The 115,343-nt window shown below is 59.5% G+C and carries 87 protein-coding genes, 1 tRNA gene and 2 pseudogenes (1 of these 90 only partly in view); 46 read left to right on the forward strand and 44 right to left on the reverse strand.

Annotated elements, in window-relative coordinates; all coding sequences use genetic code 11:
• The 8 genes and pseudogenes from HU718_RS23690 to HU718_RS23720 all read left to right on the forward strand — a co-directional run.
• A protein-coding gene (locus tag HU718_RS23690; protein ID WP_127929500.1) for an RNA polymerase sigma factor crosses the window boundary here: on the forward strand, nucleotides 1–27 show its 3' end. Its footprint begins 501 nt before the window's first position; only the last 27 of its 528 coding nucleotides appear in the window; its start codon lies beyond the left edge, outside the window; its stop codon occupies nucleotides 25–27.
• A gap of 101 nt (nucleotides 28–128) precedes the next feature.
• Nucleotides 129–1,094 carry a FecR family protein gene (locus HU718_RS23695; protein WP_150730546.1) on the forward strand — a complete coding sequence of 322 codons (966 nt, stop codon included), beginning with the start codon at nucleotides 129–131 and terminating at the stop codon, nucleotides 1,092–1,094.
• 121 nt (nucleotides 1,095–1,215) lie between these two features.
• A complete protein-coding gene (locus tag HU718_RS23700) occupies nucleotides 1,216–3,801 on the forward strand; it encodes a TonB-dependent receptor (protein ID WP_186614510.1) in 2,586 nt (861 codons plus the stop codon).
• A gap of 110 nt (nucleotides 3,802–3,911) precedes the next feature.
• Nucleotides 3,912–4,508: a biliverdin-producing heme oxygenase gene (locus tag HU718_RS23705; protein ID WP_186614508.1), complete on the forward strand. Its 597-nt coding sequence runs from the start codon at nucleotides 3,912–3,914 to the stop codon at nucleotides 4,506–4,508.
• A 162-nt stretch (nucleotides 4,509–4,670) separates the two neighbouring features.
• Complete coding sequence (locus HU718_RS23710; protein WP_186614506.1) at nucleotides 4,671–5,081, forward strand: YbaN family protein; 411 nt, start codon at nucleotides 4,671–4,673, stop codon at nucleotides 5,079–5,081.
• Between the two features lie 463 nt (nucleotides 5,082–5,544).
• Nucleotides 5,545–6,552 (forward strand): annotated as a pseudogene (locus HU718_RS30070) (methyl-accepting chemotaxis protein); the annotation flags it as partial.
• Between the two features lie 102 nt (nucleotides 6,553–6,654).
• Entirely contained in the window at nucleotides 6,655–7,410 is a 756-nt protein-coding gene (locus HU718_RS30075) for a methyl-accepting chemotaxis protein (RefSeq protein WP_400507418.1), read from the forward strand.
• A gap of 191 nt (nucleotides 7,411–7,601) precedes the next feature.
• Complete coding sequence (locus HU718_RS23720) at nucleotides 7,602–8,951, forward strand: CoA transferase (protein ID WP_186614502.1); 1,350 nt, start codon at nucleotides 7,602–7,604, stop codon at nucleotides 8,949–8,951.
• 208 nt (nucleotides 8,952–9,159) lie between these two features.
• On the opposite strand, the gene HU718_RS23725 is transcribed toward HU718_RS23720, so the two are convergent.
• Nucleotides 9,160–10,023 (reverse strand): DNA-3-methyladenine glycosylase family protein, encoded by an 864-nt coding sequence (locus HU718_RS23725; protein ID WP_186614500.1) that lies wholly within the window; start codon nucleotides 10,021–10,023, stop codon nucleotides 9,160–9,162.
• Nucleotides 10,020–11,447: an arginine-ornithine antiporter gene (gene arcD / locus HU718_RS23730; protein WP_186614498.1), complete on the reverse strand. Its 1,428-nt coding sequence runs from the start codon at nucleotides 11,445–11,447 to the stop codon at nucleotides 10,020–10,022. Before arcD (HU718_RS23730) ends, HU718_RS23725 begins: the two co-directional genes overlap by 4 nt.
• A 438-nt stretch (nucleotides 11,448–11,885) precedes the next feature.
• On the opposite strand from arcD (HU718_RS23730), the gene arcD (HU718_RS23735) reads away from it, so the two are divergent.
• The 12 genes from arcD (HU718_RS23735) (at nucleotide 11,886) to HU718_RS23790 (ending at nucleotide 26,733) form a co-directional block, all read left to right on the forward strand.
• Complete coding sequence (gene arcD, locus HU718_RS23735) at nucleotides 11,886–13,313, forward strand: arginine-ornithine antiporter (RefSeq protein ID WP_008086807.1); 1,428 nt, start codon at nucleotides 11,886–11,888, stop codon at nucleotides 13,311–13,313.
• A gap of 33 nt (nucleotides 13,314–13,346) precedes the next feature.
• Entirely contained in the window at nucleotides 13,347–14,603 is a 1,257-nt protein-coding gene (arcA, locus tag HU718_RS23740; protein ID WP_038366599.1) for an arginine deiminase, read from the forward strand.
• Nucleotides 14,604–14,672: 69 nt separating this feature from the next.
• Nucleotides 14,673–15,683 (forward strand): ornithine carbamoyltransferase, encoded by a 1,011-nt coding sequence (locus tag HU718_RS23745; RefSeq protein ID WP_008086805.1) that lies wholly within the window; start codon nucleotides 14,673–14,675, stop codon nucleotides 15,681–15,683.
• A 192-nt stretch (nucleotides 15,684–15,875) separates the two neighbouring features.
• Entirely contained in the window at nucleotides 15,876–16,805 is a 930-nt protein-coding gene (gene arcC / locus HU718_RS23750; protein ID WP_034153407.1) for a carbamate kinase, read from the forward strand.
• 63 nt (nucleotides 16,806–16,868) lie between these two features.
• The gene (locus HU718_RS23755; RefSeq protein WP_186614496.1) at nucleotides 16,869–17,231 is read left to right on the forward strand and encodes a DUF5064 family protein; all 363 of its coding nucleotides are present in this window, start codon (nucleotides 16,869–16,871) and stop codon (nucleotides 17,229–17,231) included.
• Between the two features lie 262 nt (nucleotides 17,232–17,493).
• Nucleotides 17,494–19,002 (forward strand): transcriptional regulator GcsR, encoded by a 1,509-nt coding sequence (gene gcsR / locus HU718_RS23760; protein WP_150730553.1) that lies wholly within the window; start codon nucleotides 17,494–17,496, stop codon nucleotides 19,000–19,002.
• Between the two features lie 450 nt (nucleotides 19,003–19,452).
• Nucleotides 19,453–19,836, forward strand: coding sequence for a glycine cleavage system protein GcvH (gcvH, locus tag HU718_RS23765; protein ID WP_180698637.1), 384 nt, complete (start codon nucleotides 19,453–19,455; stop codon nucleotides 19,834–19,836).
• A gap of 11 nt (nucleotides 19,837–19,847) precedes the next feature.
• Nucleotides 19,848–22,700 carry an aminomethyl-transferring glycine dehydrogenase gene (gene gcvP, locus HU718_RS23770; protein WP_186614494.1) on the forward strand — a complete coding sequence of 951 codons (2,853 nt, stop codon included), beginning with the start codon at nucleotides 19,848–19,850 and terminating at the stop codon, nucleotides 22,698–22,700.
• Nucleotides 22,701–22,880: 180 nt separating this feature from the next.
• The gene (locus HU718_RS23775) at nucleotides 22,881–24,257 is read left to right on the forward strand and encodes an L-serine ammonia-lyase (protein ID WP_217868246.1); all 1,377 of its coding nucleotides are present in this window, start codon (nucleotides 22,881–22,883) and stop codon (nucleotides 24,255–24,257) included.
• A gap of 150 nt (nucleotides 24,258–24,407) precedes the next feature.
• A complete protein-coding gene (gcvT, locus tag HU718_RS23780) occupies nucleotides 24,408–25,532 on the forward strand; it encodes a glycine cleavage system aminomethyltransferase GcvT (protein ID WP_186616606.1) in 1,125 nt (374 codons plus the stop codon).
• Nucleotides 25,533–25,935: 403 nt separating this feature from the next.
• On the forward strand, nucleotides 25,936–26,148 hold the full coding sequence (locus tag HU718_RS23785) for a cold-shock protein (protein ID WP_003227496.1): 213 nt from the start codon (nucleotides 25,936–25,938) through the stop codon (nucleotides 26,146–26,148).
• Between the two features lie 96 nt (nucleotides 26,149–26,244).
• Nucleotides 26,245–26,733: an RDD family protein gene (locus HU718_RS23790; protein WP_150707526.1), complete on the forward strand. Its 489-nt coding sequence runs from the start codon at nucleotides 26,245–26,247 to the stop codon at nucleotides 26,731–26,733.
• 136 nt (nucleotides 26,734–26,869) lie between these two features.
• On the opposite strand, the gene nadA is transcribed toward HU718_RS23790, so the two are convergent.
• From nadA to HU718_RS23885, 19 genes are all read right to left on the reverse strand, one after another.
• Complete coding sequence (nadA, locus tag HU718_RS23795; RefSeq protein ID WP_150707527.1) at nucleotides 26,870–27,928, reverse strand: quinolinate synthase NadA; 1,059 nt, start codon at nucleotides 27,926–27,928, stop codon at nucleotides 26,870–26,872.
• 271 nt (nucleotides 27,929–28,199) lie between these two features.
• Nucleotides 28,200–28,275: transfer RNA gene (locus tag HU718_RS23800), tRNA-Lys, on the reverse strand.
• A 62-nt stretch (nucleotides 28,276–28,337) separates the two neighbouring features.
• Nucleotides 28,338–29,030, reverse strand: a complete 693-nt coding sequence (queC, locus tag HU718_RS23805) for a 7-cyano-7-deazaguanine synthase QueC (protein WP_150708620.1) — start codon at nucleotides 29,028–29,030, stop codon at nucleotides 28,338–28,340.
• Between the two features lies 1 nt (nucleotide 29,031).
• Nucleotides 29,032–29,679 carry a 7-carboxy-7-deazaguanine synthase QueE gene (gene queE / locus HU718_RS23810; RefSeq protein WP_007912722.1) on the reverse strand — a complete coding sequence of 216 codons (648 nt, stop codon included), beginning with the start codon at nucleotides 29,677–29,679 and terminating at the stop codon, nucleotides 29,032–29,034.
• 166 nt (nucleotides 29,680–29,845) lie between these two features.
• Complete coding sequence (gene ybgF, locus HU718_RS23815) at nucleotides 29,846–30,679, reverse strand: tol-pal system protein YbgF (RefSeq protein WP_007912724.1); 834 nt, start codon at nucleotides 30,677–30,679, stop codon at nucleotides 29,846–29,848.
• A 6-nt stretch (nucleotides 30,680–30,685) separates the two neighbouring features.
• On the reverse strand, nucleotides 30,686–31,183 hold the full coding sequence (gene pal, locus HU718_RS23820; RefSeq protein WP_003178634.1) for a peptidoglycan-associated lipoprotein Pal: 498 nt from the start codon (nucleotides 31,181–31,183) through the stop codon (nucleotides 30,686–30,688).
• 52 nt (nucleotides 31,184–31,235) lie between these two features.
• Nucleotides 31,236–32,516: a Tol-Pal system beta propeller repeat protein TolB gene (gene tolB / locus HU718_RS23825; protein WP_016983828.1), complete on the reverse strand. Its 1,281-nt coding sequence runs from the start codon at nucleotides 32,514–32,516 to the stop codon at nucleotides 31,236–31,238.
• A 17-nt stretch (nucleotides 32,517–32,533) separates the two neighbouring features.
• A complete protein-coding gene (gene tolA, locus HU718_RS23830) occupies nucleotides 32,534–33,616 on the reverse strand; it encodes a cell envelope integrity protein TolA (protein ID WP_016983827.1) in 1,083 nt (360 codons plus the stop codon).
• Nucleotides 33,616–34,068 (reverse strand): protein TolR, encoded by a 453-nt coding sequence (gene tolR / locus HU718_RS23835; RefSeq protein ID WP_161806672.1) that lies wholly within the window; start codon nucleotides 34,066–34,068, stop codon nucleotides 33,616–33,618. Before tolR ends, tolA begins: the two co-directional genes overlap by 1 nt.
• Nucleotides 34,069–34,091: 23 nt before the next feature.
• Nucleotides 34,092–34,787 carry a protein TolQ gene (gene tolQ / locus HU718_RS23840; RefSeq protein WP_008080223.1) on the reverse strand — a complete coding sequence of 232 codons (696 nt, stop codon included), beginning with the start codon at nucleotides 34,785–34,787 and terminating at the stop codon, nucleotides 34,092–34,094.
• Nucleotides 34,777–35,244: a tol-pal system-associated acyl-CoA thioesterase gene (gene ybgC, locus HU718_RS23845; RefSeq protein ID WP_102900172.1), complete on the reverse strand. Its 468-nt coding sequence runs from the start codon at nucleotides 35,242–35,244 to the stop codon at nucleotides 34,777–34,779. Before ybgC ends, tolQ begins: the two co-directional genes overlap by 11 nt.
• Nucleotides 35,245–35,371: 127 nt before the next feature.
• Nucleotides 35,372–36,433, reverse strand: coding sequence for a Holliday junction branch migration DNA helicase RuvB (gene ruvB, locus HU718_RS23850; RefSeq protein ID WP_007912736.1), 1,062 nt, complete (start codon nucleotides 36,431–36,433; stop codon nucleotides 35,372–35,374).
• Nucleotides 36,434–37,042 carry a Holliday junction branch migration protein RuvA gene (gene ruvA / locus HU718_RS23855; protein WP_034153418.1) on the reverse strand — a complete coding sequence of 203 codons (609 nt, stop codon included), beginning with the start codon at nucleotides 37,040–37,042 and terminating at the stop codon, nucleotides 36,434–36,436.
• A 116-nt stretch (nucleotides 37,043–37,158) separates the two neighbouring features.
• Nucleotides 37,159–37,686: a crossover junction endodeoxyribonuclease RuvC gene (ruvC, locus tag HU718_RS23860; RefSeq protein ID WP_007962095.1), complete on the reverse strand. Its 528-nt coding sequence runs from the start codon at nucleotides 37,684–37,686 to the stop codon at nucleotides 37,159–37,161.
• A gap of 158 nt (nucleotides 37,687–37,844) precedes the next feature.
• Nucleotides 37,845–38,591, reverse strand: a complete 747-nt coding sequence (locus HU718_RS23865; protein WP_007912738.1) for a YebC/PmpR family DNA-binding transcriptional regulator — start codon at nucleotides 38,589–38,591, stop codon at nucleotides 37,845–37,847.
• A 130-nt stretch (nucleotides 38,592–38,721) separates the two neighbouring features.
• Nucleotides 38,722–40,497 (reverse strand): aspartate--tRNA ligase, encoded by a 1,776-nt coding sequence (gene aspS / locus HU718_RS23870; protein ID WP_095121315.1) that lies wholly within the window; start codon nucleotides 40,495–40,497, stop codon nucleotides 38,722–38,724.
• 101 nt (nucleotides 40,498–40,598) lie between these two features.
• On the reverse strand, nucleotides 40,599–40,820 hold the full coding sequence (locus HU718_RS23875; protein WP_007912741.1) for an FmdB family zinc ribbon protein: 222 nt from the start codon (nucleotides 40,818–40,820) through the stop codon (nucleotides 40,599–40,601).
• Between the two features lie 141 nt (nucleotides 40,821–40,961).
• On the reverse strand, nucleotides 40,962–41,282 hold the full coding sequence (locus HU718_RS23880; protein WP_026000504.1) for a ribbon-helix-helix domain-containing protein: 321 nt from the start codon (nucleotides 41,280–41,282) through the stop codon (nucleotides 40,962–40,964).
• A 183-nt stretch (nucleotides 41,283–41,465) separates the two neighbouring features.
• Complete coding sequence (locus HU718_RS23885) at nucleotides 41,466–41,936, reverse strand: Dps family protein (protein ID WP_102900170.1); 471 nt, start codon at nucleotides 41,934–41,936, stop codon at nucleotides 41,466–41,468.
• 313 nt (nucleotides 41,937–42,249) lie between these two features.
• On the opposite strand from HU718_RS23885, the gene HU718_RS29880 reads away from it, so the two are divergent.
• Nucleotides 42,250–42,852: a cold-shock protein gene (locus HU718_RS29880; RefSeq protein WP_008080216.1), complete on the forward strand. Its 603-nt coding sequence runs from the start codon at nucleotides 42,250–42,252 to the stop codon at nucleotides 42,850–42,852.
• An 83-nt stretch (nucleotides 42,853–42,935) separates the two neighbouring features.
• Here the strand turns inward: HU718_RS29880 and HU718_RS23895 are convergent, their stop codons facing one another.
• Together HU718_RS23895 and HU718_RS23900 are read right to left on the reverse strand one after the other, a co-directional pair.
• Nucleotides 42,936–43,142, reverse strand: coding sequence for a SlyX family protein (locus HU718_RS23895; protein ID WP_008080215.1), 207 nt, complete (start codon nucleotides 43,140–43,142; stop codon nucleotides 42,936–42,938).
• A 3-nt stretch (nucleotides 43,143–43,145) separates the two neighbouring features.
• Complete coding sequence (locus HU718_RS23900) at nucleotides 43,146–43,571, reverse strand: HIT domain-containing protein (RefSeq protein ID WP_016983819.1); 426 nt, start codon at nucleotides 43,569–43,571, stop codon at nucleotides 43,146–43,148.
• Nucleotides 43,572–44,467: 896 nt separating this feature from the next.
• Here HU718_RS23900 and HU718_RS23905 point away from each other — a divergent pair.
• Nucleotides 44,468–45,793: an OprD family porin gene (locus tag HU718_RS23905; protein WP_102900169.1), complete on the forward strand. Its 1,326-nt coding sequence runs from the start codon at nucleotides 44,468–44,470 to the stop codon at nucleotides 45,791–45,793.
• Between the two features lie 228 nt (nucleotides 45,794–46,021).
• Here HU718_RS23905 and HU718_RS23910 read toward each other — a convergent pair whose 3' ends face one another.
• On the reverse strand, nucleotides 46,022–46,864 hold the full coding sequence (locus HU718_RS23910; protein WP_016983189.1) for a mechanosensitive ion channel family protein: 843 nt from the start codon (nucleotides 46,862–46,864) through the stop codon (nucleotides 46,022–46,024).
• A gap of 181 nt (nucleotides 46,865–47,045) precedes the next feature.
• Entirely contained in the window at nucleotides 47,046–47,531 is a 486-nt protein-coding gene (locus HU718_RS23915; protein ID WP_008080210.1) for a YajQ family cyclic di-GMP-binding protein, read from the reverse strand.
• 140 nt (nucleotides 47,532–47,671) lie between these two features.
• Here HU718_RS23915 and HU718_RS23920 point away from each other — a divergent pair, with 140 nt between their 5' ends.
• The 3 genes from HU718_RS23920 to HU718_RS23930 are packed head-to-tail and all read left to right on the forward strand — an operon-like array spanning nucleotide 47,672 to nucleotide 51,259.
• The gene (locus HU718_RS23920; protein WP_150708615.1) at nucleotides 47,672–48,589 is read left to right on the forward strand and encodes a putative 2-dehydropantoate 2-reductase; all 918 of its coding nucleotides are present in this window, start codon (nucleotides 47,672–47,674) and stop codon (nucleotides 48,587–48,589) included.
• Between the two features lie 45 nt (nucleotides 48,590–48,634).
• Nucleotides 48,635–50,671, forward strand: coding sequence for a sensor histidine kinase (locus tag HU718_RS23925; protein ID WP_016983191.1), 2,037 nt, complete (start codon nucleotides 48,635–48,637; stop codon nucleotides 50,669–50,671).
• Between the two features lie 3 nt (nucleotides 50,672–50,674).
• Nucleotides 50,675–51,259 carry a cob(I)yrinic acid a,c-diamide adenosyltransferase gene (locus HU718_RS23930; RefSeq protein WP_186616605.1) on the forward strand — a complete coding sequence of 195 codons (585 nt, stop codon included), beginning with the start codon at nucleotides 50,675–50,677 and terminating at the stop codon, nucleotides 51,257–51,259.
• A gap of 113 nt (nucleotides 51,260–51,372) precedes the next feature.
• On the opposite strand, the gene HU718_RS23935 is transcribed toward HU718_RS23930, so the two are convergent.
• From HU718_RS23935 to secA, 4 genes are all read right to left on the reverse strand, one after another.
• A complete protein-coding gene (locus HU718_RS23935) occupies nucleotides 51,373–52,320 on the reverse strand; it encodes a Nudix family hydrolase (protein WP_186616604.1) in 948 nt (315 codons plus the stop codon).
• The gene (locus tag HU718_RS23940) at nucleotides 52,317–52,949 is read right to left on the reverse strand and encodes a glutathione S-transferase family protein (RefSeq protein ID WP_186616603.1); all 633 of its coding nucleotides are present in this window, start codon (nucleotides 52,947–52,949) and stop codon (nucleotides 52,317–52,319) included. Before HU718_RS23940 ends, HU718_RS23935 begins: the two co-directional genes overlap by 4 nt.
• A gap of 161 nt (nucleotides 52,950–53,110) precedes the next feature.
• Nucleotides 53,111–54,328 carry a bifunctional glutamate N-acetyltransferase/amino-acid acetyltransferase ArgJ gene (gene argJ, locus HU718_RS23945; RefSeq protein WP_038366685.1) on the reverse strand — a complete coding sequence of 406 codons (1,218 nt, stop codon included), beginning with the start codon at nucleotides 54,326–54,328 and terminating at the stop codon, nucleotides 53,111–53,113.
• Between the two features lie 122 nt (nucleotides 54,329–54,450).
• Nucleotides 54,451–57,186 (reverse strand): preprotein translocase subunit SecA, encoded by a 2,736-nt coding sequence (gene secA, locus HU718_RS23950; protein WP_095121328.1) that lies wholly within the window; start codon nucleotides 57,184–57,186, stop codon nucleotides 54,451–54,453.
• A 308-nt stretch (nucleotides 57,187–57,494) separates the two neighbouring features.
• Here secA and HU718_RS23955 point away from each other — a divergent pair, with 308 nt between their 5' ends.
• Nucleotides 57,495–57,950, forward strand: coding sequence for a DUF721 domain-containing protein (locus HU718_RS23955; RefSeq protein ID WP_150708609.1), 456 nt, complete (start codon nucleotides 57,495–57,497; stop codon nucleotides 57,948–57,950).
• Nucleotides 57,951–58,093: 143 nt separating this feature from the next.
• Here the strand turns inward: HU718_RS23955 and HU718_RS23960 are convergent, their stop codons facing one another.
• Nucleotides 58,094–59,581 (reverse strand): helicase HerA-like domain-containing protein, encoded by a 1,488-nt coding sequence (locus HU718_RS23960; RefSeq protein WP_186616602.1) that lies wholly within the window; start codon nucleotides 59,579–59,581, stop codon nucleotides 58,094–58,096.
• Between the two features lie 189 nt (nucleotides 59,582–59,770).
• Between HU718_RS23960 and HU718_RS30080 the strand changes: the two are divergent.
• The 5 genes and pseudogenes from HU718_RS30080 to gpgF all read left to right on the forward strand — a co-directional run.
• Nucleotides 59,771–60,802 (forward strand): annotated as a pseudogene (locus tag HU718_RS30080) (HAMP domain-containing protein); the annotation flags it as partial.
• A gap of 93 nt (nucleotides 60,803–60,895) precedes the next feature.
• Nucleotides 60,896–61,660, forward strand: a complete 765-nt coding sequence (locus HU718_RS30085) for a methyl-accepting chemotaxis protein (protein WP_371043227.1) — start codon at nucleotides 60,896–60,898, stop codon at nucleotides 61,658–61,660.
• A 269-nt stretch (nucleotides 61,661–61,929) separates the two neighbouring features.
• Entirely contained in the window at nucleotides 61,930–63,042 is a 1,113-nt protein-coding gene (gpgS, locus tag HU718_RS23970) for an N-acetylglucosaminyl phosphatidylglycerol synthase (protein WP_496198566.1), read from the forward strand.
• Nucleotides 63,035–63,811, forward strand: coding sequence for an N-acetylglucosaminyl phosphatidylglycerol deacetylase (gpgD, locus tag HU718_RS23975; RefSeq protein ID WP_186616601.1), 777 nt, complete (start codon nucleotides 63,035–63,037; stop codon nucleotides 63,809–63,811). Before gpgS ends, gpgD begins: the two co-directional genes overlap by 8 nt.
• On the forward strand, nucleotides 63,808–64,803 hold the full coding sequence (gene gpgF / locus HU718_RS23980; RefSeq protein ID WP_095121331.1) for a glucosaminyl phosphatidylglycerol flippase: 996 nt from the start codon (nucleotides 63,808–63,810) through the stop codon (nucleotides 64,801–64,803). The genes gpgD and gpgF overlap by 4 nt, the downstream gene beginning before the upstream one ends.
• 72 nt (nucleotides 64,804–64,875) lie before the next feature.
• On the opposite strand, the gene HU718_RS23985 is transcribed toward gpgF, so the two are convergent.
• A complete protein-coding gene (locus HU718_RS23985) occupies nucleotides 64,876–65,052 on the reverse strand; it encodes a hypothetical protein (protein WP_176470102.1) in 177 nt (58 codons plus the stop codon).
• Nucleotides 65,053–65,137: 85 nt separating this feature from the next.
• Entirely contained in the window at nucleotides 65,138–65,986 is an 849-nt protein-coding gene (gene purU / locus HU718_RS23990) for a formyltetrahydrofolate deformylase (protein WP_007912774.1), read from the reverse strand.
• A 336-nt stretch (nucleotides 65,987–66,322) separates the two neighbouring features.
• Here purU and mvaT point away from each other — a divergent pair, with 336 nt between their 5' ends.
• Nucleotides 66,323–66,700 (forward strand): histone-like nucleoid-structuring protein MvaT, encoded by a 378-nt coding sequence (gene mvaT, locus HU718_RS23995; protein ID WP_186616600.1) that lies wholly within the window; start codon nucleotides 66,323–66,325, stop codon nucleotides 66,698–66,700.
• A gap of 100 nt (nucleotides 66,701–66,800) precedes the next feature.
• Here the strand turns inward: mvaT and sbcB are convergent, their stop codons facing one another.
• Nucleotides 66,801–68,231 carry an exodeoxyribonuclease I gene (sbcB, locus tag HU718_RS24000; protein WP_186616599.1) on the reverse strand — a complete coding sequence of 477 codons (1,431 nt, stop codon included), beginning with the start codon at nucleotides 68,229–68,231 and terminating at the stop codon, nucleotides 66,801–66,803.
• A gap of 181 nt (nucleotides 68,232–68,412) precedes the next feature.
• Between sbcB and HU718_RS24005 the strand changes: the two genes are divergently transcribed.
• From HU718_RS24005 to HU718_RS24030, 6 genes are read left to right on the forward strand one after another with little or no spacing between them, the layout of a single operon-like run.
• A complete protein-coding gene (locus tag HU718_RS24005; protein ID WP_186616598.1) occupies nucleotides 68,413–69,138 on the forward strand; it encodes an RDD family protein in 726 nt (241 codons plus the stop codon).
• Nucleotides 69,135–70,112, forward strand: coding sequence for a stage II sporulation protein M (locus tag HU718_RS24010; protein WP_186616597.1), 978 nt, complete (start codon nucleotides 69,135–69,137; stop codon nucleotides 70,110–70,112). The genes HU718_RS24005 and HU718_RS24010 overlap by 4 nt, the downstream gene beginning before the upstream one ends.
• Nucleotides 70,099–71,646, forward strand: coding sequence for a DUF4129 domain-containing protein (locus HU718_RS24015; protein ID WP_186616596.1), 1,548 nt, complete (start codon nucleotides 70,099–70,101; stop codon nucleotides 71,644–71,646). Before HU718_RS24010 ends, HU718_RS24015 begins: the two co-directional genes overlap by 14 nt.
• On the forward strand, nucleotides 71,643–72,806 hold the full coding sequence (locus tag HU718_RS24020) for a DUF4350 domain-containing protein (protein WP_186616595.1): 1,164 nt from the start codon (nucleotides 71,643–71,645) through the stop codon (nucleotides 72,804–72,806). Before HU718_RS24015 ends, HU718_RS24020 begins: the two co-directional genes overlap by 4 nt.
• Nucleotides 72,803–73,804, forward strand: a complete 1,002-nt coding sequence (locus tag HU718_RS24025; RefSeq protein WP_186616594.1) for an AAA family ATPase — start codon at nucleotides 72,803–72,805, stop codon at nucleotides 73,802–73,804. The genes HU718_RS24020 and HU718_RS24025 overlap by 4 nt, the downstream gene beginning before the upstream one ends.
• On the forward strand, nucleotides 73,801–75,132 hold the full coding sequence (locus tag HU718_RS24030; RefSeq protein ID WP_186616593.1) for a DUF58 domain-containing protein: 1,332 nt from the start codon (nucleotides 73,801–73,803) through the stop codon (nucleotides 75,130–75,132). The genes HU718_RS24025 and HU718_RS24030 overlap by 4 nt, the downstream gene beginning before the upstream one ends.
• A 65-nt stretch (nucleotides 75,133–75,197) precedes the next feature.
• On the opposite strand, the gene HU718_RS24035 is transcribed toward HU718_RS24030, so the two are convergent.
• The 5 genes from HU718_RS24035 to HU718_RS24055 form a co-directional block, all read right to left on the reverse strand.
• Nucleotides 75,198–79,553 (reverse strand): Ig-like domain-containing protein, encoded by a 4,356-nt coding sequence (locus HU718_RS24035; protein ID WP_186616592.1) that lies wholly within the window; start codon nucleotides 79,551–79,553, stop codon nucleotides 75,198–75,200.
• Complete coding sequence (locus HU718_RS24040) at nucleotides 79,546–83,640, reverse strand: Tc toxin subunit A-related protein (RefSeq protein WP_186616591.1); 4,095 nt, start codon at nucleotides 83,638–83,640, stop codon at nucleotides 79,546–79,548. The genes HU718_RS24035 and HU718_RS24040 overlap by 8 nt, the downstream gene beginning before the upstream one ends.
• Nucleotides 83,641–83,694: 54 nt before the next feature.
• Nucleotides 83,695–87,390 (reverse strand): Tc toxin subunit A, encoded by a 3,696-nt coding sequence (locus HU718_RS24045; RefSeq protein ID WP_186616590.1) that lies wholly within the window; start codon nucleotides 87,388–87,390, stop codon nucleotides 83,695–83,697.
• 147 nt (nucleotides 87,391–87,537) lie between these two features.
• Nucleotides 87,538–90,207, reverse strand: a complete 2,670-nt coding sequence (locus HU718_RS24050; protein ID WP_225936819.1) for an Ig-like domain-containing protein — start codon at nucleotides 90,205–90,207, stop codon at nucleotides 87,538–87,540.
• A 275-nt stretch (nucleotides 90,208–90,482) separates the two neighbouring features.
• Nucleotides 90,483–93,806: a hypothetical protein gene (locus HU718_RS24055; RefSeq protein WP_217868248.1), complete on the reverse strand. Its 3,324-nt coding sequence runs from the start codon at nucleotides 93,804–93,806 to the stop codon at nucleotides 90,483–90,485.
• Nucleotides 93,807–94,349: 543 nt separating this feature from the next.
• On the opposite strand from HU718_RS24055, the gene HU718_RS24060 reads away from it, so the two are divergent.
• Entirely contained in the window at nucleotides 94,350–94,718 is a 369-nt protein-coding gene (locus HU718_RS24060) for a DUF6124 family protein (protein WP_016983112.1), read from the forward strand.
• A gap of 130 nt (nucleotides 94,719–94,848) precedes the next feature.
• Here HU718_RS24060 and HU718_RS24065 read toward each other — a convergent pair whose 3' ends face one another.
• Together HU718_RS24065 and HU718_RS24070 are read right to left on the reverse strand one after the other, a co-directional pair.
• A complete protein-coding gene (locus tag HU718_RS24065) occupies nucleotides 94,849–95,208 on the reverse strand; it encodes a PilZ domain-containing protein (RefSeq protein WP_095121398.1) in 360 nt (119 codons plus the stop codon).
• 231 nt (nucleotides 95,209–95,439) lie between these two features.
• Nucleotides 95,440–95,826 (reverse strand): tetratricopeptide repeat protein, encoded by a 387-nt coding sequence (locus tag HU718_RS24070; protein ID WP_007951249.1) that lies wholly within the window; start codon nucleotides 95,824–95,826, stop codon nucleotides 95,440–95,442.
• A 170-nt stretch (nucleotides 95,827–95,996) separates the two neighbouring features.
• On the opposite strand from HU718_RS24070, the gene pyk reads away from it, so the two are divergent.
• Entirely contained in the window at nucleotides 95,997–97,448 is a 1,452-nt protein-coding gene (pyk, locus tag HU718_RS24075) for a pyruvate kinase (RefSeq protein ID WP_077574310.1), read from the forward strand.
• A gap of 251 nt (nucleotides 97,449–97,699) precedes the next feature.
• Here the strand turns inward: pyk and HU718_RS24080 are convergent, their stop codons facing one another.
• The 4 genes from HU718_RS24080 to HU718_RS24095 form a co-directional block, all read right to left on the reverse strand.
• The gene (locus tag HU718_RS24080) at nucleotides 97,700–98,449 is read right to left on the reverse strand and encodes an enoyl-CoA hydratase-related protein (protein WP_186615426.1); all 750 of its coding nucleotides are present in this window, start codon (nucleotides 98,447–98,449) and stop codon (nucleotides 97,700–97,702) included.
• 29 nt (nucleotides 98,450–98,478) lie between these two features.
• The gene (locus HU718_RS24085; RefSeq protein WP_095121349.1) at nucleotides 98,479–99,414 is read right to left on the reverse strand and encodes an iron-sulfur-binding ferredoxin reductase; all 936 of its coding nucleotides are present in this window, start codon (nucleotides 99,412–99,414) and stop codon (nucleotides 98,479–98,481) included.
• On the reverse strand, nucleotides 99,407–100,513 hold the full coding sequence (locus HU718_RS24090) for a GGDEF domain-containing protein (RefSeq protein WP_095121350.1): 1,107 nt from the start codon (nucleotides 100,511–100,513) through the stop codon (nucleotides 99,407–99,409). Before HU718_RS24090 ends, HU718_RS24085 begins: the two co-directional genes overlap by 8 nt.
• A 245-nt stretch (nucleotides 100,514–100,758) precedes the next feature.
• Nucleotides 100,759–100,902, reverse strand: coding sequence for a hypothetical protein (locus HU718_RS24095; protein ID WP_186615424.1), 144 nt, complete (start codon nucleotides 100,900–100,902; stop codon nucleotides 100,759–100,761).
• Nucleotides 100,903–101,287: 385 nt separating this feature from the next.
• Between HU718_RS24095 and HU718_RS24100 the strand changes: the two genes are divergently transcribed.
• The 6 genes from HU718_RS24100 (at nucleotide 101,288) to HU718_RS24125 (ending at nucleotide 115,219) form a co-directional block, all read left to right on the forward strand.
• A complete protein-coding gene (locus tag HU718_RS24100) occupies nucleotides 101,288–102,811 on the forward strand; it encodes a fumarate hydratase (RefSeq protein ID WP_007916251.1) in 1,524 nt (507 codons plus the stop codon).
• Between the two features lie 217 nt (nucleotides 102,812–103,028).
• Entirely contained in the window at nucleotides 103,029–107,528 is a 4,500-nt protein-coding gene (locus tag HU718_RS24105; RefSeq protein WP_186615421.1) for a SpvB/TcaC N-terminal domain-containing protein, read from the forward strand.
• The gene (locus HU718_RS24110) at nucleotides 107,525–110,341 is read left to right on the forward strand and encodes an RHS repeat domain-containing protein (RefSeq protein WP_186615419.1); all 2,817 of its coding nucleotides are present in this window, start codon (nucleotides 107,525–107,527) and stop codon (nucleotides 110,339–110,341) included. Before HU718_RS24105 ends, HU718_RS24110 begins: the two co-directional genes overlap by 4 nt.
• An 83-nt stretch (nucleotides 110,342–110,424) precedes the next feature.
• Nucleotides 110,425–112,185 carry a sensor histidine kinase gene (locus HU718_RS24115; RefSeq protein WP_150706913.1) on the forward strand — a complete coding sequence of 587 codons (1,761 nt, stop codon included), beginning with the start codon at nucleotides 110,425–110,427 and terminating at the stop codon, nucleotides 112,183–112,185.
• A complete protein-coding gene (locus HU718_RS24120) occupies nucleotides 112,185–113,513 on the forward strand; it encodes a sigma-54-dependent transcriptional regulator (protein WP_186615417.1) in 1,329 nt (442 codons plus the stop codon). The genes HU718_RS24115 and HU718_RS24120 overlap by 1 nt, the downstream gene beginning before the upstream one ends.
• Nucleotides 113,514–113,899: 386 nt before the next feature.
• Entirely contained in the window at nucleotides 113,900–115,219 is a 1,320-nt protein-coding gene (locus tag HU718_RS24125) for an MFS transporter (protein WP_007912608.1), read from the forward strand.
• Nucleotides 115,220–115,343 lie beyond the last annotated feature (124 nt).

Below are 115,343 nucleotides of genomic sequence, written 5' to 3' on the forward strand. Positions count from 1 at the left end.
CGACACGACAGCAGCGGCAAGCTGTAAGCTTCAAGCTCCAAGTAAAAACGAAAAGCAGTACACGCATCTGGCTTGCAGCTTGCAGCTTGACGCTAGAAACTGCTTCGCCAGAAGCCCGAGGAAACACCGTGACGGACACCCACCGCTCGCCTTCGCCGGATTCGGTGCAGGACGCTGCAAACGCAATGGACCAGGCTTTGGACTGGCTCATCGTGCTCGGCAGCCCGGACGAGGAGCAGACCCGGCAGTTCCATGCCTGGCTGGCGGCCGATCCGTTGAATGCCGAAGCGTTCGCCAAGGCCCAAGCGATCTGGGACGGCCCGCAAGTCGCCCTGTGTGCGCAAAGCCTGGCGGCGAAACCTGCGAAAGTCACCGTCCTCAAGCGTCTGCGTCCGCACTGGAAACCGCTGGCCACCGCCGCCGTGCTGGTACTCGGTCTGTTCAGTTTCAGCAATTTGCCGATGCGCATTCAGGCCGATCATCTGACGGTGGTCGGCGAGCGTCAGCGCCTGCAATTGGAAGACGGCTCGAAAGTCCTGCTCAATACCAATTCGGCATTTTCCAGCACCATCAACGATCAGCAGCGCGTTGCCCGGTTGTTTCAGGGCGAGGCGTTTTTCGAAATTGCCAGCGGGCGCAGTCAACCGCTGGAAATCGATGCCGGGCCAGTCACTGCCAGCGTGCGCGATACCGCGTTCGCCGTGCGTTATCTCGATGGCGTCGCGCAGGTCAATGTGCAGCGCGGCGACGTCGATTTGCGCGCCACGCACAACGACGCCCGCGTGCGTCTGACTGCCGGTGAGAGCATCCGCATCGGCCCCAACGGTTTCGACCGCCCGGCCAAACTCGACGCCAACACCGATCTGGCGTGGGTGCAGGGCCGACTGGTGTTCGAGAACTGCCCGCTGAATCAGGTGCTGGCCGAATTGCGCCGTTACTACCCGGGCTGGATCATCAACAACAACGAGCAGTTGGCCGACGTCGCCGTGACCGGCAATTACCGTCTCGACCAGCCGCTCGACGTGGTTCGTTCCCTCGCTCAGATCACCTCGGCGCAACTGAAAGAATTCCCCGCCCTGGTCATCCTGAACTAAATGAGAATTATTTTTACTCGATAGCCAACGTCAGTACGTCTCGTTATAGCCAATGCAATTGATTCGCAACACGCGAGTCAATCAGCACCTATAAAGATTCGTGCGACACGGAGCGCTATCGATGTCCTCACGCCTTACCCGCCAGACTTCCTCCCCTTCCCGCGTATTGTCGCTGCTGACCGCGGCCATCCTGATGGCCGGCACTGCGCCGCTGATGGCGGCCACCGAGCAACCGACACGCAACATGGGCGATTACTCGTTCGCCATCGGCCAGCAGCCGCTGGTGTCGGCACTCAATGCCTTCACCGCCGTGACCGGTTGGCAGGTCGGCTTGCCGGCAGAATTGGGTCAGGGCGTGTCGTCGCCGGGCGTGCGTGGCTCGCTGCCCCCGGAAAAAGCCCTGGAGCGTCTGTTGGTGGGGACCAACCTGAGCTTCCGCAAAATCAGCAATAACAACGTCGTACTGGAAAAGCGCAACGCCAGCGGCACGCTCAATCTGGATCAGGTGACCATCAGCGCCACCCGTCAGGAGCAGTCGGTCAACAGCGTGCCGGCCACTGTCACCGTGCAGACCCGTCAGGATCTGGACCGCAACAACGTCAACACCATCAAGGATCTGGTGCGTTATGAGCCGGGTGTTTCCGTGGGCGGCGCCGGTCAGCGTGGCGGTATCAGCGGCTATAACATTCGCGGCATCGACGGCGACCGCATCCTGACCCAGGTCGACGGCGTCGAAGTGCCGGACGGTTTCTTCAACGGCCCGTACGCCAAGACCCAGCGCAACTACGTCGATCCGGAAATCGTCAAACGCGTGGAAATTCTCCGTGGCCCGGCCTCGGTGCTGTACGGCAGCAACGCCATCGGCGGCGCCGTCAGCTATTACACCCTCGATGCCGACGACATCATCAAGCCGGGCAAAGACGTCGGCGCGCGTCTGAAAAGCGGTTACAGCTCCGCCGATGACAGCTGGCTGAAATCCGCCACCGTGGCCGGTCGCGCCGATCAGTTCGACGGTTTGCTGCACTACAGCCAACGTGACGGTCACGAAACCGATTCCTACGGCAGCAACAATGGCACTGGCCTTGAGCGCACCGCCGCCAACCCGGAAGACGTCAACGCCTACAACGTGCTGGCAAAGATCGGCTGGAACTACAACGAAGATTCGCGCCTGGGCCTGACCTACGAAAAGTACAAGGATGATCGCGACACCGATCAGAAAAGTGCCTACGGCGGCCCGTACTTCAACGGCGCCCCGACCATTCCGAACAGCGTGTTGCCCGGCGGCATGTACCAGTGGCGCACCGGCAACGACACCATCACCCGTGAACGTATCGGCATCGAGCACTCGTTCGCCCTCGACAGCCTGCTGGTCGACAACGTGAAGTGGAGCCTCAACCACCAGATCGCCAAGACCGACCAGAGCACTACCGAGTTCTACTACCCGATCACCCGTAAAGTGCTGCGTACTCGCGACACCATTTACGAAGAAAAGCAGTGGGTGTTCGATGCGCAACTGGACAAGGCGTTCGCCATCGGCGACACCGATCACGTGCTGACTTACGGCACTACCATCAAACAGCAGAAGGTCACCGGTTCGCGCAGCGGCGACGGCACCTGCCTGGCGGTCGGTCGTGGCTGCACCGCCATCGGTGCGACTAGTACCGCTGACGTGTTGGCCAAGGCCACCGATTTCCCGGACCCGACCATCAACACCTACAGCGTGTTTGCTCAGGATCAGATCAGCTGGAACAACTGGACCTTCCTGCCGGGCCTGCGCTACGACTACACCCAGCTCAAGCCACACATCACCCAGGAATTCCTCAACACCGTGGCGGCTGACGGTCAAGGCACGGTCAGCGACGAGAACAAGACCTGGCACAAAGTCTCGCCGAAATTCGGCCTGACCTACGCCCTGACCGAGAACTACACCTGGTACGGTCAGTACGCTGAAGGTTTCCGCACACCGACCGCGAAAGCTTTGTACGGCCGCTTCGAAAACACCACCACCGGCTACAGCGTGGCGCCGAACCCGGACCTGGAACCTGAGAAAAGCAAAAGCTATGAAACCGGTCTGCGCGGCAACTTCGAGCAAGGCTCGTTCGATGTGGCGTTGTTCTATAACAAGTACCGCGACTTCATCAACGAAGACGCCGTGACCCCGGGCCGCAACGAACTGACCTTCCAGTCGGCCAACATCAAGCACGCCACCATCAAGGGCGCGGAAGTCAAAGGTCGCCTGAATCTGGATGCGTTCGGCGCGCCGCAAGGCCTCTACACCCAAGGTTCTATCGCCTACGCCTACGGTCGCAACAACGACAACGGCGAGCCGATCAACAGCGTCAACCCGCTGACCGGCGTGTTCGGTCTGGGTTACGACCAGGACAATTACGGCGGTCTGCTGAGCTGGACTGTGGTGAAGAAAAAGGATCGCGTCGACGACAGCAACTTCAAGTCGCCGGATGGCGTCAGCAGCCAGTTCAAAACCCCGGGCTTCGGCATTCTTGATCTGGCCGGTTATTACAAAGTCACCGACGACGTCACCGTCAGCGGCGGCATCTACAACCTGACCGACAAGAAATACTGGCTGTGGGATGACGTGCGCGGTTACGACAGCGTCGGCGAAGCTTCGGTGACGCAGCCGGCCAACCTCGATCGCCTGACCCAACCGGGCCGCAACTTCGCGATCAATCTGATCTGGGACATCTGATCCGGCCAACCTCACTGCGCGTGTTCAGGCACTGCGCAGTGAGTTTTTTTACGCTTGCACGTCGCCTTGTTCGTCTCGTTATCAAGCGCCTCTTTTATCAAGGACATGTCATGACCACTTCGGAAAAAGCCCTGCGTTCGCAACGCTTGAACCAGATCACCAATGAACCGCACAGCAAACTCGATGCATTGGTGAAGGCGCACGCGCCGTTCGAGACCCGCGCCAATTTCGCTCGTTTCGTCGTCGCGCAGTACCTGTTCCAGTCGGAACTGGTCGATCTGTACAACGATGCAGAATTGACTGCGATCGTCCCGGATCTGCCGGCGCGTTGCCGCGCTGAAGCGGCCAAGGCTGACCTTGCCGACCTCGACACTGAAGTACCGGCACCGGTGGCGGGCGCGGTGAAAAATCCGAGCAAGGCTCGCGCACTGGGTTGGATTTTTGTCTCCGAAGGTTCGAAGCTCGGTGCGGCGTTCCTGATCAAACGCGCCGTGGCGCTGGAGCTGAGCGAAACCTTTGGTGCCCGTCACCTCGGCGAGCCTGAAGGTGGCCGTGCCGAAGGCTGGAAAAGCTTCGTACGCACCCTCGATTCGCTGCAGTTCACTGCTGAAGAAGAGGCTGAAGTGGAGCAAGGCGCGATCGACGCGTTCAACCGCTTCACCGTGCTGCTGGAACAGGCTTACGCCACTGAAGCCGAACCTGCCTGACACAACACTATTCCTTGTGGGAGCGAGCCTGCTCGCGAAGACGGCAGCACATTCAACATTAATGTGACTGATCCACCGCTTTCGCGAGCAGGCTCGCTCCCACATGGGAACTGCAACAACCTGTAAGATCTCCATTCCGCTTCAGAAGCCACCGCGTAGCCCATGCCGCAACCCGCCTCCTCGAAACTCGCCCGCGTGCTGTTCGGCCTCTTGGCCTACGTCAGCCTCGGCATCGGCCTGATCGCCATCGTCGTGCCCGGCCTGCCGACCACCGAGTTCATCCTCCTCGCCGCCTGGGCCGCGACCCGCAGCTCGCCGCGCCTGAGTGCCTGGCTGGAAAACCATCGCTTGTTCGGGCCGATCCTCAGTAACTGGCGCAACGGCAAGATCATCGCGCGCAAGGCCAAGGTCAGTGCGACGGTGAGTATGTTGCTTTGCGCGACGTTAATGCTGGTGATGCTCGACCACGGCTGGCCGGTCTATCTGGCGATTGCCGGGATGAGCCTGAGCAATCTGTGGATCTGGTCGCGCCCGGAATCCATCCGCGTCTGCACTGACCCGTCATCGCACTGAAACATCCCTGTAATTAATCGCTTTTTCAGCACTTTCCCCTGCGCAAACGTTTAGCGCTGACCGTCCGTCGGCACACGCCTCATGACCTCTGCTTCTACGCCGATGAGCATTGAATGGCGCTGAATGGATTTGGCGAACCGGATAGTTCATATCCGCCTGCCACCCGTTTATTCATTCGCGAGATCGCCCCATGTTCGACTCTCTGTCCATTCGCCTGAAAATCGTCCTGCTCTCCGGCCTGTGCCTGCTCGGTGTGGTCGCGCTGATCGTCGGCATGAACATCTACCAGACCAACCAGAACGACGAACTGGTCAGTAACTCCAGCAACCAGTTGCTCACCGCCAGCGTGCAGAACCTGTTGCAAGCCAAAGCCGCCGAGCAAGCCGTGCGGGTGCAGAAAACCTTCGGCGAAAGCCTGACGGTGATCACGGCCGTAGCGGATCAGATCAAGGACCTGCGGGTAATGGCCGCCAAGCGTTCGCTGGACGCCGGCGCCTTACGTGAAGAGTTGAACCTGAGCTTGAAAACCGCCTTCGAGCGCAACGACAAAGTGCTCGGCATCTGGCTGGCTTTCGAACCGAATGCTCTCGACGGCAAGGACAGCGAGTTCGCCAACGATGCCGCGCGCCAGTCCAACGAAGCCGGACGTTTTGCCACGTACTGGAGCCGCGCCGCCGGCGCCTCGCTGAACACCATCATGGTCGAAGAAGACCTGACCAAAACCACCCTCAGCGTCAGCGGCACGCCCTACAACAGTTGGTACACCTGCCCTCGCGATGCCAAGCGCACCTGCCTGCTCGACCCGTATGCCGACACGGTCGGTGGCAAGGAAATGCTCATGACGACCATTTCCGTGCCGTTGATTGTCGACGGCAAGGCCATCGGCGTGGTCGGTGTCGACATCGCCCTCGACGCCCTGCAAGCGGCGGCCGTGGATTCCCAGCGCAATCTGTTCAACAACGCCGGGCACATGCTGATCGTCTCTGGCAGCGGCGTGCTCGCTGCCGACAGTTCCGACGCGACCAAGGTCGGCAAGAAAATCAGCGACACCCTCGGCGCCGATGGCAAGGATGTGCTGCAACTGCTGAGCTCCGGCACACCGAAGATTCTTGAACAAGGTGATTTGATTCGCGCCGTTTACCCAGTCGATCCAATTGGTAACTCGCGCGCCTGGGGCGTGGTCATCGACTTGCCGAAACAAGTACTGCTGGCTGACTCCGTCAAGCTGCAAGCGGTGCTCGATGATGCTCAGGAAACCGGTGTGATCACGGCGCTGCTGGTTGCTGTAGTCGCCGGTCTGGTTGGCTTGCTGTTGATCTGGCTGACCGCATCCGGCGTCACCCGGCCGATCAACAGCGTCGCTGAGATGCTGAAGAACATCGCCAGCGGCGAAGGCGATCTGACTCAGCGCCTGAACTACAGCAAACAAGATGAACTGGGCGAACTGGTGAACTGGTTCAACCGTTTCCTCGACAAGCTGCAACCGACTATCGCGCAGATCAAACAGAGCATCACCGAAGCACGCGGCACCGCCGACCAGTCTTCGGAAATCGCCCGCCAGACCAGTGAAGGCATGCAGGTGCAGTTCCGCGAGATCGATCAGGTCGCCACCGCCTCCAACGAAATGAGCGCCACCGCCCACGACGTCGCCAACAGCGCATCGAACGCAGCCAATGCCGCGAAAGGTGCCGATCAGTCGGCGAAGGACGGTATGTCGATCATCGAGCGCAGCACCCGCGACATCAATCAACTGGCCGATGAAGTCAGCAAAGCGGTGACCGAGGTTGAAGCGCTGGCGGTGAACAGCGAGCAGATCGGCTCGGTACTGGAGGTGATCCGCAGCATCGCCGAACAGACCAACCTGCTCGCCCTCAACGCGGCGATTGAAGCCGCTCGCGCCGGTGAGAGCGGCCGTGGTTTTGCGGTGGTTGCCGATGAAGTCCGCAACCTCGCCAAGCGCACGCAGGATTCAGTGGAAGAGATTCGCATCGTGATCGAACGGATTCAGACCGGCACCCGTGGCGTGGTCGCGACCATGCATTCGAGCCAGACCCAAGCGCACAACAACGCCGGGCAGATTCGTCAGGCCGTCGATGCACTGGGCAAGATCAGCGATGCGGTGACGGTGATCAGTGACATGAACTTGCAGATTGCCAGCGCGGCTGAGCAGCAGAGTGCGGTGGCTGAAGAGGTCAATCGCAATGTCTCGGCGATTCGGACCGTGACTGAAACCCTGACCGAGCAAGCCACTGAGTCGGCGGCGATCAGCAGCCAGCTCAATGCCCTGGCCAGTCAGCAGATGAAACTGATGGATCAGTTCCGCGTCTAGCAAACCGCAAAAATACCTGTGGGAGCGAGCCTGCTCGCGAAGACGGCAGCACATTCAACACTGATGTGACTGATTCAACGCTTTCGCGAGCAGGCTCGCTCCCACAGGGGTAAGTGTTCACCCGCTGGCGTTTTCATCTAACCCGACATTGTTTTGCACTATCATCGCCCTCTCGCTCCGGAGGGCCTTCGATGACTGATTTACTCACGTCCATTCAAGCCGCACTCGGCTTGCCGCATACGCCGATTCCGTTTACTGATCGTGGCGCCCTGCCCTCGGCGTTCGCCGTCACCGAGCTTGCCTGCGCCAGCATCGCCGCTGCCGGTCAGGCCGTCAGCGAATTGCTCCAGCAGCAGACCGGCCAGCGACCTGTCGTTGAAGTCGATCGTCGATTGGCATCGTTCTGGTTCGCCACATCAATCCGTCCCATCGGCTGGCAAGTTCCGCCACTGTGGGATCCAGTCGCAGGGGATTATCAGACTCGCGACGGCTGGATCCGTCTGCACACCAACGCCCCACATCACCGCGCCGCCGCTGAAAGCGTGCTCGGTGCCTGCGCCGACCGTGCTGCGATGGCGGTAAAAGTCGTGCGATGGGCGAGTACGGATCTGGAGCAAGCGGTGGTCGACGCCAAGGGTTGTGCCGCCGAGATGCGCAGTTGGGCACAGTGGCAGACGCATCCGCAGGGGCTCGCGGTGAATGCCGAGCCGCTGGTGCATTGGCTTGATTCGCAGGATGAACAGCGCCAAGCGTGGCAAGGCTCGGTGGCGCAACCGTTGGCCGGGATCAAGGTGCTGGATTTGACGCGGGTACTCGCCGGTCCCACCGCCAGCCGTTTTCTCGCTGGCCTTGGCGCCGATGTATTGCGCATCGATTCCCCGACCTGGAACGAGCCTGGTGTCGTCCCGGAAATGACCCTCGGCAAACGCTGTGCGCGGCTTAACCTGCATGATCCGGCGGATCGCGCGGTGTTCGAAGGATTGTTGAAAGACGCCGACATTTTGCTGCACGGTTACCGCGCCGATGCGCTGGAGAATCTCGGATTCGGCGCCGAACGCCGCCGGCAACTGGCACCGGGCCTGATCGATGTCGGCCTCAATGCCTACGGCTGGAGCGGCCCGTGGCAGAACCGCCGCGGTTTCGACAGTCTGGTACAGATGAGCAGCGGCATTGCCGAGGCCGGACAGCGCTGGCAGCAGGCTGAAAAGCCGACACCGTTGCCAGTGCAGGCGCTGGATCATGCGACCGGGTATTTGCTGGCGACGAGTGCGCTCCGACTGTTGACCGAGCGTTTGAACACGGGTCGCGGTGGCTCGGCGCGGTTGTCGCTGGCGCGCACGGCGAAACTGTTGATCGAGCATGGGCCGGGGACGAGTGAAGCGTTGCGTGCCGAGGAAGAGCAGGATCAGAGCTTGTCGTTGGAGCAGACCACGTGGGGCCCGGCGCATCGGTTGCAGGTGCCGGTGAAGATCAGCGGCACACCGATTCAGTGGGCGTTGCCGGCGACACAATTAGGTTCCCATCATCCACAGTGGAATTAAAAGCCCCTCACCCTAACCCTCTCCCAAAGGGAGAGGGGACCGATCGGGGGATATTGAAGAGATGCACCGACTTGAACGCTTGGCGCTGAATCCCTAATCGACTCGGTCTTTCAGGTCGATGGACAACGCAAGACACCTCGGTCGGCCCCCTCTCCCTCCGGGAGAGGGCTGGGGTGAGGGCTGCAATTTCAGGCCGAGCGATGATGTATCAATCTGCCCGGCTCAAAGATGTCCACAAAAGCTGCGCCGCATACCCTCGATAAGGCCGCCAGGCCTCAGCCCGCAAAGACAATTCCCGAGCGTTTGGTCGCTGCCCTTTCAGCACTTCCAACGCCCGCAACAACCCGACATCGCCGGTGGGAAACCCGTCCAGATCGCGCAACTGCCGCAACGCAATGTACTGCGCCGTCCACTCGCCTATCCCGTGCAATGCCAGTAGCCGTGCCACGCCACCCTCGCGATTCGGCTCAAACAACGAGGGTTCTTCCAGCAACGCCTGCGCCACCCCCGATAACGTCCGCCCACGACTTTTCGGCATGCCCAGCGCCGCCATATCTGCCGCCGCCAAGACGTGCGCCTCGGGAAACACATGCGTCAATCCGGGCACTGTGGATACCAGCGGCGCGCCATATTGCGCCACCAGTTTCCCCGCCAGACGAATCGCCGCCACCACCGTAATCTGCTGCCCAAGCACCGCGCGAAAGGCCAACTCCAACCCATCCCACGCACCGGGAATGCGCAACCCCGCGCGCTCGGCAATCAATCGCGCCAGCAACGGATCATTCGCCAGATGCGCTTGCATCAACGCCACATCAGCATCCAGATCAAACATCCGCCGCAACCTGACAACGATCTCGGGCACGGCTGCCGGATCAGGAAAGTCCAGCTCGACCTCCAGCGCATCTGCCGTCCCAAGCCACACCGAAACCGTACCGTGAACACCGTTCAACCCGATGCTGCGCGAGTACACACCCTCGACCACAACTTCCATCCCGACCACCGCCCGTGCCGCGAGAAACCCCAGCATCGCCTCCCAGTCATACGGCGGCGCATACGCAAGCGACAACCTCACAACGACAGCACACCGCTGTACAACCCATACGCTGCCAGCCCCGCGCCGATGACCACGCAGGTGAAAATGCCTTTCTCGACATGGGTGAACAACGGCTCGCCCTGCTCATGTTTAGCCTTGGCAAACAGGATCACCCCCGGCGCATACAGCAACGCCGACAGCAGCAAATACTTCACCCCGCCGGCGTACAGCAACCACACCGCATACCCGAGGGCGATGCCACCGATCAGCAGATCCTTGGTGCGCTCAGCCGAAGCATGTTCGTAGGTTTCGCCGCGCCCGCTGAGCAACACCGCGTACGCCGCCGACCACAGGTACGGCACCAGAATCATCGACGACGCCAGATAAATCAGGCTGGTGTAAGTGCCCGCCGAAAACAGCGTGATCAACAGGAAAACCTGGATCATCGCGTTGGTCAGCCACAACGCATTGACCGGCACATGGTTCTTGTTTTCCTTTTTCAGGAACGCCGGCATGGTCTTGTCCTTGGCCGTGGCGAAGAGAATCTCCGCACACAGCAGCGCCCACGATAACAGCGCGCCGAGCAGTGAAATCGCCAGGCCAATGCTGATCAGCAACGCGCCCCACGGCCCGACAATGTGCTCGAGCACCGCCGCCAGCGACGGGTTCTGCAAATTCGCCAGTTCCGGCTGGCTCATGATCCCCAGCGACAGCACGTTGACCAGCACCAGCAGTGCCAGCACGCCGATAAAGCCGATCACCGTGGCGCGGCCGACGTCGCTGCGTTTCTCCGCCCGCGCCGAGTACACACTGGCGCCTTCGATGCCGATGAACACAAACACCGTGACCAGCATCATGTTGCGCACCTGATCCATCACCCCGCCAAAATTCGGGTTGCTGGTGCCCCAGATGTCGCGGGTAAAAATGTCAGCCTTGAATGCCACCGCCGCGATGACGATGAACATGATCAGCGGCACGACTTTGGCCACCGTGGTCAGTTGATTGATCAGCGCCGCCTCCTTGATCCCGCGCATCACCAGGAAATGCACGGCCCACAGCAGCACCGATGCACAGCCGATGGCGATCGGCGTATTGCCCTGGCCAAACACCGGAAAAAAGTAGCCGAGGGTGCTGAACAGCAAGACGAAATAACCGACGTTGCCCAGCCACGCACTGATCCAGTAACCCCAGGCGGACGAGAAACCCATGTAGTCGCCAAACCCGGCCTTGGCGTAGGCATACACGCCGGAATCCAGTTCGGGTTTGCGATTGGCCAGGGTCTGAAAGACGAACGCCAGAGTCAGCATGCCGATCGCGGTAATCCCCCAACCGATCAGGATCGCCCCGGCATCGGCGCGTGCTGCCATATTCTGCGGCAGCGAGAAAATCCCCCCGCCAATCATCGAACCCACCACCAGGGCGATCAACGCGCCTAATCGCAGCTTTTGCGTCGGTTGCGACATTTCAGTTTCCCTTTGAAGTGTGGTGAGCGTGCATTTGTAACAACTATTAACTAAACGGATAAAGGTAGATGACGTTTATCAGGTAACGCCAATTAACGCCTGTTTATATATAGCGGATGACGCTAACGCCTAGCACGTTAAGACAGTTTTGTGCGCTGATCCCGATAATTCAATTCTGTACTGAAAACAGACGCTGAAAATTTGCCAAAAGCTGAAAAAGAACTAGCGTGATAATTCGAAAGTAATAATAGCCATTCCCAACAATGTAGCCACAACGCCTCTAGGACGGGCCTTGCGGGCAGGATATTTATGCCTTCAGTCGAAGCCTAAGTCATTCATTAACAATGGAATGTGACCATGCACTGATCTAAGTCAGCTGTTTGAACAGACAACAGAACTACGCTGTGATCTCTTCTCTCCTGCAATGGAGTCATGCAAATGTCTGAAGCTCCTGGAAAACTACGACTAGGTGCACTGGTTGCATTGGTAGTCGGCTCAATGATCGGTGGCGGGATATTTTCTTTGCCACAAAACATGGCGGCCAGCGCCGATGTCGGTGCCGTACTGATCGGCTGGGCCATCACCGCTGTCGGCATGCTCACCCTCGCTTTTGTCTTTCAAACCCTCGCCAATCGCAAGCCTGACTTGGACGGCGGTGTCTACGCCTACGCCAAGGCCGGTTTCGGCGATTACATGGGTTTCTCGTCTGCCTGGGGCTACTGGATCAGCGCCTGGCTGGGCAACGTTGGTTACTTCGTTCTGCTGTTCAGCACCCTCGGTTACTTCTTCCCGGTTTTCGGTGAGGGCAACACCGTTGCTGCGGTGATTGGCGCCTCGGTGCTGTTGTGGGCCGTGCACTTTCTGGTGCTGCGCGGGATCAAGGAAGCGGCGTTCATCAACCTGGTGACCACGGTCGCCAAAGTCGTACCACTGCTGCTGTTCGTGTTGATCGCGGTGTTCGCTTTCAAACTGGACATCTTCACCGCCGACATCTGGGGCATCAAGAATCCGGATCTGGGCAGTGTGATGAACCAGGTGCGCAACATGATGCTGGTCACCGTGTGGGTGTTCATCGGTATCGAGGGTGCAAGCATCTTCTCGGCACGGGCGGAGAAACGCTCGGACGTCGGCAAAGCCACCGTGATCGGCTTCATCACCGTGCTGCTGTTTCTGGTGCTGGTGAACGTGCTGTCGCTGGGCATCATGACTCAGCCGGAACTGGCGAAACTGCAGAACCCGTCGATGGCCGCCGTGCTCGAGCATGTGGTCGGTCACTGGGGCGCGGTGCTGATCAGCGTCGGCCTGATCATCTCGCTGCTGGGCGCGCTGCTGTCGTGGGTGCTGCTGTGTGCGGAGATCATGTTCGCCGCCGCCAAAGACCACACCATGCCGGAGTTCCTGCGTAAGGAAAACGCCAACCACGTACCGGTCAACGCCCTGTGGCTGACCAACGCGATGGTGCAGATTTTCCTGATCATCACGCTGTTCTCGGCCAGTACCTACCTGTCGCTGATCTACCTCGCCACCTCGATGATTCTGGTGCCGTACCTGTGGTCGGCGGCCTATGCCCTACTGCTGGCGGTGCGCGGCGAGAGCTACGAAGGCTTCGCGGCCGAGCGACGCAAGGATCTGATTATCGGCGGCATCGCGCTGATCTACGCGGTGTGGCTGCTGTATGCCGGCGGGGTCAAGTACCTGCTGCTCTCGGCCCTGCTCTACGCACCTGGCGCGATCCTGTTCGCCAAAGCCAAGCTGGAACTCAAACAACCGATTTTCACTAACGTCGAGAAGCTGATTTTCGCCGCAGTGGTCGTGGGGGCCCTGGTGGCTGCCTACGGTCTCTACGACGGCTTCCTGACTCTGTAATCCCTGATTGATTTGTTATCTGGAGGATCTGAAATGACCACGGAAAAAGTTAAGTACGGCGTCCATTCCGAAGCCGGCAAACTGCGCAAAGTCATGGTGTGCTCCCCAGGTCTGGCCCATCAGCGGCTGACCCCGAACAACTGCGATGAACTGCTGTTCGATGACGTGCTCTGGGTGGCTCAGGCCAAGCGCGACCACTTCGACTTCGTCACCAAGATGCGCGAGCGCGGCATCGATGTGCTGGAAATGCACAACCTGCTGACCGACATCGTCGCCATCCCTGAGGCACTGGACTGGATTCTCGAGCGCAAGGTCACCGCCGATTCGGTGGGCCTGGGCCTGATCAACGAAGTCAAATCCTGGCTGAAAAGCCTTGAGCCACGGCACATCGCCGAATTCCTGATTGGCGGCGTGTCCGCCGATGATCTGCCGGACAGTTTCGGCGGCAAGACCATCCAGATGTTCCGCGACTTCCTCGGCCACTCCAGCTTCATTCTGCCGCCGCTGCCGAACACCCAGTTCACCCGCGACACCACTTGCTGGATCTACGGTGGCGTGACGCTGAACCCGATGTACTGGCCAGCGCGTCGTCAGGAAACCCTGCTGACCACCGCCATCTACAAATTCCACCCGCAGTTCACCAACGCCGAATTCGAGATCTGGTACGGCGACCCGGACAAGGATCACGGCAGCTCCACCCTTGAGGGCGGCGACGTCATGCCAATCGGCAACGGCGTGGTGCTGATCGGCATGGGCGAGCGCTCATCGCGTCAGGCCATCGGCCAACTGGCGCTGAACCTGTTCAAGAACAAAGCCGTGGAAAAAGTCATCGTTGCCGGCCTGCCGAAGTCCCGCGCCGCGATGCACCTCGACACCGTGTTCAGCTTCTGCGACCGCGACCTGGTGACGATTTTCCCGGAAGTAGTGAATCAGATCGTCGCCTTCACCCTGCGTCCTGACGAAAGCAAACAGGGCGGCATCGACATCCGCCGCGAAGAAGGCACCTTCCTCGACACCGTGGCCAAAGCCCTCAACCTGCCGAAGCTGCGCGTGGTGGAAACCGGCGGCAACAGCTTCGCCGCCGAACGCGAGCAATGGGACGACGGCAACAACGTGGTGGCCGTGGAACCGGGCGTGGTCATCGGCTACGACCGCAACACCTACACCAACACCCTGCTGCGCAAGGCAGGCGTGGAAGTCATCACCATCAGCGCCGGTGAACTGGGCCGAGGCCGTGGCGGTGGCCACTGCATGACCTGCCCGATCATCCGCGACCCGATCGATTACTAAACGACCATCTCCCCGGCCGCACCCATCCCGTAGCGGCCGGGCCGATTACCGAATCCAAGGAGAATCATCATGGCGTTCAACATTCACAACCGTAACCTGCTCAGCCTGGAACACCACACCCCACGTGAGCTGCGTTACCTGCTCGACCTGTCCCGCGATCTCAAACGCGCGAAATACACCGGCACCGAGCAACAACACCTGAAGGGCAACAACATCGCCCTGATCTTCGAAAAAACCTCGACCCGCACCCGTTGCGCGTTCGAAGTGGCGGCCTATGACCAAGGCGCCAACGTCACCTATATCGACCCGAACTCGTCGCAGATCGGCCACAAAGAAAGCATGAAAGACACCGCCCGCGTGCTGGGGCGCATGTACGACGCCATCGAATACCGTGGCTTCAAACAGGAAATCGTCGAAGAGCTGGCCAAGTTCGCCGGTGTGCCGGTGTTCAACGGCCTGACCGATGAATATCACCCGACTCAGATGATCGCCGACGTGCTGACCATGCGTGAACACGCCGACAAGCCGATCCACGAAATCAGCTACGCCTACCTCGGCGATGCGCGCAACAACATGGGCAACTCACTGCTGCTGGTCGGCGCCAAACTCGGCATGGACGTGCGCATCTGTGCACCGAAAGCGCTGTGGCCACTGGATGATCTGGTCGAGCGTTGCCACAAATATGCGGAAGAAAGCGGCGCACGTATCACCCTGACTGAAGACCCGAAAGCGGCGGTCAAAGGCGTCGACTTCATTCACACCGACGTTTGGGTATCGATGGGTGAGCCGGTGGAAGCCTGGGCCGAGCGTATCCAGCAACTGCTGCCGTATCAGGTCAACGCCGAGCTGATGAAAGCCTCCGGCAACCCGCGCACCAAGTTCATGCACTGCCTGCCGGCGTTCCACAACAGCGATACCAAGGTCGGCAAACAGATTGCCGAGCAGTATCCGCATCTGAAAAACGGCATCGAAGTGACCGACGACGTGTTCGAGTCGCCAGCCTGCATCGCCTTCGAGCAAGCGGAAAACCGCATGCACACGATCAAGGCGATTCTGGTTTCGACCCTGGCTGATCTGTAACTGCAATAGCTCCCACTGAAGGAACCGGTTCCAAAGGTGGGAGCGAGCCTGCTCGCGAAAGCGGTGGGTCATTCAACAGAGATGTCGACTGATCTGACGCCTTCGCGAGCAGGCTCGCTCCCACAGGGGATCCCGGTTCCGGCAGGGAAATCGAGTCGTTTGCCATTCCTCTGTTTTAGAAGGACAAGCACCATGCGTATCGTCGTAGCGCTGGGCGGTAACGCCCTGCTCCGCCGTGGTGAACCGATGACCGCTGACAATCAGCGCGCCAACATCCGCATCGCCACCGAGCAAATCGCCAAGATCCATCCTGGCAACCAACTGGTCATCGCCCACGGCAATGGCCCGCAAGTCGGCCTGCTGTCGCTGCAAGCGGCGGCCTACACCTCCGTCACCCCTTACCCGCTGGACGTGCTCGGTGCCGAAACCGAAGGCATGATCGGTTACATCATCGAACAGGAACTGGGCAACCTGCTCGACTTCGAAGTGCCGTTCGCCACCCTGTTGACCCAAGTTGAAGTCGACGCCAAGGATCCGGCCTTCCAGAACCCGACCAAACCGATCGGCCCGGTCTACGACAAGGCCGAAGCGGAAAAACTCGCCGCAGAAAAAGGCTGGGCGATTGCTCCGGATGGCGACAAATTCCGCCGCGTGGTCGCCAGTCCACGGCCAAAACGCATCTTCGAAATCCGCCCGATCAAATGGCTGCTGGACAAGGGCAGCATCGTGATTTGCGCCGGTGGCGGCGGGATTCCAACCATGTATGACGAGAACCGCAATCTCAAAGGTATCGAAGCGGTGATCGACAAGGACCTGTGCTCGTCGCTGCTCGCCGAGCAACTGGAAGCCGATCTGCTGGTGATTGCCACGGACGTCAACGCGGCGTTCATCGATTACGGCAAGCCGACGCAGAAAGCCATTGCCGAAGCGCACCCGGATGAGCTCGAACGCCTCGGCTTCGCTGCCGGCTCGATGGGGCCGAAGGTGCAGGCAGCCTGCGAATTCGCGCGCCATACTGGCAAGGTCGCGGTGATCGGTTCGCTGGCGGATATCGAAGCGATTGTCCAGGGTACTGCCGGTACTCGCGTGACCACGGCGAAGCCGGGCATCACTTACCGATAATTAGAAACTCCGGGGGCAGGCCCGAGGTCTGCCCTTCTCCCATGCCTTGAAAGGAGTAAACCCATGGCCCAGTTTGAACCCGGTCATCTGCATATTGAGCGGCACGCGTTGACGCCGGATGACGTCAGTTACAACGTGCACCTCGACTATGAAGTGTTCAACGACCCGCAGAAAGGCAAAGGCATCCAGTTCACGATGCATGGCAACCTTCAGGGCAAGGACATGAAAGAGACCTTCTTCCTGCCCAAAGAGGAGGCCTACAACTTTGCCAACAATGTGACGAAAATCGCCGAGAAGTACGGCATTCCCAAGACGCACAGCCAGATCGGCTCGGTTCACAAGCATTACGACATGATGTTTGAAGACATCCGCAAGCAACTCGATATGAAATCCGGCGACCCGGTCAATCTTGAGCACTTCGAATAACCCGCAAAAGCCCCTCACCCTAGCCCTCTCCCAAAGGGAGAGGGGACTGATTGGGGGATGCTCTAGAGTTACACCGACCTGAACTTGCTTTACCGAATCCATAATCGACTGGTTCTTTCAGGTCGATGTCAAACCTCAGACACCTCGGTCGGCCCCCTCTCCCCCTGGGAGAGGGCTGGGGTGAGGGTGCTTTTGCTTTCACCTCTCTCCAAGCCCAAGGCATACTTGCCCCCCTCCGCACTGCAGATCACTGAACCGCCCCATGCGTATCCACGTCAGCTTCATCGACCGCGTCGGCATCACCCAGGAAGTCCTGGCTATCCTCGGTGGGCGCAATCTCAATCTGGATGCGGTGGAGATGATCCCTCCCAACGTCTACATCGACGCACCGACCCTGAGCCCGCAAGTGCTCGAAGAGCTGAAAGATGCGTTGTTTCGCGTGCTCGGCGTGGAAGCGGTGACCGTGGTCGACATCCTCCCCGGCCAGCGTCGGCACTTGCAGCTCGATGCGTTGCTGGCGGCGATGACCGACCCGGTACTGGCGCTCGACAGCGCCGGCAAGGTGCTGCTGGCCAACCCGGCGTTGATCGCCTTGTACGGTCGTGAACCGGCGGGGGAAAGTGTCGCTGAACTGTTCAATGATCCCGGCCTGCTCGACACGTTGCTTGAGCACGGCTTCCGCCTGCCATTGCGCGAAATCACCGTCAACGGTCAGACCTTGCTGCTCGATGCCACGCCGATCACCGACGCCGGCGCGCTGCTGACGCTCTACCAACCAAACCGCATCGGCGAACAACTCTCGGCATTGCACCACGACCATGCCGAAGGTTTCGATGCGCTGCTCGGCGAGTCCCCGGCAATCCGCACACTCAAGGCACGCGCGCAAAGAGTCGCCGCCCTCGACGCCCCCCTGCTGATCCAGGGCGAAACCGGCACCGGCAAAGAACTGGTCGCCCGTGCCTGCCACGCCATCAGCGCTCGCCACAGCGCACCGTTTCTCGCCCTGAACTGCGCAGCGTTGCCAGAGAACCTCGCCGAAAGCGAACTGTTCGGCTACGCCCCCGGCGCTTTCACCGGCGCGGCGCGCGGCGGTAAACCGGGGCTGATGGAACTGGCTAACCAGGGCACGGTGTTTCTCGATGAGATCGGCGAGATGTCGCCGTACTTGCAGGCCAAGTTGCTGCGCTTCTTGAACGACGGCAGTTTCCGTCGGGTCGGCGGTGATCGTGAGGTGAAGGTCAACGTGCGCATCCTCAGCGCAACTCACCGTGATCTGGAAAAAATGGTCAGCGAAGGCTTGTTCCGCGAAGACCTGTTCTACCGCCTCAACGTGCTCAACGTCGAAGTGCCGCCGCTGCGCGAGCGCGGCCAGGACATTCTGTTGCTGGCACGCTATTTCATGCAGCAGGCCTGCGCGCAGATTCAGCGCCCGGTCTGCCGCCTCGCCCCGGGAACTTACCCGGCCCTGCTCGGCAATCGCTGGCCGGGCAACGTGCGGCAATTGCAGAACGTGATCTTTCGTGCGGCGGCGATTTGCGAGAGCAGCCTGGTGGATATTGGCGATCTCGATATTGCTGGCACCTCGGTCGCGCGCCAAGCCGACAGCGATGTCGACAGCCTCGAACAAGCCGTCGAGTCCTTCGAAAAAACGCTGCTGGAAAAACTCTACGTCAGCTATCCCTCGACCCGCCAACTGGCCAGCCGCCTGCAAACTTCGCACACGGCCATCGCCCATCGCCTGCGCAAGTACGGCATTCCCAACAAACCCTGAATCACCACAAACCCCCTGTAGGAAATACCCCCCCTGTGGGAGCGAGCCTGCTCGCGAAAGCGGTAAATCAGCAAAATCATTGGTGACTGACACACCCTCTTCGCGAGCAGGCTCGCTCCCACAGGGGTATTGCACCGGATTCGAAATCCGTTCAAAACGACCTCCACCTGTACTGAAAGCGCTACAGCGGAACGATATCGATACACCTTCCTCCGATCACCGCTGTGCAAGGCTTTGATCCCGTTCAGCTTTTATCCTCGCTCCAGGCTGTAGCGATTTCGCTACAGAGATGCCTCCCGCGTCGACCCCTTAAATGCCTAAATCATTGATTTATAAAGACAAATAGACCTTGGCCGCATTCTTGCTAATCAACCCCTCATAAATAAGGGCCTTCGCGCCCGACTATTCCACCGCGTCCACCAGACGAGTCTGGCCCCCTGAGGAGTTTCCATGAGCGAGTTGCGTTTTACTGAAGATCACGAATGGCTGCGCACCGAAGCTGACGGCAGCGTTACTGTCGGCATCACCGCTTTCGCGCAGAACGCCTTGGGCGACGTGGTGTTCGTGCAACTGCCTGAATTGCAGGCTTACGACAAAGGCGCCGAAGCCGCCACCGTGGAATCGGTAAAAGCCGCCAGCGGCGTGTACATGCCGCTCGACGGCGAAGTGCTGGCGACCAACCCGGCGCTGGAAGACAGCCCGGAACTGGTCAACGAAGATCCGCTGGGCGAAGGCTGGTTCTTCCGCTTCCAGCCAAGCGATGCCGCCGCTGTCGGCAAACTGCTCGATCAGGACGCGTACGACCGTCTGATCAAAGCCCAAGCCGAAGCCTGAGGAACACCGACATGACTCAAATCAACCTCGGCACCGCCAACGAATTCATCGCCCGTCACATCGGCCCGCGCGCCGGTGACGAGCAAGCCATGCTCAACAGCCTCGGCTTCGACTCGCTCGAAGCGCTGAGCGCCAGCGTCATCCCGGAAAGCATCAAGGGCACCAGCGTGCTCGGCATGGACGACGGCCTCAGCGAAGCCGATGCACTGGCGATGATCAAATCCATCGCCGGCAAGAATCAGCTGTTCAAGACCTACATCGGCCAGGGCTACTACAACTGCCACACGCCGTCGCCGATTCTGCGCAACCTGTTGGAAAACCCGGCCTGGTACACCGCTTACACCCCGTACCAGCCAGAAATTTCCCAGGGCCGTCTCGAAGCGCTGCTGAACTTCCAGACGATGATCAGCGACCTCACCGGCCTGCCGATCGCCAACGCTTCCTTGCTTGATGAAGCCACCGCCGCTGCCGAAGCCATGACCTTCTGCAAACGCCTGAGCAAGAACAAGGGCAGCCACCAATTCTTCGCCTCGATCCACAGCCACCCGCAAACCCTCGACGTGCTGCGCACCCGTGCCGAGCCGCTGGGTATCGACGTGGTTGTTGGCGATGAGCGTGAACTGACTGACGTAACGCCGTTCTTTGGCGCCCTGCTGCAATACCCGGCGAGCAACGGTGATGTCTTCGACTACCGCGAACTGACCGAACGCTTCCACGCCGCCAACGCTTTGGTCGCCGTCGCCGCTGACCTGCTGGCCCTGACCCTGCTGACCGCGCCGGGCGAGTTCGGCGCTGACGTCGCCATCGGTTCGGCACAACGCTTCGGCGTGCCGCTGGGCTTCGGTGGCCCGCACGCGGCTTACTTCTCCACCAAAGATGCGTTCAAACGTGACATGCCGGGCCGTCTGGTCGGCGTGTCGGTTGACCGTTTCGGCAAGCCTGCGCTGCGTCTGGCGATGCAGACCCGCGAGCAACACATCCGCCGCGAGAAAGCCACGTCGAACATCTGCACCGCGCAAGTGCTGCTGGCCAACATCGCCAGCATGTACGCCGTCTACCACGGCCCGAAAGGCCTGACGCAGATCGCCAACCGCGTGCATCACCTGACCGCGATTCTGGCCAAGGGCCTGACCGCGCTGGGCGCGAAAGTCGAACAAGCCAGTTTCTTCGACACCCTGACCGTGGCCACCGGCGCACAAACCGCCGTGCTGCATGACAAGGCGCACGCTGCGCAGATCAACCTGCGCGTGATCGACGCTCAGCGTCTGGGCCTGTCGGTCGATGAAACCACCACCCAGGCGGACATCGAAACCCTGTGGGGCCTGTTCGCCGACGGCAAGACTCTGCCGGACTTCGCTGCGCTGGCCGCCTCGGTGCAAAGCACCATTCCTGCGTCGCTGGTACGTCAGTCACCAATCCTCAGCCACCCGGTGTTCAACCGTTATCACTCGGAAACCGAGCTGATGCGCTACCTGCGCAAACTGGCAGACAAGGATCTGGCACTGGATCGCACCATGATCCCGCTGGGCTCGTGCACCATGAAACTCAACGCCGCCAGCGAAATGATCCCGGTGACCTGGGCTGAATTCGGTGCCCTGCACCCGTTCGCCCCGGCCGCGCAAAGTGCCGGTTACCAGCAACTGACCGATGAACTGGAAGCGATGCTCTGCGCCGCCACCGGTTACGACGCGATCTCGCTGCAACCGAACGCCGGTTCGCAAGGTGAATACGCAGGCCTGTTGGCGATTCGTGCTTATCACCAGAGCCGTGGCGATGAACGCCGCGACATCTGCCTGATCCCCTCGTCCGCCCACGGCACCAACCCGGCCACCGCCAACATGGCGGGCATGCGCGTGGTCGTGACCGCCTGCGATGCGCGCGGCAACGTCGACATCGAAGACCTGCGTGCCAAAGCCATCGAGCACCGCGAACACCTCGCCGCGCTGATGATCACTTACCCGTCGACCCACGGCGTGTTCGAAGAAGGCATCCGCGAAATCTGCGGGATCATTCATGACAACGGCGGTCAGGTGTACATCGACGGCGCCAACATGAACGCAATGGTCGGCCTCTGCGCACCGGGCAAGTTCGGCGGCGACGTCTCGCACCTGAACCTGCACAAAACCTTCTGCATCCCGCACGGCGGTGGCGGCCCGGGCGTTGGCCCGATTGGCGTCAAGTCGCACCTGACGCCGTTCCTGCCGGGCCACGGCCAGATGCAACGCAAGGAAGGCGCGGTCTGCGCAGCACCGTTCGGCAGCGCAAGTATTTTGCCGATCACCTGGATGTACATTCGCATGATGGGTGGCGCTGGTCTGAAGCGTGCTTCGCAGCTGGCGATCCTCAACGCCAACTACATTTCCCGTCGCCTCGAAGAGCACTACCCAGTGCTGTACACCGGCAGCAATGGCCTGGTGGCGCACGAGTGCATCCTCGATCTGCGTCCGCTGAAAGACAGCAGCGGCATCAGCGTTGATGACGTCGCCAAGCGCCTGATCGACTTCGGCTTCCACGCGCCGACCATGTCCTTCCCGGTAGCAGGCACGCTGATGATCGAGCCGACCGAAAGTGAATCCAAGGAAGAACTGGACCGCTTCTGCGACGCCATGATTCGCATCCGCGAAGAAATCCGCGCGGTGGAAAACGGCACGCTGGACAAGGATGACAACCCGCTGAAGAACGCTCCGCACACTGCTGCGGAACTGGTTGGCGAGTGGACTCACCCGTACAGCCGCGAGCAGGCCGTTTATCCGGTTGCTTCGTTGATCGAAGGCAAATACTGGCCACCGGTCGGTCGCGTCGACAACGTCTTCGGCGATCGCAACCTGGTCTGCGCTTGCCCGTCGATCGAAAGCTACGCTTAAGGAAAGCAGCTGCGAGCTTTGAGCTACAAGCTGCAAGTAAGGGCTGATCTGCTTTTTACTTGCGGTTTGTATCTTGCTGCACGCACTGCGGCCTTATAGAAGCCGCAAGGAAAAACCCGATCCGCTTTTACTTGTAGCTTGCAACTTGAAGCTCACAACTGCTCCGCAGGAGCCACCCTCATGTCGTTAAGCGTGTTCGACCTGTTCAAGATTGGCATCGGCCCCTCCAGTTCCCACACCGTCGGCCCGATGCGTGCAGCTGCGCGTTTCGCCGAAGGCCTGCAACGTGAAAACCTGCTGACCACCACCGCCAGCGTTCGCGTTGAACTCTACGGCTCCCTCGGCGCCACCGGTAAAGGTCACGGCAGCGACAAAGCCGTGCTCCTCGGCCTCGAAGGCGAACACCCGGACACCGTTGATACCGAAACCGTCGCAGCGCGCCTGCAAGAGATACGCGGCAACGGCCGGCTGAACCTGCTCGGCGAACACAGCATTGCGTTCAACGAGAAAGAACACCTGGCGATGATCCGCAAGCCGCTGGCCTATCACCCCAACGGCATGATCTTCCGCGCCTTCGATGCGGCGGGGATTCAGATCCGCAGCCGCGAGTACTACTCGGTCGGTGGCGGGTTTGTGGTCGATGAAGATGCGGCCGGCGCCGATCGCATCGTCGAAGACGCCACGCCGCTGACCTTCCCGTTCAAAAGCGCCAAGGACTTGCTCGGTCATTGCGCCACCTATGGCCTGTCGATCAGTCAGGTGATGCTGACCAACGAAAGCGCCTGGCGCCCGGAAGCGGAAACCCGCGCCGGGCTGCTGAACATCTGGCAGGTGATGCAGGATTGCGTCGCCGCCGGTTGCCGTAACGAAGGCATTTTACCGGGCGGTTTGAAGGTCAAACGCCGAGCGGCGGCGTTGCATCGGCAACTGTGCAAAAACCCGGAATCAGCGCTGCGCGATCCGTTGTCGGTGCTTGATTGGGTCAACCTCTACGCCTTGGCGGTCAACGAAGAGAACGCCAACGGTGGGCGTGTGGTTACCGCACCTACCAACGGCGCGGCGGGGATCATTCCGGCGGTGCTGCATTACTACATGCGCTTTATCCCCGGCGCGAATGACGACGGCGTCGTGCGCTTTCTGCTGACCGCGGCGGCCATCGGCATTCTCTACAAGGAAAACGCCTCGATCTCCGGCGCCGAAGTCGGGTGTCAGGGTGAAGTCGGCGTGGCCTGTTCGATGGCGGCCGGGGCGTTGTGCGAAGTGCTTGGTGGCAGCGTTCAGCAAGTCGAGAACGCTGCGGAAATCGGCATGGAACACAACCTCGGCCTGACCTGCGACCCGATTGGCGGACTGGTGCAGGTGCCGTGCATCGAGCGCAATGCGATGGGCTCGGTGAAAGCGATCAACGCGGTGCGCATGGCCATGCGTGGCGACGGCCAGCATTTCGTCTCCCTCGACAAAGTCATCCGTACCATGCGCCAGACCGGCGCAGACATGAAAAGTAAATACAAAGAGACCGCCCGCGGCGGTCTGGCGGTCAACATCATCGAATGCTGACCACGAACCAAGCCAAACGAAAATTGACCACCTCTCCTCCGGGAGAGAAACGTACCTAACTCCCTCTCCCTCCGGGAGAGGGCTGGGGTGAGGGGCTTTTGATCTTGATCTTGCCGCTTCCCCCCAACTCAAATTTTCAAGGAGCCACGCATGTCCACCGAACAACTGTCGAAAACCCCGCTGCACGCTCTGCACATCGAACTCGGCGCTCGCATGGTGCCGTTCGCCGGCTACGACATGCCAGTGCAATACCCGCTCGGCGTGATGAAAGAACACCAGCACACCCGTGAGCAGGCCGGGCTGTTCGACGTCTCGCACATGGGCCAGATTCGCCTGACCGGCGCCAACGCTGCCAAAGCATTGGAAACCCTGGTGCCGGTGGACATCATCGATCTGCCGGTGGGCATGCAGCGTTACGCGATGTTCACCAACGACAACGGCGGCATCCTCGATGACCTGATGGTTGCCAACCTCGGCAACGACGAACTGTTCCTGGTGGTCAACGCCGCGTGCAAGGATCAGGACCTGGCTCACCTGCAAAAACACATCGGCGATCAGTGCACCATTACGGCGCTGTTCGAAGAGCGTGCGCTGTTGGCATTGCAAGGTCCGGCGGCGTTCACCGTGCTGGCGCGACTGGCACCTTCTGTTGAAAAAATGACTTTTATGCAGTTCGCCCGTGTGAATCTGTTGGGCGTCGAATGCTTTGTCAGCCGTTCGGGTTACACCGGTGAAGACGGTTTTGAAATCTCGGTGCCGGCCGCCGACGCGGAAAAACTCGCGCGCGCCCTGCTCGCCGAACCGGAAGTCCAGGCCATCGGCCTCGGCGCCCGCGATTCGCTGCGCCTGGAAGCCGGCCTGTGCCTCTACGGCCACGACATGAACACCGAGACCACGCCGATCGAAGCCAGCCTGCTGTGGGCGGTCTCCAAGCCACGTCGCGCTGATGGCGCGCGGGCCGGCGGTTTCCCGGGCGCGGAGAATGTTTTCGCCCAGCAACAGAATGGCGTGGCGCGCAAACGCGTCGGCCTGCTGCCGCAGGAGCGCACACCCGTGCGTGAAGGCGCAGAAATCGTCAACGAAGCCGGCGAAATCATCGGCAGCGTATGCAGCGGCGGTTTCGGTCCGACCTTGGGTGGGCCACTGGCGATGGGTTACCTCGACAGCGCTTATGTCACCCTCGACACCACCGTTTGGGCAATCGTACGTGGGAAAAAGGTGCCAATGCTTGTAAGCAAAATGCCATTTGTTCCACAACGCTACTATCGCGGTTGATTGACTGTTTCTATAAGTAACGCGATTGCGTAATGCGTGCACTAATGTGTCACGCAATCGCCACAAAAAAGTGCATTTTCTAACAATCGATTCGAATATGAACTTTGCTTATAACGTTCGAAAACAATTGAACAAGCGAATCGTCTAAGGCTGCACTAGTGAAAGGATTAACTTGCTCAAGCTCAGTAAAACCGGGGGCTTCGCAGGGCTTGTTTTTTCTCCCGTAGTTGGCGTAGAGTTTCTCCACTGTGTTTGCATGGGTCAGCTTGGAATCGTGACCTGGGCAGTAGCCTACAAGTTAGCTACATCCCGTTCGACGTCTTCTTACTCTCCTGCAACCAGCCCCAGTACTCTTTCATGAGAAAGAGACTGTCATCAATTTTTGCGTCAAAGGAAATAAGAAATGTCCACACGTCAGAGCGGTACCGTCAAGTGGTTTAACGACGAGAAAGGTTTTGGTTTTATCACTCCAGAAAGCGGTCCGGATCTGTTCGTGCATTTCCGCGCCATTCAGGGCAACGGCTTCAAAAGCCTGAAAGAAGGCCAGAAAGTGACTTTCGTTGCTGTGCAAGGCCAGAAAGGCATGCAGGCTGACGAAGTACAAGCAGAAGCCTGATTTCTGTTACGAAAAAGCCCCTGATATTGATATCAGGGGCTTTTTTGTGCGCGCGAATCCGTAAAATGGCGCTTCATTCTGCGTCCAGAGGCTGCCATGTCGAAAAACCTGCTCACGCCCCAAGGGGATTTCCCTCCGGTAGGCCTTGGCCGTCGCCTGGCAGCGATGTTCTATGACTTTCTGCTGTGCACAGCGCTGCTGATCGTCACCGGTTTCGTTTACAAACTGATCCAGGCCGCGATCATTGGCGAAGAACGCCTGCGTGCGCTGACTGATGCCGGAAAAATGGACGGCGACCCGCTCTACTCCACCGTGCTGCTGCTGGTGTTGTTCGCATTCTTCGCCAAGTTCTGGACCCATGGCGGGCAGACACTGGGCATGCAGGTGTGGGGGATTCGCGTGCAGAACGCCAATGGCACCGCGATCAGCCTGTGGCAGGCGCTGTTGCGGTTCATGGTGTCGATTGCGTCGTGGTTGTGCGTGGGGCTGGGATTCTTCTGGTCGCTGTACGACAAGCAGAAGCGCACGTGGCATGACATCTATTCCGATACACGCGTGGTGCGAATCCCGAAAAAGACCAAATAACTTTCAGACACGAAAAACCACTGTGGGAGCGAGCCTGCTCGCGAAGGCGTAGTGTCAGCCAACATTTATATCTGCTGATTCACCGCCTTCGCGAGCAGGCCCGCTCCCACAGGTTCTGGGGTGTTTCTGAAAGACCTCAGGCGTTACCGGCCAGTCTCATCCGCGCTGCCTGGGTGAAGTCGAGCATGCGCTTCAACGGCCGGATCGCCTGCGGAATCAACGCCGGATCAACAAAGATCTCGTTCGTCCCCTCCTTCAAGCTCTTGAGCGTGCGCTCGAGGGTGTTCATGGCCATCCACGGGCAATGTGCGCAACTGCGGCAGGCTGCGCCGTTACCGGCGGTTGGCGCCTCGATGAAAACCTTGTCCGGGCACAACTGCTGCATCTTGTAGAAGATGCCACGGTCGGTGGCGACAATCAGCGTCTTGTTTGGCAGGCTCTGCGCGGCAGCAATCAACTGGCTGGTGGACCCGACGGCGTCCGCCAGCTCGATCACCGACGTTGGCGACTCCGGGTGCACCAGAATCGCAGCGTCCGGGTACAACGCTTTCATGTCTTCGAGCTGCTTGGACTTGAACTCTTCGTGAACGATGCAGGCACCGTCCCACAGCAGCATGTCGGCGCCGGTCTTGCGCTGAATATAGGTGCCGAGGTGCTTGTCCGGGCCCCAGATGATGGTCTCGCCGTTGTCCATCAGGCTTTCGACGATCTCCAGCGCGCAACTCGATGTCACCACCCAGTCAGCCCGAGCCTTCACAGCAGCTGAAGTGTTGGCGTAAACCACCACCGTACGCTCCGGGTGCTGATCGCAGAACGCCGAGAACTCGTCGACCGGGCAACCCAGATCCAGCGAGCAAGTCGCGTCCAGCGTCGGCATCAACACACGTTTTTCCGGGTTGAGGATCTTCGCGGTCTCGCCCATGAACTTCACGCCGGCAACCACCACAGTCTTAGCCGGGTGAGCGTTGCCGAAGCGGGCCATTTCCAGGGAGTCAGAGACACAGCCACCGGTTTCTTCGGCCAGAGCCTGAATCACCGGGTCGCAATAAAAGTGGGCCACCAGCACCGCGTCCTGAGCCTTGAGCTCGGCGGCGATGGCAGAACGGTAATAAGCCTCTTCCTCAGCCGTCAGCGGTTTGGGCTGTTTGGCATCGAGGTGAGCTTGAACCAGAAGGCGTTCGGAAATCTGCGTCATGTTCGCAAGACCTGCAGGCGCTTTCGCGCGAAAGTCGAGTATACACCCGGCTCCGGACCGCTTGAGGGTACCGCCGGGAGAGTGAGTATTATCAGGCACGGACAGCATTGAAGCTGCGCAAGGCTACAGAATATCCCGTTGATACAAAAGATGATTCTGACCTGCGTCAGCGCTGCGGGTATTGAAATAACGCGGAGCGAAATTACAGGCAAAAAAAAACCCGGAAATCCTCACTTTCGTGGGCCTTCCGGATTTTCTAAACCGCCAAATATGGTGGGTCGTGTGGGATTCGAACCTACGACCAATTGGTTAAAAGCCAACTGCTCTACCAACTGAGCTAACGACCCGCTGTGTGGTGGCGCGTATAATACTGATTTTTAAGGACTATTCAACACCTTTTTGAAAATAATCAAAAATAAGGTGTTGGGTCGTCCACACCAGCTGCCGCGAAGCCTTCTGCACGCAGGCGGCAGCTGTCGCATTTACCGCACGCGCGGCCTTCATCGTCGGCCTGATAGCAGGAAACGGTGAGGCCATAATCAACGCCGAGCTTAACGCCCGCCTCGACGATCTGTGCCTTGCTCAGGTTCTGCAACGGCGCCTGGATGCGGAAGCCATTGCCTTCAACGCCAGCCTTGGTCGCCAGATTGGCCATGCGCTCGAACGACTCGATGAACTCGGGGCGGCAATCCGGGTAACCGGAATAGTCCACGGCGTTGACACCAATAAAGATGTCGCGTGCACCGAGCACTTCTGCCCAGCCCAACGCCAGCGACAGGAACACCGTGTTACGCGCCGGCACGTACGTCACCGGAATGCCTTCGCCCAACTCTTCGGGGATGTCGATGCTGGTGTCGGTCAGTGCCGAGCCGCCCATGCCATTCAGGTTGAGGCCAATCACCTTGTGCTCGACCACGCCCAAGTCGCGGGCGACGCGGGCAGCGGCGTGTAGTTCGGCGTGGGAGCGCTGGCCGTAGTCGAAGCTCATGGTGTAGCAGCGGTAGCCTTCGGCGCGTGCCATGGCCACGACGGTCGCCGAATCGAGGCCGCCGGACAGCAGGATGACCGCACGTTTTTCGGTGGTGTTCAGTTGTTCGGTCATCTCAGCGCCCCGGCTCGTCGTTCCACAGATATTTATGCAACTGCAATTGCAAGCGCACCGGCAGGTTGTCCGCCACCACCCAGTCCGCCAGATCCCGAGCATTGAGGTCATGGTGACTTGGGGAAAACAGCACTTCGCCGGCACGCCGATCAAGACCGTACTGAATCAGTTTGGAGACGGCCCAGTCATAGTCGTCCCGCGAGCAGATAACAAACTTCACCTGATCGTTGGGCGTCAGCAGTTCGATGTTCTCGTAACGGTTGCGATGGGCTTCTTTCGAATCCGGCGTCTTCAGGTCGACAACGCGACTGACGCGCGGATCGACAGCCGAGACGTCGAGGGCGCCGCTGGTTTCCAGCGAGACCTCATAACCGGCGTCACACAACTGCTTGAGCAAAGGAATGGCATTCGGCTGCGCCAGCGGTTCACCACCGGTGACACAGACGTAGCGCGGACGAAATCCGGCCACTTGCTCGAGGATGTCGTCGAGGGTGCGCACGGTACCGCCACTGAACGCATAGGCGCTGTCGCAGTATTGGCAACGCAAAGGGCAACCGGTCAGGCGCACAAAAACAGTGGGCAGCCCGGCAGTCCGTGTTTCCCCCTGCAACGAGTAGAAAACTTCGGTGATTCTCAATGTGTCTTGCATAGTCGCCACGGGCGTAACAGCTAAACAGGCTGTCCGCCTCCGTCAGGCACTTCAGGCAATCCCGCCAACGCGTAGACCGCAAGAAGCGTGTTTCAGAAAAAGGGCGTGAATTCTAACGAAAAAACCCGCGACAAGCGCGGGTTTCTTCCAAACGGGTCAAGCGTGCTTACATGCGTTGCAGATCGCGTTGAGCCAACTGAGCAGCGGAGGTACCCGGATATTGGGCCACCACCTGCTGCAGAATGCCTTTGACCTTGTCGGTATGACCGAGGCGGCGTTCTACATCAGCCAGCTTGTACAGCGAATCCGGAACTTTGGCGTGCTTGGGATACAGCTGCGAAACCTTGGCGAAAGCCTGACCTGCACCTTGCAGATCGCCCTTGGCCAGATTGACTTCGCCCAACCAGTACTGGGCATTGCCCGCGTATTGGCTGTTCGGGTACTTGCGCAGGAAAGCGGCAAAAGCCTGGCTGGCCTTGTCGAAATCCTTGGCTTTGATCAGGTCGAAAGCGGCATCGTAATACAGCTTTTCCTTGGCCGGATCACCCGGTTCGCTGCTTGCAGCAGGTGCCTGGGCAGCAGCCCCGGCACCAGCGGCAGCACCGGCAGCAGCACTTGCATCGCCACCGGCAGAAGAATTCTCAGGAGTCGCGGCAGGTGCAACGCCGGATCCTATGCGCCGATCAAGATCCTGGTATCGCTCCAGGGATTCCTGCTTCATGCGCGCAACCTGATTCTGCAGTTCTTCAATCACACCTTGCTGGCGCGATATCTGATCCTGCATTTGTTGCAGTTGGTTGAACAGCATGCCTTGTGCCGAGGCAGGGGCCGAAGCCGCTCCCCCGGCATAGGCGCCGTTCGTACCGTAACCTGCAGGCGGATAACTGCTCCCGCTATTGTTATAACCGGAGTTGTCATCGACCACAGGAACCGCAGCCCACGCCGCAAGCGGCGCGAGGCTGAGAGCCAGAACAGTTACAGCACGACGGCACGTTCGCATATCGAATTACTTACGCAGTTCGACGCGACGGTTTTGAGCCCAGGACTGCTCGTCGTTGCCGGTAGCAACTGGACGCTCTTCGCCGTAGGAAACCAGTTCCAGCTGAGCTGGGGAAACACCTTGCAGTACCAGGTAGCGCTGAACGGCTTTCGCACGACGCTCGCCCAGTGCCATGTTGTACTCACGAGTACCACGTTCGTCGGTGTTGCCTTCCAGAACAACGCGAGCGCCGTTTGCTTTCAGGTCTTTGGCGTGAACGTCCAGAGCGCGCATGGCTTCTGGCTTCAGGTCCGAGCTGTCGTATTCGAAGTAGAAGGTGGTGATTGCGCGCAGAGCAGCTTCTTCGCTCAGGGAACCGTCAACGGCACCAGTGTTTGCGCCGTAACCAGCGTTTGGATCAACAGCGCCTTCACCGGCGTTGTCGCCGCCTTTGGACGAGCAACCTACAGCTACAGCCATGGCCAGAGCCAGCGCAGCAAATTTACCAAACTTCAGCATTTCCATCGTGAAACTCCTAATGAACCCCAGTGTGTTAAGTAAAACGTGTAGCGCCCGCTCACTTCAGGTAAGGGGACCAGGACGGTTCTCTGACTTCGCCTTGAGCGGTAGGAAGCGGGAGCCTAACGCGTCCATTAATGGACACGAGCATCAAGACTCCCCGGCCCTGTTGGCGGGTGGCGTAGATTACCATGGTGCCGTTGGGCGCAACAGTAGGTGACTCGTCCAGAGTGCTATCAGTGAGGATCTTTACACTCCCTCGCTGCAGATCCTGAGCTGCCACCTTGAAATTGGTGAAGCCATCCTGACGATGGATCATCACCAAAGTCTTTTCATCTGCCGAAAGTTTCGGGTTGGCGTTGTAGTTACCTACAAACGTCACACGCTCGGCACCACCGCCACTGGCGCTGGTTTTATAGATCTGAGGCTTGCCGCCGCGGTCCGAGGTGAAGTAGATGGTCGAACCATCCTTGCCCCAGTACGGTTCGGTGTTGATGCCAGGACCTGCGGTCACACGGGTGATCTGGCGCGAAGCCAGGTTCATCACGTAAATGTCCGGGTTACCGTCTTTCGACAGTACGAACGCCAGGCGATCGCCGTTCGGCGACCAGGCTGGCGCGCCGTTCAGACCTTCGAAGTTGGTGATCTGCTCACGGCGACCGGTGTCGATGTTCTGCATGAAGATGCGCGGACGCTTCTGCTCGAACGACACGTAGGCGATGCGTTTGCCATCCGGTGCGAAACGCGGCGACAGGATCGGCTCGCGCGATTGCAGCAGAGTCACGGCGCGGGCACCGTCATAGTCAGAACGTTGCAGGGTGTAACGCGTGTTCTTCTCGGAGAAGCGTTCGGCTGTCACATACAGCAGGCGAGTCGAGAACGCACCTTCGATACCGGTCAGCTTCTGGAACGACTGATCAGAGATGAAGTGCGCCATGTCGCGCAGTTGCTCGGTGGTACCGGAAACACTGCCGTCAGCCACTTTCTGTTCGGTGGCCACGTTGAACAGTGCCCACTGCACCTGCAGGCGACCGCCGGCTGGGGCAATGCTGCCAACCATCATGTATTGAGCACCCACCGCCTTCCAGTCACGGAAGATGATTTCGCTCGGCTGGCTTGGCTGGCTGATCATGTTTTGCTTTGGAATCGGCGAGTAGTAGCCCGAGTTGCGCAAATCGTTACCAATGATTTCTGCCATGTCGTCCGGCAGCACGGCACCGCCCTGCATACCGAACGGTACAACGGCGATCGGAGTAGCCCGATCGCTGCCGCTGGTAACCAGAATGTTCTTTTCATCCGCCATCGCGATCCCTGCCATGCAGCAGATCACGACCAGCATTCCTCGAAGAAGGTTTCTCACAAGGCTAGATCCTCAGGTGTGAATGTCATCTTGAATGAACGATACGGAGCGAAATCGCTCGGCTTCATTCCCTGCATTTCTGTCAAACGTCCAATATTCTTCACTGCCGCGACTGCCGAAGCATCAAACGGACCGTCGCCACTGGACTTGGCCACGCTGACCGAAGTCACCGTACCGTCCGGCAACATGCCGATTTGCAGCACGACCGTCATGCCTTTGCGTGCCGAAGGAGGACGAGCCCAACCTTCTGCCGCTCGCGCACGAATCAGGTCATCGAAACTGCCCGCGACTTCGTCACCCTGCTCATCGGCCAAGGCCTGCTGACGCTGCGGCGTGTCGGAAAGCAGATCGGCCAAGGCCTGAGCCTTTTTGTCTTCGGTCGATTTACGTGCCGCATCCTGCGCTTTCTTCTTCGCAGCATCGGCAGCAGCTTTCTTCTTCGCTTCGTCGGCGATTTTCTTCTTCGCCTCTTCAGCTTCAGCTTTCTTCTTGGCGTCTTCGGCGGCTTTCTTCTTCGCGTCTTCGACGATCTTCTTCTTGGCTTCTTCAGCAGCGGCTTTCTTGGCCTCTTCTTCAGCAGCCTTTTTCGCTTCTTCTTCAGATTTCTTCTTGGCTATATCAGCCAATTGTTTCTCTTCAGCCTTCTTGGCTTCGGCGGTCTTCTTGGCTTCGTCGGCTTTTTTGGCTTCGTCAGCCTTTTTCGCCTCGTCTGCTTTCTTCGACTCGTCGGCCTTCTTGGCTTCCTCGGCTTTTTGAGCCGCTTCTTCTTTCTTTTGTTCCGCAGCGGCCTTGATCTCTTCCTGCTCGACCTTCTTCTGCTCCATCTGCTCGACTTCGGTCTGACGCGCGGCGGATTTCTTCGCCTCACCCGCAATCTTCTGATTGGTCTGGGTGGTTGCCTGACTCTTCGATTTCAGTTGGTACAAGGTCGCCTGGACAATCGGTTTGGCCGGCGGCAGCTCTGGTGTAAAGGCAAAACTGACGAACAGCATGCCGAACACCAGCACGTGCAGGACAATTGCCAGAACACTAGGCCAGAAGTAGCTTTCCGAGGCGGACGGCTCTCGCTGTTGCTGCATCAGGGGGCCTCGGTAATCAAACCAACATTACCGACCCCGGCTTTCTGCAACCCGCCCATGGCGCCCATGACGGAACCATAATCGACGGTCTTGTCACCGCGGATGAAGACCTGGGTACGCTTGCCGCCTTCAGTGCCGGCACGAATGATCTTGGTCACCGCGTCGGTCATTTGCGGCAGGGTCATGGCCCTGTCCTGTTGCTTCTCGGTATCGACTTCGCTGCCAAGGTTCCAGTAGTAGGTCTTGTCAGCCTTGATCGAAATGGTCAGGACCTGAGTGTTGTTGTCCTGCGGCAAGGCTTCGCTGGAAACCTTGGGCAGATCAACTTTCACGCCCTGATTGAGCATCGGCGCGGTCACCATGAAGATGACCAGCAGTACCAACATCACGTCGATGTAAGGCACCACGTTCATCTCGGCGACCGGCTTGCGCTTTTTGCGAGCTCGAGCGATTAAAGCCATTGGAAATTACCTGCTTATTCTTCGCTGGTGTGCACTTTGCGGTGCAGGATCGCCTGGAATTCATCGGCGAAGGTGTAGTAGCGGCCCAGCAAGGTTTCGCTGCGAGCGGCGAAACGGTTGTAAGCGATAACCGCAGGGATCGCCGCGAACAGACCGATCGCGGTGGCGATCAGGGCTTCGGCAATACCCGGGGCCACAGTGGCCAGGGTTGCTTGCTGGGCGCTGGCGAGACCGCGGAAGGAGTTCATGATGCCCCACACCGTACCGAACAGACCGATGTACGGGCTGACCGAACCGACGGTGGCGAGGAATGGCAGGCTTTGCTCCAGCTTCTCTTCCTCACGGGAGATGGCAACGCGCATGGCACGGGCCACACCTTCCATCACCGCTTCAGGATCAACACCTGGCTGCTGACGCAGACGGGAGAATTCCTTGAAACCGGCACGAAAAATCTGCTCCACACCCGAATCCGGATCCGGGTTGCTGCCGGCCTGACGGTACAGTTTGGACAGATCGATACCCGACCAGAAGCGCTCTTCGAAGCTCTCCAGGGCGCGTCGACCGGCGCGCAGCAGATTGCTGCGCTGAAAGATCATGATCCATGAGGTCACCGATGCGGCCACCAGGGTCAACATTACCAACTGCACCACGATGCTGGCATTGCTGACCAGGCTCCACATGGAGGAATGGTCGACGACGTTAGCTTCCACGCTTTATCTCCTGCTTTGAGTGTGTACCCGGGCCGACCGCGTCGGCGAAGGCCGCACGCAGGTCTTCGGGAAGGGCCCGGGGTTTCAAACTGTTAGTGCGCACACAGGCCACCAAAAACTGCCCTTCACAGAGCAGCACATTATCCGTTGCCCGCCTGACCTGCTGTTTGAAGCGCAGGCTGACCCGGTTCAATTCGATTACATCAGCGCTTACCAGCAGTTCGTCGTCCAATCGCGCCGGCGCGTGATAACGCGCTTCGCTGGAGTGCACGACAAACAACAGGTCCTCCCCGGCAAGCGCAGATTGGGCAAAGCCCAGTTCGCGGAGCCGCTCGGTTCGAGCCCGTTCCATAAACTTGAGGTAATTAACGTAATACACGATGCCGCCCGCATCGGTGTCCTCGTAATAAACGCGACAACGATGTGCGAACGGCTCAAGCCCGTTTTGCGCGCGCATACTCTAGTGCTTACTCCTCAGGTTGCCAATCCGGCCAGGCAACTGTTTTTCATGGTTTCAGAGCTTTACCGCAAAAGTACCGTCCTATGACCGTACAAACCCTGAATAAATCGACAAAAAATGTGTATCAATCGTCCACGGCATCGAGAAACTCGTCTGCCACGGGCATTTCACCCATTCGTGACGGGATGTTTAAACCGAAGTGCAGGTACGCGTGGCGCGTCACCACCCTGCCCCGTGGTGTGCGCATGATGTAACCCTGCTGAATCAGATACGGTTCCAGCACATCCTCAATGGTGTGACGTTCTTCACTGATCGCAGCGGCGAGGCTGTCGATACCGACCGGGCCGCCATCGAACTTCTCGATCATGGTCAGCAGCAGACGCCGGTCCTGATGATCGAAACCATGTTCGTCGACATCCAGCAGGTTCAGCGCCAGATCCGCCACCGCTTTGGTGATATGGCCCTTGGCACGCACTTCGGCGAAGTCGCGCACGCGGCGTAACAGACGGTTGGCAATTCGCGGTGTGCCACGGGCGCGACGAGCGATCTCGAAAGAACCTTCCGGATCCAGCGGCAGACCGAGAATCGCCGCCGAACGACTGACAATCGTCGCCAGATCAGCCGTGCTGTAGAACTCAAGACGCTGGACGATACCGAAGCGGTCACGCAAAGGATTGGTCAGCATGCCGGCGCGAGTGGTTGCGCCCACCAAAGTGAACGGCGGCAGATCGAGTTTGATCGAACGCGCGGCCGGTCCTTCACCGATCATGATGTCGAGCTGGAAATCTTCCATCGCCGGGTACAGCACTTCTTCAACGATCGGCGACAAGCGATGGATTTCGTCGATGAACAACACGTCATGCGGTTCAAGATTGGTCAGCAACGCGGCCAGATCTCCCGGACGCTCCAGTACCGGACCGGATGTGCTCTTGATCGATACGCCCATTTCCTGAGCGATGATGTTGGCCAGGGTGGTTTTACCCAGACCCGGCGGGCCGAAGATCAGCGTGTGGTCGAGGGATTCGCTACGGCCACGGGCGGCCTGGATGAACAGTTCCATCTGCTCGCGCACGGTCGGCTGGCCAATATAGTCGGCCAGACTGACCGGGCGAATGGCCCGATCCTGGACTTCTTCGCGCTCGCGCGGGCTGTGCGCGGCGGTGATCAGACGATCAGCTTCAATCACTTAAATCATTCCCTTCAGGGCGCGGCGGATCAGGTCTTCACTGCTCAAATTCTTGTCCTTGATGGCGGTAATCGCCTTGCTCGCTTCCTGCGGTTTGTAACCCAGGGAAATCAGCGCGCTGACCGCATCGTTTTCGGCGGTATTGACCGGCGCCGGGCCGTCCGGTTGATTCGGTACCAGCGCGAACATGGCCGGCGTAGTTTCCCAGGCCTTGAAGCGGTCTTTCAGCTCGACCAGCAGACGCTCGGCGGTTTTCTTGCCGACACCCGGTACTTTGGTCAGCGCCGAGGTGTCCTGAGACTGCACACAGCGGATCAGTTCGTCGACTTCCAGGCTCGACATCAAAGCCAGCGCCAGTTTTGGCCCGACACCATTGAGACGGATCAACTCGCGAAAAAAGTCTCGCTCACGCTTGCCGGCAAAACCATAGAGTAACTGCGCGTCTTCGCGTACGACCAAATGGGTGTGCAGGGTCAGTGGTTCACCGACCGACGGCAGACGATAAAGGGTGGTCATGGGCACTTCCAGCTCATACCCGAGGCCGTTTACATCCAGAATCAGGTGCGGCGGCTGTTTCTCAGCCAGGGTGCCGCGCAAGCGTCCAATCACGTTTCAGATCCTTGAGCGTTGGCCAGCCGTGGGCTGGCGACTATCGAAAGGCGAATTTCGCGCCGACGACTCAGGCGCAGGAAATCCTGCTTTCAAGAAAATTGATGCTGATGCTATCAGAGACGCAGGCGCCCGCCACGACTGCGTGCCGTTCCCAAGCCGTGCGGCAGCAGACTGGAGCGCGTATGCGCATGACAAATGGCAATGGCCAGGGCGTCCGACGCATCGATTTGCGGTTTGCTGGTCAGCTTGAGCATATGCATGACCATCATCTGCACCTGCTCTTTATTGGCGGCGCCAGTGCCGACTACAGCCTGCTTGACCTGAGTGGCCGTGTACTCGGCGATTTCCAGGCATTCTTCAGCGCCGGCAACAATCGCAGCGCCACGAGCCTGCCCAAGCTTCAACGCCGAATCGGCGTTTTTCGCCATGAACACCTTTTCGATGCCCATGGTCACCGGGCCGTAGGTCTGGATGATTTCGCGAACGCCGCGATAGACGATTTGCAGGCGTTCGTGCAGCTCGCCCGCACCGGTACGGATGCAGCCCGAAGCCACATAGATACAGCCGCCACGCCCGGTATCGCGAACAATGCCGTAACCGGTAATGCGCGAACCGGGGTCGATACCAAGAATTAAAGTCATAACGCCTGCAGATTCGGTAAAAGCACGATTTTCAAATCAACCCATAACAAATGTGGGAGCGAGCCTGCTCGCGAAAGCGGTTTCATCATCAGCAACGATGCTGCCTGAAAATCCGCCTTCGCGAGCAGGCTCGCTCCCACATTGAATCGTAGTCGCTCTTAACCGAGCTGAGCGGCCACGTCTTCCGGAATGTCCGCGTTGGAATAGACGTTCTGCACGTCATCCAGATCCTCAAGCATGTCGATCAGCTTGAGTACCTTCTCCGCACCTTCCAGATCCAGTTCGGCGCTGGTGGTCGGCTGCATGACGATTTCCGCGTCATCACCCTTGAATCCAGCGGCTTCCAGCGCGTTACGCACCGCATAGAAGCTGGTAAACGAGGTGAACACATCAATCGAACCGTCTTCGTGGCTGACCACGTCATCGGCATCGGCTTCCAGCGCCGCTTCAGTCAGCGCGTCTTCATCGACGCCCGGCGCGAAGCTGATCTGGCCTTTGCGCTCGAACAAGTAAGCCACCGAACCGTCGGTACCGAGGTTGCCACCGCATTTGCTGAACGCATGGCGCACAGCGGCTGCAGTACGGTTGCGGTTGTCGGTCATGCACTCGACCATCACCGCTACACCGCCCGGGCCGTAACCTTCGTAGGTCAGCTCTTCAACGTTGTCGGCTTCGGTGGCGCCGGCGCCACGCGCGACGGCACGGTCGATGATGTCGCGGCTCATGTTCGCGCTCAGGGCCTTGTCCAGCGCCAAACGCAGACGCGGATTGGAGCCCGGATCACCGCCGCCCTGACGGGCCGCAACGGTCAGTTCGCGGATCCACTTGGTGAAGATCTTGCCTCTCTTGGCATCCTGACGTTCTTTGCGGTGCTTGATGTTCGCCCACTTGGAATGACCTGCCATAACTCGCTCCGAATTCTCTTTGAAACGTTGCCCGCCCTGCTCATGCAGCGGCCAGCAAACAAAAAATCTCGACCTGCTCTCTCTATAGAAAGAAAAAAGGCGCATCCGAAGATGCGCCTTCAGGCCCGTCTTACTCAGCCTTTGGCGTTTCGCGCAAACGAATGTGCAGCTCACGCAGTGCCTTGGCATCCACCACACCCGGCGCTTGCGTCATCACGTCGGCCGCGCTCTGGGTTTTCGGGAAGGCGATCACTTCACGGATCGACTGGGCGCCGGTCATCAGCATCACCAGACGGTCCAGACCGAAGGCCAGACCACCGTGCGGCGGTGCACCGTACTTCAGCGCGTCGAGCAGGAAGCCGAATTTCTCTTCCTGTTCCGCTTCATTGATACCCAGCAGACGGAAGACCGCTTGCTGCATTTCCTTGCGGTGGATACGGATCGAACCGCCACCCAGTTCGGTGCCGTTCAGCACCATGTCGTACGCACGGGACAGAGCGCCGGCCGGATTGGCTTCCAGCTCTTCAGGAGAGCACTTCGGCGCGGTGAACGGGTGGTGCAGCGCGGAGAAGCTGCCGTCGTCGTTTTCTTCGAACATCGGGAAGTCGACAACCCACATCGGTGCCCACTCACAGGTCAGCAGCTTGAGGTCGTGACCGAGCTTGATACGCAGTGCGCCCAAGGCTTCGCTGACGATCTTGGCCTTGTCGGCGCCGAAGAACACGATGTCACCGTCAACTGCACCCACGCGATCGAGGATGGCGTTGAGGTTTTCCAGCGGGATGTTTTTCACGATCGGCGATTGCAGACCGTCAACACCGGCAGCGCGCTCGTTGACCTTGATGTACGCCAGGCCCTTGGCACCGTAGATGCCGACGAACTTGGTGTAATCGTCGATCTGCTTGCGCGGCATGCTCGCCCCGCCTGGAACGCGCAGTGCGGCGATACGGCATTTCGGATCGTTGGCCGGGCCGCTGAACACTTTGAAATCGACTTCTTTCAGTTGATCGGCAACGTCGACCAGTTCCAGCGGGTTACGCAGGTCTGGCTTGTCGGAACCGTAACGGCGCATGGCTTCTTCGAAAGTCATGTGCGGGAAGTCGCCGAATTCCAGACCCAGCACTTCCTTGAACAGGTTGCGGATCATTTCTTCGGTCAGGCCCATGATCTCTTTTTCATCGAGGAAGCTGGTCTCGATGTCGATCTGGGTGAATTCTGGCTGACGGTCAGCGCGCAGGTCTTCGTCGCGGAAGCACTTGGCGATCTGGTAGTAACGGTCGAAGCCAGCGACCATCAGCAGTTGCTTGAACAGCTGTGGCGATTGCGGCAGGGCGAAGAACGAACCGGCGTGGGTACGGCTTGGCACCAGATAGTCACGCGCACCTTCAGGAGTCGCACGGGTCAGGATCGGCGTTTCAACGTCGAGGAAGCCGTTTTCGTCGAGGAAACGACGGATGCTGGTGGTCATGCGCGAACGCAGGCGCAGCTTCTCGGCCATTTCCGGACGACGCAGGTCGAGGAAGCGATAACGCAGACGGGTTTCTTCACCAACGTCGGAGAACTCGTTCAGCGGGAACGGCGGGGTTTCCGACTCGTTCAGCACTTCCAGTTCGTAACCCAGCACTTCGATCATGCCCGACGCCATGTTGGCGTTGGTGGCACCGGCCGGACGCAGACGCACCTTGCCGGTGATCTTCACCACGTACTCGCTGCGCACGCGATCGGCAGCGGCGAAGCTCTCGGCGCGATCCGGATCGAAAACCACCTGGGCCAGACCGTCACGATCACGGATATCGAGGAAAATCACCCCGCCGTGGTCGCGACGACGGTGAACCCATCCGCAAAGGGTAATTTCCTGGCCTTCCAGGCTTTCGTTCAGTTGGCCGCAATAGTGGCTGCGCATCATGGTCGTGGTTCGCTTCTCGTAATTCGAAAAATTCGGTGGAGCTCCCGTTGCTTTTCAAGCAATGCGGAACTCACGCGTGTCGTTCAACCCGGGGTTGAACCCTAGTCAGATTTGTCGCCACCGGCCAGGTTCTTCTTGGCGCCGGTCTTGAAATCGGTTTCGTACCAACCGCCGCCGCTGAGGCGAAAGCCTGGCATCGACAGTTGTTTCTTGAGCTCTGGCGCCTGACAGGCAGGGCAGTCGACCAGCGGGGCCTCGCTGATCTTTTGAATGGCTTCCAACTGATGACCACAGGAAGCACATTGATAATCGTACATCGGCATGGGGGTGTCTCGGCGATCAGATTGCCACCGCGCGCAGGGCTTTGCGGCGAAAGAGCGGGATTATATCGATTAAACGCGGGCTGTGCAGCCGTAAGACTGCACAGCCCGCAACCTCGTTTGCAACCGCTGCTTCGCGCCGACTCAGCTTCCCTGGCCTGCACTCATCACACAGACCACCCGCACCAGTGCGCTGAAATTTTTAACCCCGCCATGACGCAGATGCACTTCCCGGTCGACGTGGGACAACAGCGAACTGATCGAACAGCTGTTATTCCTGGCCATGTTGCCCAGAATATTCCAGTAAACCTGTTCCAGTCGCAGGCATGTCGCGAATCCGTTCAAACGCACGGATCGGGACAGCGGCTGAACCAATGACATGTCGAACTCGCTGACGAACGGATCGAATTTCAACTCATGCGGCAAGCCGACAACCCTGTCGCTTCGCCTGTCTCCCTCTACCATATCGTTGACACTCCTTTGCCATCTCTGCTGGTTTTCAAAGCCACATCCTGTGACTTCATAAAAGCGCAGACGCAAAGTTATATCCAGATGACTTATTGACCATAGCCGTAGGATAAGCCAACGATACAGGTAAGATTCCGGACTGCCCGCGAGCACGCCCTCAGACGTGCCCTCGGGCCTTGATCAGGCTTCGAGCAACGCACGCAACATCCACGCGGTTTTCTCGTGAACCTGCATGCGCTGGGTCAGCAAGTCTGCCGTTGGCTCATCACTGACCTTGTCGAGCAGCGGGAAGATACCGCGCGCAGTGCGAGTCACCGCTTCCTGGCCGTCGACCAGTTGTCTGATCATGTCCTCGGCACTCGGCACCCCCTCCTCCTCTTTGATGGAAGAAAGGCGTGCATACGTGGCATAGGCGCCCGGCGCCGGAAAGCCCAATGCGCGAATACGCTCGGCGATCGAGTCCACAGCCAGCGCCAGCTCGTTGTATTGCTCTTCGAACATCAAGTGCAGCGTACGAAACATCGGACCGGTGACGTTCCAGTGGAAGTTATGGGTTTTCAGATACAGCACGTAGGTGTCCGACAGCAGACGCGACAAGCCTTCGACGATGGACTTGCGATCTTCTTCACTGATACCGATATCGATTGCCATGTTTTACCCCCTAACGGCGATTGAATTCATCCAACAGGTGCAGACCCACTCTAGCAAGGCTGTCGACACCCCGCAGCCCCGATCAGGTGCAGCCACTGCGACAAATAGACCGAGGCGATGCCGCTGGCCGGGCTGATTTGAGTAGCCGCAGGCTTTGCTGTTAAATAGGCAGTGTGTCGCCATGCCCCATTTTTCGGGGTGTTGCGCATAGGCTGATGCCGTGAACGTGTCCACCGCCTCTTATTTTGTTCCGAAGCGAACCGTGCGCCTTCAGCTCTTCCTTGTGAGCCGTCATAAACGTGAGCCAATCAAAATGTTGAAAATCGTCCACCTGCTAATGGGCGCAGCGGCATTGCTGCTGTCGTTCATACCCAGCTTGAAATCCGAAGCCGTTCCCTACCTGCAACAACCCGATGCACTTTACCTGGCCTTTTTCGGCCTGCTGAACCTAGTCATCGCTCCAGTAATTCCTTACTGGAACAAAGGCCCGCGTCAGCATCTGCAAAATCTGGTCAGCGCTCTTCTGGTGCTGACCGTCGTCCTGCAAACCTTGACCCTGATCGCCCCGATGCCCGTCATCGCCGGCCAGCCAGCCGTGCTGTTCACCCTGGTGATCGCGCTGGTTGCCGTGGTCTTGCACCTGGCGGTGAGCTTCTATCGTTCTTCACCTGCTGCCGCTCCAACCAGCTATGACATGACCAACCGTGATACCGGTACCGTCAAGTGGTTCAACACCTCCAAAGGCTTCGGCTTTATCTCCCGGGATTCCGGTGATGATATTTTCGTGCACTTCCGTGCCATCCGTGGCGAAGGCCACCGCGTACTGGTCGAAGGCCAGCGCGTGGAATTCTCGGTGATGAACCGGGACAAGGGCCTGCAAGCCGAGGACGTGATCGCCGCCTTGCCGCGGCGCTGATCCAAGGCAATAAAAAACCGCGTGCAGCCTGGCTGTACGCGGTTTTTTTATGTCTGCACTTTCTATTCAAGCAAATGGCGCACTCAATAGTGCGGCGGTGGCGCTTCTTCTTCGAACGATTCGAACTGCCCGACCATCTCTTCCTGACGCTTGAGCAGTGCCGCCATCTGCAATTGCAGGCGATCAACCACACGCTGCTGCGCGACCAGCACGTCGTTCAACGACTGGATGGTGTCATCCTGAAACGCCAGACGGCTTTCCAGATCGGTAACGCGTTGTTCCAGGCTCATGTTTCAGCCCTCCAGAAACGTGAAGTCTTCGGTCAGCACCAGACGCAAGCGTTCGCGAATGGCCGTCACTTGCTCGGCGCTATAAGGCTTGGCCGGGTGTTTGCCCCAGACCGGCGCCGGCCAGGCGGCGTCATCGCGTTTGCGCACAATCACGTGCATGTGCAATTGGCTGACGACGTTACCCAGCGTCGCCACGTTCATTTTGTCCGCATCCAGCAAATCCTTGAGCAACTCGGCCAGCGCGGTGGTTTCCAGCCATAACTGCTGTTGATCGGCGACATCCAACTGAAACAACTCGCTGATATCGTCGCGACGAGGCACCAGGATGAACCACGGATAGTTGCTGTCATTGGACAGCAACAGTCGGCAGAGCGGGAAGTCACCAAGGGTCAGCGTGTCCTGTTGAAGTCGTGAATCTAAAGCAAACACTGCGCGCACTCCGGCTGATCGACATTTTGAGCTTAGCGGCGATCCCGCAGGACGCAGCACCAAGCGACAGACCGGCAGCATACCTGCGATTGCGCCAGCCTTCACGACAGCTGTGCCCTCTTGTCATTCGCCGCACGCCCCGACATGGGACATTTACCGACACGTTGCACCAGCAAAGAACCGGGAACGGCAATGAACACACGCAAATGACCGAAAACCCCTGATGTGCTCAAGATCACCCACTCACCAAGCTGTGTGATTACAGAACAGCGTGTGTGTTTTTTTGCACCAAAACCGCACAGTGCGTCTACGCTCATGCGTCGAAGCATCCGCCGAATACTCACTCACGGGGTGAACCGGTAACGTTTTTGGCTGTCGCGGGCAGCGGACGCAGTGGCAACACCAATACAGGAATGGCGTCAAGCCCTTGTAAAAATAGGCTTTGCGCCCCGTATTCATGAGGTTTTTACAGGTAACACGCGCTGTGCAGAAAAATAACCGCACTGACATTGCGGTTTGTGCACGCTTGTTGCATTCGCAGACATATGGACTATAAGCGCACCACACGATGTGGATGCCTCAAGCCCAACAAAAACAGTGGCAGGGTTGCCCGATGGAGATTCAAGTGTTTTGCCAGGGACTCTTTTTTAGCGATGCAAACGGCTAAAAAAACAGCGAGAAAGTTGTAGGCCCGATTGCATCGGTACTGTGAATTTGCGACATCTACACAACCGTTTGCGACAGCGTCGTAAAGAAGGTGAAAGGTTAGATTCGCAAGTATCGCCAACATTGTCGGCGTGATATAAGTTTGCGCCGACACAAAAAGAAAGAGCCGCCCAGATAATAAAACAGGTGGGACGGCAGTACTCTTCTAAAAACCAAAGGAGCAAATCACGATGCGCGTGATGAAGTGGAGCATGATCGCCCTGGCTGTTGCAGCAGGCACCTCGCAGTTCGCAATGGCGTCTTCCCAGGACGAGTCCAAAGGTTTCATTGAAGACCAGAGCCTGAAACTGAAGACCCGTTTTGAATACATGAACCGTGACTTTAAAAACGGTGCAGGCAACGGCACTTCCGGTACTGCTGGTTATCGCCAGGATTCCGGTCTCAGCCAACTGCTGACTTACGAATCGGGCTTCACTCAAGGCACCGTTGGCTTCGGTCTCGACGCCATGGCAATGGGTTCGGTCAAACTGGACGGCGGCTCGGGCCACCGCGGTAACGGCCTGTTCGCCAACGACAGCGATGGCAACCCGGAAAAATCCCAGGGCAAAATCGGCGGCGCAGTCAAATTCCGCGTATCCGACACCGTTCTGAAATACGGCCAGCAATTCGTTGCCAGCCCGGTATTCGCCACCGACGACAGCCGTCTGCTGCCAGAAGTCGCCACTGGTACCCTGATCACTTCGAAAGAGATCAAAGGTCTGGAACTGAGCGCAGGTCGCTTCACGTCCCTGAGCAAACAAACCGGTATGGGCCGTGACAGCATCGGCGGTCTGCCTGATGAGAACGGCAATGGCGGCAAAGGCCTGACCAACATCAACATCTTCGGCGCCAGCTACTCGTTCACCGATAACTTCACCGGTGCCTTGGCTGCTTCCGACGCTGACGACTACTTCAAGAAGTACTACGTCAACCTGAACTACACCTTGCCAATCAACGACGAGCAGTCGCTGAACTTCGACTTCAACGGCTACCACACCAAGGGCGAAAGCCGCGGTGACCTGGTTGACGCGATCGGCGACGGCACCACTGGCGTGGACAACAACCTGTGGTCCCTGGCCGCTGCGTACAGCATCGGTGCCCACAAGTTCACCCTCGCTCACCAGCGCTCCAGCGGCGACAACGCTTACTACTATGGCGTTGACGGTAACAGCACCATCTTCGTTGCCAACTCCATTCAGATCTCCGACTTCGTGGGCCGCGACGAGCGTTCCTGGCAAGCTCGCTACGACCTGAACATGAAAACCTACGGCGTACCTGGCCTGAGTTTCATGACCCGTTACGTGATGGGTGACCACATCACCACCAACGGTCTGGGTGAAGGCAAGGAAAACGAGTGGAACGCCGAGTCCAAGTACGTGATCCAGGAAGGCCCGGCCAAAGACCTGTCGTTCCGTCTGCGTTATGCCATGTACCGCTCCAACGGCGCGTACAGCGGCTACTCGTCTGACAACAACGATACCCGTCTGATCGTTGAGTACCCACTGAACATCCTTTAATAGGGATGCGCAGCTGACGTACTGTAGAGCCATGCTCTAACAAGAACCGCTCACCTGATTCAGGTGAGCGGTTTTTTTATGCCTGCACTTATTGCATCCCTGCAACAAAGATTAGCCAGCTATCTATTAGCTGGCGAACTTTCACAACAGGCATAAAAAAACCCAAGAGCATGAATGACTCTTGGGTTCTTATTGATTAACTGACTGCAAAGCCAGGTATCAAGGTTGTTACTGTGCTGCTGTTTCCTGAACTACGCGAATCGTCCGCTGCGGAAAAGGAATATCAATACCGGCGGTTTTTAAACGATCACGCGACTGCTCGTTAAACATGAACATCACGTCCCAGTAGTCTGCAGTTTTAACCCACACACGCAGGGAAACTGTGATCGCACTGTCACCCAGCGTCGAAATCACCGCCTGCGGTGCCGGGTCTTTCAGAATACGTTCGTCGTTGGCCAGATCCAGCAGCACTTGACGGGCCTTTTGCAGATCGGCTTCATAATCGACGCCCACATCAAACACAACCTTACGGGTCGGCTGACGGTTGGTATTGGTGATGATGCCGTTCGACAGGTTGCCGTTAGGCATGATGATGGTCTTGTTATCGCCGGTACGCAGCACGGTATGGAAAATCTGGATACTGTCGACCGTACCCGCTACGCCTTGCGCTTCGATCCAGTCACCAATACGGAACGGACGGAACAGCAGAATCAGCACGCCGCCAGCGAAGTTCGCCAGACTGCCCTGCAAGGCCAGACCGATCGCCAAGCCGGCAGCACCGATCGCTGCAACGAAGGAAGTGGTTTCAACACCGATCATCGAAGCGACGCTGACAATCAGCAGCACCTTGAGAATGATGTTCGCCAGACTGCTGATAAAACCTTGCAGCGCCAGATCAGCATTGCGCAGGGCCAGCAAACCGCCGAGTTTCTGCGTGACCTTGTTGATCAGCCACCAGCCGATGGCCAGGGTAATCACTGCCAGCAGCACGCGGCTGCCGTATTCCATGATCATCGGGATCCACGCCTGGGACGCCTTGACCAGGTTGTCCACCTCAGCATTCAAATCCATGTTCTATCTCCTGATTTCCGGCCATTCGGCACGCGAAAAATAAGCGGCAGAAACCCGCCGGGTGTACACAAAACAATGTGGGAGCGAGCCTGCTCGCGAAGGCGCCGTGTCATTCAGCAATGAGTTGACTGACACACCGCCTTCGCGAGCAGCCTCGCTCCCACAGGTCATCTGACCGAGCTTAGTCGCGGAAGTTGTTGAACTGCAGGGGCATGCCGAATTCCTTGGCCCGCAGTGCCGCGATGGCCTCTTGCAGGTCATCACGCTTCTTGCCGGTCACGCGCACTTGCTCGCCTTGAATGGCGGCCTGCACCTTGAGCTTGGCATCCTTGATGTGGCCGACGATTTTCTTCGCCAGTTCTTTGTCGATGCCTTCCTTGAGGATCGCGTCCTGCTTCATCAGTTTGCCCGATGCGTAAGCGTCCTTGACCTCAAGGCACTGCACGTCGATTTTGCGCTTGACCAGCGCCAGCTTGAGGATTTCGATCATCGCTTCCAGTTGGAACCCGGCTTCAGCAGTCAGGCTGACGGTCAGGTCTTTTTCCTTGAACTCGAAGCTGCCTTTGCCTTTCAGGTCATAACGACGATCGAGTTCCTTCACGGCGTTCTCGACCGCGTTGGTGAGTTCGTGTTTGTCCAGTTCGGATACCACGTCGAACGACGGCATGTAATCTCTCCAATAAAAAGGCGCGCTCGATGTGGATGGAGCGCGCTTGGCTTGCGGTTAAAATCGGGCTCATTATAACGGGTCTTTTCCCACCGACACGGCGAGCCGCACATGCCTGTACGCAATCGAGCAAAAAACTGATGGCCACCCCCTGGCATATTCTCGGCGCAGGCAGTCTCGGCACGCTGTGGGCCACACGTCTGGCTCGCGCCGGCCTGCCGGTCAGGCTGATCGTGCGTGATGCCGAACGCTTGCAAAGCTATCAGGCTGCGGGCGGTTTGACGCTGGTGGAGCAAGGTGTGGCGAGCACCTATGCGGTGCCGGGGGAAACGCCCGACAGCCCCGAGCCGATTCGCCGCTTGCTGGTGGCGTGCAAGGCTTACGATGCCGAAAACGCCGTCGCCCGCCTCGCCCCACGACTGACAGCGGACGCCGAACTGATCCTCCTGCAAAACGGCCTCGGCAGTCAGGACGCCGTCGCCAACCGGGTGCCACTGGCACGCTGCATCAGCGCTTCAAGCACCGAGGGCGCCTTTCGCGATGGCGCCTGGCGCGTAGTGTTCGCCGGCCACGGTTTCACTTGGCTGGGCGACGCTGGGCATCCGGTCGCACCGATCTGGCTGGACGATCTGGAGGCGGCGAAGATTCCCCATGAATGGAGTACCGATATCCTCACGCGGTTGTGGCGCAAACTGGCGCTCAACTGCGCGATCAATCCGTTGACCGTGCTGCACCATTGCCGCAACGGCGGATTGCAGGAACATCACTGCGAGGTCGCTACGCTGTGTGGCGAACTGGTCGAGTTGCTGGAACGCTGCGGCCAACCGGCAGCGGCGGACAACCTGCAACAGGAGGTCGAACGGGTGATCCAGGCCACGGCCGCCAATTACTCCTCGATGTACCAGGACGTGGCCAACCAGCGCCGCACCGAAATCAGCTATCTATTGGGCTACGCCTGCAAAGTCGCCGTGCGCCACCAATTGAACCTGCCGCACCTCAAGCAATTGCAGCAGCGTCTGGTCGCTCATCTGCGCAGCCTCGGATTGCCCAGCGACTGAGCAGCGGCTACGCTGGCCACTTGTTCCTTTGCTGCGAAAAACCTGATGCCATTGCGCCAGCGTCTCGAAAACCTGCCGGTCGGCCAGAAACTGCTGGCCGCCCTGCTGGTGCTGTTGACCACTGTCCTGCTGGTCGCCAACCTGACCTTTATCAGCGCCGCCTATTACATCTCCCAGGAAAGCATGGCGCCGCAGGCCTTGCAGACCATCGGCCGACTGATTTCCAACCCCAGCCTGGTCAGCGAAGCCCTGCAATCACCGCAGAGCGCCGAGCGCCTGCTCAAAGAACTCGACAGCTATTCACCACTGCGCGCCGCCGCCCTGTATGACGGCAAGGGCGAACGCCTGGCGCAAGTCCAGCGCGGCGACAAACTCAACCTGCCGGAACGCTATCGGCACATCGAAGCCTGGCAACTGACCGAATTTCGCAGCAACCAGTTGATCACCCTGCCCCGCCCCGGCACCGCGCCGGGTCATCTGCTGCTGGTGGCGAGCAGCGAACTGCCGATGGCCTTCTATACCGGCACCCTGACCGCGAGCCTCGGCATTCTGATTTTCAGCGTGCTGTTGTGGCTGGTGATTGCCCGGCAGATCAAACGCCTGATCACCCGGCCGATTCATCAGTTGGAAGAACTCTCGCGTCAAGTCACTCGGGAAGAGAACTACGCCCTGCGCGCCTCACGCGGCAATCATGACGAAATCGGCAGTCTCGCCGAGGCGTTCAACACCATGCTGTCGCGCATCGAAGCCCGCGAGCAGCAACTCAAGCGCGCCCGCGATGACTCGCAAGCCGCGTACGATCAGGCCCAGGGTCTGGCCGAGGAAACCCGCCACACCAACCGCAAACTGGAACTGGAAGTCCAGGTGCGCAGCAAGATCGAGAAGAAGCTCACCGGTTTCCAGAATTACCTCAACAGCATCATCGACTCGATGCCCTCGGCGCTGATCGCCCTCGACGAGCAGCTCTACGTGACCCAGTGGAATCAGGAAGCCAGTGCCCTCTCCGGCACACGACTGGACGAGGCACTGAACCAGCCAATTTTCCTTGCCTTCGAACCGCTCAAGCCGTTTTTGCCCCAGCTCAAGCAGACCGTCGAGCAGCACACCGTGGCGAAAATCGAGCGAGTGACGTGGTTCAAGGACGATGAACCGAAGCATTACGCGCTGACGTTCTATCCATTGATGGGCGGTGCCGGGCGTGGCGTGGTGATCCGCATCGATGACATCACCCAGCGTCTGTCGCTGGAAGAAATGATGGTGCAATCGGAAAAAATGCTCTCGGTCGGTGGTCTCGCCGCCGGCATGGCCCATGAAATCAACAACCCGCTGGGCGCGATCCTGCACAACGTGCAGAACATCCGTCGGCGTCTGTCCGCCGATCTGCCGAAGAACCTCGAAACCGCCGAGCAATTGGGCATCGAACTGGACACGGTGAACCGATACCTGCAGGGCCGCGAAGTGCCGCAATTGCTCGATGGCATTCAGCAGGCCGGCGCACGCGCAGCGAAAATCGTCACGCACATGCTCAGCTTCAGCCGCCGCAGCACTCGACAAATGGCGCCGTGCGATCTGCCGGCATTGATCGATCAAGCGGTGGAAATCGCCGGCAACGACTTCGACCTGGCCATCGGTTTCGACTTCAAGGGGCAGGCGATCATCCGCCAGTTCGACCCGGCGCTCGGCCCGGTGCCGGGCACTGCCAACGAACTCGAGCAGGTGCTGCTTAATCTGCTGAAAAACGCCGCGCAGGCGATTCACCAGCGCGAAGACGACAGTGAGCCGGGGCGGATCATCCTGCGCACCAAGCTCAACCCACCGTGGGCCGAAATCCAGGTCGAGGACAACGGCATCGGCATGAGCGAGAACGTGCGCAAACGCACCTTCGAGCCGTTCTTCACCACCAAGGAAATCGGCCAGGGCACCGGGCTTGGCTTGTCGGTGTCGTACTTCATCATCACCAACAATCACAAAGGGCAGATGGAAGTGCAGTCAGCCCCGGGCCAGGGCACCTGTTTCACCTTGCGCCTGCCGCTGACGCAACCGCTGCCCATCGCTGCCGAAACCAATCAATTATCGAGGTAACCCATGGGCTTTCGCCTGTCGAAAATCTACACCCGCACTGGTGACAAAGGTGAAACCGGCCTTGGCGATGGCCGCCGTGTGCCCAAGGATCACCCACGCATCGAAGCGATTGGTGAGGTCGATACGCTGAACAGTCAGGTCGGCGTGTTGCTGGCCGGGTTGATTGCCGAGCGCGATGCGTATCCCGGACTAAATGAACTGATCGAGGTGTTAGCGCCTTGTCAGCATCGCTTGTTTGATCTGGGTGGCGAGTTGGCGATGCCGGAGTATCAGGCGTTGAATGCGGCGGAAATCGAACGACTGGAAGCCGCGATCGATGTGTGGAACGAGGAATTGGGGCCGCTGGAGAACTTCATTTTGCCGGGCGGTTCGATGCTGATTGCCCAAGCCCATGTGTGCCGGAGCCTGGCAAGGAGTGCCGAGCGGCGTTGTCAGCATTTGAATGCGCTGGAGCCGTTGGCCGGGGTTGGGCTGGCGTATGTCAATCGGTTGTCGGATTTGCTGTTTGTGGCGGCGCGGTTGATTGCGCGGCGGCAGGGGGTTGCGGAGATTCTTTGGCAACCGGCGGCAAAGCCTGCAGAAATCTAGCGTCTGACAGGCCGCCTTCGCGAGCAGGCTCGCTCCCACATTTGATTGCATTCCAACTGAAGAAATCCGATCAACTGTGGGAGCGAGCCTGCTCGCGAAGAGGCCAGTAGCCTTTACAGAGAATCAGGCCAGAACGCACGAATCCCCGCGACACCCTGCGCGCCAACATTCCAGGCTTTTTCGCGCTCAGCCGGGCCAACCCCGCCCAACAGAAACACCGGTTTGCTGAAGCCTTCGATCAACGTCGAAGCCTGCTCCCACCCCAATGGCTGCGCCTCCGGATGGGTCAAGGTCGGCTGCACCGGCGACAGCGTGACGAAATCCACGCCCATCTGTTCTGCCAGCGCCAGCTCTTCAGCGTTGTGGCACGAAGCCGCGAGCCAGCGCTCCGCTGGCAACGGGCGCCCCGCCGCTGCGTACTTACGCAACTGAGCAGAGGTAATGTGCCATCCGGCAGACGGGAAATCGCCGAGCCATTCGAACGGCCCTTTGATCATCAACTGCGCCTTACCCGCACACAGCCCGGCCGCATCGACCGCCAGATCGCGATACTTGGGGTCATAACCATTCGGTGCACGCAGCTGAATCAATTTGATCCCGCCGGCAATCGCTTTCTGGATACCGCGCAGCAACGCCGGGGTTTCCAGGTCCTCCGGGGTGATCAGGTATTCAGCCGGCAAACGCGCGGCGGCAACGATCGGCTGGTTGGCGGCCGGAAACTCGTAGTTCACCAGTTCTTTAGCCGTGACCCAGGCCAACGGCTGGCCTTCGGCACCGTGCGGTTCGCCGGTGAATGCCGACACTTCCCAGACATCCAGCAAAACCTGCTTGTCCGGGTAGTCATGACGCACTTTGATCAGCGGTCGGGCGGCGCCAACGACGATGCCCAACTCTTCCTGCAGCTCACGGGCCAGCGCGCTTTCGACCGACTCGTCGGCCTCGACCTTGCCGCCGGGAAACTCCCACAGCCCACCCTGATGCTGGGTGTCGGCACGGCGGGCGATGAGGATCTTGCCGCTGTCGTCACGAATGACGGCGGCGGCGACGTGGACGCGTTTCACGGATTCAACTCCTCCAGTCCAGCCTTTTGCCACGCTTTGAAGGCGGGCCATTGGTAGACGGTTTCAACATAGGCTTGATCGGCGGCCGGCAGCTGCACTTGGTAGGTGCGCAGACGCACGGCAATCGGCGCGAAGAAGGCATCGGCCAGACTCACACGGCCAAACAGGTACGGCCCGCTCTCGGTGGCGGCGGCACGGCACTCGGCCCACAGCGCGAGCATGCGTTCGATGTCGACCTTCACTTCCGGCGGCACCGGGTTCAGCGGCGCGTCATGGTTGAGGTTGAACGGCATGTGATTGCGCATGGCGAAGAAGCCGCTGTGCATTTGGGCGCAGGCGGATCGCGCCTGGGCACGGGCGAAGATATCGCTCGGCCAGAGCTGCTCGGACGGGAACTGTTCAGCGAGGTATTCGGCGATGGCCAGTGAGTCGGCGATGGTGCCGCGCGCCGTTTGCAGCAGCGGGACTTTGGCGGTCGGCGAATGCTTGAGCAGCAGCGCGCGGGTATCGGGCTTGCCGAGTTTGACCAGTTCTTCGCTGTAGGGTGCGCCGGTCAGTTCGAGCGCCAGGGCGGCACGCAGAGACCAGGAGGAAAGCAGTTTGTCGCCGATGATCAGGTGCAGGGACATGGGTGTGGCGCCTTTTCGTCAGGAGAATCAGGCCAGAATTTTTGGTGGCTGATGGGTCGCCATCGCGAGCAGGCTCACTCCTACAGGTAATCTGTGGCGTTTACAAAACCACTGTAGGAGTGAGCCTGCTCGCGATGGCATCGACTCGGTCTCAGGTTAGATCAAGTGCGGTATTCGGCGTTGATCTTCACGTATTCATGCGACAGGTCAGTAGTCCAGATGGTTTCGCTGCAATCGCCGCGACCCAGTTCGATGCGGATAGTGATCTCTTCCTGCTGCATCACCGCCGAACCCTGGGCTTCAGTGTAGGTCGCCGCACGGGCGCCACGGCTGGCGATGCACACGTCGCCGAGGAACACGTCGATCTTGCTCACGTCCAGATCCGGCACGCCGGCACGGCCGACAGCGGCAAGAATACGACCCCAGTTCGGGTCAGAGGCGAACAATGCGGTCTTGATCAACGGCGAGTGGGCCACGGTGTAGCCGACATCGAGGCATTCCTGATGATTGCCGCCGCCATTCACTTCCACGGTGACAAACTTGGTCGCGCCTTCGCCGTCACGCACGATGGCCTGGGCCACGTCCATGCACACTTCAAACACCGCTTGCTTCAACTTGGCGAACAACTCGCCTTCAGCGCGGGTGATTTCCGGCAGTGCAGCCTTGCCGGTGGCGATCAGCATGCAGCAGTCGTTGGTCGAAGTGTCGCCGTCGATGGTGATGCGGTTGAACGACTTGTTGGCACCGTCGAGCATCAGGTTGTGCAGGACGTCACGGGAGACTTTGGCGTCGGTCGCGATGTAGCCAAGCATGGTCGCCATGTTCGGGCGGATCATGCCCGCACCTTTGCTGATACCGGTGACGGTGATGGTCACGCCGTCATGCTCGAACTGGCGGCTGGCGCCCTTCGGCAGGGTGTCGGTGGTCATGATGCCGGTGGCGGCGGCTTCCCAGTTGTTTTCCGAGAGGTCGTCCAGCGCGGCTTGCAGTGCACCTTCGATCTTCTCGACCGGCAGTGGCTCGCCAATCACGCCGGTGGAGTACGGCAGGATCTGACTGGCATCGACGCCGGTCAGCTCAGCCAGCTTCGCAGTGGTGCGTTCAGCGGCGGCCAGGCCAGGCTCACCGGTGCCAGCGTTGGCATTGCCGGTGTTGGTCAGCAAATACCGCACGGCGTTCTGCACGCGTTTTTTCGCCAGAATCACCGGTGCCGCGCAAAACGCGTTCAAGGTGAACACGCCCGCCACGGTCGAGCCTTCGGCGCAGCGCATTACGACAACATCTTTACGCCCCGGGCGCTTGATGCCGGCCGAGGCGATACCGAGTTCAAAACCGGCAACCGGGTGCAACGTTGGCAAAGGACCAAGACCAACAGCCATGAATGCGCTCCTTCCTCAATGATGTCAGCACCGCCAATCGATGCGGCGGTGGTTTAAATGGCAAAACGCCGCGACGGCAGGAGCCGGTCGCGGCGCGGGTATTTCAGCGATTGAAACGGGTTTTACTGGATCTGCCCGTGGCAATGCTTGAATTTCTTGCCCGAACCGCAGTAGCACAGTTCGTTGCGGCCCAGCTTCTGCTCGTTGCGAACCGGGGCGGCGGCGAGGGCCACATCGACCTCTTCACCAAGCAGTTCCGGTTGCTCCAGACCTGGCGCTTCAGCGTGTTCGAACTGCATGCGGGCGGCCAGTGCTTCGGCTTCCTGACGCAGACGTTGCTCTTCGGCTTCCGGGTCTTCGCGGCGCACCTGAACGTGCGACAGCACACGGATCGAGTCGCGCTTGATCGAATCCAGCAGCTCGGAGAACAGCGTGAACGACTCGCGCTTGTATTCCTGCTTCGGGTTCTTCTGGGCATAGCCACGCAGGTGGATGCCGTGACGCAGGTGATCCATGGTCGACAGGTGGTCTTTCCACAGATCGTCCAGTACGCGCAGAACGATTTGCTTCTCGAAGGAGCGCAGTGCCTCGGCACCGGCCTGATCTTCTTTCTCGTTGTACGCCGCCATCAGCTCGGTCATGAGCTTCTCGCGCAGGGTTTCTTCGTACAGGTGATCGTCTTCGTCGAGCCATTGCTGGATCGGCAACGCCACACCGAAGTCGCTCTGCAGCGAGGCTTCCAGACCGGCCACGTCCCACTGCTCTGGCAGCGATTGCGGCGGAATGTGCGCGCTGACGGTGGCGTTGAGCACGTCCTGACGGAAGTCGGCGATGGTTTCGCCGATGTTGTCAGCGGCCAGCAACGTGTTACGCATGTGATAGATCACTTTACGCTGTTCGTTGTTGACGTCGTCGAACTCGAGCAGTTGCTTACGAATGTCGAAGTTGCGGCCTTCAACCTTGCGCTGCGCCTTCTCGATCGCGTTGGTCACCATGCGGTGCTCGATCGCTTCGCCCGGCTGCATACCCAGGGCTTTCATGAAGTTTTTCACCCGGTCAGAGGCGAAAATGCGCATCAGGCTGTCTTCCAGCGACAGGTAGAAGCGGCTCGAACCGGCGTCACCCTGACGGCCGGCACGGCCACGCAGCTGGTTGTCGATACGACGCGATTCGTGACGCTCGGACGCGATCACCTGCAAACCGCCGGATTCCAGCACTTGCTGGTGACGCTTCTGCCAGTCGGCCTTGATCTGGGCAATTTGCTCAGGGGTCGGGTTTTCCAGCGACGCGACTTCCACTTCCCAGTTACCGCCCAACAGGATGTCGGTACCACGACCGGCCATGTTGGTGGCGATGGTCAGTGCACCCGGACGACCGGCCTGCGCGATGATCTCGGCTTCTTTTTCGTGGAACTTGGCGTTGAGAACCTTGTGTTCGATGCCTTCCTTCACGAGCAGTGCGGACATGTGCTCGGAGGTTTCGATGGTGGCAGTACCCACCAGCACCGGACGACCGGCAGCCATGCTTTCCTTGATGTCCGTAACGATCGCCGCGTATTTCTCTTCGGCGGTCAGGAACACCAGGTCGTTGAAGTCTTTACGCGCCAATGGTTTGTTCGGCGGAATGACCATCACTTCCAGACCGTAGATCTGGTGGAATTCGAACGCTTCGGTGTCGGCGGTACCGGTCATGCCGGACAGCTTGGTGTACAGACGGAAGTAGTTCTGGAAAGTGGTCGAGGCCAGGGTCTGGCTCTCGGCCTGGATGTTCAGACCTTCCTTGGCTTCGATGGCCTGGTGCAGGCCTTCGGACAGACGACGACCGGGCATGGTACGGCCGGTGTGTTCGTCGACCAGTACGACCTGGCCGTCCTGCACGATGTATTCGATGTTGCGATTGAACAGCTTGTGCGCACGCAGACCGGCATACACGTGGGTCAGCAGGCCCAGGTTATGCGCCGAGTACAGGCTCTCGCCTTCAGCCAGCAGGCCGACACGGGTGAGCATGTCTTCGATGAACTGGTGACCGGCTTCGTTGAGTTCGACCTGACGGGTCTTCTCGTCAACGGTGTAGTGGCCAGCCTTGGTGACTTCGCCTTCGACTTCTTCAACGTGCAGTTCCAGCTGCGGGATCAGTTTATTGATCTCCATGTACAGCTTGGAGCTGTCCTCGGCCTGACCGGAAATGATCAGCGGGGTACGCGCTTCATCGATGAGGATGGAGTCGACTTCGTCGATCACGGCAAAGTTGAGTTCGCGCTGGAATTTTTCTTCCATGCTGAACGCCATGTTGTCGCGCAGGTAGTCGAAACCGAATTCGTTGTTGGTGCCGTAGGTGATGTCGGCGGCGTAGGCCAGACGTTTCTCTTCCGGCGGCTGGAACGGCGTCACGACGCCGACGGTCAGGCCGAGGAATTCATACAGCGGACGCATCCAGTTGGCGTCACGACGCGCCAGGTAGTCGTTCACCGTCACAACGTGCACGCCCTTGCCGGACAGTGCGTTGAGGTAAACACCCAGGGTCGCTACGAGGGTTTTACCCTCACCGGTGCGCATTTCAGCGATCTTGCCTTCGTGCAAGGTCATGCCACCGACGAGCTGTACGTCGAAGTGGCGCATACCCATGATGCGCTTGCCGGCTTCGCGGGCGACCGCAAAGGCTTCTGGCAACAGCTTGTCGAGGGTTTCCCCTTTGGCGATGCGGGCCTTGAACTCTTCGGTCTTGGCGCGCAATTGATCGTCCGAAAGGGCCACCATTTGCTCTTCGAAGGCATTGACGAGCTGCACCGTCTTGAGCATGCGTTTGACTTCACGCTCGTTCTTGCTTCCAAAAAGTTTCTTTAACAAAGGCGCAAACATATCGGCAGGATCTTCCACACTAAAGGGATGGAGGGCGGCCCCGTGAGCGTCGCCCGTGCAGCCCTCATGGCCGCATGCGAACGAGCATTCTACCCGGAAACGGAAGTGAGGAAAGTGGCGATGTTCCACGATGCTGGCACTGCGCTTTGACGGGGCTCACTTAAAATAGGGGCGTTTTGCTCAACTTCAAGTCATACAAGGTAGAAGTTAGTCGTTGATTTAATGGGTAAAGCGAGGGCAAAAGCAATGGGCGAGTGATTTCGACCTTTCTGCTACCATGGCGTTTCTGTTACTTCAGGTGTTCGATCATGGCATTCCGCCCTCTTACGGCCAGAGCACCCGCCGTTCTCCTGCGCGAAGCCAAGCCGCTCAAAGCCATCCTCGGCCACGCCCAACGACTGGGTCATCTGCAGCGCCTGCTCGAAAGCCAACTGCAACCCGCCGCCCGTGAACATTGCCATGTCGCCTCGTGGCGTGAGGGCAGTTTGCTGTTGATTGTCACTGATGGCCACTGGGCCACACGCCTGCGCTACCAGCAAAAACGCTTGCAGCGGCAATTGCAGATGTTTGACGAGTTCGCCAGTCTGACGCGAATTCTGTTCAAGGTGCAGCCGCCGACGGTTCAACGTGGGGCGGCCGGGCACACGATGGATTTGTCCACGGATGCCGCGGCGACGATTCAGGCCACGGCGGACGGGATCACTGATCCGGGGTTGCGCGCGGCGCTGGAGCGCCTAGCGGCGCACGCCAAAGACAAATCCTGACTTCTATTCTGAATCTGCCTGCAATTCCAATGTGGGAGCGAGCCTGCTCGCGAAGAGGTTGTGTCAGATAACATTAAAGTTGAATGACACACCGCTTTCGCGAGCAGGCTCGCTCCCACATTTAGATATCCACCAGTTCAGGATTAGCGGCGTTTGCTGCCTCCGAGTAATGAGCCCATCAAACCGCGCACCAGTTGTTTGCCAAGGTTATTGGCAGCCTGGCGCATCGCCGACTTCAGCGCCTGCCCGGCTGCCGTCCCGAGAAACTCCCCTGCCCTGTCGGCCAGGCTCGGCTCTTCAACTGCTGGCTTACCCGCTGGCACCTCGGCCTCCGGCGCCAGCCCTTTGCGCCCCATCAGAATTTCATACGCTGACTCCCGATCAATCGGCTTGTCATAGCGCCCCTTGAACGGCGAGCCGGCAATCAGCACCGTGCGTTCGGTTTCAGTCAACGGCCCGATCCGCGATTGCGGTGGCGCCACGAGTACGCGCTGGACCATTTCCGGCGTGCCTTTTTCAGTCAGCGTACCGACCAAGGCCTCGCCAATCCCCAACTCGGTCAGCACTGACAAACTGTCGAACGCCGGATTCGGCCGGAAGCCGTCCGCCACCGCACGGAGGGATTTCTGCTCTTTGGCGGTGAACGCGCGCAAACCATGCTGGATGCGCAGGCCAAGTTGCGCCAGCACGTCATCGGGCAAATCCGCCGGCGACTGTGTGACGAAATACACGCCAACACCTTTGGAACGGATCAAACGCACCACTTGCTCCAGCCGTTCCTGCAAGGCCTTGGGCGTATCGCCAAAGAGCAAATGCGCTTCATCGAAAAACAGCGCCAGCAGCGGTTTGTCGGCATCACCGCGCTCCGGCAACTGCTCGAACAGCTCAGCCAGCAGCCACAACAGGAACGTTGCGTAGACCTTCGGTGCCTCGTGTACCAGACGACTGGCGTCGAGCAAGTGAATGCGCCCACGGCCGTCGGCGGTCGGTTGCAGAATGTCTTCGAGTTGCAGTGCCGGTTCGCCAAACAAGGCTTCGGCGCCCTGCTGCTCAAGAATCGCCAAGCGGCGCAACAGTGCCTGACTGGAGCCAGTAGTCATCAACGCGGCGTCATCGCCCAACAACTGCGGATTGTCCTTGAGGTGATTGAGCAGCGCTTTCAGGTCTTTCAGATCCAGCAGCAACAGGCCTTCACGATCGGCAACCTTGAACGCGGCGTAGAGCGCCGACTGCTGACTGTCGGTCAGTTCCAGCAGGCTGCCGATCAGCAGCGGGCCCATTTCGCTCAGCGTGGTGCGCAATGGATGACCGGACTCACCGTGGATATCCCACAAGGTCACCGGATACGCCTGTGGCTTGTGGTTTAGCCACGACATCCCGGCGATACGCTCGGCGACCTTGCCTTGCGGGTTGCCGGCCGCACCGAGGCCACACAGATCGCCCTTGATGTCCGCGGCAAACACCGCGACCCCGGCGTCACTGAACGCCTCGGCCAAACGCTGCAAAGTGACGGTTTTACCGGTACCGGTGGCGCCCGCGACCAGTCCGTGGCGGTTCGCCAGGCGCATGGCCTGAGCTATCTGCTGGCCTGCGAGGTCGGCGCCGATTACGAGTTGCGAGGAGTCAGGCATTTTGTCACCCAATGGTTAATCTTTGATTCTGCATGGCCGATAAAGAAGAGTGAGAGACCCGACCACAAGTCAGGCCGGACATTTCCCTAAGGAGAGACGGAAATATCAGCTTGTTTTCACCCTTGCCCATTTTGCGCGCTTCTATAAAAGCACGCCCTGGACATTAAGACCTTAGCGGAACCCCAAGCCATGAACAAAAATCTGCGCTTCAGCCATAAAATTTTGCTTGCCGCCGCCCTCATCGTCATCGCCGCCTTCGCCTCGTTTACGCTGTACAACGACTGGCTACAGCGCAATGCGATCCGCGATGACCTGAACAACTACCTCAACGAGATGGGCGAGGTCACCGCCGGCAATATCCAGACCTGGCTCAGCGGTCGCATTCTGCTGATCGAGAACGCCGCCCAGAACATTGCCATCAACCCCGAACCTGCCAACGTCGCCAGCTTGCTGGAACAGAAAGCCCTGACGTCGACGTTCATGGCTTCCTACCTCGGTGACGCCACCGGTCACTTCACCATCCGCCCGGATGCGAAGATGCCGGACGGTTTCGATCCGCGCGTGCGCCCTTGGTATAAAGGTGCCGAAAGCAGCAGCACCTCGACCCTGACCGAACCGTACATCGACGCCGCCACCGGCCAGTTGATCATCTCCATCGCCACCGCCTCGAAAAAGGCCGGTCAGAGCGTCGGTGTGGTTGGCGGTGACCTGAGCCTGCAATCGCTGGTCGACACCCTCGCCGCCCGCGATTTCGACGGCATGGGTTATGTGTTCCTGGTCAGCGCCGACGGCAAGATCCTCGTGCACCCGGACAAGGCGCTGGTGATGAAATCACTGAAGGAAGCCTATCCGCAGGACACCCCACGCATCAGCAGCGACTTCAGCGAAGTCACCGTTGACGGCAAGACGCGCATCGTCACCTTCGCGCCGATCAAAGGCCTGCCATCGGTTAACTGGTACATCGGCCTGTCGGTGGACAAAGATCAAGCGTTCGCCATGCTCAGCGAATTCCGCACCTCCGCAGTGATCGCGACCGTGATTGCCGTGGCCATCATCATCGCCCTGCTTGGCATGCTGATCCGCCTGCTGATCCAGCCGTTGCACGTGATGACCCGCGCCATGGAAGACATTGCCGACGGCGAAGGCGACCTGACCAAACGCCTGACCATCGTCAATAACGACGAATTCGGCATCCTCGGTACCGCGTTCAACCGTTTCGTCGAGCGTATTCACGGTTCGATCCGCGAAGTGTCCTCGGCCACCGGTCAGGTTAACGAAGTCGCCCTGCGCGTGGTCGCCGCGTCGAACTCGTCGATGTACAACTCCGATCAGCAAGCCTCGCGCACCAGCAGTGTGGCCGCAGCGATCAACCAGCTCGGCGCCGCCGCGCAGGAAATCGCCCGCAATGCTGCACAGGCCTCGAATCAGGCCAGTGATGCACGCGGTCTGGCTGAAGATGGCCAGCAAGTGGTGGATCGCAGCATCAAGGCGATGAATCAACTATCGAGCATGCTCAGCGCGTCGAGCAGTAACATCGAATCGCTGAACAGCAAAACCGTGAACATCGGCCAGATTCTTGAAGTGATCACCAGCATTTCCCAGCAAACCAACCTGCTCGCGCTTAACGCGGCGATTGAAGCGGCGCGTGCCGGTGAGGCCGGTCGTGGTTTTGCTGTGGTGGCCGATGAAGTGCGCAATCTGGCGCATCGCACCCAGGAATCGGCGCAGCAGGTGCAGACCATGATCGAGGAGCTACAAGTGGGCGCCCGTGAATCGGTGAGCACCATGAGCGACAGCCAGCGCCACAGTCAGGACAGTGTCGAGATTGCCAACCTGGCCGGGGAGCGCCTGAACAGCGTGACTCAGCGCATTGGCGAGATTGACGGGATGAACCAGTCGGTGGCCACGGCTACTGAGGAACAGACTGCTGTTGTGGAATCGATCAACGTCGATATCACCGAGATCAACACGCTGAACCAGGAAGGCGTGGAGAACTTGCAGGCGACGTTGCGGGCGTGTTCGGATCTGGAGCAGCAGGCTTCGCGTCTGAAACAATTGGTTGGCAGCTTCCGCATCTGAAGATCAAGAGCTTCACCCCCTCACCCCAGCCCTCTCCCCCAGGGGGGCGAGGGGGAAAGGGAGCCGATCTTCATGCTGTTCAAAATTCGAGTTCGACTCAGGTCTCTCAGGTCGGCGTATTTCCAATATCCACCTCGGTCAGTCCCCTCTCCCTCTGGGAGAGGGTTAGGGTGAGGGTGCTCTTCAGCTCTACCGCGCAATCCCGACCGAACATCTATTCTTGATAAAGGTCAACCAAGGGAGAACCACGCAGCGGAGGGTTGATCACCGTGCATATCGCCGACATCACCATGTTCTACGCCCCGGCCAGCGGGGGCGTGCGCACTTATCTGGATGCCAAACACCGCCGGTTGAGCGTCAAACCCGGCACTCGCCACAGCCTGTTGATCCCCGGTGCGCATTTCAGCGAACACGACGGTGTTTATACGGTTCCCGCCCCCGCCCTGCCGTTCGGCAAGGGTTATCGCTTCCCCCTTCGCCTCGCCCCTTGGCGCAACGTGCTGCACGATTTGCAGCCGGAGCTGATCGAGGTCGGCGATCCCTACCTGACCGCCTGGGCCGCCCTGGATGCGCGGCGACAGTTGGATGTGCCGGTGATCGGGTTTTATCACTCGGACCTGCCATTGCTGGTCGGCAATCGCATGGGCCGTTGGCTTACGCCGAATATCGAGGCGTATGTCACCAGGCTTTACGGTAACTTCGACCGGGTATTGGCGCCCAGTCAGGTCATGGCTGACAAGCTTACCGGCCTCGGCGTACGTAATGTTTTCGTACAGCCGCTGGGTGTGGATCTGCAGACCTTTCATCCGGATGCAGGAGACAGCAATCTGCGTGCGGAGCTGGGCATCGCCGAGGACACTCGCCTGTTGATTTTCGCCGGACGCGGTTCGAAAGAGAAAAACCTGCCGGTGCTGCTCAAATGCATGCAACGCCTCGGCCCCCGCTATCACTTGTTGCTGGTCGGTTCGTCGATGCCCACGGCCGTGCCGGACAACGTCAGCGTGATCAACGAATTCTGCCCCGCGCCACGCGTCGCGCAGTTGATGGCCAGTGCGGATGCCTTGCTGCATGCCGGCGATCAGGAAACCTTCGGCCTGGTGATCCTCGAAGCCATGGCCTGCGGCATTCCCGTGGTGGCGGTGGCGGCCGGGGCGTTCGAAGAGATTGTCACTGAATCCTGCGGCCTGCTTTGTGCACCGAACAACCCGCAGGCGATGGCCAATGCCGTGCGCGAACTGTTCAGTCGCGGCTGTACCAGGCTCGGCGCTCAGGCCCGCCAGCATGTCGAAACTCACTACGCCTGGGACACGGTGGTCGATAGCCTGTTGGGCCACTATCACGCGGTTCTCGGACATACGCTGCCACGGGTGGCCAATGCCTGAATCGGTGAATAATCCCGCCGTCTTGCTGGTGCTGCACGACGTGGCGCCGTCGACGTGGGCGGACTACCAACCGTTTGTCGAGGCCGTCGACGCAATGGGCAACGTGCCGATGACGTGGCTGGTCGTACCGGACTTCCACCGGCACAATGCACTCGACGATCACCCGGCATTTTGCCAAATGCTCGATACGCGCGTTGCCCTTGGCGATGAGTTGGCGTTGCATGGTTATTTCCACGATGACCAGGAGCCCGGCCCGACGACACCGCGCGACTGGTTCATGCGCCGCGTTTACACCCATGAAGGCGAGTTCTATCGTTTAACCCGTGAAACCGCCCTCGCCCGTCTGCGCGCCGGCATCGAAATCTTCCAGCACCGCGACTGGCCGCTGCACGGTTTCGTTGCCCCGGCGTGGTTGATGAGCGACGGCACCCGCCAGGCCCTGCGCGAGTTACCGCTGCGCTATACCAGTGATCCGCAGCATCTTTATCGTTTGCCGGATTTCAGCCCCCTCGATGCGCCTGGTCTGGTCTGGAGCGCCCGCAGCGCCTGGCGAAGGGGCTTATCGAAGATTGTCAGCGAGCAGCGTCAACTGCGTTGGCGTCAGGCGCCGGTGATTCGTCTAGGCTTGCATCCCGTAGACATGCGCCACGGTTATTCCCGTAATTACTGGCTGCACACCCTCGAACGACTACTGAGTGAAGGACGCGTACCGATGAGCAAAATCCACTGGCTCGACCAACAGCGCGGTCAATGGGGACGTGTCGCATGAGTCGCGGCATTCTCTTGCTGATCGGCCTGCTCGCGGCGGTGCTGATTCCGGTTGTGCTGGGTGGCGGCGAAACCTGGGCGCGACTGCAGAGTTTCCCGTTGCACTGGCTGCTGATCATGTTCGGCATGATCCTGCTCTGCTGGGGCATCAATACCTTGCGCCTGCGCCTGTTGCTCGGTGATCAGCGCGAGCGCGTCACGCCGCTGCAAAGCCTTGGCGTAGTAATGGCCGCCGAGTTCGCCTATTGCGCCACTCCCGGCGGCAGCGGCGGGCCATTAACAATCATGGCCCTGCTGGCCCGATCAGGCGTGCGTCCGGCCCGGGGCAGCGCAGTGTTTGCCATGGATCAACTGAGTGATTTGCTGTTCTTTCTCTGCGCCCTCAGCGGGATTCTGATTTATGCGCTGTTCCAGCACCTCAGTGATCGCCTCGAGTGGTTACTGACCGTCAGTGCGATTTCGCTGTTCGGGGGGTTGTTCAGTTGTGTGCTGGTCGCGCGCTATCACCGCACCTTGATTCGCCTGAGCGGTCGCCTGTTGGCAAGGATGAACGTCAAGGCCGGTACCCGTCGTCGCTGGGCGCGCAAGTTACTGCACTTTCTCGCGGCGTTTACCGATACGTTGAAGTTGCCCTGGCAAACATTGATCAAAGTATTCGCCCTGACCTGTGTGCATTGGTTGCTGCGTTACAGCGTGCTGTATCTGGCGCTGCGTGGCTTGGGCGCCGACTTGCAGTGGGCCTGGAGTTTTCTGGTGCAGATGCTCTCGCTGGGCGCTGGCCAGTTCAGTCTGTTGCCAGGCGGTGCTGGGGCGGCAGAGTTGACGTCGGCAGCGCTGTTGGCGCCGATGGTGGGGAAATCCACCGCAGCGGCGGCGATTCTGATCTGGCGGGTGGTGACGTATTACTTTTATCTGCTGATCGGAGGGCCGGTGTTTTTGTTGATGCTGGGCCGGCCTTTGCTAAGGAAACTCATGAAAGTGCGTCAAGCTTAAAAGATCGCAGCCTTCGGCAGCTCCTACAGGGATAGGGTTTCAATGTAGGAGCTGCCGAAGGCTGCGATCTTTTCAGGCATCCACTGTTTCATCATCAGACTCCGGTTTGAGTTGTTCCCACAACTCGGCAGCGCCGGGAAACTCGGTGCCATCCTCCGGGCTCATGTCCTCGGGATCAAATCGACTCAAACAACCCTCACCCAAAGTCGCCGGTGCTTTGGAAGTGGCTTTGTCCAGTGGATCACTCATGAAGGTTTCCTCGGGGCTGAAATGAACAAGGGTCTGAGCGATTGAACGCCCAGACCCTTGGTTTTTCAAGCCTGCGTGAGTTCGATCAGAACACCACAGTCTTGTTACCGTGCACCAGCACGCGATCTTCGAGGTGATAACGCAGGCCACGAGCCAGCACCATCTTCTCGACATCACGGCCGAAACGCACCATGTCTTCGATACTGTCGCTGTGGCTGACGCGGACCACGTCCTGCTCGATGATCGGACCGGCGTCCAGCTCTTCGGTCACGTAGTGGCAGGTCGCGCCGATCAGTTTCACACCACGCAGGGAAGCCTGGTGATATGGCTTGGCACCGACGAACGACGGCAGGAAGCTGTGGTGAATGTTGATCACCTTGTGTGCGTATTCACGGCACATGTCTGGCGGCAGAATCTGCATATAACGCGCCAGCACCACCACTTCGGCATCGTGCTGTTTGACCAGACGCGACACTTCGTCGAAGGCCGGTTGCTTGTCCTGCGGATTGACCGGGACATGGTAGTAAGGAATGCCATGCCACTCGACCATGCTGCGCAGGTCGTCGTGGTTGGAAATCACGCAGGAGATTTCGCAGTCCAGCTCATCGCTGTGCCAGCGGTGCAACAAGTCAGCAAGGCAGTGGGATTCGCGGCTGGCCATCAGCACAACACGTTTTTTCTGCTCGGTGTCGGTGATGCGCCAGTCCATCGAGAACTCTTCGGCGATCGGCGCAAACTTCTCGCGCAGAACTTCAATTCCGAAAGGCAGCGAATCGGCACGAATTTCGTGACGCATGAAGAACCAGCCGACCTGATTGTCCGAGTGGTGGCTCGCTTCGGTGATCCAGCCGTTGTGGGCTGCCAGAAAATTACTGACTTTGGCAACGATGCCAACGCGGTCCGGGCAAGATATCACCAGCCGAAAAGTGCGCATGAGGGGGGAACTCCAGAACTTCGCAAAGGCGGCCATTCTAGCGATTGCGCGGCAAAACTGCAGTACTGATGAGCACCCTCGCGCGCACCGCCTCGACACTCGGATTTCTGACGGCGGCAAACGTCACTCTCGCGGCGCTGCGCGAGCCCTTTTGATCCTTTGACTGTGAATATCTGTGATGACTGCATCACACTATTTAACTGAACATTCAAATTGCCGGTTTCTTTCGTAACTAATTTAAATAAAAAGTCCGGTTAAATGTTTACTTGATGAAACAGCCTGACTATTATTGCGGCACTGTCCCCTGCCATTCAGCACTCTACTAAGGTAGTAATCATGTCCTTGATCAACGAATATCGCGCCACCGAAGAAGCTATCAAAGAGCTGCAAGCCCGTTTGAAGAACCTGTCCGAAGACGACAAACTGCAAGCCGAGCTGGAATTCGAAGGCAAACTGCGCACCCTGATGGGTGAATATTCCAAATCCCTGCGTGACATCATCGCGCTGCTGGATCCAGAATCGAAAACCAAAGCACAACGCGGTGGCGCAGTAAAAACTACCGGCACCAAGCGTGCGCGCAAAGTTAAACAATACAAAAACCCGCACAACGGTGAAGTCATCGAAACCAAAGGTGGCAACCACAAAACTCTGAAAGAGTGGAAAGCCAAGTGGGGCGGTGATGTGGTTGAAGGCTGGGCTACCCTGCTGGGCTAAGCCGCAGTACCCGTCGCAGACCAATCTGCCACGAAAAGAAACGCCAGCGAATGCTGGCGTTTTTTTTATCCGCGAAAATTAGCGCCGATCATGTTCGATTTCAAAGATTCAAACGTTTGCGTAATGCCTGGACATAATTCTGCCATTCATCGAGTACGGCTCTCTGCATCGGTGTCGCACTAAGCGACCATTGCTCTGCGGCCTCCGTAAAAGATTGCAAGGTATTCGGCGCACCCCATTCAGGTGAGGACAAACGCTGCTGACAAAATATCCGCCAGCGTTCCTGCTCTTCAAAACTCAAGGTCTCGGGAAAGTTACGTGCTCGATATCGAAAGAGTAATTCAGGCAAACGTTCATCATCGAAAGGCCATTGCTCTTGCGCTAATTGCGAAGGGTCAGCGCTCCTCACTTGCTCACATAGACGCCGGTCGCGGTCACCGATAAAACCGTCGTACAACTGTTGTTCCGGATCCTCGCTCGGGGTGAAATCTTCGCTGACATAAATCGCAGCAACTTTATCTTTCCAAACTTGTTGTGCGTCAGTTAGTCGCAGCGCGCGTTCCTCATAAAGCGCCATGTCCAGGCCCAGCCTTTGCTGATCCTGCGCACGCAGTACCGACAGCGGAGCCACCACCGGGCATCGGTTGACATGAATCAGCTTGAGCGGCACCGGCAACTCGCCCTCAGGCAAATCGTCACGGCGGGTGTACAAGCGCTGGCGCAGGGTTTGCGCATCCAGATCGAGCAAGCCCTGCGGATCGAGGTGCAGGTCGCAGACGATCAAGGCGTTGCGGTTTTTCGGGTGCCAGGCCAGCGGCAGCACCACGCCAACATAACTGCGCGCCGCCGAGAAGCGCCCGGAAACATGCACCAGCGGCTGCAACAAGCGAATCTGATCCATGACTTTTTGCTTGCTGCGCAATTGGAACAGCCAGTCATACAGTTTTGGCTGCTTCTGACGGATCAACCGCGCCAGGGCGATGGTCGCGCGCACGTCCGACAGGGCTTCGTGGGCATGGCCGTGATCAATATGGTTGGCGGCGGTCAGGCGTTCGAGCTTGAGCGTCACCCGCCCGTCGTCGTCCGTCGGCCAGACCAGCCCGTCGGGACGCAGCGCGTAGGCGGCGCGCACCACGTCGATCAGATCCCAGCGACTGTTACCGCCCTGCCACTCGCGGGCGTAAGGATCGAAGAAATTGCGATACAAACTGTAGCGCGTCATCTCGTCGTCGAAACGCAAGGTGTTGTAACCCGCCCCGCAGGTGCCTGGGGCAGCCAGTTGCGCATGAACGCGGGTCATGAAATCGGCTTCGCTCAAACCGTTTTCGGCGAGCTGGCCCGGGGTGATGCCCGTGATGGCGCACGCCGCCGGGTGCGGCAGGATGTCTTCGCTGGGCTGGCAGTAGAGGTTGACCGGCTCATCGATCTCGTTGAGGTCATGGTCGGTGCGAATCCCGGCGACCTGCAACGGACGGTCGCAGCGGGGATTGATGCCAGTGGTTTCGTAGTCGTACCAAAAGATTGAAGTCACGGGCGGTTCCTGAACTGAAGATCGGCGAAGTCTAGGCGTTCAACCGCCGTCGCGGCCAGCCTTGAAACATTCAAACACCTAGTGTCACTCGCAGTGCAATACATAGTTATGTCGTTTCCCCCCGTGAGGCTGCTAGCATCGACCTCACTTGCCCCCCGAACAGGCGAACATCAGGTAGCCCATGCTCGAGCCTACAGCACCGCCAAGGAAAGCACCGCTGGCCCCGCCGCTGGATACGCGGTATCAGGTCGAAACGCCGGAAGGCATCGATCTGCCGTTGCGCCCCGCCGGGTTGATGGCGCGGGCCGTGGCCTTCGCGATCGATCTGGCCTTACGCGGCGTGATCATGGGCGTGCTGTTCATCGCCCTGGCGTTTCTCGGCAAGCTCGGCATGGGCCTGGGTTCACTGCTGCTGTTTGCGATCAGTTGGTGGTACATGGTGCTGTTCGAAGTGCTGCGTCAGGGCCGCTCGCCGGGTAAACAATGGATGGGGCTGCGCGTGGTGCACGATGACGGCACTCCGATTGGCTGGTCGGCCTCGCTGCTGCGCAACCTGCTGCGCTTTGTCGATCTGCTGCCCTTCGGCTACTTCCTTGGCACCCTCAGTTGCCTGCAACACCCGACCTTCAAACGCCTCGGCGACATCGCTGCCGGCACACTGGTGGTCTACAGCGAACGCCCGCTGAGTCGACCGCAATTGCCTGATGCCGAACCGCGACGCTGTCCCGTCCCTCTCACCCTCAGCGAACAACGCGCCGTGCTTGGCTTTGCCGAGCGCCAGAGTGAATTATCGCCAGCGCGGGTCAATGAACTGGCGGCGCTGCTCGCCCAGCCTCTGCATATTTCTGCGCCCAAAGCTGTGATTGAACTCAATGGCATCGCTCGCGGTTTGTTGGGCCCGACATGAAGCAGAGTCTTTTCGAAACCCGCCACAAGGCCGAATGGGAGCGTTTTGCGCTGGCCCTCGAACGCCTTGAACGTGGCAAGGATACCTCGCAAGTCGGCGGTTTCCCCAAGGCCTATCGACGCCTTTGCCAACATCTGGCGCTGGCACAGGCGCGCGGTTACAGCAGTTTCCTCATCGACTCACTGCAGCAACAGGTGTTGCGCGGCCATCAACAGCTGTACCGTCATCGCAGCCGATTCGGCGCCAATCTGCTGAGTTTCATCCTCGCCGACTTTCCCAGACTGGTGCGCGCCGAATGGCCCTTTGTGCTGGTCGCCAGCCTGCTGTTCTTTGGCAGCCTGATCGGCGTCGGCGTGTTGGTGTACGTGTTTCCCGAACTGATCTACAACCTGATCCCCGCCGATCAGGTGCGCGAGATGCAAGGCATGTACGACCCGGTCGCCGGCCATCTCGGACGCCCCGCGGAGCGTGCGGCCAGCGAAGACTGGGTGATGTTCGGTTACTACGTGATGCACAACATCGGCATTGCCTTTCAGACTTTCGCCAGCGGTTTGTTGCTGGGTGTGGGCAGTGCGTTCTTTCTTCTCTACAACGGCATGGTCATCGGCGCGGTCGCCGGGCATCTGAGCGAGATCGGTTTCGGCCAGACCTTCTGGTCATTCGTCATCGCCCACGGCGCCTTTGAACTCACCGCCATTGCCCTCGCCGGCGCGGCCGGCCTGGAACTCGGCTGGGCGTTGATCGCACCCGGACGGCTGACGCGCGGTGAAGCGCTGCAACGGGCGGCGCGCAAGAGCGTATTGCTGGTGTGCGGGGTGATGCTGTTCCTGTTGATTGCCGCGTTTATCGAAGCCTATTGGTCGTCGAAAACCAGTGTCACACCTTTGACCAAATATCTGGTCGGCGCCGGGCTTTGGACGTTGGTCGCGCTCTATCTGGCGTTCGCTGGAAGGACACGTCATGCGCCTGAGTGACGCCACCGTGGTGATCCGCCCGCGCACGACCTGGGAGGCCATGGACCTCGGCGTGCTGATGAGCCAGCAACACCGGCGTCTGCTGATGACCAGTTGGGCGATCGTCACCCTGCCGCTGTTCGCCCTGCTCAGCCTGCTGCTGTGGGACTCGCCGTCGCTGGCGGTGTTTATCTTCTGGTGGCTGAAACCGGCGTACGAACGCCTGCCGCTGTACATCCTGTCGCAAGCGCTGTTTGGCGAGACGCCGACACTGAAACAAGCCTTGCGCGAATGGCCACGCCTGCTCAAACCGCAACTGCTGGCCAGTCTGACCTGGCGCCGCCTGAGTTTCAGCCGCAGTTTTCTGCTGCCGGTGGTGCAACTCGAAGGTCTCGACGGCAGTGCCCGGCAACAACGCCTGCACGTGCTGCTGCAACGCAACGCCGGCGCTGCGCAATGGCTGACCCTCATCGGCGTGCATCTGGAAACCGCGCTGTGGATCGGCCTGATGGTGCTGTTCTACATGTTGCTGCCGCAACAGGTCGAAACGGATTGGAGCTGGCAGTCACTGATACTCGCGACGGATCAAGACTGGCGCTGGCTGGAACATCTGACCAATGCTTTCTACGCGCTGGTGCTGGTGGTGTGGGAGCCGGTCTATGTCGCCTGCGGGTTCAGCCTTTATCTGAACCGGCGCACACAACTGGAAGCATGGGACATCGAACTGGTGTTCCGCCGCTTGCGTCAACGTCTGAACAACGCTGTATTGGGATTGCTGCTGGCGGTCTGTCTGGTGTTGCCGAATATGCCGTCGACCTGGGCGGCCGAGCCTGATGACAGCCCGCAGGCGCCGCGCCTGTTGAATCAGCCGCTGACCAGTCAGGCCTCCCGGGACAGTATCAAGGCGCTGCTTGAACAGCCGCCGTTCAAGAACAAGGAAGTCGTCAGCCGTTATCGCTTTGGCGAAGATCCGGCAAAACCTGCCGAAGCGCAGAAACCGGGTGAAGCGCCGCAGTGGCTGAAAACCCTGCTGGGCTGGCTCGACGGGCAACACTTGAATGTGCTGGCGAAGGTCATTGAAGTGCTGTTGTGGGGCACGCTCATTGCGGTGCTGGGCTGGCTGGTCTGGCGCTATCGCGAGTTTCTCCAGGCCTTTGTCAGCCGTCGTGCGAAACTGCCTGCCAAGACAAAACGAGCATTGCCGCAGCAAGCCTTCGGTCTGGATTTGAACCGCGACACCTTGCCCGACGACATCGCCGCCAATGCCGAACAACTGTGGCAAAGCCAACCCCGCGCAGCGTTGGGTCTGCTCTATCGAGGGCTGCTCAGCCATCTGCTCCACGACTTCGATCTGAGCCTGAAACCCGCCGACACCGAACTTCAGGTGTTGGCGCACGTGGAGCAATTGCAGCGCCCCGAACTGCTCGCCTTCAGCCGCAGCCTGACTAACCACTGGCAGAACATGGCCTACGGGCATCGCGTGCCGGCAGCGCCGCTGCAACAGGAATTGTGTGATGGCTGGCGTGCCTTGTTCGGCCCCGGAGCCGCCCGTTGAGTCGCCGGACATTGTGGTGGGTTGGCGCGTTGATCGCCCTGTTGCTGGGCGCTTTAACCGTTTTCCTCTATCTCAAGGCCAAGCCTTATCAGGAAGAAGTCGATCACGGCCCCTCGCCCAGCGCGCAAGCCAATCCTTATCTGGCGGCCGAGCTTTTTTTGCGTGAGCGCGGCCTCATGGTCAGCCATGCCGAGAGCCTCGCGGTACTGCCGGAAATCGACCCACGCCGTCATACATTGCTGTTGTTCAACGACCGCTCACGCATGACCCCGCGTCAGGTTGAGCAAGTGTTGAACTGGACGCGGGCCGGCGGGCGGCTGGTGTTCGTCGCCGAATCGCTGTGGGATGAGCAGAGCAAACAAAGCAATGACCTGTTGCTTGATCGGGTGCAACTGCATCAATCCCTGAGCAAGGATCTGAAAGACCTGCCCGCCGACGTGGCGCCAGACCGCTTCCCGAAATTGACCAAACTCTATCTGGAAGACGAAGACGCCCCGGCCTACGCCGGTTTCGATACCGACTTCCACCTCGACGACCCGAAGAACCTTGCGCAAGCCTGGGCCAACAGCGCCAAGGCCACGCACATGATGCAACTGCCCTACAGCCTTGGCTCGATCACCGTGGTCACCGACGCCGAGCTGTGGAAGAACAACATCATCAGCCAATACGACAACGCCTGGTTGCTCTGGTATCTGAGCGCCGACACCGACGTCACGTTGATCTACAACACCGAGCACGATGGCCTGCTGACCTTGCTCTGGCGCTACTTCCCGCAAGCCATCGTCGCCCTGCTCGCGTTGATCGGCCTGTGGCTGTGGCATGTCGGTGTGCGCCACGGCCCACTTCAGCTACCCGCCCCGAGTGGACGCCGACAATTGCAGGAACACCTGCGCGCCAGTGCCGATTTCCTGCTGCGCCACAACGGCCAACAGGCACTGCTGCAAGCACTGCAACAGGATGTGTTGCGCCGCGCCCGCCGCCGCCATCCCGGCTTTGATCAATTGAACGTTGCCGAACAATGGCTGGCATTGTCGCGCCTGACCCGGCAACCCACCCGCGCTATCAGCCAGGCCCTGAGCCCGGTGCCGAACCGGCGGATCTCCAGCGCCGATTTCTGCCGCCAGGTCGCCCACCTGCAAACCTTGAGGAACACGCTATGACCGAACAGATCGAGCCCGGCAGCGCCAGCCACGCCGCCCAGCAACGCCAGCGTGCCAGTCAGTTGGCGCACGCGGTGCGCGGCGAATTGCAGAAAGCCTTGATCGGCCAGAACCAGGTGATCGACGACGTGCTCACGGCGCTCATCGCCGGTGGCCACGTATTGCTTGAAGGTGTGCCGGGGCTAGGCAAAACCCTGCTGGTGCGCGCGTTGGCCCGTTGTTTCGGCGGCGAGTTTGCGCGGATTCAATTCACCCCGGATCTAATGCCCAGCGACGTCACTGGCCACGCCGTATACGACCTGCAAACCGAGCAGTTCAAGCTGCGCAAAGGCCCGCTGTTCACCAACCTGTTGCTGGCCGACGAGATCAACCGCGCCCCGGCGAAAACCCAAGCGGCACTGCTCGAAGCGATGCAGGAACGGCAGGTCACACTCGAAGGCCGCGCCCTGCCCATCGCGCAACCGTTCATGGTGCTGGCCACGCAGAACCCGATCGAACAGGAAGGCACCTATCCCCTGCCGGAAGCCGAGCTCGACCGCTTCATGCTCAAGGTACGCATGGACTACCCGGACGCGGATCAGGAGTTGAACATGGTGCGCCAGGTCAGCCGTTCAACCCGCGCCGACATGCTCGATGTGCAACCGCTGCGCACGGTGTTGCAAGCCAAGGATGTGCAAGCCCTGCAACGCATCGCCAGTGACTTGCCGCTGGACGATCAGGTGCTCGACTACGCCGTGCGTCTGGCCCGTAGCACGCGCACCTGGCCGGGGCTGATTCTCGGCGCCGGGCCCCGCGCCTCGATCGCACTGGTGCGTTGCGCCCGTGCCCGCGCGTTGTTGCGTGGCGGTGAGTTCGTGATCCCCGACGACATCAAAGGCTGCGCACTGGCTGTGCTGCGCCATCGAGTACGCATCGCTCCGGAGCTGGACATTGAAGGGCTGCAGGTCGATCAGGTGCTGCAGCAACTGCTCGACCAGATTGCGGCGCCGCGTCTGTGAAACCCTCACGCCTGCTGTTGATCTGGCTGGCCTTGCTGCTGGCCATCGGCATCGTTCTGGGTACATTGCGGGCGCTGGAAGTCGACATCCCTGCCAGCCTGATATCGATCAACTGGGGATTACTGCTGGCATTGTTGGCGCTGGCAACGCTCGACGCGTTGCGCCTCAAGCGCCTGCCCGCACTGCGGGTCACACGGCAGATGCCGGGCAGCCTTGCGCTCGGGCGCTGGGGAGAAGTGCAACTCAACGTTGAACATGACTTTGCCGACCCCCTGAACATTCAGATTTTCGACCATGTTCCGCAGGGGCTGAGCTTTGAGAACCTGCCGCTCAGCGTCCAATTGCAGCCCGGTCAGACCAGCCAGATCGGTTATCGCCTGCGGCCACTCAAACGCGGCCACTTCAGCTTCGATGTGTGCGAGGTCAACCTGCCCAGTGCACTGGGTCTGTGGTCAGGCAAACGCCTGTTGCAGGTCAGCGATAGCACCCGTGTTTACCCCGACTTTGCCCGCCTGTACGGCGGTCAGTTGCTGGCGGTGGATAACTGGCTCAGCCAACTCGGCGTGCGCCAAAGACAACGTCGCGGCCAGGGTCTGGAATTCCATCAGTTGCGCGAATTCCGTGAAGGCGACAGTCTGCGCCAGATCGACTGGAAAGCCACCGCCCGCCAACGCACACCGATTGCCCGTGAGTATCAGGACGAACGCGACCAGCAGATCCTCTTTCTGCTCGACTGCGGCCGGCGCATGCGCAGCCAGGACGATGAACTGTCGCACTTCGATCACGCACTCAATGCCTGCCTGCTGCTCAGCTACATCGCGCTGCGCCAGGGCGACGCCGTGGGCTTGATGACCTTTGCCTGCGATCAACCTCGCCATCTCGCACCCGTCAAAGGCGCCGGCCAACTGAACGCGCTGCTCAACAGTGTCTACGACCTCGACGCCACCCGGCGCCCCGCCGATTACCAGGCCGCCGCCAGTCAGTTGCTGGCCCGGCAAAAGCGTCGGGCGCTGGTGATACTGGTCACCAACCTGCGCGATGAAGACGATGAAGAACTGCTCGGCGCCGTCAAACGTTTGAGCACGCAACACCGAGTACTGGTGGCGAGTTTGCGTGAGGAGACGCTCGATACCCTGCGCCATACGCCGGTGCAAACGCTACCTGAGGCTCTGGCCTACTGCGGGACGGTGAGTTACTTGAATGAACGAACAGAACTCCATGAGCAGTTGAGTGCTCATGGCGTTCCGGTGGTGGATGTTCGGCCAGCGGAGTTGGGGGCCGAATTGGTGACGCGGTATCAAGCACTGAAGGGAGCAGGTGGTTTCTGATGAATGAAAAACGTCTCCCGACTCCGAAGGAGGCCGTGACTATTTCACGACAACAGAACCCACCATCAGACGATGCTCCCGTCGTAACGATTGTGAATTTTCATCTCCACCGTGACGCTTGCGTCGGTATCGACCAAAACCCTACCGTCTTGCGACGTTGTCTCGTAATACGGCTCGCTTAAGTCGGAACGCAGGACGGACACCTCGACATCCGGTGCCACTTGGTATGTATGAACGGACGTTGCCTCTATTCCATAGCGGGTCAATTGACCAAAAGTTGTCTTCCACCTTCTTGCTCTCACCTTGTTATGCCCCAATTCCATGGTGACCAGCGGTAAGGACCAGTCGCTATCCCGCGCCTTCAGCGTCAACGTGAACCTGCCATTTCGGATACTACGTTTACAGTTAAGCAACCACTGGTGCCACCCCGCCCCAATCAGTGGCTGACTCTCACCCAGAACAGGCGTGACCTCCACACCAAGACTCTCGGGACTATCGCCCGCCCATTCCAGTTTCACCCAACTGCCCGATATCGGACTGCCAGGTTTTGCCCGCACCAAAACCTCACTGATCGCACCTATACAGGGATATACGGTGTCGCCAACAACAGTATCGATCCAATCAACACGCAACTCGATGTCCGCATTCTCGATCAAAGCAAATTTCAGGGTTCGAAGCTCCCATCCTGCATAACCGCCTTTCACACTGGCTTGCAACCAACCCTCCTTGATTGACGGCATCCTGAAACTCACCTCGGCCTTGCCGTTACCATCCGTTTTCGTCGGGGTGATCTTGATGCCCGGGTATTCCCATTCCACGTCGACATCAACGAGGGGCTCGCCTGTTCTGGCAGAAACCACAATGACCTGTGCGCTGACTTCTTGCCCTGGATATCCCGTCGGATCAGAACTGATCAACGACTGGATTTCCCGAGGCTCATGCACGAAGAACGGCAACGCTATCGAATCCGAGTGCAGTGCTCCGCCCACCGATACGGTCAGCTCCAGCGCTCCCGGTGTAGTCGGCACAAACTCAATCTTCGCCACCCCGTAAAAGTTGGTGATCGATGTCACCACCCCAAGGTCGGGACTGCGCCAGGTCACAATGACCCCAACCATCGGCTTGCCGCTGATCGAGGAGATGACCGTGATCTGTTCAGTCACGGCATCGCCCCAGAACAACGTCTGATTGACCCGCTGGCGTTCAGCGATCGTCACCACCTGTTCACCTTGTCCCAGCGACATGGCGTTCACGGGAGACAGACTGGCCAACCGCGTCGACGAGAAGTGCAATCCAAAGCTGCCATCCTTGAGGTCGTCCACCCGGAACCTGTAGGTCAGTCCTGCGGCCGAAAACAATCTGGGATCGCCTAACCTCGGTTCCTCAAAACGGATGCCCAGTGCCGCTGGCCCAGACTCCGTCATGCCCAGTGTCAGGTACTGACCCAGCAAGTCACTGCCGTCCAGCGCTCGCACGTGTAGTTCATGTTGACCCTTGCGTCGCGGAAAGAACGTTTGTTGACCCATGGGCTGTTCCGACTGCTTGTCGAAACTGACCATTAGCCCCTCCCAGGGATCACTGGCCAGCGATCTGACTGTCATTGGACGACGATCTTCGTAGTCGTCATAACGACTGAGTACCGCTGCGGTTACCGACTCTTCCCCGGCGACCTGCGGCCTGAAGTCAAAGCCGCTCCAGCCATCGGTCGAGGTTTGGATATCGCGAGGATTGCCATCGATGATCCAGCTCACCGGTGCCTGATCCACGGGGCGGTTGGTGTAATGCGAGTACACCTGCACCCACATCCACGCCGGCGCCTGGCCAATGACCGGATCCACCGCCGACTCGCGCCATGCCTCGAATCTGACTTTGTTGTGAGCCAGTGTCATCGGCTTGGCGATCGCCTCGAAACTCAACTGAGGCAGGGCCAGGGTCAGAGCAAACTCGCCTTGCGTCTCACTGCCGGTGAAGTCCAGCGTCCAGATCGCGCCGCCGTCGTTCAGTGTCTGCGTATGCTCCAGCGGCGGGGCGACGGTCGCGCCCAGTGATTCGGCCGGTGTGCCCGACCAGATCAGGGATGCCTCAAGCCCCACCAACGGACTCAGTGCATGAGGTAAAACGTTGAAGCGGTGAACGGCCCCCAGGCACGGATACAACCTGCGATCATCCAGCGCCGATGGCACCTGATCGAGCAGCAGCGCCAATTCCTCCGTCAGATCCGCAGACATCAGCCGTCCTGCCAACTCACGAACGTTTGTCTCGTCTTCAAGGTGCAGTTCCAGCTCAAACAGGCTGCTAAGGCTGGTGCTGCTGTCGGAGACCAGTTGCCATTGCGGCCCTGGCAACGTCAATGGCTTGGGCGTTTCCAGGTCTGCGGGCCGCAATCCGATATCAGGATCAACGCCGCGCCAGTGCAGACTGATGTTGCGCCCGAGCCAATCACTGCCGGTAACCGGTTCGACTCTGAGGGTATGAGTCTGTCCACGTCGGCAAAGCACGCCAAGTGTATTGCGTTGAACCTCAGCATCGTCGAGCCAGATTTTCACCTGACTTTTCCATGGGCTGGTGGCATAGGCCGTGACGGTGAAGGGGTGCTCGACCGACATCGCTTCCTCGTGCGCCTTGAGCCGGGCCGTGATGGTCTTTTCCCCGGCAGTTTTCGGCGTATACAGCAAACTGGCCCAGCCGCCCGACCCAGTGGCACTGTGGACCGGGTCACCGTCGGGAATCACCCATTCGACCAACGCATTGCTGACCGGATCACCATCGCCTCTGGCCACTTCATGCACCGCTTGCACCCGCAGCAGCACGCTCTCGGCCTCGTCGACGATCGGATATTTGTTGGCCTCACGCACCTCCCCCACCTTGATCCGGTTGCGCGCCAGCGACATCGGTTTGGCTACAGATGGCAACAACAGCTTTGAGCAGACCAATGACAGATCAAAGCGACCGTCGAGCCGGTCCTCGCTGGTCAGCGTCCAGAGGCTGTCGCGCCCATCGAACGGAACCGGCTCCTCGAGCGGCGGCCTGACCGTGATCCCCAATTGCTCGTGCCCGACGCCGCTCCAGTGCAGCGACAGATCAGTGCCCTGCAACGGGCTGTCGGCGAGCAGGCGCACGATGACAGGGTGCGCGGCGCCCCGGTTGGGATAACCGGTCACGTCCCACTGCGTTTCTATCTCCTCGACGACGGATCGCAACTCCTTCCACGGATCAGTCGCCAACACCTTGACCGCAAATTCGTGGGTTACTTCGCCACTGGCGTAATAAGGGCTTTCGACCGCTGCCTTGATAACCACATCACCCGCAGTACTCGGTGCAAAATCAAAGTAAACCCAGCCTTGCTCGTCAGTGATCCCGGCCCCCAGTACACCTTGCCCGGACGCCGTCCAGGTCACTGTCCGGCCATCCAGTGCCTGGCCGGTGTAGAACGAAACGACTTGCACGCCGAGCCGGACACTCTGCGCATATTCAAGCACCGGGTAGTAAGCCGCTTCCTGTACCTCGCGAAAGGCCAGGCGGTGATGCCCCAGCGAAACGTCAATCGCATAAGGTTCGGCGCTGTACTGGTTAACCAGGCTTATCGAAAAATCGTAGCTTTTCTCTTCGCCGATCGCCGGGCAGTCGAGCGACCAATGCGACAGCAGCGCCTGATCGACACCCCATTCAGGATCAGCCTTGACCGCGTCCATCGGGTTACCGTGGCTGGTCAATGCGATCTGGGTATCCAGCCAGGCGCTGCCGGCTACAGGGGTAAAAGACAGCTTGTGTGGCATGAAAAGAGGGTCGTCCGATGCGCCGCCATGGGATGCCCCCAGGCACAGATACAACATCTGGCCTGGCGTCAGGGTTTCCTCGTCCAGACTTAGCGCCTCAAGCTTCAAGGGCTCCAGTTTCAGTTGAAGGTCGATGCGTGTGATACGCACAACCGAGCGCTTATCTGAAGGATTGCTCGGTACACCGCTGACTTCGAAGGTCAAGGTGTCGCCGCTGTCGAACGCCAGGTGATCCAGCGATTCGCGATAGGCAATCGGATTGAAATCCAACGGCTGTGCCGCCGCCAGAGGAGCGGTATCGTCCTCAAGGCTGGGTAGCGTCTCGCGCTTGAGTTCGATGCTCATCAACTCCGTGTTGCCCTTGAGGATGCGCAACGTTCCGAGCTGGCCCGACCAGTCAGCCCCCGGGCGAAACTCGCACAAAAATGTCAGTTCGTAACTGGCGCCGGCATCGGGCTTTTTAGGCACTGATACCTGCTGTGTAACCGAGCCACCGACCCCCGCCACCAGGAAACTGATAAACGCGTCTTCATACATTTCACTCGTTACGCCCACTAGCCCTTTGGGAGTCCAGTGGTCAAGCGTGTGAGTGAAATCACCGTTGAGCACCAGACTTTGATTCGCTTGGATGACTGGCTCATGCATGATCGCTCGCTCCTTTGGCCTGTTTGTTCAGCCTGGCGTTTTCAGCCTGGGTGACCAGGTCTACGACTTTCTGGACGAAGGTCGGCTCTCCGGCCTTGGCGGTGTAATGGATACGCACAATGAGGTCGGTCAACGACGCAAGCATGGCGGCCTGCAGCCGTTTGTCCGACCACGGGACACTCAATCTCCAGCCGGAGATCACGCCAGTGCATTCAAACGGACGGAGCAGTCCTTCATCGGGCTTCATGTTCGTCAGACCGTTGTCAGCGATGCCCACCGACAAGGCTATTTGCTGAGCACTGCGCAAATTGATCACCACATCCAGCGGCGCTACCCCGCCCGGATTGTGCAAGTACTGCACGGACTGCGTGGTTGGCCGGGTCGCCGTCATGCTGCTGATCTGCAGCAAGGTCGCCCGCACATCCTCATAGGGTCCGGTCAGAACCGGCAGATCGACCTCTACCGAACTGATCTGCCGGCAGAAATGCCCGGGATGATCGCGATCGAACAGCAACTGGGTCAGCTTGAATTCCAGTACCCCGGTGTCTGTCAGTTGCTGCAAGGCATCCGCCCAGTTGGCAATGCCCACCTGAGGTTCCACTTCGTCGTCGAACAACTGTCGCAGGGAAATGGTTTTTACCAGCTCCAGCCGTCGCTCGTGGCGTTGCAGATATTCACGCTCCAGACGCAGCAGATACCCGCGCAACTGCTCACCGGCGGTCAGACCATGACGATGGTCGAGCCACACTTGAGGCAAGGGGATTTGCGTATCGTAATCACCGGTTTCGGCGGCCAGCGAAGCCTGGGCGCTGAGGCACAGGCTGATGACCGCATCGTAGGCCTGATAATGCAGCGCCTTGAGCTGGCCGAGCATCCAGCCGAACAGTTCGGCATTGCTCGCACGTTTTTTCAGGTAGTTGTAGAACGTCAATGCCTGACTGTTGGCCCGCAAGGTCTGCGCAAGGCTGGATCGTGCCGCAGCGACCGCATGATTCTGCGCCACGATCTGCTCATCGAGCGCACGCACCTCCGCAATTGCCTGATTACGCTGCAGCGCCCATTCGCCTCGGCGACGCCGGTAACCTTCGGTCGTGGCCTGGCTGTCGGCATCGATCTGCAACAGCGACGAGGCAACCTCCATGCCGAACGCCGCTGCATCAAACACATGTTCCGGTTTGAAGCCGCCATTGGAGGTGCCGAATATTTTCGGTAAGGCCCCGATGACGCCCCCGGCGGTCCTGACGACCCTGGCCTGCAACGCGGAGGTTTTCGACTGTTTCAGGCTCGACATGACCTGATATTCGATCGCCGAGACGTTTTCGTTGTAACGCGCTGCGTAAGCATCCGCCCGCTCCTGCGCCATGGTCCGGCTTTGCTGCAGCGCTGTCACATTCGCCTCCAGCTGGGCGATCGACTGATCCTGCACCGTTTCGACATAGCTGCCCAATTCCACCAGGTGGCTTTGCTGCAATTCTTCCTGCTCGGCGCGATCACGCCGCTCCAGCAGATTGAGCACCTGACTGCCGTAATCCTGCAGCGCCTGCACGGCCCGCAGTGCGACTTCGAACGTCACACGCCAGCGGAAGGCATTGACCACCATTCGCCCCCCCATCGGTCTCGGCCCGGCCACGCCAGCAGTCGCCAGGTCGCGCAGCAATTGATTGGGATCCGTCGGCGGGCTGAACAGCGCAAGATCCATAGGCCTGCCCTCTATGGTGAGATTGTGGCGCAGGTTGTGCATCCGTAGTTCAGGCGCGGCATACAGGTCGAGCAGCGACTGATTGATGGGGATTTCAAAAGGCCCACAGGCCAACAATCCGAGCATCGGCGGGGTATCGGAAGCGACCGGGTAATCCGCCAGGCTGAAATTCAGCGTCTTTTCAAAGGCTTCGAGCCGCGGCCGCACAGTGCTCTGCTCCAGCAGATCGGCGACCTTGGTGGTTTGCCAACGGGTCGCCGTGTTGGCGGTCGGTGCCTTGCCCATCAGAAACCCGGCCTGGACGTAGCACAGCTTGGCGGCCACCAGACTGTCGCGGGTCAGTTGCCGGTAATACCAGTCGCCCCAGCTCATCAGGTTTTTCACATAGTCGGTAAATGCCAGAATTTGCATGTGCGCCGGTGCTGCGTAGCCGATGGCATCCGGATCCGTGGGGTTCTGAACTTCACAACCCGGATCGCCTGGAGTTCTGACGATGTCCAGGGGGCGGCAACGCCAGTACGCCGGTCTTGGGTTGGGATAGTCTGGATGTCCCGGAGGATCGGCAGTTGCCTGTGGATCGAACACGTAATGCAGCCAGTTTTGTGCCTCACGGAAGCGCTCTTCATCGCGCAAGCGCGTGGCCATCAAATGCGGCAGATGGAAAAACAGCTCCCAGAAAAACAGGCCATTGGCGCCGTTGAAAGCACCATTGGGCTCAACGAACGGCACCCCGGTGGGCGACGGCTCGGCAATGAACTGAGTGTTCCAGTCCAGCACGGCGTCCACGGAACCATTGGAACGCTGCACCAGTTCCGGGCCAAACAATGAATTGAGCCGGACGAACTTCAGTTGCAAGTCAGACTGATTGAAGGAAAGAAACTGCGCCGCATCGACAGTGTTTTTGCGCAAGGTGGGCGGGACGAAATCCTTTAGGTCGACGATTGTCAGGTCAAATCGCTTATCGCCCGTATAAGCGGTGGGGCCGGCTAATGCAAAAGTGGTCGGGTTCGGCCAAGTGCCTTCTTTTCGGCTGGATACCAACGATTCGGTTACCCAACCACCCGCCTGATCCAGCTCTTGTTCCAGCGGTTTAGGATCCTCACCTGAAGCGCCAACAAGCCACAGTTTGATCTTCACCATGGCACTGGCAAGTCCGGTGGGCCTGCAATATCCCTGCACCGTGATCATGTCTTCATCTCCCACCCGCAACGCCATGACTTGCAGATCCATATGCGGCGTCAGGGAACCCGCCGTCAGGACACGGGGAACGACCGTGACCTGGCTGCTCAGTGGATGCTGAACCGTTTCGTTGTTGACGAATCGATGCTGGAGCGCCAGATCCAGCCATGCCCCACCGTCGCCGGCGACCGGGCGCATCAACACGTCGTAAACCGCATGCACCCTCAGCGGCGCCACAGTCTGGCCACTTATCTTGCCCGTCAGCAAAACCCCCAGCTTGCCCTTGGGATCCAGATAATCGCGGCGCTCACTCGCAATCAACCGGGTGCCCGGCAAAAGGTTGGTCTGGTATTCCGAACTGTGCAGGAGCAGCGGCGCCGACCATTGGCCGTTCTGGGTCATGAACGCCAGATTGATGTCCAGTTTGTAGGGAATATCGACTGAGCCAACTTTCGCTGCGACCTTCACACGCCATTGCGCCCAGACCAGACATAACCGGCCATTCCAGACCACCGGGCGAATATCCAGCACCTCGTCGGCAACGGGGATTTCCACGGCTTGCCATTCACTCCAGGCCGCTGGATTGACCGCCACACTCTGGCTGCCCAGTTCAATCTCGGCCTTGCGCCAGAAGTACTGGAAGGGCTGCACCCGCTGTCGCCCGACAAAGTAATAATTGGCGCGGGCAGGTGTCATGCTGTCCATGTAGCAACTGATCACATCCAGATCGCAGGTTTGTTCGAAGGTCTGCAGGTAGTCCTGCAGCGCCGACTGCACGGAATCGTTGCTCAAGCGTGCCTGATTGAGATTGTTTTCAAGGGACCTGAACAGACTGGTCTTGCGCAGGCGTACAAAGGGATTGATGAAGTTTTCCGGGTAACACGAAATCAGCTGCACGGCGGCCCAGTCGGGATAGTTGCTGTACAGCTCCCATTCGAGCAGATGCCGATTGTCGAACGCTTGCTTCTCAAAGCCGGGTTCCAGCTTGCGATACACCGCATGAATGTACTGCTGTGCACAACTGGTCGCTTCGGCTACCCACGAACTGCGCACCTGGTAGGTGTCCAGTGGATCGATGCGCAGCAGTTCGAACAGATCGGCCGCCGTTTTCAAGAACGGATATTTCGCATTGGCCACCTGGCCAATGCAGTATTCGAGCAGTGCCGCGCGACGTTTTTCCAGCAGCCCGCCAATGTTACTCAATGCCATGATCCTGCTCCTTGGGATATGCTCCGGGGACAACCGTTAGCCAGGCGATACCGCTTACTCCGGTATCGCCTCACCCGCGAAGGTGATGGCATTGATGAACCTGCTTTCGCTATCGCCAGACTGACTCCGAACACTGAAAACGAAGGTGCCTCCGGTTTTGCTGGACACAAAAACCCGCGTGAGTCCCTGTTGATCGGTGAACCCCTGACGGGGCCTGATAGTCGCGGTATCCACTTTTTTCGGAGGTACAGTCTCCCAGTACCAATCCACCAACGAGTCGTACGCGCGGTTGCCGTAGAAGTCTTCCAGCAACGCGTAGAGTTCGACTTCCTGGCCTTCCGGCACGACTCCCAAGGGCGTTGGTGACAGTTCTGCCAACGGAAAAGTCAGCGTTTTGCGGTCGAAGGTGATGTCGATAGATGTGGCGTAGCGCGGCTCAAACAGATCCAGCCAATACATGGGCGTATCGGTGCCCATGACCTTGCCCGGGGTATAGATGACCAAAAGCGTTCCATTTGTGTCGGTCGCACCTGTTTTAATGCTGCCCAGGGAGGCTCGCCAGTGAACCTTGATGCCGCTCAGCGGCTGACCTTGCGCGTTTTTCACGGTCACCCGATACGTGGCTAGCTCACCTGGCTTGTTGGCCACGACATCGCTGTCATCCACCACGTCACAGGTAATTGAGACCAACTCGTTGAGGTCGCTTGCCACGTGCGCCACTGGCGCCCGCTCACTGGTCGCGCCCAGCAGAGCAAGTTCGGCGGCCTTGGCATAAGCTGTCTTGTCGATGGTTTCGGGCAGACTGCCGATCAGGAAAATCGTCAATGCATCCATGCCGGTCTCGATGGACAGCTCCCGGACGCGCATCAACAGATCGAGTTGGCTGAGGTTTTTCAACACCTTGAGGTTGGTGGGATCGATACGGTCGACACACTCGCGGACTTCCTGCACGCTCCAGCCAAAAAAATTGGCCAGCCTGATGGCGGCGGCCTGTTGCACCAGCCTCATTGCATCCCCCGTGAGATCCGACAGATCGTTGACCTGACGCAGATTGTCCAACAGTTTCTGCGACGGTTGTTCACTCAGGGCAAAGGCACGGGTCAGTGTCGTCAAGTAATACAGTGTGCGTATCGTCAATTCGTGCCTGTTGCTCTGACCGAGCCAGGCTTCGTGACCGTAATCCAGATATTCGTGCAACAGCGCGGCGCTCAACCCCAGCGTCGACACCACTTCACTGCGCCAGCGCACCTGCGCCAGCAGATCGAGCAGCACATCGGCATTGCGGTGCTGTTTTCGGCTTGCCCCCTCTGATTCCACAGGGGTTTGCTCAAGCACTTGTTGCAGCAATTGATGAACCGTGGTGTTTGACCAGCTCAGGATCGGTAGTACCTGCTCCACACCGACACCGGCATACACGGCCAGCGTCTCTTTGACCAACGATGCCTGAGCATCGCGCGCCTGCAGAACCACACCGGTCATGATGTCGATAAGGGTTAGGCGCAATGGCTCCTCGACCACCCCCAAGGCACTGTCGACCGCCCAGGCAATTTTTCCGCGGACATCGTCCAGGTATTGCTCGGATGTCCCCCACTGGGGCAATACCAGACCGTAGGCGTCGACAATAGGAACCAGGCCATCGGCGCGGCTCACCAGGAATTCGAGCCAGTCGGCGACCCCTGCAGACGGCACGCCGGCCATCAGAAACACACCGTTGGACAACAATGCGGTCGGCAGCAAATTGCGCAGTTGTTCGAAAAGTTGCTGATCCTGCTCGGACGGTTGCTCCGCCGCCAGCGGTTCGACCGCATGCTGCAATACCCACAACACTGGCAGATCGCTTTGCGCGCACCACTGCACGCAACTGTGCATGGCTTCGATCAGTTCCAGTACATCTGGCGGCCCCTCTGCAACGGTGTGGATACGAGGGATACCCGCCAAGCCATCAACCCACTCGATCCCACCCAGCACCGACAGCATCAGCACACCTTCGACGGGGGTGATGTTCAACAGTCGGGGCAGTCGAACCAGGCGGTAAAAACTCGAGATGATCGCCGGGCTGCGCGTCAGTGTGTCGGTCAATTCATGTGCCCTGGCCACCGTGGTTGCCAGAACGTAATAAGTCTGCGGGTCAATCGCCAGGCCACGGCACAACTGGCTGATCGTCAGATCAACCTCGCCCGGCGCCGGCATCACTGGAAACGTAAGGTTGTCGAGCCGCAAGGGCTCGCGGTAATCCGTTCGATCATTGAAGATCTGGTCGAACAGCGAGAGTGCCTCGCCACGGCCGTAGATCGACAGCTCTGCGATGAACCCGGCAAAGTCCGCCGCAGTGCATTCGTAACGCTCACGCAGGGTCTGAAAAAGACCCAGGGCATGCACGACGCCGCTGGATATGTCCATCTCTGACGCAGCGGCGGGGTCCGAAGGATTACCGTGTTCTACTGCCCGGATCGCAGCCACCAGCAGTGCATCGACCTGATCGAACGGCAAACCGGTCCAGTTGGCCAGACGGACCATTTGGTTTATCCGGTCATAGCGGTTGAAGCCCAGTTCCTTGTCGGGGTCTGCCGTCAGTCGATGGCGAAATTGTGACTCGTCGTCGATCCGCACGGCGGGGGCGGTGTTGTTGTTGATGTACACCGACCCCGACCGTTCACTCTCGGGTTTCTCGGGTATCTCGGGTATCTCGGGTGTCTCGGGTGTCTCGGGTGTCTCATCCGGGTATTTCACATTGGCTGAGCGCACCGGGGCAGCATCGCGAATCGACAGCAAAGCTTCGATCTGCGTGCTGCTCAACTTGGTTCGCTCGCCTAGAAACTCCACCTGACTAAGGTTCTGGTAACTATCAAGGTCATTGGTACCGAAGTGGCGGTCGAAAAACTCTTTACGCTGGTCATAGCTCTCGCGGGCTTCCGTCAGCAATTGCCGCTGATAGGGACCGAGGCGCGTAGCATGAGCGAAGCCGGGACCGGTATTGGTTCCCCGGGCATCGGGTTGTAAAAAATAGGGGTAGGCCAGATCGACACGGTGCTCGAAGTCCCCCACCGACAGGTCATGGGACTGCGCGATAGCATCAATCGTGACCCAATGCTGGTAATACGGCAGACCGTTGGGGTAGCGGGCCTCGATCAATGCGTCTTCAGTCGACTGTCCTGGCTTGGGCTTGTTCGCCGCGATGAACTGCTCCAATACCGCGACGATGATGTCGACCGACGATACCGACTGATAGACCGCATTGACGTCGACCTCCAGCGCGAGCAAATCCGTGCGGCGGTTGTGCAACTGATATTGTTCTTCCTGGTTTTCGGGCTTGATACGGTCACGAATCCAGCGCAGCAAATCGATCAGATACGCTATGGGCGAAACAAGGGACTCCAGTGCATCCGGTGGACACAGTGCAGCAAAGTCGGTACCGATCAGGACTTGATAAGTGGGGCCGTCAACCATGGATAACAAACCGCTGGAGCTGCGTGTTGTCGCGTTCCGATCCCCCGTCAGGGTTTGCTCGATAAACTGACGACGCAGATACGTGGCCATGCTGTTGGCCCCGCGCAAAAACCGCCGGGCGTCATCCGGGCTGAGCCGCTGCTCCCTGACCAGACCCTGAACGCCCTTTTCCACCAAGGGAAAAATCGATCCCCCTTGTTCAAGATACGTCTTGAGATTGTCCAGCCCGAGGTTTTGTGCGTGTTGTTCGTCACCAAACAATTGATCGAACATTTGCAAAGCGGGGCGACGCGAATCAGCCATGATCAGGTTCCTTGAGGCGAAAGCCGGCCGGAGCAACCCGGCGTTTCCACCAGGCTGCACACTCAGTGATTAAGATTTGGCGCTTCGACGGGTCGAGTGTCTACTGTCAGATCTGACAGGTTTTACAACCATTCGTCGGGTATGCGTTCAAGAACCGTCCACCGACGGATTTGCGCGCTCGACCTCGAAGCGCGCGCTCACGACCCAGTCGGATATCGTCTCGTCGCCCTTCTCATCCGTGAGGCTCTGCCTGAATCGGTACCAGTTGCCGGATTCCGGCAATGGTTGCGTCGCCTCCCCATGCCATGTGTCACCGGCAATGGGCAACGGCCCCGTCCACTGCACATCCGGGTTGTACCAACTCACCACTGTCCCAACGCCCTTGCGCCCGCGGCCGGCAAACTGCAGCGGATGACTGACCCAGCGGCCCGCCGCCGGGGCGTCGAGGGTGGGCAGAAAAGTGCCCAGCATGATCGGGCGCAGTGCCTCGACGGAGGCGAACTCCTCCAGCGACGCTACCGCCTCAAGCACGTAAGGCCCGCCGGCAAGGGAACTGAAGTCCTGCGTCACTGACCAGGTGCGATCTTCCTGCACGATGGCGCTGGACTGCAGCGAGTGCGTGGCGTCGGCCAGCGTCACCGTGACCGTGTCGCCAGGCACACCGAAACCAGACACCACCGTGCGTCTGCCGACTGGGTCATCCTCGGTCGGGGTTTCGATCAGCGGTGCAGCCGGGACGACGTCATATTGCCGCGCTTCGCCGAGGTCCGACTCTTGCCGCTGGTCGTTTCCATCGACGAACGTTTGCCGCGCACGAATGATTGTGTGCCCCACCGGCAACGTCACCTCACCTTCCCAATCGCCCTTGGCGTTCACCAGGATGTTGCTGAGCAGAGGCTCGCTGACCCCTTCCAGAAAGACCTCGACCCGCCCGTTCGCCATGCCGCTGCCGGCGATTTTTGCGGTACGTGGCAGCTTCCCGTTTTCCGTCGGCTGGGTGATCTGCGGCGGCAACAACACCACATCGAAATAGCAATGTTCACTGCGCTCGGACGGCCGTTCGTCAAGGATTTGCTGTGCATCGATGGTGTACCTGCGGAATTCCAGACCGGCGAGATCGATCGACCACGGGCCGTCTGCATCCAGTGTTTTTTTGGGCCCCAGCAGGCTTTGGAACTGGGCATCCCGCAGCTGCATCACCGCACCCTGCATACCGTTGTCGCCCTCGACCGTGACATCACGGCCCACCTTGCTGGTCGGGTCCGGATAGGTGATCCGCGGCTGGGACATGGGCCGTCTGACGGTGAAGGTGGCGCTCGCCGGTAACGAGGTCTGCTCCGCGGCAAACTGGGTCACGGTGACGGTATGCTCAACCCCCGTCGCGAACGGCTTGTCGCGGCGGAATGTCCACTTGTCATTGCTGACAGTGGCCGGGTGCACCACACCGACCTCGTCGCTGTACTGGAGGCTGACCACCGCGCCCGGCCAGCAAGTGCCGCTGAGCCTGGGTGAAAGTCCATCTTCGAGCGGGTCGTCAAGACCGGGAGCCAGTGGCGGAATGTTTACATCAAGATAAACCCAATCGGTTTCCTGCCCGTCTCCCGCCTGTTTGATGCGAACCCGACGGTTGAAGGTCGGGCCCCATACTTGCGTGGCCTGACTAGTCCATTTCCCGGTGGTGGTCAGCGGGCGATGGGGCGCCACCTCTTCATCCATGTCGATCTTCCACAGCCACACGGTCGCGCGGGCATTGCCCAGGCCGCTGAAGGTCGGCTGATACTCCAGTGTGTGAGCCAACTCGCTGACATTCGGCAACTTGTTTTCGACCGTGAAAGGAAAAGGCAGTGACTCGATCCAGCCGCTGGCACCGTCGCCCACTTTTTGCACGATTTGCAGGTTGTAGGTGCCGTATGGCCAGTCCGTCGCGGTGGTTGCCCATTGGCCCCCGGTTGCCACAACCTCCCCTGGCGGCGTGACCGCATAACCGGGCGCGGTGATCACCACCGTTGCGCCGGCGTGGGCGGAGCCTGAGAACTTGATGGAATTGTCGATGACCTCGACGGTGAGACCGGTGAAAGTGTCAGGGCGGACTTTGAAAGGTACCAGGCTCTGACGCCCCGAAGACTCCAAACCATTTACGGCTTCAGCCACGATGCCCCAATGACCCGGTTCGAAATTGATCGGTTGCAATGCCCATGAACGACTGCCGAGCCCGACTTGACCGATAGGGTCGCGTCCCGTATCAAAATAAACTTTGACCACAACGCCATTGACCAATGAGTCCGCAGACATATTGCCCCGCACCGACACATTGCGTGGGTAGGTCTCGCCCGCCCGGGGAAATGTGATTGCAGGACGCCCGAGGAAAAGTTTGATACTAAATGTCCGGTCCGCACTATCGATTGGGGGTTTTTCAGTCTGCATGACCCGAGCATAGATACGATGCGTCCCCTCTTGCAGGTTCAGTTTTACGGTACTCCAGGCGACAACGGGTGGCCCCCCGGGATTTTCAGGGTCAGGTAAAGGAAAAGGAACTGTTGTTCCCACTGCAAGTAAAGTGCTGGAGCCATCAGTGTTGCGTCGAAAAACACTGACCACGGCGAACATCAAAATTGCACTGACAAGCCCTCCGATGATCACCCCTTGAGTTGCCAGGGCCTCTCCTTGGCTAGGTGCGGTGACTCGAACAAAAAGAGAGTCCGCAGCAGCGATTTCACTTACCTGCGGATTTTGTTCGTCTTGAAGCGCTTGCGAGACATTGTCCACAGGAAGGCCAGCACTCTCTGAGACACCTTCCAAACTCCCTTTATCTGACATCACTGACTCCTGAGCATAAGCAACGTAACGGATGTAAAGCGTTCTTCTACGCCACATTGATGCAGGCGAGCACCTGTAAAACCTGACAGGTTCGACGAATGGTTATTCCGGGAGACGGTGTGCTTCCTTAGTGCTCAAGGCCATCATCCGAAGGCTACAGCGCCTTGCGCCATTGCCTGCACGTCCCTCAGGATCCGCCGGCTTGTGCGCTTGGCTGACGCCCCGTAACTTGATCCGTGCCGCTGCCAATCAGTGGTCGGGTTTAGTCGCCCGGTTTAAGTACGATGCGTATAAGCGTCATCCAGTCGGATATTCCCTATCCCCGCACTTGATGCGCGCTTCGGTGCGGGCTCGACTTCAAAACGCGCGCTCTCGACCCAGTCGGATATCGTCTCGCCGCCCTCCTCATCCGTGAGGCTTTGCCTGAATCGGTACCAGTTACCTGATTCCGGCAATGGTTGCGTCGCCTCCCCATGCCATGTGTCACCGGCAATGGGCAACGGCCCCGTCCACTGCACATCCAGGTTGTACCAACTCACCACGGTCCCAACGCCTTCGCGCCCGCGGCCGGCAAACTGCAGCGGATGACTGACCCAGCGGCCCGCCGCCGGGGCGTCGAGGGTGGGCAGAAAAGTGCCCAGCATGATCGGGCGCAGTGCCTCGACGGAGGCGAACTCCTCCAGTGACGCCACCGCCTCAAGTACGTAAGGCCCGCCGGCAAGGGAACTGAAGTCCTGTGTCACCGACCAGGTGCGATCCTCCTGCACGATGGCGCTGGACTGCAGCGAGTGCGTGGCGTCGGCCAGCGTCACCGTGACCGTGTCGCCAGGCACACCGAAGCCAGACACCACCGCGCGTCTGCCGACAGGGTCATCCTCGGTCGGGGTTTCGATCAGCGGTGCAGCCGGGACGACGTCATATTGCCGCGCTTCGCCGAGGTCCGACTCTTGCCGCTGGCCGTTTCCATCGACAAACGTTTGCCGCGCACGAATGCTTGTGCGCCCCACCGGCAACGTCACCTCACCTTCCCAATCGCCCTTGGCGTTCACCAGGATGTTGCTGAGCAGAGGCTCGCTGACACCTTCCAGAAAGATCTCGACCCGCCCGTTCGCCATGCCGCTGCCGGCGATTTTTGCGGTACGTGGCAGCTTCCCGTTTTCCGTCGGCTGGGTGATCTGCGGCGGCAACAACACCACATCGAAATAGCAATGCTCACTGCGCTCGGACGGCCGCTCGTCAAGGACTTGCTGTGCATCGATGGTGTACCTGCGGAATTCCAGTCCGGCGAGATCGATCGACCACGCACCGTTTGCATCCAGTGTTTTTTCCGGCCCCAGCGGGCTTTGGAACTGGGCATCCCGCAACTGCATCACGGCACCCTGCATACCGTTGTCGCCCTCGACCGTGACATCACGGCCCACCTTGCTGGTCGGGTCCGGATAGGTGATCCGCGGCTGGGACATGGGCCGTCTGACGGTGAAGGTGGCGCTCGCCGGTAACGAGGTCTGCTCCGCGGCAAACTGGGTCACGGTGACGGTATGCTCAACCCCCGTCTCGAACGGATCGCTGCGGCGGAATGTCCACTTGTCATTGCTGACCGTTGGCTCGTGTTCCACACCGACTTCGTCGCTGAAATGCAGGCTGACCACCGCGCCCGGCCAGCAAGTGCCGCTGAACCTGGGTGAAAGTCCATCTTCGAGCGGGTCGTCAAGACCGGGAGGCAGTGGCGGAATGTTTACATCAAGATAAACCCAATCGGTTTCCTGCCCGTCTCCCGCCTGTTTGATGCGAACCCGGCGGTTGAAGGTCGGGCCCCATACTTGCGTCGCCTGACTAGTCCATTTCCCGGTGGTGGTCAGCGGGCGATGGGGCGCCACCTCTTCATCCATGTCGATCTTCCACAGCCACACGGTCGCGCGGGCATTGCCCAGGCCGCTGAAGGTCGGCTGATACTCCAGTGTGTGAGCCAACTCGCTGACATTCGGCAACTTGTTTTCGACCGTGAAAGGAAAAGGCAGTGACTCGATCCAGCCACTGGCACCGTCGCCCACTTTTTGCACGATTTGCAGGTTGTAGGTGCCGTATGGCCAGTCCGTCGCAGTGGTTGCCCATTGGCCCCCGGTTGCCACAACCTCCCCTGGCGGCGTGACCGCATAACCGGGCGCGGTGATCACCACCGTTGCGCCGGCGTGGGCGGAGCCTGAGAACTTGATGGAATTGTCGATGACCTCGACGGTGAGACCGGTAAATTTGGCTGGCCGGACTTTGAATCCCCTCGGCGCGCCAAAGTGTCCCTGCACTCCGGATAAAGTCTGGCGGGCGACAATCGAAAAAGGGCCGGGCGACATTTCGTTTTCGAGCGACACAATTCTCCAGGTTCGGTTAGCCTCCACCACTGCCTGACCGATCCTGACTGCAAGATTCAAGTCCCTGAACACTTCGACATTGGCCCCGCTCAGTCCAGTACCGGATATAGGGCCATTGCGATCAATTACCTGGAGGGGTTGAGGAGCGCTGATGATGGGGCTCCCCAGCAATTTGAAACTATGCAGAGCTGACCAATCACCCATATTCCGGTGGCCAGCAGTCATCTCAACCTCCCCCCCATTCGGGTAGTTCGCAAGATTGAAATCCGCCTCCCACGTCGTGTCGTCTTTGACTTTGGCCGATGCGTGAAGAACACCGCCACCCGGCGTCATGACGTCGAGATCACAAGGGTAAGTCCCTGTACCTCGCAACTTCAAGGGGTCGCGCAGATGCAACACCGCATTCTTGGGTGGGTAAATAATTATTGGGGCGCGATAGGGGTAAACGTCGACCGAGTTCGATAGCACAGATGTTTGATCACCGATTTTTTGTACAGCAATCAGGATCCCTTTTTCAGTCAAGCCGGACGGCAATGTACAGTTGGCACTCCAGCGTCCGAAGATGTCTCCGGGCCCGACTCCGACCGCAACAGAAACATTTCCATATTTGAAGTAAACGTGGATCGTGCCTCCAACAAGACTGTTGCTGCCCGAGACAAGGAATGACGCCCCTATTATCGTGTTTTGCCCCGGTCCATCGATGAATGGCTGGGCTGCGGGGTACACCTCAGGACCGAATCCCTCATGCGGTCCAACATCATTGTTCGTCCCATCATAATCGACACGAATATAAATTCTGTTTTTCAGCCCCCCCTCGGCAACGGGGCCCCAGGGGGAATTAGTGATGCGTGAGTATTCGTGCCAAGCTCCATCTTGAAGAAGGGCGTCCGGTGAATACTCCACCGCACTGGTACGGGTTTTAAGGTAAAGATCTATATTGGCTCTATTCCAGTTTCCATTCCGTGTTGTCATCTTGTAACGCAGAGTTCTTACATAGAGACTTCCGAGTTCAAACTTGTACTGGCAATGCAGTTCGGTGGTCAATTGAGGCACGCGAGGGTGCGTTTGTCTGAGGGTAACTAACACCGAATTGGCCCAAAATACCTCGGAATAGGGTCCATTGTCCGCCTGCTGATTTGAGCCGTTCCCCAACCCGGTGCTGACGGCTTCACCGCCGCCACTTTTATTCAGCAGCGCTTTGCTTTTATCACCGTCATCAACGTTGTCGTTCATTTCAATAGTTCCAGGCAATGGATAACTAACGCGCTTGCGCCAATATAGGCGCCACCGCAACGCGCAACCACTGTCAGATCTGACAGGTTAAATTACCGCTGATCGGAAAAACGGGGCGCCGCTTTTCCCTCGTTCCTGAACACTGCCTGCCTGTAAATCTGACAATCTCGATGCCCGGTAACTCTTCGCACAACACTGTTCGGTGGCGTCCTACAGGCGCCCATTTACGGCTACGCCGAGTTGCGCCATTGCCTACACATCCCTCAGAATCCGCCCGCTTGTGCGCTTGGCTGATGCCCCGTAACTTGATCCGTGCCGCTGCCAATCAGTGGTCGGGTTTAGTCGCCCGGGTAGGTACACGAAGGTGCACAAGCGTCATCTAGTCGGATATTCCCTATCCCCGCACTTGATGGTGGCTGTGCGCAGGGCGCCCTCGGGCGCGCCGGTTTTTCGTGTTCCTCCCGGTCGACTAACCTGCGTCCAGCCGCCACCCCCTCGTTTAGTCGCGAGATGGTGGCAGCTCTATTAAGAGGAAACGCGATCATGATCAAAGACACTCCAAATCCCCCCGAAACCAACTCGGTTTCCCCCTATGAATCCAGCGATTCGAAAAAGCTCCACGAGGCCGCCGAAAAAGCCCTCGACCACTACCTCAAACCCAAACCCGACCCGCGCAACTCCGTGGATCGCGGCATGCAGATGTTCATGATCGCGCCCGACCTCAACCCCGAAGCAGTGGCCATTCAGACCTACGAAACGTTTTCTTCGGTGAGCATTCTGCTGCTCGACCTGGCCGACAGCCTTGAAAACAAGCCGCGACACCTGGCGATGGCGATCTATCAATTGAGCGAGATGGGTTTGTTGCTGGCGGAGAAGGCGCTGGATAACGAGCGGGCGATTGCCGTTACCTGACCTTGGAGAGAGGTTGTCTGTACTGACGTTTTCGCGAGCAAACTCGCTCCCACACTCGAAGCATTTCAACTGAAAGAATGCGGATCACTGTGGGCGCGAGCTTGCTCGCGAAGTCTTTGGCGGTTTCCAATCAGGCCGAGGCCGGCAATGGCTGAAAACTGAAGTACTGGCGCAACGCCTCAACCAATTGCCCGTATTCCGGCGGTGGTTGTTGCAGGCTGAAACCGGCGTCGTAGTGCAGCGGGGTCGCGTCTTCGTGGCACCACAGGCAACACGCGGCCAGATCGATTATCTGTTGGCAACCCTCGCCGCAAGGGATTTGCAGCCGCAAATGGAAGTCCACGCCCACCATCATCGGCAACTGGCTGATCAGCATCAGCCCGTCTTCGGACACGTTGCCCAGAAAACCGATGGGTTTGTTGGTGACGCTGTTGAACACTCTGAGGAAATACGGCAGCTGATGCCGTTCAATCCGGCGGTCGGTAAACATGCGCAGTTCGCCATGCAAGGCTCCGTCACAGAGCCGCACCTTTGCTTCGGAACGCCCCTGTAGCGCAGGCGCGCTCTCCCCGCTTCCGGTGTGACGGTCGCTACGTCGCCGTCACCTGACCACTTGCCAGTCGCAGGTGTTGCTCCGGGTTTACAGATTCGGCTCTAAACCCGGGTTATTCGACTATAGCTCAGCTTGTACACACGGCCAGATTTTGTATGACAACTGTCATCAGAAGCGGGTCGGGCGCACCACGGCAGCGGCGCTGCGCGTCGGGTAGTGGCCCAGGCTCTGCAAGGTTTCCAGACGCGCGCGGGCGCGGTAGGCGTATTCGCTGTTGGGGTACGAGGCGATGATGAACTGGTAGGTCTGCGCCGCGTCGACAAACATTTTCTGCCGTTCCAGGCACTGGCCGCGCATCATCGACACCTCCGGCCACACATACGGGCGGGCACGGCTGGCGCGTTCGACCTTGGACAGCTCGAGCATGACCTGCTCGCAATTGCCGCGATCATAGGCGCTGTAGGCGTTGTTCAAATGATGGTTCATCGACCAACGGGTGCAGCCCGTCACGGCGAGGACGCTGAGGGCAAGGGCGGCAATGGGTACGAATCGCATGAGGGTTCTCCTGTCTTGTGCTCTTTATCGACCCTTGCCGAGAAATCTTCAGAAGTGTTTGCGCCAATCGTCGTGTTCAATAAAGAAAACAATAAGTAGTGCATTCGAACAATGACTACACCCCAAGAGCATAGTAGCCTTCGCTAGCGCTTGAACTCAGGAGTCTTTGCATGTCCGTCCGTCGTACCAAAATCGTCGCTACCCTTGGCCCGGCCAGTAACTCGCCGGAAGTTCTCGAACAGCTGATTCTGGCTGGTCTGGACGTTGCCCGTCTGAACTTCTCCCACGGCACCCCCGACGAGCACAAGGCTCGCGCGAAGCTGGTGCGTGACCTCGCTGCCAAGCACGGCCGCTTCGTCGCCCTGCTCGGTGACCTGCAAGGCCCGAAAATCCGTATCGCCAAATTCGCCAACAAGAAGATCGAGCTGAAGATCGGTGATCAATTCACCTTCTCCACCAGCCATCCGTTGACCGAAGGCAACCAGCAAGTGGTCGGCATCGACTACCCGGATCTGGTCAAAGACTGCGGCGTAGGCGACGAGCTGCTGCTCGACGACGGCCGCGTGGTGATGCGCGTTGATACCGCCACCGCAACAGAATTGCATTGCACCGTGACCATCGGCGGCCCGCTGTCCGACCACAAAGGCATCAACCGTCGCGGTGGCGGCCTGACCGCACCGGCCCTGACTGAAAAAGACAAGGCCGACATCAAGCTCGCCGCTGAAATGGAAGTCGACTACCTCGCGGTGTCCTTCCCGCGTGACGCTGCCGACATGGAATACGCCCGTCAACTGCGCGACGAAGCCGGCGGCACTGCCTGGCTGGTGGCGAAGATCGAACGCGCCGAAGCCGTGGCCGACGACGAAACCCTCGACGGTCTGATCAAGGCCTCCGATGCGGTGATGGTTGCCCGTGGTGACTTGGGCGTGGAAATCGGCGACGCCGAGCTGGTGGGCATTCAGAAGAAAATCATTCTGCACGCACGCCGCCACAACAAGGCTGTGATCGTCGCGACCCAGATGATGGAGTCGATGATCCAGAACCCGATGCCGACCCGCGCCGAAGTGTCCGACGTGGCCAACGCCGTGCTCGACTACACCGACGCCGTGATGTTGTCGGCTGAATCCGCTGCCGGGCTGTACCCGCTGGAAGCGGTTCAAGCGATGGCGCGCATCTGCGTCGGCGCTGAAAAACACCCGACCGGTAAAACCTCCAGCCACCGCATCGGCAAGGAATTCACCCGCTGCGACGAAAGCATCGCGCTGGCGACCATGTACACCGCCAACCACTTCCCGGGCGTCAAAGCGATCATCGCCCTGACCGAAAGTGGCTACACCCCGCTGATCATGTCGCGTATCCGTTCCTCGGTGCCGATCTACGCGTTCTCGCCGCACCGCGAAACGCAGGCGCGTGCAGCGATGTTCCGTGGCGTGTACACCGTACCGTTCGATCCGGCCTCGCTGGAACCGCATGAAGTCAGCCAGAAGGCGATTGACGAGCTGGTCAAGCGCGGCGTTGTGGAAAAAGGCGACTGGGTCATCCTGACCAAGGGCGACAGCTACCACACCACCGGCGGCACCAACGGCATGAAGATCCTGCACGTGGGCGACCCGCAGGTCTGAGTGACGCGCTGAAAAACCAAAGCCCCGGCATGTGAGTGCCGGGGCTTTTTTGTTGTCTACGTTGAATCGAAAGCCCCTCACCCTAGCCCTCTCCCAGAGGGAGAGGGAACCGATTGAGGGATATTGCAGAATTGCACCGACCTGATAGCTCAGAGCTGAATCCGACCGGTTCTTTCAAGTCGATGTATAGCGCATTACACCTCGGTCGGCTCCCTCTCCCTCTGGGAGAGGGCTGGGGTGAGGGTGGCTTTTCAATGCCGCTTGATAAATCCGCTCAACGCCGCCAATGCTTCCGGCGAGCGCAGCCGTTGGGTGAACAGCACGCCCTCCCCTTCGATCACCCTACGGATCAACTCACGATCCGGCGCCTTCATCAATTGCTTGCTGATACGCACCGCTTCGGCCGGCAATTCGTCGAAACGCAGCGCCATTTCCCGCGCCTTGCTTAACGCCGCATCGCCGCTACCCAACGCTTCGGTCGCAATTCCCCACTGCGCAGCCTGTTCACCGCTGAATCCTTCGCCGAGCAACAACAACTCTGCCGCTTTGGCTTGCCCAAGCAAACGCGGCAGGATCAGGCTGGAGCCAAACTCCGGGCATAAACCGAGATTGACGAACGGCATGCGCAAGCGCGCATCGCGGGCCACGTAAACCAGATCACAGTGCAGCAGCAATGTCGTGCCAATGCCCACCGCTGCACCGGCCACGGCAGCGATCACCGGTTTGCGGCACTCCAGCAAATTGAGCATGAAGTGAAACACCGGGCTGTCGAGGTCGCTCGGCGGCTGCTGAATGAAGTCCGCGATGTCGTTGCCGGCCGTGAAGCATTCAGCGCTGCCAGTGATCAGCACGGCGTTGATTTCAGAGTCGTTGTCAGCCTGTTTCAACGCCTCGGCGAGGCGGCTGTACATGGCGCGGGTCAGGGCGTTTTTCTTCTCCGGGCGGTTGAGGCGCAGGGTCAGTAAACCGCGTTCGCGCTCCAGCAGGATGGCTTCGGTCATGGTCGGTCTCGCGTCGGAAAGATCAGCGCTCAACCACGGCTCAAAAACACATCGGCCAGCAGTTGATTGCGCGGCAATCCGGCCAGATACAGGCGCCTTGCAAAGGCGTCGACACTGGCCGTCGAGCCGCAGACTAAGGCCAGGGTTTGCCGGGAAACAAGGCGCAGTTGCGCCAAAGCGGCGGCTGACTCGGCCGCCGTCCACAGCTCGACGCTGAGGTTTTCGCGTTGCGCGGCCAGTGCCGCCAAAGGTTTGGCCAGGTAGTGCGCGTCAGCGTCATGGGCCACATGAATGACACGAATGGCGCCCTGATGATCCTGACGCAAGGCTTCGCGCAGGACACCGAACAACGGCCCCAGACCGGTGCCGGCGGCGAGCAGCCACAGCGGTCGGTTGTGCCAGTCAGGGTCGTAATGCAAGGCGCCGCCACGCAGTTCGCCGAGGCGGATCGCGTCGCCGATCTGCAGGCGCCGCGCGGCATCGCTGAATTCGCCGGGCTGGCGGCAATCGAGGTGGAATTCGAGAAAGCGGTCCTCTTCCGGCAGGCTTGCCAGCGAATATGGCCGGGCGATGTGATTGATCCACAACACCAGATGTTGCCCGGCGCTGTAGCGCAGCGGCCGCTGTGGGGTCAGGCGCAAACGCAACACGCCGTCGCTCAGCCAGTCGAGCGCCTCGACCACGGCCGGGCGACCGTCGGTCAGCGGATCGAAGGTGTGCACCTGCAAGTCTTCGGTTACCTGACACTGACAGGCCAGTCGCCAGCCCTGTTGCCGCTGTTCTGCGCTCAACGCATCCGGACGGTTATCCGCCGGCAGACCTTGCACGCATTGCACCAGACACGCATGACAGCTGCCGGCGCGGCAGCTGTAGGGCACGGCGACCCCACGCTGATTGAGGGCATCGAGCAGGTTGCTGCCCGCGGCCACTGACCATTGCTGTTCACCGACGCGAAGTTCAGGCATCGACGTTCTCCCACGCCGCGGCACAACGATTGCGCCCGTCACGCTTGGCTCGGTACAGCGCCTGATCGGCACGCTGCAAGGCGTCGTCGAGGTCATCACCCAGTTCGAGCAGGGTCATGCCCGCCGACAGACTGAGGTTGCGCACGCTCAGCCCCACCAGTTCGACATCGGTGAAGGCGATGCGCAGACGCTCGCAGCAAGCGGTCAAGCGTTCGGCATTGCAATCGGGCAGCAGCACCACGAATTCCTCGCCACCATAACGCGCCAATACATCGCCGTCGCGCAGACACGCCTGCGCAACGCCGGCGAACGCCTGCAGCACCTGATCGCCGGCAGCATGACCGTGCAGATCATTGATACGTTTGAAATGATCGAGATCGATCAACGCCAGGCCGTGCACCACGTCGTTGTCCATGGCATTCAGTTCACGCGAGGCCAGGCGCAGAAAGTGCCGGCGATTGAACAACCCGGTCAATTCGTCGGTGGCGACCAGGTCTTCGAGCTGACGCATCATCCCGCGCAGGGTGTCCTGATGCGCCTGCAAGGCAAACCGGCGCTGGCGCTGGCGTTGCCGCGAGACTTGAACGAAGCGTGCGTAAAGCACCAGCCACGCCAGCACCATCGCCAGAATGCACACCTGCAAGGCGGCGAGCGCAGGGTCGGCCAAGAGGAAGTGATAACCGTCCCACAGCGTGATCGCGCAGAAACTGAAGAACACCAGCAGGGTACAGCGGATGAAGGCCCGCCGACTGAGATGGAACAGGCCGAACAGCAGAATCAGTACGTAGAACACCAGAAAGGCGCCACGCGCTTCATCCAGATGCGCGATCAGCCAGGTCTGCCAGCCCAGTCCGAGCAGCACTTGCACTTCGGTCAGGCTGGGGTCGGCAAAGCGTTGGTTGCGCCCGCTCCAGAACATTGCGAACAGCGTCGCCTGACTGATTACCACCAGCGCGCTGCCGATGGCCACGGAACTCAGGGACTGGCCGTAATGACCGGCGAAAAACGCCAGCCACAGCAGCAGCAAAGCCAATCCGTAGGTGGCCGCAGCAAGGGCGAAACGTTTAAGCAAAAGACGTTGAATGGCGTTATGGGTCAATCGTTGACTCACCGTGCGATAAGAGGCTGACCGAGTGTCCTACTCTACAGACCGGCTGCCACTTTAGTGGCGTAGTCGATAAATGACCACCGATTTTCGGGCTCGAAATTTGACGTCAAAAGTGTGGCCTGCGTGTACCGCCAAAAGCCCCTCACCCTAGCCCTCTCCCAGAGGGAGAGGGGACTGACCGAGTCGATTGCTGGAGATACGCCGACCTGAAATACCACGCCGCACTCAGGTCTGAACTACATCAGGATCAACACCTTTCCCCAGCCGAACCCAGGTTTGAACAGCATGAAGATCAGCTCCCTTTCCTGAGTCGAACCGAGGTTTCGAAGACTGCGCAGATCAGCTCCCTTTCCCAAGCCGAACCCAGGTTTGAGCAGCATGAAGATCAGCTCCCTTTCCTGAGTCGAACCGAGGTTTCGAAGACTGCGCAGATCGGCTCCCTTTCCCCCTCGCCCCCTCTGGGGGAGAGGGCTGGGGTGAGGGGGTAGCTCTTGAAGTGCAAACCCGCTGTCCGATATTCGCCCATCCATGCGACCAACGAATGACTGCCGGCGCGTGTACGCCCCACCGAGGCGCGGTATACTGCCGCGCCTTTTTAGCGTCGCGCCAGCAGCCCCGGCGTGCCCGGCCCCAAGGGCCAGCTTCAAGTTGCAAGCTTCCAGCCGCTAGCTCAAGCAGTCCGCGTACTGCTCCAACTTGCCGCTGAAAGCTTGAAGCCTGTAGCTGCCCCATAGAATGTTCCCGTCTTTTAGAGGAGCGCGACTCATGACCGTGATCAAGCAAGACGACCTGATTCAGAGCGTTGCCGACGCCCTGCAGTTCATTTCCTATTACCACCCCGTGGATTTCATCCAGGCGATGCACGAAGCCTACCTGCGCGAAGAATCGCCAGCGGCCCGTGACTCGATGGCGCAGATCCTGATCAACTCGCGCATGTGCGCCACCGGCCATCGCCCGATCTGCCAGGACACCGGTATCGTTACCGTGTTCGTGCGCGTCGGCATGGACGTACGTTGGGATGGCGCCACCATGGGCCTGGACGACATGATCAACGAAGGCGTGCGTCGCGCCTACAACCTGCCGGAAAACGTCCTGCGTGCCTCGATCCTCGCCGACCCGGCGGGTGCTCGGAAAAACACCAAGGACAACACCCCTGCCGTGATTCACTACTCCATCGTTCCGGGCAACACCGTGGAAGTGGACGTGGCGGCCAAGGGCGGCGGTTCCGAGAACAAGTCGAAAATGGCCATGCTCAACCCGTCCGACTCGATCGTTGACTGGGTGCTGAAGACCGTTCCGACCATGGGCGCCGGCTGGTGCCCACCGGGCATGCTCGGCATCGGCATCGGCGGCACCGCCGAGAAAGCCGCGGTCATGGCCAAGGAAGTGTTGATGGAATCCATCGACATTCACGAGCTGAAAGCCCGTGGCCCGCAGAACCGCATCGAAGAAATGCGTCTGGAGCTGTTCGAGAAGGTCAACCAGTTGGGCATCGGCGCCCAGGGCCTCGGTGGCCTGACCACCGTGCTCGACGTAAAAATCATGGACTACCCGACTCACGCAGCCTCGCTGCCGGTGTGCATGATCCCGAACTGCGCCGCCACCCGTCACGCGCACTTTGTGCTCGACGGTTCCGGCCCGGCTTCGCTGGAAGCACCACCGCTGGACGCCTACCCGGAAATCGTCTGGGAAGCCGGCCCGTCGGCCCGTCGCGTCAACCTCGACACCCTGACCCCGGAAGACGTGCAGAGCTGGAAGCCGGGCGAAACCGTCCTGCTCAACGGCAAAATGCTCACCGGTCGCGACGCGGCGCACAAGCGCATGGTCGAGATGCTCAACAAGGGTGAAACCCTGCCGGTCGACCTCAAGGGTCGCTTCATCTACTACGTCGGCCCGGTTGATCCGGTCGGTGACGAAGTGGTTGGCCCGGCTGGCCCGACCACCGCGACGCGGATGGACAAGTTCACCCGGCAGATCCTTGAGCAGACCGGCCTGTTGGGCATGATCGGCAAATCCGAGCGCGGCCCGACCGCAATCGAAGCGATCAAGGACAACAAAGCCGTGTACTTGATGGCTGTCGGCGGCGCTGCCTACCTGGTTGCTCAGGCAATCAAGAAGTCGAAAGTGCTGGCATTTGCCGAACTGGGCATGGAAGCGATCTACGAGTTCGAAGTCAAAGACATGCCGGTCACCGTTGCGGTGGACAGCAAAGGTGAGTCGGTGCACATCACCGGTCCGGCGATCTGGCAACAGAAGATCAGCGAAAGCCTGGCGGTAGAAGTGCAGTAAACGCCTGAAGCCGTAAAAGGAAGGCCGACCCGTCATGTGACGGATCGGCCTTTTTTTGTGCCTGCGATTGCATTGGAGATAACTGCTTCGGCGATAAAAAGCCGGGACAACCACACAAATCGATCTTGTGCACCTGTCAGGTTTGACAGGTTACGTCCGTGGCAATTGTTGATAGCGTCATTTCACTTACGCCACCGCAAGTGCACCGGACGCAATCATGGCCGAACAAGACCTGAGCATCGTTACGCCCTCCATCGCCAAGAGTTCATCGATTGCCACCATCGGTAAAAGCTGGGGCGCCGTGGGGCCGACCGGTGCAGCGTCCTTCGAGCTGCCCATCCCTCTCTCGAGCGGATGGGGTCTGGCGCCGCAATTGTCGCTGACGTACAGCAGCCAGAGCGGTAACGGGGCCTTCGGTATCGGCTGGGGCATGGGGCTCAGCCAGATCAGCCGGCGCACCACCAAGGGTGTGCCGCGTTATACCGAACACGATGAGATCATCGGTCACGATGGTGAGGTGTGGATGCCGGAGCTGGAAGCTGACGGCACGATCAAGTCGCGCTTTGAATCGACCTATGGCGGCAAGGGCATCGGCCCGCACCGCGTGGTCCGTTATTGGCCGCACGTTGAAAGCGACTTTGCCCTGCGCGAGCAATGGCAACTGCAGACCCGTACCACGGAAAACGCCGCGTCGTCCTTTTGGCTGATACATGGCGCTGATGGCTCGCTGCACGTCTACGGCAAAACCGCCGCTTCACGCCGTGCCGATCCGGATGACCCGCAAAATATTGCGGCGTGGCTGCTCTTCGAAAGCATGAACGCCCACGGCGAGCATATCTGCTTCGTTTACAAAGCCGATGATCAGGATCCCGACCCGACCCACGACTACCGCGCGCAGCGTTATCTGGAGCGGGTGTGTTACGGCAACTTCACGGCAAGCGAGCAGTTGTTCGCCTGGACCGTGCCAGACCCGACCGAGCTGGATTGGCAGTTTCAGCTGATTTTCGACTACGGCGAGCGCACGGCGTCGCTGAGCGAAATCCCGCTGTATGACGGCGACACACTCGGTCCGTGGCGGGTACGCCCGGACCCCTTTTCGACGTACGGTCAAGGCTTTGAAATCGGCACGCGCCGGCTCTGTCGGCAAGTGCTGATGTTTCATCAAAATCCCGCCGACCTGCGAGAAAAACCGCTGCTGGCGCAACGTCTGCTGCTGGAATACCGCACTGCGCAAAACATCACGCAATGGGACTACAGCCAGATCAGCGCCGCGCACTACCAAAGCTTCGATGCCAGCGGCCAGGTCGAACACTCGCCACCGGTGGAGTTCGACTATTCCACTTTCCAGATCAATAAAAACCCTCAGCGCTTGCTTGAGGCAGATAACCAGCCGGGCGTCGAAGATGGCGGGTTCTATCAATGCGTCGACCTGTACGGCGAGGGTCTGCCGGGGTTTCTCTGCCGTTATGACCAGGCGTGGTACTACCGCGAACCGCTGCGAGCAGCAGCGGGAGGTGATGAGATCGGCTACGGCCCATGGACGGCGCTGAACCGGACGCCAGTGGCCGACCGTAATCGTGCAGTCCAGCACATGCTTACCGACCTGACCGGTGACGGGCGGCTCGACTGGATCACCGCCCAGCCAGGCAGCAGCGGTTTCCGTACATTGAATGCGCAGCGAGACTTCGCCGATTTCGTCCCGTTCACTGCGTTCCCGCAGGAGTTTTTCAACACGTTGGTGCAACTGGGCGATTTGAGCGGTGATGGTCTGAGCTCGATTGCGCTGATCGGTCCCAACTCGGTGCGCCTGTACGCCAACCGCCGCGAAGCAGGCTTCGCCGCCGCCGAGGATGTACCGCATGGGCCGGCCGATGACCGCTTGCCAATCTTCAGCAACGCACCGACCGAACTGGTGCTGCTCGGCAACTTGCTGGGCAGCGACATGCCGGAGCTGTGCCGTATCCGCCATGACGAAATCCGCTGCTGGCCCAACCTTGGCCACGGCAGGTTTGGGGAAGGTCGCAAGATCAGTGACCTGCCGTTCACGTACGAGCAGTTCGATTCTTCGCGGATCCGTGTGGCCGACCTTGATGGATCCGGCGCACCGGCACTGATCTATCTGAAATCCGATGTCTTCGAAATCTATCTGAACCGCGGTGGCAATGGCCTTGAGCAGATACCGGTGAGCGTGCCCTGGCCCGAAGGCGTGCGCTATGACCGTCTGTGTCAGGTGAGCTTCGCTGACCTGCAGGGCTTGGGTTGTGCCAGCCTGATTCTGACCGTGCCACACATCAAGCCGCAGCACTGGCGCTATGATTTCGTCGCGGTCAAACCGTACCTGTTGACCGCCAGCAACAACAACATGGGCTGCAACGCCAGTGTGGTCTACCGCAGCTCCGCTCAAGAGTGGCTGGATGAAAAACAGCAAATCCTCAAGCGTAAAGAGCTGCCGGTTTCGCACTTGCCATTCGCAGTGCCGGTGGTGGTCCAGCAGCAGCAACTGGATGAGATCACGGGTAACTGTCTGACGCAGCTATTGACCTGGCGCGAAGGCGTTTACGACGGTGAAGAACGCGAGTTTCGTGGCTTCGGCCTGCTGCAGCAAACCGACAGCGAAAGCGCCGACGACGGCGACGAAGGCTTCACCCAGCCGGTGCGGGTCTGCACCTGGTTTCATACCGGCCAATCGATGGATCGCCGCCGTGAGCGTTATTTCAATGAAGACAAGGGCGCCATCGGCCTGGGCAGCACCCTGTTCAGCCTTACCCCGCCCAACGGGGAGTTCGATCAGTCAATCGCCCCGCATGACGCCGATACCGAATACCAGATTGCCCGGGCGTTGGTCGGGTCGGTCGCCCGTATCGAAACCTATGCAGACGCAGACAGCGACGCACCGGGCATCGCCACGCCTCTGGTGGTAGAAGAGCTGCGTTATCGGGTGCGCGAGGTGCGCGCTCAGGGGCAGTACGCCGCCGCTGTTTTGCTGCCACTGCTGCTGGAAAAAATCAGCTACCAGTACGACCGGTTTATCGACGATCCGCTGTGCCGTCATGAGATCAGCCTGCGCCAGAACGAATACGGTTCGCCGACTCAGGCGCTGACCGTGAGCTATGCGCGCCGACTGACTGAAGAGAGCCCACCGCCCTTTACCGATCCAGATGAACAACAGTGGTGGCGCGATGCCCATGACGAGGCACAGCAGTCGTTTTACCTGAACGAAACCCGTGCGCAATACATTGACCTGACTGATCCTCAGCAGTGGCGGCTGGGCCTGCCGTATCTGCAACGTGGTAATGCGCTGGTCTTGCCCAAAGGCACACTGCCAAGCGGCCTCAGCCCGGCACAGGTGTCGTTCGAGCAATTGGCGCGCCATGAGGATTCGCCGCACTGGAACACCGAACGGGTACTGACGACCCAGTCCATACAGCGCTACGTGAAATTCGACGGCACGGCGCTGGCTGACGGTGAGGCCGAATTCGAGGCCCTGGCCGGGCCGCTGGAATTGGCGCAACTGGACAAGACTGCCCTGGACGCCTATAGCATCCTGCCGCCGCCGTTCAACATCCATGCGGAATTGAGCAAAATCGGTTATACGGCGATGCCGTTTCTGTTTGAACCGGCCGCCCCCGCCGGGGCTGACCCGGCGCTGTATTCGGCGCACTTCGGCTTTGCCGAATACGCCGGCCCGGATCGCTTCTACGATGTCCTGAGCTACCGTGAAACCCCTAGCCACGGCCACACCAGGGCTGAATACGACGACTATGGCCTGGCGATCATCCGCGTCGAATTGCCAGATGGCTGCACCACCCACATCACTTACGACTATCACGCCCTGCAACCACTGAGCATCACCGACCCCAACGAGAATATTGAAGAGGTCATCTACGCGCCTTCCCGGCAACCACTGGCCACCAGTTTTCACGGCACTGAAAATGGCATTGCCGCAGGATTCAGGCCGCTGAGTGAATACAGGCGACCCGAAGATCTTCGCCCGGATCCGGCCATTGCCAATCCGGAGGCTGCTGTGCAAAAGGCCGCCAGCACCGTGCGCAAAGATTTGTTCAGCTGGATGGGCAGCGTTGCTGTCACCGCGCAATGGGTGGATCAAGGCTATCTGCTGCCCAGCGGCCATATTCGCGCCAGTGCCCGTCAGCGGCTGGCACGAAGCACTCATCTGACCAGCACCGAAAAGACCTTGCTCGAGGCGATTACCACAGCCCACCGCGAGCCGGTACACAGCGTGATGCTCAGTGCCGACCGCTATCCCGATGAAGAGATCGCGGCGCAGATACAGATCGTCAAGGCCTGTGTCGACGGCTTTGGCCGGGCACTGCAAACCCAGCAACGGGTTGACCCGGGCATGGCGTACAAGGTTGAAGATGGCTCACTCGTTGTCGAAGATGGCCAGTACGTCGAGGTTCTGGCGAACCCGCGCTGGCGCATCAGCGAACGAGTCGAGTACAACAACAAAAAGGGATTGCCGGTTCGTCAGTTCCGGGCTTTTTTCGCGGATACCCATCTGTACGTCAACGATCAATCCCTGCGCAACCTTGGCCACTTCGATCGGGTGTACTACAACGCCTTGGGCCAGCAGATCAAACTGGTCAACGCCAGAGGCGACATCTCCCGCGAGGCTCACCATCCCTGGTATCGCACCAGAGAAGATTTCAACGACACCGCGCAACCGCCAACCCGTTCGGAATCGCCACGGTCATGACCCGCTCACTGGATTGGCGCACGCCTGCGCTTTCGGTGAACGATGGCCGCGGTCTGCCTACTCGTCAGGTGGTTTATTTGCGCACTGTGGCGCAGGACACAGCCACGCCATTGGTCAACCGTCAGCAGCACAACGCGAGCGGGCAGTTGGCGGCACAGTGGGATCCACGCCTGCCGGTGCCGTGCCTGACCACGGTGTACCGCCTGGACGGCGAGCCGTTGAAAACGGACAGCGTTGACGCCGGCTGGCGCCTGATCCTGCCGGGCCTGGCCGGCGAACCGGTGCAACGCTGGGACGAGCGCGACAGTCATTGGCGCACGACTTTCGATAAGCAGTTGCGCGTAGTCGCCGTCGAAGAAAACGGCGTGGCCGATGTCGATGTGTTTACCTACGCCGATGCCAGCGCCGATCCCCGGTTCAATCGACGCGGACAATTGCTGGAGCAACACGACAACTCGGGTACCCTGCGCACCGACAGCTTCGCCCTCACCGGTCAGCCGCTGGCCGAAATCCGTACCTTTGACGATGGCCAAGGCTTCACCAGCCGTCGTGTGTTCAGCCCGATGGGCGCCGTGCTGGAGCAGACCGATGCCGGCGGCCATCGTCAGAAATCGTGTTATGGCCTGGCCGGGCACCTTCGGCAGGTACAACTGTTGATCAAGGACCAGAGCCAATGGCGGCCCGTGTTGCTTGATGCGCAGTACAACGCTGCCGACCAGATCATCGAGCAGCAGGCCGGTAATCTTGTCCTCAGTCGCTGGACCTACGACCCGGCCGATGGTCGTCTGCACACTCAGTCCAGTCGCAAAGACACCGGCGCAGTGCTGCAAGACCTCGAATACTTCTACGACCCCGTCGGCAACATTACCCGCATCGAAGACCACGCCTTCCAGCCGGTCTATTTCGCCAACCAGCTGGTCGACGGTCACCGTGATTTCAGCTACGACTCGCTGTACCGACTGGTCTGCGCCAGAGGTTACGACGACGGCCCGCTCTCGGACATTCCCGACCTGCCGAAACCCACCGACCCTAACAACCGCCTCAACTACACCCAGACCTACACGTACGACACCGGCGGCAATCTGGAGAAACTGGTGCATGTACGGGCCGGCGCCAACCGCACCGTGCAGATGCGCATTGATTCAGTCAGCAATCGCGGCGTGCGCTGGAAACCGGATGATCCGGAGCCTGACTTCGACACACTGTTCGACCGCCACGGCAACCTGCAGAACCTGCAACCGGGACAGGCCATGCAATGGAATGCACGGGGTGAGCTGCAACGCGTGACGCTGATTGCCCGAGACGGCACTGATGACGACGCCGAACACTACCGTTACAGCCAGGGCGTGCGGGTGTTCAAACGCCATGAAACGTACACCGACAGAGCTGTGCATTTTCATCAGGTGCGCTACCTGCCGGGCCTGGAGATCCGCACCAAGGACAACTGCGAAGAACTGCACGTCATCTCGGTGGGCGGTGCGCGTTGCCTGCATTGGGCGAAAAAACCACCCGAAGACATCGAAGACAATCAACTGCGCTACAGCCTCGGTGACCATCTGGGTTCATGCACGATAGAACTGGATCAACGTGCCCGGATCATCAGCCAGGAAGGCTACTACCCTTTCGGAGCAACAGCGTGGATGGCGGCCGACCCGGTGGTTGAAGTCGGTTACCGGTTTATCCGTTATTCCGGCAAGGAAATGGATATCAGCGGTTTGTACTGCTACGGCGCGCGCTATTACGCGCCGTGGCTGCAACGCTGGATCAGCGCGGACCCGGCAGGCGAAGTGGATGGGCTGAATCTCTACGCCTTCGTCGGCAACGATCCGATTGGCCATGTCGACGTCAACGGGGAAACCAGGTTGCCGTTTTTGGACGAGATCAATGCCGGAACGGATCGCATCATTGCTTCGCAAAATACGAGCTATGCCAAAAATGCACAACGCCTTGCAGAAAAGCGTATGGCCCGCCAAATGAATGATCAGATGATGCAACACATTGAAATCCTCGGGATCACCCAGCGCCGCGCAAGCGATGCCGCAAAGCAACTCGACAGAATGGGTTCGGGCAGCGACATTGCCTTGGCGACAACACGCAGAACGCTGGTATTTGTCGCAAGCAAAGCACTCAGTTATGGCGTCGGTCTAACGGTCGGTGTCGGTGCTCAGGCACTCGGCGTAGCGGCACCCGGTGTCGGCAACGTGATAGGCGCAGGGATGGGCTTCGCCGCAAAAATCGGGGTCAGCGCGCTCATCGACTATGCGGCCGAAAGAACCGGACTGAGCGCGTCGGTCAATTTGAAAACCTCCAAAGTGTCAGCGAACACTATTATCGAGAGAGCCCAACACAAACAAATGCAGCCACTTGAGTATTTAAACGCCAAACTCCAGGGCTTGATTCCCCGCGACAAAAAATCCGCACTCAAGTTGGTGAAGGAGGCGGGCGCTCAACTAACGTCGGCGGGTGTGAAGGAAACCCTGAATTCACTACCTCCCGCAGCGGCCGGCGCCATCGCTAGCGGAGCCGCGGCGTTATGGACGTTGCCGGAAATTGTCAATGAAACGGCTAAGGCCATCTCTGGAAAATCCAGCGAAAAAATGCTTGCATTCGAAGGGAAAATTCTCGGGCTTGCACAGGCTATCGAGGCGAGTAACGACACGGTCCATGAGTATGCTCACGCACTTGGCAGGACAAGCTTGAACGGCGTTGACCTCAACGATCTGGACGAGGAAACGGCCCGAATCACCGACATGCTCCACGGTCTGGCGTTAACGGTGCAAAAGCACAGAACTGCTCACAGCGCCGCCGCGTAAATGGGCGGCTTTCTGAGCGGGGACAATGTTCCCGCCTGCCGGCATGCTATCGTGCCCGCCCGACTGCCATCCGTTTGCCCAGCATGCTGCCGACTTCCCGTACTGTGCGTCTGTCGTTTTATACCCTGCTGATCATCGCGGGTACCGCGCTCGCCGCGACCCTGGCGATCCGTCACGCCGAACGCCAGGCACTGGAAGAGGACGCCGCCCGCGCCAACCAGCAACTGGCGCTGTATGCCAATTCGTTGCATACCTTGATCGATCGCTACCGAGCCCTCCCCGCCGTGCTCGCGCTGGATCCGCAATTGCGTTCGGCACTGGCCGGCCCCGTCGATGCAGATGAACAAGCGGCGCTGAATCTGAAACTGGAAAAGATCAACGGCGCGGCGCAATCCTCGACCCTTGAACTGCTCGACCACACGGGCCTCGCCGTGGCCGCGAGCAACTGGCGCCTGCCGAGCAGTTACGTCGGTCACAACTACGGCTTCCGCCCCTACTTCAGTCAGACCCGCACCCAAGGCACCGGGCGTTTTTATGCAGTGGGCGTGACCAGCGGGATTCCCGGTTATTTCCTCTCCAGTGCGGTACTCGGCGACCACGACGAGTTCCTTGGTGCGATGGTGGTCAAGCTGGAATTCCCCGAACTGGAACGCGAGTGGAGTCAGGGCAATGACACCCTGCTGGTCAGCGATGCGCGCGGGATCATTTTCATCGCCAACCAACCCGGCTGGCGTTATCGCGCGTTGCGGCCGTTGAGCGCCAGCGACATGGCCGAGATCAAAGCCACGCGGCAGTACGACAAACAGTCGCTGCTGCCCTTGACCCACTTGTCGCTGCGCAGCTTCGATGACAACAGCGATCTGCGCCGCGTCGAAGGCCCGCAAGGCACAGCGGATTATCTGTGGGAATCGCTGCCCCTGAGCGCCGAAGGCTGGACCCTGCACCTGCTGCGTCATCCGCAAGTGGCCTTCGAAGACCTGCGCAACGCCGGGCTGGCCGCCGCCGGGGTGTGGCTGGCGCTAGTGTTCCTGCTGCTGTTTCTCAACCAGCGCTGGCGCCTGTCGAAAATCCGTCAGCGCAACCGTGAAGAACTTGAACAGTTGGTGGAAGAACGCACCCGCGACTTGCGCACTGCGCAGGACGGTCTGGTGCAATCAGCCAAACTCGCCGCGCTCGGGCAGATGTCCGCTGCGCTGGCCCATGAAATCAATCAGCCGCTGACCGCTCAGCGCATGCAACTGGCGACCTTGCGTCTGCTGCTCGAGCATGGCCGCGTCGACGATGCCTATAAAGCGTTGAAACCGGTCGACGAAATGCTCACGCGCATGGCTGCCCTCACCGGCCACCTCAAGACTTTCGCGCGCAAAAGCCCCAGCGGCTTGCGCGAGCGGCTGGATCTGGCGACGGTGGTTGATCAATCCCTGCAGTTACTCGATGCACGGCTGCGCGACGAACAGGTCAGCCTGGTGCTGCACCTGACCCGTCCGGCGTGGGTGCGCGGTGATGCGATTCGCCTGGAGCAGGTGCTGATCAACCTGCTGCGCAACGCCCTCGATGCGATGCAGGGCAAACCCTGCAAACGTCTGGAAATCCGTCTGGAAGCCGATGAACAATTGTGGCGTCTGAACGTCAGCGACAATGGCGGCGGGATTGCCGAAGACCATTTGGGCCAGGTCTTTGATCCGTTCTTCACCACCAAACCGGTGGGCGACGGTCTGGGCCTGGGGTTGGCGGTATCCTTCGCTATCGTGCATGAATCCGGCGGTCGTCTGAGCGCCGAAAATGGCGACAGCGGCGCGGTGTTCAGCCTGACTTTGCCGATCGATCTGGAGGCACATATCTGATGCTCAATTCGGTAATGGTGGTCGATGACGAAAGCAGCATTCGCAGCGCCGTCGAGCAGTGGCTGAGCCTGTCGGGGTTCGAGGTGCAGTTGTTCAGCCGCGCCGAAGAATGCCTCGCCGCCCTGCCCGCGCACTTTGCCGGGGTGATCCTCAGCGACGTGCGCATGCCCGGCATGGGCGGCCTGGCATTGTTGGCCGAAGTGCAGAAACGCGATGCCGATCTGCCGGTGATTCTGCTCACCGGCCATGGCGACGTACCGATGGCCGTCGAGGCAATGCGCGACGGTGCCTACGACTTTCTGGAAAAACCGTTCAGCCCGGAAACCCTGCTCGGCAGCTTGCGCCGGGCGCTGGACAAACGCCGGCTGATTCTGGAAAACCGTGCGTTGCACGAGCAGGCCGACAACCGCGCAAAACTCGATGCGACGTTGCTCGGCGTGTCCCGTGGTTTGCAGACGTTGCGCCGGCAGGTGCTGGATCTGGCGACGCTGCCGGTCAACGTGTTGATCCGTGGTGAAACCGGCAGCGGCAAGGAATTGGTTGCGCGATGCCTGCATGATTTCGGTCCGCGCGCGGCCAAGCCATTTGTAGCACTGAACTGCGCGGCGATCCCTGAGCAGTTGTTCGAGGCCGAGTTGTTCGGCCACGAGAGCGGTGCATTTACCGGCGCTTCGGGCAAGCGCATCGGCAAGCTGGAATACGCCGACGGTGGCACGCTGTTTCTCGATGAAATCGAAAGCATGCCGCTGGCCCAACAGGTGAAACTGCTGCGGGTGTTGCAGGAGCAGAAGCTTGAACGGCTGGGTTCGAACCAGAGCATTCGTGTCGATCTGCGGATTGTCGCGGCGACCAAACCGGATCTGCTCGACGAGGCTCGGGCCGGACGTTTTCGCGAGGATCTGGCCTATCGCCTCAACGTCGCCGAGCTGCGCTTGCCGCCGTTGCGCGATCGTCGCGAAGACATTCCGCTGCTGTTCGAAACCTTCGCCCAGAATGCCGCTGAACGCCTGGGGCGCACCTTTCCGCCCTTGAGTGGCGCGCAATTGAGTCATCTGCTCAGCCACGACTGGCCGGGCAACGTGCGCGAACTGGCGAACGTTGCCGAACGTCAAGTGCTGGGGCTGGATGAGCCGGCACCGGGGATTGATCCGGGGCAATCGCTGGCGGCGCAGCAGGAGGCGTTTGAGGCGCAGTGTTTGCGCGCGGCGCTGACCCGGCACAAGGGCGATGTGAAAGCGGTGCTGGAAGAGTTGCAACTACCGCGCCGTACGTTCAATGAAAAGCTGCAGCGGCATGGGTTGAGTCGGGAGATGTTTCTGGCTGAGTGAGGCAGGGTCGGGATTTTTTGGTGTGGCTGAAATCCATCCCCCTCACCCCAGCCCTCTCCCCCAGGGGGGCGAGGGGGAAAGGGAGCCGATCTTCATGCTTTTCGAAACCTGAGTTCGACTCGATCTCTCAGGTCGGCGTAACTATCAAAAGCACCTCGATCAGTCCCCTCTCCCCCCGGGAGAGGGCTAGGGTGAGGGGCTTTTGATCTTCGCCCCAATAAGCGGAAATCCGCTCATCAAACCAGATCCTTCGGCGATATCCCGCTCACCCAATCCCGCCACCCCCTCTAAACCGCCACTCCCCCCGTTGGCACACCTCCTGCTATAGCCATCGCAGGCTGCGTTCCAACGCGCTCCACAAAAACAATTAAACGAAGGATCCTTCAATGGATAACTCCAACGCCCTGCCACTTGGGTCGGCTGCCGTGCCCGCCAAAGAAAGAACCACCGCCAGCCGGATCAAATCGATCTTCAGCGGTTCCGTCGGCAACATGGTCGAGTGGTACGACTGGTATGTGTATGCCGCCTTCTCCCTGTACTTCGCGAAAACCTTCTTCCCTGCCGGTTCCACCACCGCCCAACTGATGAACACCGCTGCGATTTTCGCCGTCGGCTTTCTGATGCGTCCGATCGGTGGCTGGCTGATGGGCATGTACGCCGACAAGGTCGGCCGTAAAAAAGCCCTGATGGCCTCGGTCTACCTGATGTGCTTCGGCTCGCTGCTGATCGCCCTCAGCCCAAACTACGAAACCATCGGCATCGGCGCACCGATCCTGCTGGTGTTCGCCCGACTGCTGCAAGGCCTGTCGGTCGGTGGCGAATACGGCACCTCGGCGACCTATCTCTCGGAGATGGCGACCAAGGAACGTCGCGGCTTCTTCTCCAGCTTCCAGTACGTGACCCTGATCTCCGGCCAGCTCATCGCCCTCGGCGTGCTGATCGTGCTGCAGAACGTGCTGACCACTGAACAGCTGTACGCGTGGGGCTGGCGTATCCCGTTCGCCATCGGCGCGCTGTGTGCGGTCGTGGCGCTGTACCTGCGTCGCGGCATGGAAGAAACCGAGTCGTTCACCAAGAAAGAAAAGTCCAAGGAAAGCGCGATGCGCACCTTGATGCGCCACCCCAAAGAGCTGTTGACTGTGGTCGGCCTGACCATGGGCGGCACCCTGGCGTTCTACACCTACACCACCTACATGCAGAAGTATCTGGTGAACACCGTCGGCATGAGCATCTCCGACTCGACCACCATTTCTGCCGCCACGCTGTTCCTGTTCATGTGCCTGCAACCGATCATCGGCGGCCTGTCGGACAAGATCGGTCGTCGTCCGATCCTGATCGCCTTCGGTGTACTCGGTACGATCTTCACCGTGCCGATCCTGATGACCCTGCACACCATCCAGACCTGGTGGGGCGCGTTCTTCCTGATCATGGCGGCGCTGATCATCGTCAGCGGCTACACCTCGATCAACGCCGTGGTGAAAGCCGAGCTGTTCCCGACTGAAATCCGCGCCCTGGGCGTTGGCCTGCCGTACGCACTGACCGTGTCGATCTTCGGCGGCACCGCTGAATACATCGCACTTTGGTTCAAGAGCATCGGCATGGAAACCGGTTACTACTGGTATGTAACGGCGTGCATCGCGGTGTCGTTGCTGGTGTACATCACCATGAAAGACACCCAGAAGCACTCGCGCATCGTTACTGACTGATCGGCTGTTCACAGCCACTGCAACGGTGGCTGTGATGGACTCTTCGCGAGCAGGCTCGCTCCCACATCTGGAATGCATTTCCCTGTGGGAGCAAGCCTGCTCGCGATTGGGGTCGCCGCGTTTC

Origin of the sequence: Pseudomonas tensinigenes, from assembly GCF_014268445.2 — a bacterium.
Taxonomy (GTDB): domain Bacteria; phylum Pseudomonadota; class Gammaproteobacteria; order Pseudomonadales; family Pseudomonadaceae; genus Aquipseudomonas; species Aquipseudomonas tensinigenes.

Bases quoted from the DNA above. Each gene is read 5' to 3' on its own strand.
- HU718_RS23700 (WP_186614510.1), top strand. From the start codon at position 1,216: ATGTCCTCACGCCTTACCCGCCAGACTTCCTCCCCTTCCCGCGTATTG.
- HU718_RS23705 (WP_186614508.1), top strand. From the start codon at position 3,912: ATGACCACTTCGGAAAAAGCCCTGCGTTCGCAACGCTTGAACCAGATC.
- HU718_RS23710 (WP_186614506.1), top strand. From the start codon at position 4,671: ATGCCGCAACCCGCCTCCTCGAAACTCGCCCGCGTGCTGTTCGGCCTC.
- HU718_RS30075 (WP_400507418.1), top strand. From the start codon at position 6,655: ATGCAGGTGCAGTTCCGCGAGATCGATCAGGTCGCCACCGCCTCCAAC.
- HU718_RS23720 (WP_186614502.1), top strand. From the start codon at position 7,602: ATGACTGATTTACTCACGTCCATTCAAGCCGCACTCGGCTTGCCGCAT.
- arcD (WP_186614498.1), bottom strand. From the start codon at position 11,447: ATGTCGCAACCGACGCAAAAGCTGCGATTAGGCGCGTTGATCGCCCTG.
- arcD (WP_008086807.1), top strand. From the start codon at position 11,886: ATGTCTGAAGCTCCTGGAAAACTACGACTAGGTGCACTGGTTGCATTG.
- arcA (WP_038366599.1), top strand. From the start codon at position 13,347: ATGACCACGGAAAAAGTTAAGTACGGCGTCCATTCCGAAGCCGGCAAA.
- HU718_RS23745 (WP_008086805.1), top strand. From the start codon at position 14,673: ATGGCGTTCAACATTCACAACCGTAACCTGCTCAGCCTGGAACACCAC.
- arcC (WP_034153407.1), top strand. From the start codon at position 15,876: ATGCGTATCGTCGTAGCGCTGGGCGGTAACGCCCTGCTCCGCCGTGGT.
- HU718_RS23755 (WP_186614496.1), top strand. From the start codon at position 16,869: ATGGCCCAGTTTGAACCCGGTCATCTGCATATTGAGCGGCACGCGTTG.
- gcsR (WP_150730553.1), top strand. From the start codon at position 17,494: ATGCGTATCCACGTCAGCTTCATCGACCGCGTCGGCATCACCCAGGAA.
- gcvH (WP_180698637.1), top strand. From the start codon at position 19,453: ATGAGCGAGTTGCGTTTTACTGAAGATCACGAATGGCTGCGCACCGAA.
- gcvP (WP_186614494.1), top strand. From the start codon at position 19,848: ATGACTCAAATCAACCTCGGCACCGCCAACGAATTCATCGCCCGTCAC.
- HU718_RS23775 (WP_217868246.1), top strand. From the start codon at position 22,881: ATGTCGTTAAGCGTGTTCGACCTGTTCAAGATTGGCATCGGCCCCTCC.
- gcvT (WP_186616606.1), top strand. From the start codon at position 24,408: ATGTCCACCGAACAACTGTCGAAAACCCCGCTGCACGCTCTGCACATC.
- HU718_RS23785 (WP_003227496.1), top strand. From the start codon at position 25,936: ATGTCCACACGTCAGAGCGGTACCGTCAAGTGGTTTAACGACGAGAAA.
- HU718_RS23790 (WP_150707526.1), top strand. From the start codon at position 26,245: ATGTCGAAAAACCTGCTCACGCCCCAAGGGGATTTCCCTCCGGTAGGC.
- nadA (WP_150707527.1), bottom strand. From the start codon at position 27,928: ATGACGCAGATTTCCGAACGCCTTCTGGTTCAAGCTCACCTCGATGCC.
- queC (WP_150708620.1), bottom strand. From the start codon at position 29,030: ATGACCGAACAACTGAACACCACCGAAAAACGTGCGGTCATCCTGCTG.
- queE (WP_007912722.1), bottom strand. From the start codon at position 29,679: ATGCAAGACACATTGAGAATCACCGAAGTTTTCTACTCGTTGCAGGGG.
- ybgF (WP_007912724.1), bottom strand. From the start codon at position 30,679: ATGCGAACGTGCCGTCGTGCTGTAACTGTTCTGGCTCTCAGCCTCGCG.
- pal (WP_003178634.1), bottom strand. From the start codon at position 31,183: ATGGAAATGCTGAAGTTTGGTAAATTTGCTGCGCTGGCTCTGGCCATG.
- tolB (WP_016983828.1), bottom strand. From the start codon at position 32,516: ATGCTGGTCGTGATCTGCTGCATGGCAGGGATCGCGATGGCGGATGAA.
- tolA (WP_016983827.1), bottom strand. From the start codon at position 33,616: ATGCAGCAACAGCGAGAGCCGTCCGCCTCGGAAAGCTACTTCTGGCCT.
- ybgC (WP_102900172.1), bottom strand. From the start codon at position 35,244: ATGCGCGCGCAAAACGGGCTTGAGCCGTTCGCACATCGTTGTCGCGTT.
- ruvC (WP_007962095.1), bottom strand. From the start codon at position 37,686: ATGACTTTAATTCTTGGTATCGACCCCGGTTCGCGCATTACCGGTTAC.
- HU718_RS23865 (WP_007912738.1), bottom strand. From the start codon at position 38,591: ATGGCAGGTCATTCCAAGTGGGCGAACATCAAGCACCGCAAAGAACGT.
- aspS (WP_095121315.1), bottom strand. From the start codon at position 40,497: ATGATGCGCAGCCACTATTGCGGCCAACTGAACGAAAGCCTGGAAGGC.
- HU718_RS23875 (WP_007912741.1), bottom strand. From the start codon at position 40,820: ATGCCGATGTACGATTATCAATGTGCTTCCTGTGGTCATCAGTTGGAA.
- HU718_RS23880 (WP_026000504.1), bottom strand. From the start codon at position 41,282: ATGGTAGAGGGAGACAGGCGAAGCGACAGGGTTGTCGGCTTGCCGCAT.
- HU718_RS23885 (WP_102900170.1), bottom strand. From the start codon at position 41,936: ATGGCAATCGATATCGGTATCAGTGAAGAAGATCGCAAGTCCATCGTC.
- HU718_RS29880 (WP_008080216.1), top strand. From the start codon at position 42,250: ATGTTGAAAATCGTCCACCTGCTAATGGGCGCAGCGGCATTGCTGCTG.
- HU718_RS23895 (WP_008080215.1), bottom strand. From the start codon at position 43,142: ATGAGCCTGGAACAACGCGTTACCGATCTGGAAAGCCGTCTGGCGTTT.
- HU718_RS23905 (WP_102900169.1), top strand. From the start codon at position 44,468: ATGCGCGTGATGAAGTGGAGCATGATCGCCCTGGCTGTTGCAGCAGGC.
- HU718_RS23910 (WP_016983189.1), bottom strand. From the start codon at position 46,864: ATGGATTTGAATGCTGAGGTGGACAACCTGGTCAAGGCGTCCCAGGCG.
- HU718_RS23915 (WP_008080210.1), bottom strand. From the start codon at position 47,531: ATGCCGTCGTTCGACGTGGTATCCGAACTGGACAAACACGAACTCACC.
- HU718_RS23920 (WP_150708615.1), top strand. From the start codon at position 47,672: ATGGCCACCCCCTGGCATATTCTCGGCGCAGGCAGTCTCGGCACGCTG.
- HU718_RS23925 (WP_016983191.1), top strand. From the start codon at position 48,635: ATGCCATTGCGCCAGCGTCTCGAAAACCTGCCGGTCGGCCAGAAACTG.
- HU718_RS23930 (WP_186616605.1), top strand. From the start codon at position 50,675: ATGGGCTTTCGCCTGTCGAAAATCTACACCCGCACTGGTGACAAAGGT.
- HU718_RS23940 (WP_186616603.1), bottom strand. From the start codon at position 52,949: ATGTCCCTGCACCTGATCATCGGCGACAAACTGCTTTCCTCCTGGTCT.
- argJ (WP_038366685.1), bottom strand. From the start codon at position 54,328: ATGGCTGTTGGTCTTGGTCCTTTGCCAACGTTGCACCCGGTTGCCGGT.
- secA (WP_095121328.1), bottom strand. From the start codon at position 57,186: ATGTTTGCGCCTTTGTTAAAGAAACTTTTTGGAAGCAAGAACGAGCGT.
- HU718_RS23955 (WP_150708609.1), top strand. From the start codon at position 57,495: ATGGCATTCCGCCCTCTTACGGCCAGAGCACCCGCCGTTCTCCTGCGC.
- HU718_RS23960 (WP_186616602.1), bottom strand. From the start codon at position 59,581: ATGCCTGACTCCTCGCAACTCGTAATCGGCGCCGACCTCGCAGGCCAG.
- HU718_RS30085 (WP_371043227.1), top strand. From the start codon at position 60,896: ATGTACAACTCCGATCAGCAAGCCTCGCGCACCAGCAGTGTGGCCGCA.
- gpgD (WP_186616601.1), top strand. From the start codon at position 63,035: ATGCCTGAATCGGTGAATAATCCCGCCGTCTTGCTGGTGCTGCACGAC.
- gpgF (WP_095121331.1), top strand. From the start codon at position 63,808: ATGAGTCGCGGCATTCTCTTGCTGATCGGCCTGCTCGCGGCGGTGCTG.
- HU718_RS23985 (WP_176470102.1), bottom strand. From the start codon at position 65,052: ATGAGTGATCCACTGGACAAAGCCACTTCCAAAGCACCGGCGACTTTG.
- purU (WP_007912774.1), bottom strand. From the start codon at position 65,986: ATGCGCACTTTTCGGCTGGTGATATCTTGCCCGGACCGCGTTGGCATC.
- mvaT (WP_186616600.1), top strand. From the start codon at position 66,323: ATGTCCTTGATCAACGAATATCGCGCCACCGAAGAAGCTATCAAAGAG.
- HU718_RS24005 (WP_186616598.1), top strand. From the start codon at position 68,413: ATGCTCGAGCCTACAGCACCGCCAAGGAAAGCACCGCTGGCCCCGCCG.
- HU718_RS24010 (WP_186616597.1), top strand. From the start codon at position 69,135: ATGAAGCAGAGTCTTTTCGAAACCCGCCACAAGGCCGAATGGGAGCGT.
- HU718_RS24015 (WP_186616596.1), top strand. From the start codon at position 70,099: ATGCGCCTGAGTGACGCCACCGTGGTGATCCGCCCGCGCACGACCTGG.
- HU718_RS24025 (WP_186616594.1), top strand. From the start codon at position 72,803: ATGACCGAACAGATCGAGCCCGGCAGCGCCAGCCACGCCGCCCAGCAA.
- HU718_RS24035 (WP_186616592.1), bottom strand. From the start codon at position 79,553: ATGCATGAGCCAGTCATCCAAGCGAATCAAAGTCTGGTGCTCAACGGT.
- HU718_RS24040 (WP_186616591.1), bottom strand. From the start codon at position 83,640: ATGGCATTGAGTAACATTGGCGGGCTGCTGGAAAAACGTCGCGCGGCA.
- HU718_RS24045 (WP_186616590.1), bottom strand. From the start codon at position 87,390: ATGGCTGATTCGCGTCGCCCCGCTTTGCAAATGTTCGATCAATTGTTT.
- HU718_RS24050 (WP_225936819.1), bottom strand. From the start codon at position 90,207: ATGTCAGATAAAGGGAGTTTGGAAGGTGTCTCAGAGAGTGCTGGCCTT.
- HU718_RS24055 (WP_217868248.1), bottom strand. From the start codon at position 93,806: ATGAACGACAACGTTGATGACGGTGATAAAAGCAAAGCGCTGCTGAAT.
- HU718_RS24060 (WP_016983112.1), top strand. From the start codon at position 94,350: ATGATCAAAGACACTCCAAATCCCCCCGAAACCAACTCGGTTTCCCCC.
- HU718_RS24065 (WP_095121398.1), bottom strand. From the start codon at position 95,208: ATGTTTACCGACCGCCGGATTGAACGGCATCAGCTGCCGTATTTCCTC.
- HU718_RS24070 (WP_007951249.1), bottom strand. From the start codon at position 95,826: ATGCGATTCGTACCCATTGCCGCCCTTGCCCTCAGCGTCCTCGCCGTG.
- pyk (WP_077574310.1), top strand. From the start codon at position 95,997: ATGTCCGTCCGTCGTACCAAAATCGTCGCTACCCTTGGCCCGGCCAGT.
- HU718_RS24080 (WP_186615426.1), bottom strand. From the start codon at position 98,449: ATGACCGAAGCCATCCTGCTGGAGCGCGAACGCGGTTTACTGACCCTG.
- HU718_RS24085 (WP_095121349.1), bottom strand. From the start codon at position 99,414: ATGCCTGAACTTCGCGTCGGTGAACAGCAATGGTCAGTGGCCGCGGGC.
- HU718_RS24095 (WP_186615424.1), bottom strand. From the start codon at position 100,902: ATGCTGCTCAAACCTGGGTTCGGCTTGGGAAAGGGAGCTGATCTGCGC.
- HU718_RS24100 (WP_007916251.1), top strand. From the start codon at position 101,288: ATGACCGTGATCAAGCAAGACGACCTGATTCAGAGCGTTGCCGACGCC.
- HU718_RS24105 (WP_186615421.1), top strand. From the start codon at position 103,029: ATGGCCGAACAAGACCTGAGCATCGTTACGCCCTCCATCGCCAAGAGT.
- HU718_RS24110 (WP_186615419.1), top strand. From the start codon at position 107,525: ATGACCCGCTCACTGGATTGGCGCACGCCTGCGCTTTCGGTGAACGAT.
- HU718_RS24115 (WP_150706913.1), top strand. From the start codon at position 110,425: ATGCTGCCGACTTCCCGTACTGTGCGTCTGTCGTTTTATACCCTGCTG.
- HU718_RS24120 (WP_186615417.1), top strand. From the start codon at position 112,185: ATGCTCAATTCGGTAATGGTGGTCGATGACGAAAGCAGCATTCGCAGC.
- HU718_RS24125 (WP_007912608.1), top strand. From the start codon at position 113,900: ATGGATAACTCCAACGCCCTGCCACTTGGGTCGGCTGCCGTGCCCGCC.